The organism is Agreia sp. PsM10, assembly GCF_030433855.1.
In the GTDB taxonomy this organism is placed as follows: domain Bacteria; phylum Actinomycetota; class Actinomycetes; order Actinomycetales; family Microbacteriaceae; genus Agreia.
The window spans coordinates 170621-285963 of the sequence record NZ_JARUXC010000006.1 but is presented as its reverse complement, the minus strand read 5'-3'; the positions used below and the strand labels follow the sequence as shown (position 1 = coordinate 285963).

General features: G+C 66.2%; 103 protein-coding genes, 3 tRNA genes and 1 pseudogene (1 of these 107 cut by a window edge). 53 read left to right on the top strand and 54 right to left on the bottom strand.

The annotated features are described in order from the left end of the window. A protein-coding gene (locus QCD70_RS10310) for a M13 family metallopeptidase (protein ID WP_301215810.1) crosses the window boundary here: on the bottom strand, nucleotides 1-211 show its 5' portion. Its footprint begins 1742 nt before the window's first position; 211 of the gene's 1953 nt are visible here — the first part of the coding sequence; its start codon is at nucleotides 209-211; its stop codon lies off the left edge, out of view. Between the two features lie 26 nt (nucleotides 212-237). On the opposite strand from QCD70_RS10310, the gene QCD70_RS10305 reads away from it, so the two are divergent. Next, nucleotides 238-1551, top strand: coding sequence for an MATE family efflux transporter (locus QCD70_RS10305; protein WP_301215808.1), 1314 nt, complete (start codon nucleotides 238-240; stop codon nucleotides 1549-1551). Nucleotides 1552-1580: 29 nt separating this feature from the next. Here QCD70_RS10305 and QCD70_RS10300 read toward each other — a convergent pair whose 3' ends face one another. Continuing rightward, nucleotides 1581-2177, bottom strand: coding sequence for a LysE family transporter (locus QCD70_RS10300; protein ID WP_301215805.1), 597 nt, complete (start codon nucleotides 2175-2177; stop codon nucleotides 1581-1583). A 14-nt stretch (nucleotides 2178-2191) separates the two neighbouring features. After that, nucleotides 2192-2944 carry a metallophosphoesterase gene (locus tag QCD70_RS10295; protein WP_301215803.1) on the bottom strand — a complete coding sequence of 251 codons (753 nt, stop codon included), beginning with the start codon at nucleotides 2942-2944 and terminating at the stop codon, nucleotides 2192-2194. 241 nt (nucleotides 2945-3185) lie between these two features. Here QCD70_RS10295 and QCD70_RS10290 point away from each other — a divergent pair, with 241 nt between their 5' ends. The 5 genes from QCD70_RS10290 to QCD70_RS10270 all read left to right on the top strand — a co-directional run bounded on the left by QCD70_RS10290 (nucleotide 3186) and on the right by QCD70_RS10270 (nucleotide 7444). Next, nucleotides 3186-4250 (top strand): NAD-dependent epimerase/dehydratase family protein, encoded by a 1065-nt coding sequence (locus QCD70_RS10290; RefSeq protein ID WP_301215801.1) that lies wholly within the window; start codon nucleotides 3186-3188, stop codon nucleotides 4248-4250. Beyond that, complete coding sequence (locus tag QCD70_RS10285; protein ID WP_301215798.1) at nucleotides 4247-4945, top strand: glycosyltransferase family 2 protein; 699 nt, start codon at nucleotides 4247-4249, stop codon at nucleotides 4943-4945. Before QCD70_RS10290 ends, QCD70_RS10285 begins: the two co-directional genes overlap by 4 nt. A gap of 124 nt (nucleotides 4946-5069) precedes the next feature. After that, nucleotides 5070-5726, top strand: coding sequence for a TIGR04282 family arsenosugar biosynthesis glycosyltransferase (locus QCD70_RS10280; protein ID WP_301215795.1), 657 nt, complete (start codon nucleotides 5070-5072; stop codon nucleotides 5724-5726). A 9-nt stretch (nucleotides 5727-5735) separates the two neighbouring features. Next, complete coding sequence (locus QCD70_RS10275) at nucleotides 5736-6992, top strand: molybdopterin-dependent oxidoreductase (protein ID WP_301215792.1); 1257 nt, start codon at nucleotides 5736-5738, stop codon at nucleotides 6990-6992. Beyond that, nucleotides 6989-7444, top strand: coding sequence for a hypothetical protein (locus QCD70_RS10270; RefSeq protein ID WP_301215789.1), 456 nt, complete (start codon nucleotides 6989-6991; stop codon nucleotides 7442-7444). The genes QCD70_RS10275 and QCD70_RS10270 overlap by 4 nt, the downstream gene beginning before the upstream one ends. A 92-nt stretch (nucleotides 7445-7536) precedes the next feature. Here the strand turns inward: QCD70_RS10270 and QCD70_RS10265 are convergent, their stop codons facing one another. Further along, complete coding sequence (locus tag QCD70_RS10265; protein ID WP_301215787.1) at nucleotides 7537-9507, bottom strand: amidase; 1971 nt, start codon at nucleotides 9505-9507, stop codon at nucleotides 7537-7539. A 166-nt stretch (nucleotides 9508-9673) separates the two neighbouring features. On the opposite strand from QCD70_RS10265, the gene QCD70_RS10260 reads away from it, so the two are divergent. From QCD70_RS10260 to QCD70_RS10250, 3 genes are all read left to right on the top strand, one after another. Continuing rightward, entirely contained in the window at nucleotides 9674-10354 is a 681-nt protein-coding gene (locus QCD70_RS10260) for a hypothetical protein (protein ID WP_301215784.1), read from the top strand. Between the two features lie 97 nt (nucleotides 10355-10451). After that, nucleotides 10452-11843, top strand: a complete 1392-nt coding sequence (locus QCD70_RS10255; RefSeq protein ID WP_301215781.1) for a glycosyltransferase family 87 protein — start codon at nucleotides 10452-10454, stop codon at nucleotides 11841-11843. Next, nucleotides 11840-13423: a glycosyltransferase family 39 protein gene (locus tag QCD70_RS10250; protein ID WP_301215779.1), complete on the top strand. Its 1584-nt coding sequence runs from the start codon at nucleotides 11840-11842 to the stop codon at nucleotides 13421-13423. Before QCD70_RS10255 ends, QCD70_RS10250 begins: the two co-directional genes overlap by 4 nt. 93 nt (nucleotides 13424-13516) lie before the next feature. Here the strand turns inward: QCD70_RS10250 and QCD70_RS10245 are convergent, their stop codons facing one another. Next, the gene (locus QCD70_RS10245; protein WP_301215776.1) at nucleotides 13517-14500 is read right to left on the bottom strand and encodes a type IV toxin-antitoxin system AbiEi family antitoxin domain-containing protein; all 984 of its coding nucleotides are present in this window, start codon (nucleotides 14498-14500) and stop codon (nucleotides 13517-13519) included. 228 nt (nucleotides 14501-14728) lie between these two features. Beyond that, the gene (locus QCD70_RS10240) at nucleotides 14729-15790 is read right to left on the bottom strand and encodes a LacI family DNA-binding transcriptional regulator (protein WP_301215774.1); all 1062 of its coding nucleotides are present in this window, start codon (nucleotides 15788-15790) and stop codon (nucleotides 14729-14731) included. 67 nt (nucleotides 15791-15857) lie between these two features. Between QCD70_RS10240 and QCD70_RS10235 the strand changes: the two genes are divergently transcribed. Beyond that, the gene (locus QCD70_RS10235; protein ID WP_301215771.1) at nucleotides 15858-17096 is read left to right on the top strand and encodes an MFS transporter; all 1239 of its coding nucleotides are present in this window, start codon (nucleotides 15858-15860) and stop codon (nucleotides 17094-17096) included. Nucleotides 17097-17124: 28 nt separating this feature from the next. Further along, on the top strand, nucleotides 17125-17928 hold the full coding sequence (locus QCD70_RS10230; RefSeq protein WP_301215768.1) for an IclR family transcriptional regulator domain-containing protein: 804 nt from the start codon (nucleotides 17125-17127) through the stop codon (nucleotides 17926-17928). 244 nt (nucleotides 17929-18172) lie between these two features. On the opposite strand, the gene QCD70_RS10225 is transcribed toward QCD70_RS10230, so the two are convergent. Then, a complete protein-coding gene (locus QCD70_RS10225) occupies nucleotides 18173-18451 on the bottom strand; it encodes a hypothetical protein (RefSeq protein WP_301215765.1) in 279 nt (92 codons plus the stop codon). Between the two features lie 158 nt (nucleotides 18452-18609). Next, nucleotides 18610-19995: a DUF11 domain-containing protein gene (locus tag QCD70_RS10220; protein WP_301215762.1), complete on the bottom strand. Its 1386-nt coding sequence runs from the start codon at nucleotides 19993-19995 to the stop codon at nucleotides 18610-18612. 547 nt (nucleotides 19996-20542) lie between these two features. Here QCD70_RS10220 and QCD70_RS10215 point away from each other — a divergent pair. From QCD70_RS10215 to QCD70_RS10180, 8 genes and pseudogenes are all read left to right on the top strand, one after another. Continuing rightward, the gene (locus QCD70_RS10215) at nucleotides 20543-21709 is read left to right on the top strand and encodes a CaiB/BaiF CoA transferase family protein (protein WP_301215760.1); all 1167 of its coding nucleotides are present in this window, start codon (nucleotides 20543-20545) and stop codon (nucleotides 21707-21709) included. Further along, entirely contained in the window at nucleotides 21706-22533 is an 828-nt protein-coding gene (locus QCD70_RS10210; protein WP_301215758.1) for a citryl-CoA lyase, read from the top strand. Before QCD70_RS10215 ends, QCD70_RS10210 begins: the two co-directional genes overlap by 4 nt. 2 nt (nucleotides 22534-22535) lie before the next feature. Then, on the top strand, nucleotides 22536-23396 hold the full coding sequence (locus QCD70_RS10205; RefSeq protein ID WP_301215755.1) for a hypothetical protein: 861 nt from the start codon (nucleotides 22536-22538) through the stop codon (nucleotides 23394-23396). Then, nucleotides 23393-23767 (top strand): hypothetical protein, encoded by a 375-nt coding sequence (locus QCD70_RS10200; RefSeq protein WP_301215753.1) that lies wholly within the window; start codon nucleotides 23393-23395, stop codon nucleotides 23765-23767. The genes QCD70_RS10205 and QCD70_RS10200 overlap by 4 nt, the downstream gene beginning before the upstream one ends. A 77-nt stretch (nucleotides 23768-23844) precedes the next feature. Then, nucleotides 23845-25332, top strand: coding sequence for an amidohydrolase family protein (locus QCD70_RS10195; protein WP_301215751.1), 1488 nt, complete (start codon nucleotides 23845-23847; stop codon nucleotides 25330-25332). After that, the gene (locus tag QCD70_RS10190; protein WP_301215749.1) at nucleotides 25329-25874 is read left to right on the top strand and encodes an NADPH-dependent FMN reductase; all 546 of its coding nucleotides are present in this window, start codon (nucleotides 25329-25331) and stop codon (nucleotides 25872-25874) included. Before QCD70_RS10195 ends, QCD70_RS10190 begins: the two co-directional genes overlap by 4 nt. A gap of 33 nt (nucleotides 25875-25907) precedes the next feature. Further along, a pseudogene (locus QCD70_RS10185) lies at nucleotides 25908-26060 on the top strand (endonuclease NucS); the annotation flags it as partial. 116 nt (nucleotides 26061-26176) lie between these two features. After that, complete coding sequence (locus QCD70_RS10180) at nucleotides 26177-27556, top strand: restriction endonuclease (protein WP_301215747.1); 1380 nt, start codon at nucleotides 26177-26179, stop codon at nucleotides 27554-27556. Nucleotides 27557-27677: 121 nt separating this feature from the next. On the opposite strand, the gene QCD70_RS10175 is transcribed toward QCD70_RS10180, so the two are convergent. The 3 genes from QCD70_RS10175 to QCD70_RS10165 form a co-directional block, all read right to left on the bottom strand. Beyond that, nucleotides 27678-28196, bottom strand: coding sequence for a hypothetical protein (locus QCD70_RS10175; protein WP_301215745.1), 519 nt, complete (start codon nucleotides 28194-28196; stop codon nucleotides 27678-27680). Nucleotides 28197-28659: 463 nt separating this feature from the next. After that, nucleotides 28660-29787: an SIR2 family protein gene (locus QCD70_RS10170; protein ID WP_301215743.1), complete on the bottom strand. Its 1128-nt coding sequence runs from the start codon at nucleotides 29785-29787 to the stop codon at nucleotides 28660-28662. A 55-nt stretch (nucleotides 29788-29842) separates the two neighbouring features. After that, on the bottom strand, nucleotides 29843-32176 hold the full coding sequence (locus QCD70_RS10165) for an AAA family ATPase (RefSeq protein ID WP_301215742.1): 2334 nt from the start codon (nucleotides 32174-32176) through the stop codon (nucleotides 29843-29845). 162 nt (nucleotides 32177-32338) lie between these two features. On the opposite strand from QCD70_RS10165, the gene nucS reads away from it, so the two are divergent. The 3 genes from nucS (at nucleotide 32339) to QCD70_RS10150 (ending at nucleotide 33936) form a co-directional block, all read left to right on the top strand. Then, nucleotides 32339-33031, top strand: coding sequence for an endonuclease NucS (gene nucS / locus QCD70_RS10160; RefSeq protein WP_301215741.1), 693 nt, complete (start codon nucleotides 32339-32341; stop codon nucleotides 33029-33031). Between the two features lie 8 nt (nucleotides 33032-33039). Continuing rightward, a complete protein-coding gene (locus QCD70_RS10155; RefSeq protein WP_301215738.1) occupies nucleotides 33040-33453 on the top strand; it encodes an SseB family protein in 414 nt (137 codons plus the stop codon). Between the two features lie 84 nt (nucleotides 33454-33537). Next, complete coding sequence (locus tag QCD70_RS10150; protein WP_301215736.1) at nucleotides 33538-33936, top strand: hypothetical protein; 399 nt, start codon at nucleotides 33538-33540, stop codon at nucleotides 33934-33936. 94 nt (nucleotides 33937-34030) lie between these two features. On the opposite strand, the gene QCD70_RS10145 is transcribed toward QCD70_RS10150, so the two are convergent. The 3 genes from QCD70_RS10145 to QCD70_RS10135 form a co-directional block, all read right to left on the bottom strand. Next, on the bottom strand, nucleotides 34031-35974 hold the full coding sequence (locus QCD70_RS10145; RefSeq protein ID WP_301215734.1) for an amino acid transporter: 1944 nt from the start codon (nucleotides 35972-35974) through the stop codon (nucleotides 34031-34033). 92 nt (nucleotides 35975-36066) lie between these two features. Further along, the gene (locus QCD70_RS10140) at nucleotides 36067-37032 is read right to left on the bottom strand and encodes an RDD family protein (protein ID WP_301215732.1); all 966 of its coding nucleotides are present in this window, start codon (nucleotides 37030-37032) and stop codon (nucleotides 36067-36069) included. A 720-nt stretch (nucleotides 37033-37752) separates the two neighbouring features. Continuing rightward, nucleotides 37753-38886, bottom strand: a complete 1134-nt coding sequence (locus QCD70_RS10135; RefSeq protein ID WP_441004936.1) for an SLC13 family permease — start codon at nucleotides 38884-38886, stop codon at nucleotides 37753-37755. A gap of 191 nt (nucleotides 38887-39077) precedes the next feature. Between QCD70_RS10135 and QCD70_RS10130 the strand changes: the two genes are divergently transcribed. Further along, nucleotides 39078-39401, top strand: coding sequence for a hypothetical protein (locus tag QCD70_RS10130; protein ID WP_301215728.1), 324 nt, complete (start codon nucleotides 39078-39080; stop codon nucleotides 39399-39401). Between the two features lie 68 nt (nucleotides 39402-39469). Further along, entirely contained in the window at nucleotides 39470-40141 is a 672-nt protein-coding gene (locus QCD70_RS10125) for an HAD hydrolase-like protein (RefSeq protein WP_301215726.1), read from the top strand. 76 nt (nucleotides 40142-40217) lie between these two features. On the opposite strand, the gene QCD70_RS10120 is transcribed toward QCD70_RS10125, so the two are convergent. After that, nucleotides 40218-41228 carry an endonuclease/exonuclease/phosphatase family protein gene (locus tag QCD70_RS10120; protein WP_301215724.1) on the bottom strand — a complete coding sequence of 337 codons (1011 nt, stop codon included), beginning with the start codon at nucleotides 41226-41228 and terminating at the stop codon, nucleotides 40218-40220. A gap of 74 nt (nucleotides 41229-41302) precedes the next feature. After that, nucleotides 41303-42259, bottom strand: a complete 957-nt coding sequence (locus QCD70_RS10115; RefSeq protein ID WP_301215722.1) for a DMT family transporter — start codon at nucleotides 42257-42259, stop codon at nucleotides 41303-41305. Here QCD70_RS10115 and QCD70_RS10110 point away from each other — a divergent pair. After that, nucleotides 42258-43658 (top strand): aminotransferase-like domain-containing protein, encoded by a 1401-nt coding sequence (locus tag QCD70_RS10110; RefSeq protein ID WP_301215720.1) that lies wholly within the window; start codon nucleotides 42258-42260, stop codon nucleotides 43656-43658. The genes QCD70_RS10115 and QCD70_RS10110 overlap by 2 nt on opposite strands. 346 nt (nucleotides 43659-44004) lie before the next feature. Here QCD70_RS10110 and QCD70_RS10105 read toward each other — a convergent pair whose 3' ends face one another. The 3 genes from QCD70_RS10105 to QCD70_RS10095 all read right to left on the bottom strand — a co-directional run bounded on the left by QCD70_RS10105 (nucleotide 44005) and on the right by QCD70_RS10095 (nucleotide 49001). After that, on the bottom strand, nucleotides 44005-44391 hold the full coding sequence (locus tag QCD70_RS10105; protein WP_301215718.1) for a hypothetical protein: 387 nt from the start codon (nucleotides 44389-44391) through the stop codon (nucleotides 44005-44007). A gap of 183 nt (nucleotides 44392-44574) precedes the next feature. Then, nucleotides 44575-47652 (bottom strand): alpha-mannosidase, encoded by a 3078-nt coding sequence (locus tag QCD70_RS10100; RefSeq protein WP_301215716.1) that lies wholly within the window; start codon nucleotides 47650-47652, stop codon nucleotides 44575-44577. A gap of 5 nt (nucleotides 47653-47657) precedes the next feature. Continuing rightward, the gene (locus tag QCD70_RS10095) at nucleotides 47658-49001 is read right to left on the bottom strand and encodes an alpha-L-fucosidase (RefSeq protein ID WP_301215714.1); all 1344 of its coding nucleotides are present in this window, start codon (nucleotides 48999-49001) and stop codon (nucleotides 47658-47660) included. Between the two features lie 146 nt (nucleotides 49002-49147). Between QCD70_RS10095 and QCD70_RS10090 the strand changes: the two genes are divergently transcribed. The 7 genes from QCD70_RS10090 (at nucleotide 49148) to QCD70_RS10060 (ending at nucleotide 56620) form a co-directional block, all read left to right on the top strand. Beyond that, nucleotides 49148-50500 carry an alpha-L-fucosidase gene (locus QCD70_RS10090; RefSeq protein ID WP_301215712.1) on the top strand — a complete coding sequence of 451 codons (1353 nt, stop codon included), beginning with the start codon at nucleotides 49148-49150 and terminating at the stop codon, nucleotides 50498-50500. A gap of 170 nt (nucleotides 50501-50670) precedes the next feature. Next, the gene (locus QCD70_RS10085) at nucleotides 50671-51921 is read left to right on the top strand and encodes an ABC transporter substrate-binding protein (RefSeq protein ID WP_301215710.1); all 1251 of its coding nucleotides are present in this window, start codon (nucleotides 50671-50673) and stop codon (nucleotides 51919-51921) included. Between the two features lie 4 nt (nucleotides 51922-51925). Next, on the top strand, nucleotides 51926-52894 hold the full coding sequence (locus tag QCD70_RS10080) for a carbohydrate ABC transporter permease (protein ID WP_055943754.1): 969 nt from the start codon (nucleotides 51926-51928) through the stop codon (nucleotides 52892-52894). After that, the gene (locus tag QCD70_RS10075; RefSeq protein ID WP_301215707.1) at nucleotides 52884-53768 is read left to right on the top strand and encodes a carbohydrate ABC transporter permease; all 885 of its coding nucleotides are present in this window, start codon (nucleotides 52884-52886) and stop codon (nucleotides 53766-53768) included. Before QCD70_RS10080 ends, QCD70_RS10075 begins: the two co-directional genes overlap by 11 nt. Next, a complete protein-coding gene (locus QCD70_RS10070) occupies nucleotides 53768-54862 on the top strand; it encodes a mandelate racemase/muconate lactonizing enzyme family protein (protein ID WP_301215705.1) in 1095 nt (364 codons plus the stop codon). Before QCD70_RS10075 ends, QCD70_RS10070 begins: the two co-directional genes overlap by 1 nt. 4 nt (nucleotides 54863-54866) lie before the next feature. Continuing rightward, complete coding sequence (locus tag QCD70_RS10065) at nucleotides 54867-55874, top strand: aldo/keto reductase (RefSeq protein WP_301215703.1); 1008 nt, start codon at nucleotides 54867-54869, stop codon at nucleotides 55872-55874. A 23-nt stretch (nucleotides 55875-55897) separates the two neighbouring features. Then, nucleotides 55898-56620, top strand: coding sequence for a GntR family transcriptional regulator (locus tag QCD70_RS10060; RefSeq protein ID WP_301215702.1), 723 nt, complete (start codon nucleotides 55898-55900; stop codon nucleotides 56618-56620). Nucleotides 56621-56663: 43 nt separating this feature from the next. Here the strand turns inward: QCD70_RS10060 and QCD70_RS10055 are convergent, their stop codons facing one another. Genes QCD70_RS10055 through QCD70_RS10040 form a run of 4 tightly spaced genes read right to left on the bottom strand, consistent with a single transcriptional unit; the run spans nucleotide 56664 to nucleotide 59475 of the window. Continuing rightward, nucleotides 56664-56987, bottom strand: coding sequence for an L-rhamnose mutarotase (locus tag QCD70_RS10055; RefSeq protein WP_301215701.1), 324 nt, complete (start codon nucleotides 56985-56987; stop codon nucleotides 56664-56666). Between the two features lie 3 nt (nucleotides 56988-56990). After that, nucleotides 56991-57845 carry an amidohydrolase family protein gene (locus QCD70_RS10050; protein WP_301215699.1) on the bottom strand — a complete coding sequence of 285 codons (855 nt, stop codon included), beginning with the start codon at nucleotides 57843-57845 and terminating at the stop codon, nucleotides 56991-56993. Further along, nucleotides 57842-58615 carry an SDR family NAD(P)-dependent oxidoreductase gene (locus tag QCD70_RS10045; RefSeq protein ID WP_301215697.1) on the bottom strand — a complete coding sequence of 258 codons (774 nt, stop codon included), beginning with the start codon at nucleotides 58613-58615 and terminating at the stop codon, nucleotides 57842-57844. Before QCD70_RS10045 ends, QCD70_RS10050 begins: the two co-directional genes overlap by 4 nt. Before the next feature lie 11 nt (nucleotides 58616-58626). Then, nucleotides 58627-59475, bottom strand: a complete 849-nt coding sequence (locus QCD70_RS10040) for a fumarylacetoacetate hydrolase family protein (protein ID WP_301215695.1) — start codon at nucleotides 59473-59475, stop codon at nucleotides 58627-58629. 99 nt (nucleotides 59476-59574) lie between these two features. Here QCD70_RS10040 and QCD70_RS10035 point away from each other — a divergent pair, with 99 nt between their 5' ends. Then, nucleotides 59575-60864: an enolase C-terminal domain-like protein gene (locus QCD70_RS10035; RefSeq protein WP_301215693.1), complete on the top strand. Its 1290-nt coding sequence runs from the start codon at nucleotides 59575-59577 to the stop codon at nucleotides 60862-60864. Between the two features lie 4 nt (nucleotides 60865-60868). Then, nucleotides 60869-61546, top strand: coding sequence for a FadR/GntR family transcriptional regulator (locus tag QCD70_RS10030; RefSeq protein WP_301215691.1), 678 nt, complete (start codon nucleotides 60869-60871; stop codon nucleotides 61544-61546). An 18-nt stretch (nucleotides 61547-61564) separates the two neighbouring features. On the opposite strand, the gene QCD70_RS10025 is transcribed toward QCD70_RS10030, so the two are convergent. Next, complete coding sequence (locus tag QCD70_RS10025; protein WP_301215688.1) at nucleotides 61565-62428, bottom strand: aminodeoxychorismate lyase; 864 nt, start codon at nucleotides 62426-62428, stop codon at nucleotides 61565-61567. Nucleotides 62429-62477: 49 nt separating this feature from the next. Here QCD70_RS10025 and QCD70_RS10020 point away from each other — a divergent pair, with 49 nt between their 5' ends. From QCD70_RS10020 to QCD70_RS10005, 4 genes are all read left to right on the top strand, one after another. After that, complete coding sequence (locus QCD70_RS10020; protein WP_301215686.1) at nucleotides 62478-62903, top strand: YbjQ family protein; 426 nt, start codon at nucleotides 62478-62480, stop codon at nucleotides 62901-62903. A gap of 36 nt (nucleotides 62904-62939) precedes the next feature. Next, entirely contained in the window at nucleotides 62940-63761 is an 822-nt protein-coding gene (gene nadE / locus QCD70_RS10015) for an ammonia-dependent NAD(+) synthetase (protein ID WP_301215684.1), read from the top strand. Between the two features lie 155 nt (nucleotides 63762-63916). Beyond that, on the top strand, nucleotides 63917-64432 hold the full coding sequence (locus QCD70_RS10010) for a septum formation family protein (protein ID WP_301215682.1): 516 nt from the start codon (nucleotides 63917-63919) through the stop codon (nucleotides 64430-64432). Between the two features lie 47 nt (nucleotides 64433-64479). Beyond that, nucleotides 64480-64860: a hypothetical protein gene (locus tag QCD70_RS10005; RefSeq protein WP_301215680.1), complete on the top strand. Its 381-nt coding sequence runs from the start codon at nucleotides 64480-64482 to the stop codon at nucleotides 64858-64860. A gap of 248 nt (nucleotides 64861-65108) precedes the next feature. On the opposite strand, the gene QCD70_RS19215 is transcribed toward QCD70_RS10005, so the two are convergent. The 12 genes from QCD70_RS19215 to QCD70_RS09950 all read right to left on the bottom strand — a co-directional run bounded on the left by QCD70_RS19215 (nucleotide 65109) and on the right by QCD70_RS09950 (nucleotide 82485). Next, nucleotides 65109-65837: a TetR/AcrR family transcriptional regulator gene (locus tag QCD70_RS19215; RefSeq protein WP_367316712.1), complete on the bottom strand. Its 729-nt coding sequence runs from the start codon at nucleotides 65835-65837 to the stop codon at nucleotides 65109-65111. After that, nucleotides 65821-66957, bottom strand: coding sequence for a hypothetical protein (locus QCD70_RS10000; RefSeq protein WP_301215679.1), 1137 nt, complete (start codon nucleotides 66955-66957; stop codon nucleotides 65821-65823). The genes QCD70_RS19215 and QCD70_RS10000 overlap by 17 nt, the downstream gene beginning before the upstream one ends. Before the next feature lie 344 nt (nucleotides 66958-67301). After that, the gene (locus QCD70_RS09995) at nucleotides 67302-69032 is read right to left on the bottom strand and encodes a sigma-70 family RNA polymerase sigma factor (RefSeq protein WP_301215677.1); all 1731 of its coding nucleotides are present in this window, start codon (nucleotides 69030-69032) and stop codon (nucleotides 67302-67304) included. A 116-nt stretch (nucleotides 69033-69148) separates the two neighbouring features. Then, entirely contained in the window at nucleotides 69149-73114 is a 3966-nt protein-coding gene (locus tag QCD70_RS09990; protein ID WP_301215675.1) for a DUF7507 domain-containing protein, read from the bottom strand. Nucleotides 73115-73647: 533 nt separating this feature from the next. Beyond that, on the bottom strand, nucleotides 73648-74334 hold the full coding sequence (locus QCD70_RS09985; RefSeq protein ID WP_301215673.1) for a response regulator: 687 nt from the start codon (nucleotides 74332-74334) through the stop codon (nucleotides 73648-73650). Further along, nucleotides 74331-76904: an ATP-binding protein gene (locus tag QCD70_RS09980; protein ID WP_301215671.1), complete on the bottom strand. Its 2574-nt coding sequence runs from the start codon at nucleotides 76902-76904 to the stop codon at nucleotides 74331-74333. Before QCD70_RS09980 ends, QCD70_RS09985 begins: the two co-directional genes overlap by 4 nt. Nucleotides 76905-76906: 2 nt before the next feature. Next, a complete protein-coding gene (gene kdpC, locus QCD70_RS09975; RefSeq protein ID WP_301215669.1) occupies nucleotides 76907-77518 on the bottom strand; it encodes a potassium-transporting ATPase subunit KdpC in 612 nt (203 codons plus the stop codon). Nucleotides 77519-77597: 79 nt separating this feature from the next. Next, complete coding sequence (gene kdpB / locus QCD70_RS09970) at nucleotides 77598-79703, bottom strand: potassium-transporting ATPase subunit KdpB (protein WP_301215668.1); 2106 nt, start codon at nucleotides 79701-79703, stop codon at nucleotides 77598-77600. A gap of 5 nt (nucleotides 79704-79708) precedes the next feature. Then, nucleotides 79709-81385 carry a potassium-transporting ATPase subunit KdpA gene (gene kdpA / locus QCD70_RS09965; RefSeq protein ID WP_301215665.1) on the bottom strand — a complete coding sequence of 559 codons (1677 nt, stop codon included), beginning with the start codon at nucleotides 81383-81385 and terminating at the stop codon, nucleotides 79709-79711. Between the two features lie 2 nt (nucleotides 81386-81387). Further along, a complete protein-coding gene (gene kdpF / locus QCD70_RS09960; protein ID WP_157412196.1) occupies nucleotides 81388-81477 on the bottom strand; it encodes a K(+)-transporting ATPase subunit F in 90 nt (29 codons plus the stop codon). A 316-nt stretch (nucleotides 81478-81793) separates the two neighbouring features. Next, on the bottom strand, nucleotides 81794-82009 hold the full coding sequence (locus QCD70_RS09955) for a hypothetical protein (protein WP_301215661.1): 216 nt from the start codon (nucleotides 82007-82009) through the stop codon (nucleotides 81794-81796). A gap of 74 nt (nucleotides 82010-82083) precedes the next feature. Continuing rightward, on the bottom strand, nucleotides 82084-82485 hold the full coding sequence (locus tag QCD70_RS09950) for a winged helix-turn-helix transcriptional regulator (protein WP_301215659.1): 402 nt from the start codon (nucleotides 82483-82485) through the stop codon (nucleotides 82084-82086). A gap of 136 nt (nucleotides 82486-82621) precedes the next feature. Here QCD70_RS09950 and QCD70_RS09945 point away from each other — a divergent pair, with 136 nt between their 5' ends. Both QCD70_RS09945 and QCD70_RS09940 read left to right on the top strand, forming a co-directional pair. After that, complete coding sequence (locus QCD70_RS09945) at nucleotides 82622-83224, top strand: NADPH-dependent FMN reductase (RefSeq protein WP_301215657.1); 603 nt, start codon at nucleotides 82622-82624, stop codon at nucleotides 83222-83224. An 82-nt stretch (nucleotides 83225-83306) separates the two neighbouring features. After that, nucleotides 83307-83663 carry an iron chaperone gene (locus tag QCD70_RS09940; protein ID WP_301215655.1) on the top strand — a complete coding sequence of 119 codons (357 nt, stop codon included), beginning with the start codon at nucleotides 83307-83309 and terminating at the stop codon, nucleotides 83661-83663. On the opposite strand, the gene QCD70_RS09935 is transcribed toward QCD70_RS09940, so the two are convergent. Further along, nucleotides 83660-84274, bottom strand: a complete 615-nt coding sequence (locus QCD70_RS09935; RefSeq protein WP_301215654.1) for a GNAT family N-acetyltransferase — start codon at nucleotides 84272-84274, stop codon at nucleotides 83660-83662. The genes QCD70_RS09940 and QCD70_RS09935 overlap by 4 nt on opposite strands. Nucleotides 84275-84355: 81 nt before the next feature. Here QCD70_RS09935 and pdxR point away from each other — a divergent pair, with 81 nt between their 5' ends. Both pdxR and QCD70_RS09925 read left to right on the top strand, forming a co-directional pair. After that, entirely contained in the window at nucleotides 84356-85798 is a 1443-nt protein-coding gene (gene pdxR / locus QCD70_RS09930) for a MocR-like pyridoxine biosynthesis transcription factor PdxR (protein WP_301215652.1), read from the top strand. Nucleotides 85799-85866: 68 nt separating this feature from the next. Then, nucleotides 85867-86499, top strand: a complete 633-nt coding sequence (locus QCD70_RS09925) for a GrpB family protein (protein ID WP_301215650.1) — start codon at nucleotides 85867-85869, stop codon at nucleotides 86497-86499. A 12-nt stretch (nucleotides 86500-86511) separates the two neighbouring features. Here QCD70_RS09925 and QCD70_RS09920 read toward each other — a convergent pair whose 3' ends face one another. The 7 genes from QCD70_RS09920 to QCD70_RS09890 form a co-directional block, all read right to left on the bottom strand. Continuing rightward, nucleotides 86512-87099, bottom strand: coding sequence for a uracil-DNA glycosylase family protein (locus QCD70_RS09920; RefSeq protein ID WP_301215648.1), 588 nt, complete (start codon nucleotides 87097-87099; stop codon nucleotides 86512-86514). A gap of 29 nt (nucleotides 87100-87128) precedes the next feature. Further along, complete coding sequence (locus tag QCD70_RS09915; RefSeq protein WP_301215843.1) at nucleotides 87129-88085, bottom strand: GGDEF domain-containing protein; 957 nt, start codon at nucleotides 88083-88085, stop codon at nucleotides 87129-87131. 88 nt (nucleotides 88086-88173) lie between these two features. After that, nucleotides 88174-88713: a hypothetical protein gene (locus QCD70_RS09910; RefSeq protein WP_301215646.1), complete on the bottom strand. Its 540-nt coding sequence runs from the start codon at nucleotides 88711-88713 to the stop codon at nucleotides 88174-88176. Next, on the bottom strand, nucleotides 88710-89237 hold the full coding sequence (locus tag QCD70_RS09905; protein ID WP_301215644.1) for a DUF2867 domain-containing protein: 528 nt from the start codon (nucleotides 89235-89237) through the stop codon (nucleotides 88710-88712). Before QCD70_RS09905 ends, QCD70_RS09910 begins: the two co-directional genes overlap by 4 nt. An 818-nt stretch (nucleotides 89238-90055) precedes the next feature. Continuing rightward, nucleotides 90056-90508, bottom strand: coding sequence for a hypothetical protein (locus QCD70_RS09900; RefSeq protein WP_301215643.1), 453 nt, complete (start codon nucleotides 90506-90508; stop codon nucleotides 90056-90058). 15 nt (nucleotides 90509-90523) lie between these two features. Next, nucleotides 90524-90970: a hypothetical protein gene (locus QCD70_RS09895; RefSeq protein ID WP_301215640.1), complete on the bottom strand. Its 447-nt coding sequence runs from the start codon at nucleotides 90968-90970 to the stop codon at nucleotides 90524-90526. A gap of 152 nt (nucleotides 90971-91122) precedes the next feature. Further along, on the bottom strand, nucleotides 91123-97953 hold the full coding sequence (locus QCD70_RS09890; protein ID WP_301215638.1) for an RHS repeat-associated core domain-containing protein: 6831 nt from the start codon (nucleotides 97951-97953) through the stop codon (nucleotides 91123-91125). Nucleotides 97954-98466: 513 nt separating this feature from the next. Between QCD70_RS09890 and QCD70_RS09885 the strand changes: the two genes are divergently transcribed. Further along, complete coding sequence (locus QCD70_RS09885; RefSeq protein WP_301215636.1) at nucleotides 98467-99549, top strand: hypothetical protein; 1083 nt, start codon at nucleotides 98467-98469, stop codon at nucleotides 99547-99549. Between the two features lie 74 nt (nucleotides 99550-99623). On the opposite strand, the gene QCD70_RS09880 is transcribed toward QCD70_RS09885, so the two are convergent. Continuing rightward, nucleotides 99624-99707: transfer RNA gene (locus QCD70_RS09880), tRNA-Leu, on the bottom strand. A 342-nt stretch (nucleotides 99708-100049) separates the two neighbouring features. Here QCD70_RS09880 and QCD70_RS09875 point away from each other — a divergent pair. The 7 genes from QCD70_RS09875 (at nucleotide 100050) to pknB (ending at nucleotide 109159) form a co-directional block, all read left to right on the top strand. Continuing rightward, on the top strand, nucleotides 100050-100853 hold the full coding sequence (locus QCD70_RS09875; protein ID WP_301215633.1) for an FhaA domain-containing protein: 804 nt from the start codon (nucleotides 100050-100052) through the stop codon (nucleotides 100851-100853). Then, a complete protein-coding gene (locus tag QCD70_RS09870; protein WP_301215631.1) occupies nucleotides 100850-101431 on the top strand; it encodes an FHA domain-containing protein FhaB/FipA in 582 nt (193 codons plus the stop codon). Before QCD70_RS09875 ends, QCD70_RS09870 begins: the two co-directional genes overlap by 4 nt. Nucleotides 101432-101434: 3 nt before the next feature. Then, nucleotides 101435-102751: a PP2C family serine/threonine-protein phosphatase gene (locus QCD70_RS09865; protein WP_301215629.1), complete on the top strand. Its 1317-nt coding sequence runs from the start codon at nucleotides 101435-101437 to the stop codon at nucleotides 102749-102751. A gap of 22 nt (nucleotides 102752-102773) precedes the next feature. After that, complete coding sequence (locus tag QCD70_RS09860) at nucleotides 102774-104150, top strand: FtsW/RodA/SpoVE family cell cycle protein (protein WP_301215840.1); 1377 nt, start codon at nucleotides 102774-102776, stop codon at nucleotides 104148-104150. A 4-nt stretch (nucleotides 104151-104154) separates the two neighbouring features. Continuing rightward, nucleotides 104155-105606 (top strand): peptidoglycan D,D-transpeptidase FtsI family protein, encoded by a 1452-nt coding sequence (locus QCD70_RS09855; RefSeq protein ID WP_301215627.1) that lies wholly within the window; start codon nucleotides 104155-104157, stop codon nucleotides 105604-105606. After that, nucleotides 105603-107390, top strand: a complete 1788-nt coding sequence (locus tag QCD70_RS09850; RefSeq protein WP_301215625.1) for a protein kinase domain-containing protein — start codon at nucleotides 105603-105605, stop codon at nucleotides 107388-107390. Before QCD70_RS09855 ends, QCD70_RS09850 begins: the two co-directional genes overlap by 4 nt. Nucleotides 107391-107452: 62 nt before the next feature. Continuing rightward, nucleotides 107453-109159: a Stk1 family PASTA domain-containing Ser/Thr kinase gene (pknB, locus tag QCD70_RS09845; RefSeq protein WP_301215623.1), complete on the top strand. Its 1707-nt coding sequence runs from the start codon at nucleotides 107453-107455 to the stop codon at nucleotides 109157-109159. Between the two features lie 3 nt (nucleotides 109160-109162). On the opposite strand, the gene QCD70_RS09840 is transcribed toward pknB, so the two are convergent. From QCD70_RS09840 to QCD70_RS09830, 3 genes are read right to left on the bottom strand one after another with little or no spacing between them, the layout of a single operon-like run. Next, complete coding sequence (locus tag QCD70_RS09840; RefSeq protein ID WP_301215621.1) at nucleotides 109163-109801, bottom strand: anthranilate synthase component II; 639 nt, start codon at nucleotides 109799-109801, stop codon at nucleotides 109163-109165. Next, the gene (locus QCD70_RS09835) at nucleotides 109798-109959 is read right to left on the bottom strand and encodes a hypothetical protein (RefSeq protein ID WP_301215619.1); all 162 of its coding nucleotides are present in this window, start codon (nucleotides 109957-109959) and stop codon (nucleotides 109798-109800) included. Before QCD70_RS09835 ends, QCD70_RS09840 begins: the two co-directional genes overlap by 4 nt. Nucleotide 109960: 1 nt before the next feature. Further along, nucleotides 109961-111019 (bottom strand): class E sortase, encoded by a 1059-nt coding sequence (locus QCD70_RS09830; RefSeq protein ID WP_301215618.1) that lies wholly within the window; start codon nucleotides 111017-111019, stop codon nucleotides 109961-109963. Nucleotides 111020-111100: 81 nt separating this feature from the next. Between QCD70_RS09830 and QCD70_RS09825 the strand changes: the two genes are divergently transcribed. Beyond that, nucleotides 111101-111358, top strand: a complete 258-nt coding sequence (locus QCD70_RS09825) for a cell division protein CrgA (protein ID WP_044440925.1) — start codon at nucleotides 111101-111103, stop codon at nucleotides 111356-111358. 117 nt (nucleotides 111359-111475) lie between these two features. Here the strand turns inward: QCD70_RS09825 and QCD70_RS09820 are convergent, their stop codons facing one another. Together QCD70_RS09820 and QCD70_RS09815 are read right to left on the bottom strand one after the other, a co-directional pair. Next, nucleotides 111476-112321 (bottom strand): rhomboid family intramembrane serine protease, encoded by an 846-nt coding sequence (locus tag QCD70_RS09820; protein ID WP_301215615.1) that lies wholly within the window; start codon nucleotides 112319-112321, stop codon nucleotides 111476-111478. A 30-nt stretch (nucleotides 112322-112351) separates the two neighbouring features. Then, nucleotides 112352-112891, bottom strand: coding sequence for a peptidylprolyl isomerase (locus QCD70_RS09815; RefSeq protein ID WP_301215613.1), 540 nt, complete (start codon nucleotides 112889-112891; stop codon nucleotides 112352-112354). 144 nt (nucleotides 112892-113035) lie between these two features. On the opposite strand from QCD70_RS09815, the gene QCD70_RS09810 reads away from it, so the two are divergent. Continuing rightward, nucleotides 113036-113545, top strand: coding sequence for a hypothetical protein (locus QCD70_RS09810; protein ID WP_055932556.1), 510 nt, complete (start codon nucleotides 113036-113038; stop codon nucleotides 113543-113545). Nucleotides 113546-113612: 67 nt separating this feature from the next. On the opposite strand, the gene QCD70_RS09805 is transcribed toward QCD70_RS09810, so the two are convergent. Beyond that, a complete protein-coding gene (locus tag QCD70_RS09805) occupies nucleotides 113613-114050 on the bottom strand; it encodes an NUDIX hydrolase (RefSeq protein WP_301215610.1) in 438 nt (145 codons plus the stop codon). Nucleotides 114051-114183: 133 nt separating this feature from the next. Between QCD70_RS09805 and QCD70_RS09800 the strand changes: the two genes are divergently transcribed. Continuing rightward, complete coding sequence (locus tag QCD70_RS09800) at nucleotides 114184-114444, top strand: substrate-binding domain-containing protein (protein WP_301215608.1); 261 nt, start codon at nucleotides 114184-114186, stop codon at nucleotides 114442-114444. 1 nt (nucleotide 114445) lies between these two features. Here QCD70_RS09800 and QCD70_RS09795 read toward each other — a convergent pair whose 3' ends face one another. The 3 genes from QCD70_RS09795 to QCD70_RS09785 form a co-directional block, all read right to left on the bottom strand. Beyond that, on the bottom strand, nucleotides 114446-115066 hold the full coding sequence (locus tag QCD70_RS09795) for a hypothetical protein (RefSeq protein WP_301215606.1): 621 nt from the start codon (nucleotides 115064-115066) through the stop codon (nucleotides 114446-114448). Between the two features lie 47 nt (nucleotides 115067-115113). After that, nucleotides 115114-115186: transfer RNA gene (locus QCD70_RS09790), tRNA-Ala, on the bottom strand. Nucleotides 115187-115217: 31 nt separating this feature from the next. Continuing rightward, nucleotides 115218-115291: transfer RNA gene (locus QCD70_RS09785), tRNA-Ile, on the bottom strand. Nucleotides 115292-115343 lie beyond the last annotated feature (52 nt).

Sequence of the window (115343 nt, the reverse complement as noted above, 5' to 3'; positions counted from 1 at the left end):
CGCTGCCCGGCGCGGCATCCTGCGCCTCGATGATGATGTCGCGCACGGCCTTCTCGGCCTCTTCGTGCAGCTGGTAGAACGAGCCGTCGCGGGCGCGGTCGTCGGGAATGACGGTGCGGGCGATCCATTTTCCGTTGACGTGCCTGAACAGGTCGTCCTGGGGGCGGATCGTGGGGTCGAGTTCGGTCGAGTCGATGCCGGAAGTCGTCATCCCGCCAGCCTAGCTAGGCTCGCAGGGTGAAGGCACTGGATAGGGACATTCTGCGCCTCGCCGTCCCCGCCCTCGGAGCCCTGGTCGCCGAGCCCCTCTTCCTGCTCACCGACACCGCGCTCGTCGGGCACCTCGGCGAGACACCGCTCGCCGGCCTCAGCATCGCGAGCGCCCTTCTGCAGACCGCGATCGGACTGCTCATCTTTCTCGCCTACGCCACGACTCCGACCGTCGCGCGCAGGCTCGGCGCGGGCGACAGACCGGGCGCGATCCGGGCCGGCGTCGACGGCCTGTGGCTCGCGCTGCTGCTCGGCATCGGGCTCGTCGCGGTCGGCATCGTCGCGGCCCGCCCCCTCGTTCAGCTCTTCGGCGCGACGGCCGCGGTCGAGGAGCAGGCCGTCATCTACCTGACGGTGTCGCTCGCCGGACTGCCCGCGATGCTTCTCGTGATCGCGGCCACCGGTCTGCTGCGCGGACTGCAGGACACGAAGACGCCGCTCATCGTCGCCGTCTGCGGTTTCGCTGCGAACGCCGGCCTCAACGCCCTCTTCATCTACGGCTTCGGCGCGGGGATCGCGGGCTCCGCAGCCGGCACGGTCGTGGCCCAGTGGGCGATGGCCGCCGTGTATCTCGTGATCGCGGTGCGGGCATCCCGGCGCGACGGCGTCAGCCTGCGGCCCGGGCTGGCGGGCGTGACCGGCGCCGCGGCATCCGGCGGCTGGCTGTTTCTGCGCACGGCGAGCCTGCGCGCGGCCCTGCTCGCGACGGTGGTCGTCGCATCCGATCTCGGGGTCGTCGAGCTGGCGACCTTCCAGATCGCGTCGACGCTGTTCTTCACGTTGGCCTTCATCCTCGACGCCCTGGCGATCGCCGGGCAGGCGCTGGTCGGCCATGGCCTCGGGGCCGAGGATGCGCCGCGCGTGCGGGGCGTGATGCGCCGGCTCGTGCGGTGGGGAATCGGCGCAGGCGTCGCGCTCGGGCTCGGCCTCGCCGCGCTCTCGCCGGTGCTCGGCTCCGTCTTCTCCTCGAGCCGCGACGTGCAGCAGGCGCTCCTCGTGGTCGTGCTGGTGATGGCGATCGGGGTTCCCCTCGCGGGCTACGTCTTCGTTCTCGACGGGGTGCTCATCGGCGCGGGAGACGCGCGCTACCTCGCCCTGGCCGGCCTCGCGACCGTGGTGATCTACGCGCCTCTGCTGCTGCTCGTCGCGCTGTTCGGCCCCGACGGCACGGCCGGCCTCGTGTGGCTGTGGCTCGCCTTCGGCCTCGGCTACATGAGCGCGCGGGCCCTCACTCTGGGGCTGCGCGCCCGCGGAACCGCGTGGATGCGAACCGGCGGTTAGCGCTTCTGCGCCGATCAGCGGTAGTCCGCCTACAGAACTGCGGTGACTGCCGTAGCACCACCAAGGAGGATCAGCACGACAGCGGCCGCGACTAAGAGGACTCCTCTGGCCCGGGATGAACGGCCGAGGGAGGGAAAGGCGCTCACGGTCAGGGTCACGAGCAGCAGCCAGACCAGCATGAGTGCGATGTGGGTCATTGCGAACACGAGAAAGAGGGTCAATCCGCTCAGCCCCGTTCCACGAAGCGCGGGAACGACGACGACGTAGAGACTGAGCGCTTTGACGTTCGTGATCACGGCAACGAACGATAACCCGACCAATCGAGCCGCAGGCGTCGAGTCCCCCAACGATTGATCCCAGTTTCGGAGTGCCCGCATAAGCGCCATCAGGCCGAAAGCAATCAGGGCCGCGCCGCCGACGAGCCCCCAGATCGTCATCGTCGTTCGATTGCCAGCGATCAACGTGCCAAAGCCGCTGGCGCCGAACACCGCGGCGATGATGAGGATCCCCAACGCCGTACCGGCCCAGACTCGGATGCCGGCGCGCCGATCTCCGGCGAGTGCCGCACCGACGGTGATGGTGAAACTCGCACCCGGGCTGACCACAAAGGGCAGTGCGGTCAGCACCAGGGGCCCCAGATTCACAGTGCCGACGGGCTGAGGTAGTGGAACACCGTCCTGATCGTGCGGTCGGTAATCGTGTGTAGCGCCAGGCCGGGCATGGCTTCGGTATCGGCAATCGGATCGACCTTGCTGCCCAGCCGCATCGTGGAAACGATTCCAGGAGCGCCAAGAACCGGCACGCCCTCGAACGTCGTCGCCAACGCAGCGTGGACATGTCCGGCGAAGACCCCGATCACCTGCGGAAACTCCTCCAGGATCGCCGCCAAATCCCCAGGATTGGTGAGACGAAACGAGTCGTCTGCCAGGTGATGGCCGATTGGAACCGGCGGATGGTGGAGCGCAAGAATGCTCGGCACCTCCGTCTCCGCGATCCGAGCGCGGGCGAATTCCAGCGTCTGCTGCGAAAGAAATCCGTCGTCGCGACCGTCGATGTGTGAATCGAGTCCAATCAGACGCAGTCCATCGAGGTCGAGGAAAGAATTGAGCTGCGCATCGAGGGAGCGGGACCGGCCGGCCGCATCCGCAGCGTCGATCAGTGGCGCAGCCAGGTCGTGGTTGCCCGCGACGACAAGGGTCGGGAGGGCCGGGGGCAGCGCGGCAAAGAATGCGCCGTACTCCTCAGCCGCTCCGTGGTCGGACAGATCGCCGCTGACGAGAAGGGCGTCTACGAAACCAAGATCGAGAATCTGCTCGAGTACAGCGTCGAGTCGTCGGCATCGAAGCGTCGATAGATCGAGATGCGGGTCGCTGAGGTGCGCAATGACGGGCACGATGCCTCCAAGTCAGATGTACAAACTGGCCCCGGTTTCAGTTTGGCAGAGCACTGACTCTCTGTCGTCGTCCGTCTGGTCGCGAAGAACAAAGGTTGGTGAGATGTCGCACATGGCGGGTTCGGCGCCAGGCGAGCCGCCATGTGCGACATCTCACGGCCCAGTAGCACGGGAATGAACCCCGACGGAGCGCCCATGACCGGCGGTTAGGCTGATCATCCACATCTTGGAGGGTCAGCACATGCCGCATCTGCTCGTCACCGGCGGCGCCGGCTTCATCGGCAGCGAGATCGTACACCAGGCTCTGGATGCCGGATGGTCGGTGCGCGTGCTCGATTCGCTGCGGGCCGACGTGCACGAGACGGCCCCGGAGCTCGAGCCCCGCGCGGAGTTCGTGCTCGGCGACGTTCGCGACGAGCAGACCGTGGCGCGTGCGCTCGACGGCATCGACGCCGTCTGCCACCAGGCCGGCAAGGTCGGACTCGGAGTCGACTTCTACGACGCCCCCGACTACGTCTCGTCGAACGAACTGGGCACCGCCGTGCTGCTCGCCGGCATGACCCGGGCGGGCATCGACCGCTTCGTGGTGGCGTCATCGATGGTGGTCTACGGCGAGGGCGACTACCGCAACGCGGCCGGTGAGGCCGTGCGTCCTCCCGCCCGCACGGTCGCCGACCTCGAGGCCGGCCGCTTCGAGCCGCTCGACCCGGCCACGGGCGAGGCCCTGCTGCCCGGGCTGATCACCGAGGACGCCCCGCTCGACCCGCGCAACGTCTACGCCTCGTCGAAGCTCGGCCAGGAGTACCTCGCCACCTCATGGGCCCGCTCCGCCGGCGGACGGGCCATCGGCCTGCGCTACCACAACGTCTACGGACCGGGCATGCCGCAGAACACGCCCTACGCCGGCGTCGCCTCGCTGTTCCGCTCCGCGCTCGCCCGCGGCGAGGCCCCCCGCGTCTTCGAAGACGGTGCCCAGCGCCGCGACTTCGTGCACGTGAGCGACGTGGCGGCCGCGAATCTGGCCGCCCTCGACGCAACTGCGACCCCCGAGGCGGCATCGACGTTCCGCGCCTTCAATGTGGGCAGCGGCGTCGTGCACACCATCGGCGACATGGCCGCCGCGATCGCCCGCGCCTCGAACGGCGCCGAGCCCGTGGTCACGGGCGAGTTCCGTCTGGGCGACGTGCGCCACATCACGGCGTCGAGCGAGAGGATCGCGCGCGAGCTCGGCTGGCGGGCGTCGGTCGATTTCGATGCCGGAATGGCCGAATTCGCCACCGCCCCTCTGCGCTCGGCCGCCTCGTGACCGGGGCCGACGCGGCCGACGCGCCGCAGGCATCCATCGCCCTCGTCGACGTCGTTCTGCCCTGCCTGAACGAGGCCGAGGCGCTGCCCTGGGTGCTGTCGCGCCTGCCCGAGGGTTACCGCGCGATCGTGGTCGACAACGGCTCGACGGATGCCTCGGCCGAGATCGCGCGCGCGGCCGGTGCCACGGTGGTCGCCGAGTCCCGGCGCGGTTTCGGCGCGGCGGCGCACACCGGGCTGCTCGCCGCGACGGCGCCGATCGTGGCGTTCTGCGACGCGGATGCATCGATGGATCCGTCGATCCTGCCCGTGCTCGTCACGCGCATCACCGACGGTCGGACCGATCTGATCCTCGGCCGACGAGTGCCGACCACCCGGGGGGCCTGGCCGGTGCACGCCCGATTCGCCAATCGCGCGCTCTCGTTCCTCATCAAGCGTCGCGCTCACATAGCGATCCGCGACCTCGGCCCCATGCGCGCCGGGAACCGCGAGGCCCTGCTGTCGCTCGACCTGCAGGACCGCCGAAGCGGCTATCCCCTCGAGATGCTGCTGAAGGCATCCGCCGCGGGCTGGCGCATCGAAGAGCTCGACACGCCCTACAGCCCGCGGGTCGGCCGCTCGAAGGTCACGGGCACGATCCGCGGCACGTACATCGCGATCAAGGACATGTCGAAGCTGCTGCGCGAGGTGCGCTGACGGCCCTGCCATACAGCAGATCGGAGCCGAAAGGAATCCGATCGGGTGGTCGCGACGAAGTACATAGAGTGACGACAACGAGTCGATCACTCGCAGTACATCTCGAGTTGAGGAGACTCCGCCCATGCTCACCATCGCCGTCATCGCCAAGGAGTGCATCCCGGGACGCGTGAAGACGCGGCTGCACCCGCCGTTCTCCCTCGAGGAGGCCGCGGAGATCGCGGCGGCGAGCCTCGGCGACACGCTGGATGTGGTGCGCAGCGTGCCGGCCGACCGGCGCATCCTGTTCTTCGACGGCAGTAACCCGCCCGCAGAAGCCGACGGTTTCGAGATCCTGCAGCAGAACGAGGGAACGCTCGACGAGCGACTCGGTTACCTCTTCGACTCGGTCGACGGGCCCCTGCTCATGATCGGCATGGACACGCCCCAGGTGAGCCGCGCCCTGGTCGAGCCCGCGGTCAGCCGCTGGCACGACGACATCGACGCCTGGTTCGGATTCGCCAGCGACGGCGGCTTCTGGGCGCTCGGGATGCGCGAGCCCAGCGGCGATCTCATTCGCGGTGTGGCCATGTCGGAAGCCGAGACGGGCCGCGACCAGTTGGAGCGCCTGCTCGAGGCCGACCTCCGCGTGAAGCTGCTCGCCGAGATCAACGACGTCGACTCCATCGACGACGCCCGCGAGGTGGCGGCGATCGCCCCCGACGGCCGTTTCGCCGAGGTGTTCGACCGGGTCAGCCTCCGCGCCGGCGTGCGCGAACCTCTGCTCGATCGACGGGCCTAGGGTCATAGCGTGAGACGCCTTCTCGCACTGACGCAGCAGGCTCTCGCCGCGCCACCGCGCAATCCGCGCATGGCCGTCGTCATCGGCCGTCTCCTCGCGATCGCGTTCCTGCTCTGTTTCGGCACCGGCCTCTACAGCCACTTCCTGCAGGAGCCCGAGCCGTGGATGCGGTTCTCCACCGTGCCCGCGCAGCTGTATCAGGTGACCCAGGGCATCCACATCACCGCCGGAATCGCCTGCTTCCCCCTGATCCTCGGCAAGCTCTACACGATCTACCCGCAGCTGTTCCAGACGCCCCCGGTGAAGGGGCCGCTGCACCTGCTCGAGCGCGCGTCGATCGCGCTGTTCGTCGGCGCCTCGCTCGTGCAGATCACCATCGGACTGCTCAATACCTACCAGTGGTACCCCTGGAACTTCGGGTTCCGGCAGGTGCACTGGGCGCTCTCGTTCGTGGTCATCGGGTCCCTGGCCATCCACATCGCGGTGAAGCTGCCCATGATCACCCGGTTCTGGACGCGCAATTCCGAGGGCACTCGTGAATTGCGCGGCGAGACGCCGGGTGGCGGCGACGCGTCCGTCGAAGAGACACCGGATGCCGTGGGCGCGCCGGTCGGCGGCGTCACCGGTCGCCTCTTCCGCTGGATCGACGGCTCGCCCGCCGCCGAGCCCGCGGTCAGCCGGCGCGGCTTCGTGACGGCCGTCGGCGTCTCGACCGCGACCGTCGTGGCGCTCACGGCGGGCCAGTCGTTCGCTGCGCTCAGCCCGTTCAACATCTTCGCGCCGCGGGTCAAGGGAACGGGTCCCGCCGGCCTTCCGGTGAACCGCACGGCGAAAGCGGCGCAGGTTCTCGACACGGCCGTCGCGCCCGATTGGAGCCTGACCATTGCCAACGGATCGCGCACGATCTCGATGTCGCGGTCCGAGCTGCTCGCCCTGCCGCAGACCACCGTCGACCTGCCCATCTCGTGCGTCGAGGGCTGGAGCCAGATGGCCACCTGGAAGGGCGTCCGCCTGCGTGATCTGCTCGATCAGGTCGGAGCCGACACCTCGCAGGGACTCAAGCTCACCAGCCTCGAGAAGAAGGGCGGATACCGGGTCACCCAGATGGGCCCGGAGTACGCCTTCGACGCGTCGACGCTCGTGGCGCTCGAGGTCAACGGCGAGACGCTCGACATCGACCACGGCTACCCCGCCCGCATGATCGCGCCGGGCAGGCCCGGCGTGCTGCAGACCAAGTGGCTCAGCAGCCTGGAGGTCGAGGCATGAAGCCCACACGCATGAACCTCGTACGCATCGCCCTGATCGCGATCGGCCTGGCCGGCCTCTTCGCCGGTGCGGTGATCCTGGTGCAGAAGGAGCGTCCCGACCAGATCCTCGGCGTCATCGTATGGATCGGCGCCGCGATCATCGTGCACGACGGCATCCTGTCGCCGCTGCTGCTGGTCATCGACGTCTGGATGCGCCGCACGGGTCGCCGCATCCCGTTCGGGGTGCTGGCCATCATCCAGGGCGGCGTGGTCGTGGGCGCGATCATGAGCCTGCTGGTGCTGCCCGAGATCTACAAGAAGTCGATCGGCACGAAGAACCCTACGATTCTTCCGCTCGACTACGGACTGAACCTCGCCCTCTTCTGGGCTGCGGTCGCCCTGCTCACCGCGGCGGCCTGCGCCCTCTACCTGCGCCGCGCCCGCCGCCGCCGCACCGCGCCGGTCAAGTAACCCTGCCGCTCCAACTCAGGAAAAACCGGGCTCGAACGCCGTTTTCGGCCGCGACGGCCCCGTTTTTCCTGCATTGCAGCCCCCGCGCCGGGTCAGGACTCGCGCGCGGGCAGCGGAACGAAAGCGAGTGACGCGTTCGACCGACCGGTCTGAGTGAGGATCAGCAGCTCGTTGGTCAGACGCGGCCGCGACAGCGACACGGCACCTCGATAGACGCCCGGCATGCTCGGCACGGGGCGCAGGATGTGGCCGTCGGCCCACACGCGCGCGCTGCCCTCGGCGTCGCCCACGCGAACCTCCACCTGCCACGATCGGCCCCGCGCCTCGACCGACACATCCGCGGTGCCGCCGGCCACGGCATCCGACACTGCGCCCGAACCGGCGTCGATCTGGTTGCTCGGCAGGGTCGGCGTGAGGAACGCGGCCTGACGCCTGCGCGTCGCCTGCTCGTACGCCGACGCGTAATCGAGCAGCGCGTCGTCGCTGTAGGCGGCTCCGGCGAAGGTCAGCCCGACGGGCATCTGGATGTCTGACATGAAACCCATGGGCACGGTCACGGTGGGTATCCCGAGGTGGCGGATGACACGGTTGCCGTTGGAGTAGACGACGCCGTTCCGAGACGCCGCCTCGAGGCTCTCGGGCCTCGTGAACAGGTCGTCCCGGCCTACGTCGCCCGCCGCGGGAAAGACCACGACATCGAGCTGCTGCTCGGTCATCCAGTCCTCGAAGTCCTGCTTGCGCGCCCTCTCGAGCCCACGCAACAGGTGATCGAGTCCGGGCACCTCGTCGTAGCTCGCGGGCAGGCCCTGCTTCACCAGCTCGGCGAGGCGCTGCCAGTCGAAGCCTCCGCGGGCACGGGTGATCCACACCGGCACCGGCGCGTCCCGAGTGGGAAACACGGTGTCGCCGTCGACGTCGGCCCAGCTGTTCAGCGTCGGGTCGTCGTTCTCGCGCAGGAACGCGTCGAGCGCCATCGCCGTGATCGGGCCGCCTTCGAGGGCGCGCCAGTTCGCCGGCACGAGTCCTCGATCGGCGAGCCCCTCGGCCCCGGGCCGATCCTCCTCGTAGTTCGACACCACGGGGAAGTCGACCGCCACGACCTCGGCGCCGAGGGCCTTCAGGTCGGCAGCGGCTCGATCCCACAGCGCACGCACGCTCGGCCGCACCACGGGCGGGTCGAGGGGCACGGGGTCCTCGCCGATGTACAGCCGGGGCACCCCGATGCGCAGGCCGTCGAGCCGCTCCCGTCGGGGTCGTGACACCGGATGCGGCAGCACCGACTCGGGCGCCGGGAGGTCGACCGCGCTCTGCTGCCGCCAGAAGTCCCCCGTGGCGTCGGGGTCGTCGACGGCCAGCACGTCGAGCAGCAGCAGCAGGTCGGCGACGCTGCGCGTGTGCGGCACGACGACGTCGCAGCTCGGTCGCAGCGGCCAGTTTCCTCGAATCGACAGCACCCCGCGCGACGGCGTGTAGGCGACCAGGCTGTTGTTCGACGCGGGGGCACGCCCCGACGACACCGTCTCCTCGGCCATGCCGAAGGCGCACATGCTCGCCGCCGTCGCGGTGCCGGATCCGGCCGACGAACCCGAGCCGTAGGCGGCCGTGAGGAACTGCGGGTGGTACGGGCTTCGCGCGTAGTCGTAGACGCCGGGCTGGATTCCACCGGCCGCCATGGGCGGCATGTTCGTCTTGCCCAGCAGCACGGCTCCGGCCGCGCGCAGCTGGGCGACGGATGCCGCGTCGTCGGTCGCGACAAGCTCGGCGAGGGCGGGGCTGCCGGACGCGACGGTCAGGCCCTTCACCTTGTAGCTGTCCTTGACCGTGAACGGGATGCCCTCGAGCGGGCCGGCCAGGCCCGCGCTTCGACGACGGTCGGACTCGGCGGCCTGCTCCAGGCAGCTCGGGTCGAGCACGGCGATGGCGTGCAGACAGAGCCCCGTGCGGTCGTAGTAGGCGATGCGGTTGAGGTAGGCGCAGACGAGCTCGACGCTCGTGACCGCACCCTTCTCGAGCAGCTCGCGCATCTCGACGATGCTCAGTTCCACAACATCGATTCGTTCCATCGTGTTCGCCCTCCGTCGCGTCCATCCTCTCAGCACCGCGGTGGTCTCGATACGGCCGCGGACGGCCTACTCGACCAGCGCACTCGAGACCAGACCAAACCACCTTCGCGAGGGTGCCGAATCATAGGCACCTGCCAAACACGACAGCAAAGAAGAGGAAATCATCATGAACAAGTTCACGAAAGCCACTCTCGGCCTCGCTACGGCCGGAATCCTGGCCGTCTCCATGGCCGCCTGCTCGACGACGTCTGAGGACTCCGGATCGACCTCGTCGTCGCCGTCGTCCTCTGCCGAGACCACCCCGACCCCGGTCGCGTCGATCCCCGAGCTCACCGGTGTCGACACCGCCGTCCTCCTCGACGCCGACTTCGCCGCCGCCCTCACCAGCCTCGGCCTCACCCCCGGCACCGTCGGAACCGCGACCCTCGTCGACGGCTCCCTCATCTTCCCCATCACCGGCGGAAACGTCGACTACTACGACCCCAACGAGTCCTACCGCCCCTACGTGCAGGGAACCATCGAGCACGAAGGCTCCGGCTTCTCCCTCACCGCCGGCGACACCGTCGTCGAACTGACCAACTTCACCATCGACCCCGGCACCTCCAAGCTCTACGGTGACGTCGCCGTCAACGGAACCGTCGCCGTCGAGCAGGCCCTGCTCTTCGACCTGCACGGTGGAACCCTCAAGCCCCTCCAGACCGGCCCGAACGACACCGCCATCCTCGAGGGCACCACGGTGCACATCTCCGCCGACGCCGCTGGCCTGCTGAACGACACGTTCAAGACCGACGCCGTCAAGGCCGGCCTCCTCGTCGGAATCGCCAAGATCACCGTCAACACCAAGTAACACCGCTCCACCAGAATGGCCCGCCACCCCCGTGGCGGGCCATTCCTCGTTCCGCCACCCCCGAACCTTCACAGCCCAACAATGCAAGGATCGATCAGTGAGAACAGTTCTGGCGCTCGTCGCCTCCGCGGCCGTCGCCGTTGCCATCGGCTTCGAGACGACGCAGCTGAACCTCTTCTCCCGCACCGATCGTTCGGCGATGCTGGCGCTTCTCGCCGCGGCCTGGCTGCTCTTCGCCCTTGCGTTCCTGGCCTTGAGAAAAGTGCCCGCCCGGCACGTGACGTCCGTCGTCGTCGCCGGCGCCGTTCTCATCGGCGGAGCCGCGATGCTCGCCCCGCCGAACACGAGCACCGACTCGGCGCGCTACGCCTGGGACGGCATCGTCGCCACCGCGGGAATCTCGCCCTACGACCACGTCCCGGCATCCGACGCCCTCGAAGACCTGCGGCCCGACTGGCTGTTCCCCGCCGACTGCGACGCGACCCGCCTCAACGAGACCACCACAGTTCCGAGCGGCGAGCCGCTGTGCACGGCCATCAACCGGCCGCACGTTCCCACGATCTACCCGCCGCTCGCCGAACTCTACTTCACGGGTGTGCGCGCCCTCGTCGACCCGAGCGTCGAGTACTGGCCGTTCCAGCTGGGCGGGCTCGTCATCTCGCTCGGTGTCACATGGATGCTGCTGGTCGCGCTGCGTCGTCGCGGCATGGACCCGAGGTGGGCGGCCCTCTGGGCGTGGTGCCCCCTCGTCGCGACCGAGGCGGTCACCAACTCCCACGTCGACGTTCTCGGGGTGGCGCTCGCCCTCGCGGCCAGCCTGCTCGTGGCATCCGGTCGCCGTGTCTGGGGCGGAATCGCGCTCGGCGCGGCCATCGCCACCAAGCTCATCCCCGTGATCCTCGCACCGCCGCTGCTCAAGAAACGGCCGCTCACTCTGATCACGGTCTCGGTCGCCACCTTCGCGCTGCTCTACGTTCCCTACGTGGTGATGTCGGGATTCGGCGTGCTCGGCTACCTGCCCGGCTACCTGTCGGAGGAGGGCTACGACGACGGGAGCCGCTTCGCCCTGCTGTCGATCGTGCTTCCCGGATCGGCCGCGCTCATCGTGGCCGCCGCGCTCATCGCCGTGGCGACGGGCCTCGCCTGGTGGAAGTCGGACGCCTCGGCGCCGTGGCTCGCCCAGCTCGCGCTCGTGGGCAGCATCCTCATCATCGTGAGCCCGCGCTACCCCTGGTACGCGCTGCTCGTGATTCCGTTCATCGTGCTCAGCCAGCGCTGGGAGTGGTTCGCGGTTCCGCTCGCCCTGTCGTGGCGCATGACCATGCCCACGCTGGCGGTGACGCGCATCGGCCTCGCGGTTGCCGCCGTCGTGGTGATCGGCGCGTGGCTGTACCGGCGCCGGCGGGCCCGCGCCGGGGCATCCGGCACCCGGCCCATCGCATCCACAGCCCGTGCCGAACCAGATGGCCCGCCGGCGGTGCGCGAGTGACGCCCGGCGCACTCACCGCGCTGCTGAAGCGGCGCATCGAGATTCCTCTTCTGGCCGTGGCGGCGGCTCTGTTCGTGGTCACCGGCAGCGCGACCCCCTCAATCTGGTACGACGAGGCGGCCACGATCGTGTCGGCCACGCGCACCTGGCCCGAGCTGTGGGCGATGCTGCACACCGTCGATGCCGTGCACGGCGTCTACTACGCGTTCATGCACCTGTGGTTCGACCTCGTGGGCTACTCGCCGTTCACCCTGCGGCTGCCGAGCGCCATCATCTCGGGCGGCACGGTGGCGCTCACGATGCTGCTGGCCTCGCGCTTCGGAACCCGCGGATTCGCCCTGCTCGCGGGCGTCGTGCTCATCACGATCCCACGGTTCACCTGGGCCGGCATCGAGGGGCGCTCGTATGCGCTGACCGCGCTGCTCGCCGCGGCTCTGACACTGCTGCTGATGCGCGCGCTGCGAACACCCGCGGGCTCGAGCTCGCGCTGGTCGGCCGTCTGGCCGTGGCTCGTCTACGCGGGCGTGGCGCTCTTCTCGGTGGGCGTCTTCGTGTATCTGTCGCTCCTGGTGGTGGCCCACGCGGTCACCGTGATCGTGCTCACGAGCTCGGGCACCCTGAGCCGGCGTCAGCTGTTCGCCTTCGGCCGCACGGTGGTGCCGCTCGGCGTCGTCTGCATCCCGTTCGTGCTCATCGTGGCGTCGCAGTCGGGCCAGGTCGCGTGGATCGATCCCATCAGCCAGCGCACCCTCACCGGCATTCTGATCACCCAGTTCGCGCCGATGAACCCGCTGTTCGCCATCTTCACCTGGCTCGTGGTGCTCATCGGGATCGCCACCTTCATCGTCGCCCGTCGTGCCTCGACGACCCGGGCCCGGGCCGCGCGCGACCTCATGGCGTGGGTGCTGCCGTGGCTCGTCGTTCCCACGGTGGTGCTGGTACTCACGTCGGTGCTCATCACCCCGCTGTACTCTCCGCGCTACCTCACCTTCCTCGTTCCCGCGCTGGCGATCGCCATCGCCGGCGGCATCGTGGGACTCGGGCGCCTGACCCGCCGCGCCGCGCGGCTGCCTTTCGCTGCGCGATGGCCCCGGATGCGATCGGTTCCGTACACCGCGCTGGCCGCGGTCGCGGGCGTGCTGGTTCTCGCACTGCTGACGCAGCCGTCGTATGTCGCGCAGCGCGGAGCGGAGGCGAAGCAGGACGCCTCGTGGTCTCAGGCGGCATGGCGCGTGTCAGAGGTGGCCTCGTCATTGCCGTCGGACGCCTCGCCCGCCGTCGTGTTCGGAAGCATCGCCTATCACCCGGCAGCCACGGCGCGCGTGGTCGAGTATTCCTATCCGTGGGCATTCACCTCGCTCGACGACGTGGCCCTCGTCGAGCCGATCGGCGTCACCGATCGGCTGTGGGAAACGGCCAGACCGGTCGACGCCACGATGCTCGAGGGCCACGACACGGTGATCCTCGTGTCGAGCGGCCGCGACCGCGAGGTGAACGAGGCCGCCATCGAGGGGGCGGGCTTCGCCGAGGTCGACCGCTGGCACTACACGAACCTCTGGGTGAAGGTCTACAGCCGCTGACCTCTGCTGCTCTCTCCTGCGGCGAACCGGTATTACAGGACGGACGGAGGGAGCGTCGGTGTGTCGTCCCTTCTCCGACGGAGTGTCGTCGATTCATCCTGTTGAACGATTCCGGTTCATCCGTCGAAGCCGGTGCAGGTCCTCCATGTCCGAGACCGCCCGACTGATTGCGGCCAGAGTCGACGGCCACAGGTCGAAGATGTGGCGAGGAAGAATCCGAAGAGTCGGGCGACCGAGTGCGAACGACTGCAGAGTCTTTCCGTAGTCCCAGCTGATCTGCTCCTCTTCCGTATGCCACGCGCGGCTGTCGATATCGAGGCCGACGACCCCGTTGATCAGCAGGTCCAGGTCACTGGAGCCTGGAATGCGCACCTGCGGCTCCACAAGGAAGCCTGCCCGTCGCATCCGCACCCGAACGATCGACTCGGGACCTGAATCGGCGGCGGGATCGAGCTCGATCCTCAGCCTCTGCAGCCGGCGCGGGAGAGACCTGAAGAGAGACTCGAGATGTTGAGTGTGCACGACCTTCTTCCGCAATGCGGAGTCGATGGCTGCGATCGCGTGCTCGTCGTCGAGGCAGAGAGCAGCCTGACGAAGAGCGCTCATCGGATCGACCAGCCAGTCGTCGGCCCACGATCGCGCTGTTCGAGTATTGGCGGCATGTGCGCGCTGCCAATGCACGCGTGGTCGACCCGGCTCCGCCCAGAAGGTCTTGTCGGTTCGACGGGTCTCGGGACTCCGGCCGAGCGTGGCGACCTCGTCGAGGTGGAGGCGCGACGCCGACGAGGGAACGTGGATATGAAGCGCCGCATCGAGCCCGCCCCACACGCCGACACGCCGAAGGGCACTCACGCAGCCCACACGTCCTCCGGCCATCACGGCCCGACGCTGGTCGATGTCGGCCTCAGGGAGCGCGTACATTCCTCGGCGGAGCCTCTCGAGAAGCTCCGACCGGCGGGCCGCATCGATGCTGGCCGGATGCACTCCTGCCTCGAGGAGCGTGTGCCTCGACGCGACGTTCCCGTTGCGGCGAACACAATCCTGAACAAGTCGGAGATCTCTAGGGGACACAGTCATTCGAGGATCGTCGTCTTGGCCGACTCGGTGGTGGACCAGAGATCGTCGTCGTGAGGAGAATCCACCGAGTTCGGGGATTCGGGAGGAGAAGTCGAGGTCGGACGTCTCGGGAGGTTCTTCGTATTACAGGATGAAAGAAGTCGTCGTCGGTGTGTCGTCCGTTCCCAGACGGAGTGTCGTCAGTTCATCCTGTTGAACGAATCCCAGTCCGTGGTCCGACGTCGGGGCTCAGGCGGTGGGAGCGGGTCCCGTCGTCGAACCGACGTGCAGTTCGCACGTGAACGCGATCGGGGTGTCGGGGCGGTCTCCGGCGAGCAGCGCAGTGACCGCCGCCCCGGCAGCGTGGCCCTTCTCGCTGGCGGGCTGCACCATCGTCGTGAGATCGTGCGCGAAGCCGTCGATGCGGATTCCGTCGAAACCGATCACGCTCACGTCGACTCCGACCACGAGGCCGAGCTCCTCGATCGCCTGGATCACTCCGATCGCGAGCAGGTCGGCCTGGGCGACGATGGCGGTCGGGCGCTCCGCCGCGTCGACGGAGAGCAGTTCGAGCGCCGCACGCCGACCGTCTTCGGGCGTGTTGTGCACCGACGACCATGCCGGCGCATCCGGATACACCTCGCGGGTGCCGAGCAGCCGCTCCCGGGTCACCGACACGGCGATCGGGGTGTCGTCGGTGACGGGGCCGGCGTCGTGGCCGTCGGCCGTCGCCAGCGTGGCGATGCCCACGCGGGTGTGACCCAGCGACTGCAGGTGCTGAGCGGCGACGACGGAGGCGGCGCGGTTGTCGAGGGTCACCTCAACGAGCTCGGGGCGTGACGGGCCCTCGACGGACACGACGGGGATGTCGCGGCGACCGAAGACCTCGATCGAGTGGTCGACGCGGGTCGAGCATCCGAGCAGGATCACGGCGTCGACCGCCGCGGTGTCGATGGTCGCGGCGCCCTCGCCCGAGTCGGTGAGCAGCAGCAGGCCGGCGCCCTGCGGGCCGAGCGCGGTGGCGACTCCGTCGAGGGTGATGGATGTCACGGGGTCGCGGAACGCATACAGCAGGCTGCCCTCGAGAACGACGCCGATCACGCCGCTGCGCCCCTGACGCAGCGAACGGGCCCGAGGGTCTGGACCGTCGTAGCCCAGCGAAGCCGCGGCGGCGAGCACGCGCTCGCGCGTCGCATCCGACACCGGGCCCGACCCGCTGAACGCGATCGACGCGGTCGAGACGGAGACTCCGGCGGCCTTGGCCACGTCTGCAAGAGTGGGACGGCGGGTGTGTTGATCGCTCGCGGTCATGTTGGTAGCGTAGTCGAATCGATTCGATTTCGCGCGATACCGCTCTTCAACGCATTCAGGACACCCCATGACCACACCCACGAGCGACGTCGCCGTGCATCCCCCGCGTACCCTCATCGCCTGGCGCAACGCGGTCTTCATCGTCTTCATCCTGAGCGGCGTGAGCATCGCCACGTGGGTGGCGCGCCTCCCGGCCATCCGCGACGGACTCGAACTCAACACCGCCAACGTCGGCGTGCTCATCTTCGGAATGTCCGCCGGGTCGGTGGTGGGCCTGATCGTCTCCCCCGCCATCCTTCGCCGCTTCGGGCCGCGCGCCGGCATCACGTTCTGCATCTCGCTGGTCGCCACGGGCCTCGTGCTCATCGGAATCGGCGGAGGCCTCGTTCCCGCCGTCACCGTCGCCTTCATCGGCCTCGTGCTCTTCGGCTTCGGCAACGGCGCGTGCGACGTGATGATGAACGTCGAGGGCGCGGCAGCCGAGCGCGCCATCGGCAAGACGCTCATGCCCCTGATGCACGCCATGTTCTCGGGCGGAACCGTTCTCGGCGCCGGCATCGGCGCTCTCGCGTCGGCCCTCGCCATCCCGGTGTTCGCCCACCTGGTCGGCATCGCCGTGCTACTTGTGCTCGTCGTGATCGGCGCCGTGCGCTTCATCCCCCACGATCTGGATGCCGCGGACCAGGCCGAATCCGCAGGCTCGGCCCCGCGCATCCCGCTCGGCCAGCGCCTCAAGGCGAGCCTTGCCGTGTGGGCCGATGCCCGCCTGCTCCTCATCGGAGCCGTCATGCTCGGAATGGCTTTCGCCGAGGGCAGCGCCAACGACTGGATCGCGATCGCGACCGTCGACGGGCACGAGCAGTCGAACACCACGGGCGCCATCGTCTTCGGCATCTTCGTCGCCGCGATGACCGTGGGCCGCGTCGCGGGCGGGCCGCTGCTCGACCGCTTCGGCCGAGTCCCCACGCTGCGAGTCACGGCCATCATCGGCGTCGCCGGACTGCTGCTCTTCATCCTCTCGACCGACCTCTGGGTCACCATCATCGGCGCGATCCTCTGGGGCATCGGCGCGTCGCTCGGCTTCCCCGTGGGCATGAGCGCGGCGGCCGACGACGAGAAGAACTCGGCCGCTCGCGTGAGCGCCGTGGCGATCGTGGGCTACACCGCGTTCCTCGCGGGCCCGCCGCTGCTCGGCTTCCTCGGCGAGCACTTCGGCATCCTGAACGCCCTCTACGTGATCCTCGCGTTGCTCGTGCTCTCGTTCTTCGCCTCTCCGGCGACCCGCGAGCGCACGTATTCGAAGTGACGCGCGTCGCATAGGGGATACTGACCCCATGGCAGGCCGTAGCGAATCCGCGAACTTCGTCGAAGCCCTCGCGCGCGGCTTCGACATCATCGGAGCGTTCTCCGACGGCCGCACCCGCATGTCGCTGGCCGAGATCGCCGCCGAGACCACCCTCGCGCGGCCGACGGCGCACAGACTGCTCGCCACCCTGATCGAGCTCGGCTACGTGCGCCAGGACGCGTCGATGTTCGAACTCACTCCGCGCGTGCTCGACCTGGGCTACGCGTTCGTCAGTTCGCAGGGCCTCTGGCAGGTTGCGAGGCCTCATCTCGAGGCCCTCGTGCACCTCACCGGCGAGTCGTCGTCGATGGCCCAACTGAGTGGCAGCGACATCATCTACACGGCCAGGGTCGCAGTGCCGAAGATCATCGCGCTGCGCGTCGAGATCGGCACACGGTTTCCCGCCGTGGTCACCTCCCAGGGCAAGGTGCTGCTGGCTTGGCTGGCCCCGGATGCGCTGGAACTCGCGCTAGACCAGCCCAGCCTGTCGCGGGTGGTGATCGCCCACCGAGACCGCGCCGACCTCGACCGCGAACTCGCCCGAGTGCGCGAGTGCGGCTGGGCACTCGCCGACGAGGAGCTCGCTCCAGGGGTGCGCTCCATCGCCGCCCCCGTGCGCGACGGATCGGGAACAGTACGAGCCGCGGTCAACGTCACCGTGCACGCCGCCGAGACGGCGACCTCCGAACTTGTGGACCGCCACCTCAGCCACCTTCTGGAGACAGCCGCTCACATCTCGGCCGACTGGGCTCGGCTCGAGGCCCGACCGTTCAGCGAGATCGTCGACCCGTGATCGGCTATCCGAGCTGAGACGTGTTGTCAAAGCGACTTCAGGACCGCGGTCATGACGCCGTCGAACGGTGCTTCAACAAGTTCAAGTACCGGCGTGGCATCGCGATGAGGTGAGGTGAGACAAACTCGCCCGCCACCCTCCATCGGCTCGCCAGCGGAACCAGCCACAGATCTCCGTGCGCGGGTCCGACCCGTGACCGGAAAGTACGACACCTCCGATCCAGTCCCATCTGGGCAGAGGCACATCAGTATGAGCGGTCGATAACCACTTCCGCAACGGTGATACGGGTCTCACGGGCCGGCGTGGCCCGTGACATCGAAAGATCCAGGTATGACCGTTCGTTTACGCGAACGGTCACACCCTTTTTGTAGGGTACGTAAACCTCAGGCGCCTCGCCACGGACGACACGTTCTAGCAGGGCTAAGGCGGACAACTCGTCAGTCGGCTCAGTGGTAGAGATCTTCGCGCCCCATGAGCTGACTGACAGGTTGGCCTCGACAACGAGAAAGAACTGACTGGACATAAAACCTCCTGATACTGGTGCGAGGCCCCATGTTTTAAATTACTATGTGCAATCAACAACTCGCGTCGCACTGATGCATGCAGAATAATCACAAATGCCGCGTCACAGCCTTATGGCGGGACGCGGCATTTGTGTACCAGTACGTTGGCTCTAAGCGCCTAAGCCCTTGTGGCGATACGCCGGTAGACGAGGAACCCGCCGAACAGGAACGCAAGGACCGCAAACGCGATTCCGGAACCCAAGGTGGTTGTTCCCGTTGCTGCCAAGGATGGCGTGGGCGCTCCGGGTGCCGCGTGTGCAACTCCGCCCGGCTGCGTTGGGGGCACGACGGGCTTCGTCACGACCGTGTCAGTGTCCGTGGAAACACATTCCTCGGCACAGGTCGGTGCCGTGACATTCGCTGTATTTTCGATGACACTTCCGACTACGGCATCCGCAGCCACGCGCACAGTCACCTGCAAGGTTCTGACCTCGCCCGCAGCGAGCGACGGAATCGTCCACAGAACAGAGTTGCTTGCTTCGTCGAAGGCACCTTCATCTGAGGCTGACACGAACTCGAGCGATTCAGGCAATGCGTCCGAGACGGGAACGTCGATGGAACCGGATGCCGAGGTGTTGGTGACGTCGAGGTTGTAGGTCAGCTCTTGACCCGGGTACGCCGTATCAGTCTCGTCGTCCTTCACAATCGAGAACGTGGGAAGAAGCTCGGACGGGCTGTACAGGGTGAAATACACCCACCCTGCACCGCTCGCGTTCTGGAGGTGCACCGTGAGATTGGTCAGGTCCTGTGTGGTGGAGAAGAAGCTGGACATGTTGATGTCGCCACAGTTCGGGGCCTGAGCGTATGTCGACGTGTCCGGGTCGAACGTTGTGATCGGAGCCGCAACATTGCTCGCCCTGTTGGGGTTCTGGTAGACGAGGTCAAAGTTGAGCCATTCACCGCTGGCACTGCTTGTCATGGACACGCCCTCATTCGGTGTGCCACAGACGTCGACGTCGAGAGTTTTGAACAAGCTTCCCGCTGGCAGAGACCCTCCGGGCAGGCTGGTGAAGTCATAGTTCAGCGTCCATCCACCTCGGCGGAAACTCTCGAAGTCGCCGTCGCTGAGCAGATTCACGCTGGGTGCCGGGAACCGACCGTTCTCCATGGCTCCGTCAACAGTCTGGTCGAATCGAAGGTTGGCATCGAGCGTCGCATTGCCTCCGTCAGGCGTCACGGTGACGCTTACCGGTCCGAGATTTGCCGGTGGGACCTGGTAGCCGGTAGCGACGTCGGGCTGGCGGGGCTGCATGATGAGTGTTGTCGGCCCTGTCTTGGGCAGCGTGTAGAAGGAATCGACGAGCGGCCAAGGGTTGCCTGTCGTTTCCTCCGGAAGTCCGGCGCTGTCGATGACCTGGTAACCGACCCAGTTCGGGGAGCCTCCAATCTGAACCGGTGTCTGCCCAGCGGCGACATCCGGGAGGATGGGCTGCGGTGCGGCTATGGCAGGCCCTGCTCCCATCAGCGATAAACCTATGAGGCTGGCCGCGAACGCGCCCGCCATCCCGACCTGTTTCGCTCGTGCACGACGTTTTCCATGTGAATTCTCGACAGAATTTAACAACGATGTCATCGATGCCTCCAGTTGCGTTGTGCAGGCGGCAGGGTCGCCGGCGCTATGTGAGCAAGAGCTCGTTACCTGGGAAGACACGTGTCCGTCTTATTAATTACGCGAGCCGACAAAAACTCAATAATCAGGACAGGATCTCGCCGCTGCTTCGAAACCTGGTGCATGGCAACGAAGCCCCCGCGCGCCAGACTAATTTATTTGAGCAATAATTTCAAAGCGTGTTGCCTCCTAAATTGTAATAGTGCTTTTTGGCGGCATTTATAGATATTTTCTACATTCGCTATACGGGTAAGCGGGAGCCGTGTCCGATCCCACTGGCGAGCGAGTGGAGGATAGGGGCGAAGTAGGGACCAACATCCACAATGGGTTCAGCAATACGCCCCGGGTCACGAACTGAAGCATTGACGGTCGCCTCCTGGAGGCGCATACTTGGCTCGTGTCCGCATCGCGGACATTTGTCCGCAGTTCAGATATGGTGACGATGACGACTCCAGACCCCAGTTCCGCCCCGCGATCAGGCCCTCTCGCCGGCCTCGTTGTGGCCGACTTCTCGCGCGTGCTCGCCGGCCCGTACTCCACGCAGCTCATGGCCGACCTGGGCGCAGACGTGATCAAGGTGGAGAGCCCCAAGGGCGACGAGACCCGCGACTGGGCACCGCCCGAACGCGACGGCGTCTCCACCTACTTCCTCGGCATCAACCGAAACAAGCGCGACGTCGTGCTCGACTTCGGCGACGAGGGCGACCGGGCACTCGCTCACGAACTCGCCGCGCGAGCCGACATCGTGATCGAGAACTTCCGGCCCGGAGGCCTGACCAAGTTCGGGCTCGACTACGACTCCGTCGCGGCTCTGAACCCCGCCGTCATCTACGCGTCGATCAGTGGGTTCGGTTCACAGGCCGGGGCGGCGCTGCCCGGCTACGACCTGATCGTGCAGGCCGCATCCGGGTTGATGAGCCTTACCGGAGAACCCGACGGACCCGCCTACCGCAGCGGCGTCTCGGTCTTCGACATCATGACCGGGATGCAGGCCACGATCGGCATCCTCGCCGCCCTGAACCACCGCAACAGAACAGGCCGGGGACAGCACGTCGAGGTGAACCTGCTGTCGACGGCGCTCTCGGCGATGGCCAACCACAGCTCGACGTTCGTCGCCGGCGGCCAGGTGCCGTTCCGCATGGGCAACGCGCATCCGAGCCTGTTCCCCTACGAGCCCCTGGCGGCCAGCGACGGCGAGATCGTGATCGTCGCCGCGAACGACGCCCAGTTCGTGAAGCTCGCCACCGCCCTGGGGCTCCCGCACCTGGCCGACGATCCCCGCTTCGCGAAGACCGAACTGCGCAACCGCAACCGGGAGCAGCTGCGCCCCCTGCTGCTGGAGGCACTCGCGACCGCAACCGTGTCCGAGTGGTTCGAGAGACTGACACAGGCCGGCGTCGCCTGCGGGCCGATCAACACCATCGACGGGGGCGTGGCCCTCGCCGAGAGCCTCGGCCTCGAGCCCGTGGTGCTCGTAGGCGAGGGCGAGAGTGCCGTGCCCATGATCAGGAACCCCATCGACTTCTCGCTCACCCCTCCTGCCTACCGCAGCGCGCCGCCCGCGCTGGGCGCCGACGACACCGAGATCAAGGACTGGCTCAGATCATGACCGACTACCCCACCGGAATCGGAACGAGCGACCTCTCGAGCATCTCGCTGCTGGGGCAGGATCTGAGCGCCGATCTTCTCGGCAAGGTCACCTTCGGCGAGCTGGCGTTCTGGCTCGTCGCCAAGAGGCGACCGACGGCGGCCGAGGGCCGGGTGTTCGAGGCGGTGCTCGTGTCGCTTGCCGACCACGGCTTCACACCGACCGCAATCGCCGCGCGGCTCACCTACTACAGCGCCCCGGACTCGCTTCAGGGAGCGGTCGCGGCCGGCCTGCTCGGCGGCGGCTCACGCTTTCTCGGGGTCACCGAAGACACGGGCCTCTACCTCGACGCGATCGTGCAGTCCCTCGATGCCGACACGACGGCCTTCGATGACGCCGACTGGGACGAGGTGGCGCGCACGGCCCTGCATGCTGCGAAATCCGAGAAGCGTCGCATTCCCGGCCTCGGGCATCCGGTGCATAAAGACGGCGACCCACGAACCCCCGTCATCATGCGCATCGCCGAGGAGGAAGGCACCCTCGGCCCGCACCTGCGGCTGTTCGCGGCCATCGGCCGGGTGCAGCACGAGGTGCTCGGCAAGAACCTCCCCCTGAACGGCGCGGGAGTCGCGGGCGCGGCCCTTGCCGACCTCGGGCTGCCGGTCACGATGCTGCGCGGCTTCGCCCTGCTCGCCCGCACGGCCGGGCTGCTCGGCCACATCAGGGAAGAGCAGGTGAGCCCGATCGGGCCCGACGTCTACTACTCGGTCGACCGCAACGCGGTCTACGTGCCGCCCACCCCCGACCCTTCTGCAGAAACAGACACATCCGGCGAAGGAGCCTGACGATGGCAGAACTGAGCGCCGTTCTGGCGACCACACACCACCCCTTCTATCTGAAGGCCACCACGGCGCCGCCCGAAAGCCGCATGCCCCAGGCCGACGAGTGGAAGCGCAAGGTCGAGGCCTACCGAGAGACGCTGACCGCCGCGAAGCCCGACATCCTCGTGATGGTCGGGGCAGACCACTTCCACCAGTTCTTCTCCGACAACTACCCCGCGTTCCTCATCGGCAAGCAGCCCACCTACGACGCGATCTTCTACAACGAGGAGCGCGAGTTCGGCATCCCGCCCTATGTGCTCGACGGCCACGAAGAGCTCTCGGGCTTTATGCTGCAGGGTCTGCTCGACCGCGGATTCGACTTCTCCGTCAGCCACGAACTGAAGCTCGACCACTCCATCATCTGCCCGATCATCACGACCAGGCCCGACGCCGATCTGCCCGTCGTGCCCATCTACACCAACATCTTCGCCCCGCCCCTGCCCAGCCCGAAGCGGTTCTGGCAGCTGGGCCGGGCCATCCGCAGCATCATCGACGAGTACCCCTCAGACCTGCGCATCGCCGCCGTCGGCAGCGGGCACCTGTCGCTCGAGCTCGGAGGTCCGCGCCAGTTCGGCGAGACGGGCCCCGACCCCATCTTCGACCGCAAGGCGATCGACTGGCTGGCCTCAGGCGATATCGACGCGATCCTCGAGAACGTCACGCACGAGTCCATGTCCGGGGCCGGCAACGCCACCCACGGATTCATGGACCTCATCCTCATGATGGGCATCGCGGGCGCGATTCCCGCCTCCTACGTCGACGAGCTCGACCTCTTCCACACCCGCGAGATGTACATGACCTGGTACCCCGGAGGCGATCCGCGATGAGCAAGTACTACGTGAACAAGTTCCTCTACCAGGTCGATCGCGACCCCGAGCTGCTGGCCGCGTACAAGGCCGATCCGGATGGCCTGGTCGAGCGATGGGAGACCGAGTACGGCCCCTGGCTGGGCACGGGGAACCGGGTCGAGAAGACCAGTTGGCTCTCGTTCACCGACGAGGAGCGCCGCGCGCTCGTCGAGCACGACTACACACGTCTCTTCGAACTCGGCGCCCACTTCTTTCTCACCCTCACGATCTTCATCGCCCTCTACAACGACGACTACGAGACGAAGTCCGGTCCGCTGGCGTTCCAGCGGGAGTACGCCGTCAAACTCGCCCACTGGCTCGGCAAGGACTACCCGACCGTCGCGCTCTGAGCCATCCAGCACCACCGCAAGCAGCACCCCGCTTCACCCGCACCACCCCCACCAGACATCGCCGAAGGAGTCGAATCATGTCGCAGAACCCGAACACCCCCGAACCGCCCGACGACGACCGTCCGATCGTCTTCCGCAACGGAACCGTCGTGACCGTCGATGACCAGCGACGGGTCCTGACGAACTCCGACGTGCTCGTGATCGGCACCAGCATCGCGGCCATCGGCCAGCACCTGGCCGTGCCCGACGGCACCTTCGAGATCGACGCGACCGACGGCATCCTGATGCCCGGCATGATCGACACCCATCGACACATGTGGCAGACCGCCATGCGCGGCTACGGCGCCGACTGGACCCTCACGCAGTACTTCGTCTGGTACTACCTCGAGCACGGCAAGAGCTTCCGCCCCGAAGACGTGCACGCGGGCAACCGCCTGTCGGCGCTCGACGCGATCGACGCGGGCGTCACGACGACCGTCGACTGGTCGCACGGGCTCCGCACCATCGACCACGGCGAGGCGGCCCTCGATGCCCTGCGCTCATCGACCGGGCGGTTCGTCCTGGCCTACGGCAACATCTTCGCCGGCCCCTGGGAGTGGACCGCAGACCCCGACGTTCTCGCGTTCCTCGCAAAGAACAACACGGGCGCCGACGACCTGAGGTTCCAGCTGGCATTCGACGTCACCGGCGACCCCGCGTTCCCCGAGCGCGCCGCATTCGAGGCGGCCCGCGAGCTCGGGCTGCCGGTCACCACCCACGCCGGAGTCTGGGGCGCGACCAACGACGATGGCATCCGGCTCATGCACGAGAACGGATTCATGGCGCCCGAGACGGTCTACGTGCACGCGGCCACGCTCAGCGACGACTCCTACCAGCGCATAGCCGCCACGGGCGGATCCGTCTCTCTGTCGACGGAGAGCGAGCTGAGCTGCGGCCAGGGCTACCCGCCGTCGTGGATCCTGCGTCAGCACGGCATCCCTGTGTCTCTGTCGGTCGATACCAGCGTCTGGTTCTCGAGCGACCTGTTCTCGGCCATGCGCTCGACCCTCGGCGCGGATCGCGGGTGGGAGCACATCAAGGCGCACGAGCACGGCGACACCGTCACCCACTCGCACCTGCGCGCCGAGCACGTCGTCGAGTGGGCCACGAGGGGCGGGGCGGCGAGCCTCGGCATGCAGAACCTCGTGGGTTCGCTCGAGGTCGGCAAGCGCGCCGACATCGTTCTCATCAAGAACGATCACTCGCCCACCATGTACCCGATCCTCAATCCGAACGGGCACATCGCACTGCAGGCCGGGCGCGGCGACGTGCACACAGTGATGGTCGACGGCGCGATCGCCAAGTACGACGGCGAACTGCTGGGCGACGACCTCGCCTCGGTCAAGAAGGAGATCGAGTCGACCGTCGACTACCTGCAGAGCGAACTCGGCGAGCCCGCCTGGACGCAGGGCATGAACCCCGACGCCCCCGAGGCCAAGATGCTCGACAACCCCTACACCTACACCGACTACAAGGACGCCTCGACCCATCAGAAGGAGTCGGAGCGGGCAGACGTGACGCTGTGAGGCTTCTCGTGCTCGTGGCGAGCATCCGCGAGACGCGAGTGGGCCGCGCCATCGGCGACTGGGTGGTCGCGGCGGCCGGCGCGCATGCGCCGCATCCGGATGCCGGGGCGTTCGACGTCGATCTCGTCGATCTGCGGGAGTTGCAGCTTCCCCTGCACGACGAGCCGCATCATCCGAAGCTGGGACGCTACATCGGCGAGCCGGCGAAGCGATGGAGTGCTCGGGTGGCCGCGGCCGACGCGGTGATCTTCGTGATGCCGGAGTACAACCACAGCTTCTCGGCGCCGCTGAAGAACGCCATCGACTACCTGCATGCCGAATGGCGAAACAAACCGGTGGGCATCGTCAGCTACGGCGGCCTGTCGGGCGGCACCCGCGCCGTCGTGGCCCTGCAGCCGGTGATGGTGAACCTCGGCATGAGGTGCCTGAGCACGAATGTCGAGATCGCCTGGGTGGCGGAACACGTGACCGACGGCGTGTTCGCCGCCACGGAGCGTCACGACAGGGCGCTGTCGGCGCTGCTCGACGAGCTCGCCGGCTAACCCGCTTCGCGCGGGGCCGAGTAAACTCGCACGGTGCGTCTCGTCATTGCGAACTGTTCCGTCGACTACGCAGGCCGCCTCTCGGCGCACCTGCCTCTGGCCACCCGACTCCTCATGCTCAAGAGCGACGGGTCGATCCTGGTGCACTCCGACGGCGGCTCGTACAAGCCGCTCAACTGGATGAGTAGCTGAGGCTTGACGTCCTTCTCGTTCGCCTCGAAGAGGGTCTTGGTGTCTGGATCGACGCCAATCGGTATCCAGTCGAGGTCTGGGAATTGATCAGTCGCCGCTAGCATCCCAATATGGGGTTTGACACGTACTTCGAGGTCGGTGACCGTACGCTGATCGACTACCGCAAGCAGGCAGGTGATCTACCCAGGTTCGTGTTCGATTCCTCGGATGCCGTCATCGACGGTGGAGATGAGGAAGAACGCCCCGAGAGTGTCGATTTCGCGACCACCGCGGCAGGTGCGCTGGCCGTGCTTGAGGCCCAGGGCTTCGGGTGGAGCGCTTGCGTCGCAGCCTACGGCGCGGTGCGCAGCGGATGGGCATCCGGCGGTTTCCTCACCGGAATGTACATGGCTGAAGAGTACCGGGGAGGCGACGAGGCGGAGCTCCAGAACGCCAGGCGTCACGCAGAGAAACGTGTCGCTGAAGAGAGTGAAGCAACACCTGAAGGCGACCTCGCGGCTCTCGGACAGCTGTTGGCGGCCTCGTGGCTAGATGGAGCGGTTGAGGAGCCTCTCTTCCTACACGAGTTTCTCTGGGGGGACATGCCCGAACGGTCCACCGATCACATCTCGCAGGTAATCGATGCAGCTCGGAAAGCTAGCATTCCCCCACTCCCGCCCGCGCGGGCTGTCGAAACATTGGGCGCTCTCTTCCGTGAAGCTCGGCTCGTTGCCTGGCCTATCCTCATGACAGTCTTCCTGACCCACCTACCCGCCGACATACCCGTCAGTTATGCACTCACGGAAGGCATGGACGATTTTGAGATAGACAACCGGCCTTCCGCGGAAGCCTTTGTTGACAGTTGGTGGACGGGCACAGGCGGAGCGGTCGCCGACTACGCTCGCAATCTCGGTGTCCTCTTTGGAGTACTTGCTGACTTCGAGGGGCGTATGGGTTCCCAATACTGGTTCGGGCAGGCTATAGCGGCCCTAGATCACCTTGAATCTCTGAACGCGGATCGATCAACAAGCACGAACAAGCAGCGTGGGGACGCGCTGGAACGCCTCGTCGAGGCTTTGTTCAACACTGAAGGCCACGACCTCACGGTAGCGGAGAAGAACTTTCGCACGGACGAAGAAGAGGTTGACCTGGTTCTACGCAGCAATCTCCCCGATGCGTTCTGGTTGGCACAACATAGCCCGTACTGGTTCGTCGAATGCAAGAACTGGTCGAAGCCCGTCGGTGTCGCCGAGATTCGAGTGTTCGAGTCAAAGATCGATGATCGGAAGTCGAGCGTGCGAATCGGCGTCTTCGTTTCCGCGAGTGGCTTCTACGGGACTGCAGTGACTCGTCTCAAGCAAGCGCAGACCAAGAACATCGGGCTCATCTATGCGATTACGCTCGAAGATATTCGCGGGCTGATCGAACGCCGACAGACACTCTCCAACTGGCTGCTCCACGAGGGTGCGATGCGAGTATTCGGGCAGGGACTCGAAGGCATTCCGGACTGAACAAGTGCTGCCTATCGACAAGGGAGCTCGGGGTGAAATGGCCCGGGACCAGCTAATCAGTCGCTGACGGCAGTGCGAGAGTCCTCTCATCCACGCAAGTCTTACGGCAGCTGACCAAGCATCACCTAGTCAAAGTAATTGGGTTCACCTGTCCCCGCGCGAAATACACGCCGACGCCAATGCCCACCATGATGAAGAGCCCCGTGGCCAACATCCTCTTGTTGCTCACTCGTTCGTTCACCTTTACAAACTCTGATGCCTTGTCACCGGATGCTTCACGAGTTTCGCGGAGAAGCGCGTATATCTGAGCGCGTTCCTCGACACTTACGTTTTCTGCTTCCAGGCGCTTTAGCAAGCCTTTGATGAGTTTGTCATTCATCAACAAGTACTGATCGAAGAGGTGCTTATTGTCGGAGCGCTCGTCCGCGGTCACCGCGTCGAAGACCTCCATGCCGAGCTTTAGATAGTGAACGAGCTGCGGCTGGCCCAAAGCGAGCCGCGCCACCTCTTCAGGGTCCATGCTCATCCAGCGAGCGGCCTGCTCCTTCGCCAAAACTTGCCATCCGTCCGGGGACGGCGCATCTCCGCTGCCCGCCTGCGAACCCGCTTCGCTGCTGTGCTGTTCGTCAGCATCGCTCATCGCTGCCCCCTTGAAGTTGCGGCCACTGTATCGGATCGGGCGGTCAGCGGGTGATCGACCGGTCGAGATTCGTGGTCTGGCCACGCTTCTTGGGCAATGACTTGTTCGTTGGATTCTTGAGCAGGCTCCCGACTTTATTCCGATCACCGATGACATTCCAGAGGAGCACATCGACCAGATCGAACGAGGAAATGAGATTCCGGCCGGTTCGACAGAAGCGATCGGTGTACGGATCACACACCTTGAAGACTTGCTGGCTTGCGATCTAGGCATTAGGGGTCGAGATGACACGAGACGATGCGCTTCTGACGGGATTGGCGCGCAGACTCGATCCAGTGACCGCCAGTGAAGTGTTGAGTGCCACCGCCGACGACGACTGGACACGCATCTCTCCTTCGCACAACACGCTTCCCCGAGCTGGATGACGAGCGCGTAGGGCTTGTTGCGGGTCGGCAACTTCTCCTTATGATATGAATCGCTGCCAGTGCTTCGTGTCCTGAACACCATTGGCTCCTCGCCGGTTGATCGTGAGCCAATCCTTGGAATCTCCATCGTCCGCGCCCCACCCAAAGGCCCTCTCCACTTCTAATCGTGTGGGCGACTCGCCGTAGGTGACGACCAGGACCGTCGGATTCTCCTCACAATCAAGGAATACGTCACTCAACATCTTGTTGACGGGCGCGTCCTTGAATGAGTACCCGATAATAAGCCAATGATCAGCGCTTTCTAGGCCGAGGCTAAACATTTCGTAGGCGAGGCTAAACGGATATTCCCCCACGTGCTGGGCTTTGTCCCGCGGGTTCGCCAGCACAACTGCCGGACGCACATCGGTCGTTCCCTTTCGCACTGCTTCCCATTGATCGCGGTCATCCAGAAGCTCCTTCGGGAGTTTCGCATGGATCGAGTGGTCTCTGTTCACCCAGTAAGTGAGAGAGCCATGGAGATGCAATAGGCGGATGCGGCGTGAGGATGGAAAGTCAGATGCGTCGCGGCGAAGAGCTTGAACATCCCGCGGCTCCCAATCGTTGACAGTGACGCGCACCGTGCGGCGGCCATCCGCAAGATCAGCGAGTTCGCTCGACTTAAAGACGTGAAGCATGGCCGCGAGCAGAAGAGTGTCGTAGTTCAGGTTCCCGAAAACGACCTTTCCGTTGAAGCTCGTAGCGATGGCAGACACGAGGTCGTGAAGATTCGCGGCATCGTCCACGTAGGCGCGCGAGCGTTCGCAGATGACCTCCAGCACATGAGATATGCCGTTATCGCGAACCTTCTCGGCAAACGAAGCGACTTTGCGGATCGCCTTCAGGAGCTTTTTATCCTTTGGGGTGGTTAGGGACGCGAGAGTCTCTAAAGTGCTGAGTGTTCGTGATTCGGAACCGAACGCGCCTACAAGCTGTTCGAAGTCGTCGGCGCTCGTCACGCCATCGGGAAGCGCGCGCTCGGCTATCTCTTTCATGGCAGCGATTACGTCATTGCCGTCAGCCGCTTCAATTCGTCGCATCACTTCTTTAGTGATGGTTTGTAGATTGAGACCTGGATTGAAGGCTATTGAAAGCCCATTCCCTACAAGTACCGCGGCATTGTGGCTCATCGACATCCGAGTGCCTTCCGTTCGAGATCGACGAACTCCAACACCACTTGTGGCGTCATCTCTCACCTGGACTGCCTGAGGGGACGGCACGGGGTTCCCGTAGGAGCAAGTGTTGCTTGTCGACCTTCGCTGCCTGACACATCCTTCTGAAGTGCTGCTCATCGACGGCCTTGAGGAATTCCATTGCTCTGCGAAGTTGAGCTTGGACGGAACGCGCATCGAGCACGTCGACGCTTTCGCTGCCCTCGCCGTGCGAATAGCGGTTGCAGAAGTCGTACACATCACGGAACGGCGAACCTTCTTCGGCCTCGACCAGAGAACGCAGTTGTTCCGAGAAATCGGTTCGATGAGGAGCCTTGTAGCTTGCGAAGATTTCGAGAACTCGGCGAGCAGCATTCGGGAGCAGGAAGAGACGGTCGCTATCAGGACCGTCACCTACACCCGCCATGACCATAGCGAACAGATAGGCGTACTCCGATGTAGTACTCAACAGAAGAGGGGGCAGGGCAGCGATCCGAGTACCACGTTGTTCTCCGTCCTGAGCCGAATACATTTCAAGGAAGGCGACCTTCGGAAAACGAGTCTCGTGTGCATCACCCATCCGAGTGGCCTTATTTGAGGCCCCCCACTTGCCGCCCTTTGACTTTATGAAGAGGCGCAGAAGCCCGAAGTCGTGGGTCAAGATTATGAACTGCCCGAAATTTTCCAACGTATCGAGTAGCCACTGATGAGTTGCGAAAATTGCCTCTCGATCAAGCGAGCTCGAGGGGTCATCGATAACGACAATTCGTTGCGCTCGCTCTATGCCTGACTCCTGTTCATCCTCAAGGCGCCTCAGGAAGTACAACAAGGAGAGAGTCATCCTTTCGCCCTCGCTTAGATGCGTTGCAGGGGCATCACCACGTCGGCAAACGTAGGACTTGCCGTCATCCGTGACAACCACCGTCAAGTGATGTTTGCCATACACGCGAGAGAGGTCATTAGTGAGGGTGTCTGCCATGGCCTTCGTCGTAAACTGGGCCGCACGAACTTCTTCGAGCCTCCGTTCGGCTCCACGCGCTTCATTCTGACTTCTTGTCCGTCGAAGAGCGGCCTCTGTTGCTTGTCCTTCGGCAGCCGTGAAATTTGCGTGTTGTGAACCGACAATATGACCGAACACGACGCCACGTGACTTTGCCATGTATTCGACGCGCCGAGTGACTTGATCGTTGTGTTCAACAATTGCTTTCGCAGCAGCAGCTATCGAGATGCGCTGCGATAAGAGCGATATGTCAGGACCGAGGGTTTGTGTCGTCGGATCAGACGACTTGAGTTCCAGAACTGCTTTGAGCTCATCGAGCAGAGAGATTCGTGCCCGAACGGCCGCCTGGATATTTTCTTCGGCGTCAGCGTAAGGACGTTGCAAGTCGGTCGTTAGTTCAGAGGCATCTGGCAACCGGAATAGCCATTGTTCAAGCGCGTTAGTGGCAAAGCCAACTCCCCGGAGCAAGTCATTCGCCATGGTTCGTAGTCTCAGCCAACTAGCGTCGAAGTGCTCAGCTAATTCTTTCCGTCGAGCATCATCGAAACGCTTACCGCAGAACAGACAGTCATCGCGAGACTCATGAAGAGAGAGACCCTCCTCCACCCAAGTCTGCGCAGGTGGGTTGCCCTCCAGCGCATCGATTGCAAGGCGCATAGGGCTTTCCCCCAGCAAGGCACCCACACCATCCAATCCGATGACGCTTGCTGAAGGCGGATCGAGCGTGACCGGGATACTTTTTAGCGACGGTTCCGCCAGCTTCACGAGTGCTGCTGCGTGCTCGTTGGCCGAGGGGAAGACCTCTCCGTACTTACGTAGTTCTTCTTTTACCTTCGGGAGATTGAAACGATTTCGGGTGTAGTACTCATAGTCGAAGGGTCTTAGCTGGTTGACGATCTGGCTTTGAACATCCGCGGCCAGCTGGTCAGCGAGCTTTTCCGCGGCGATCACCTGCGAGTTTGCTTCAGCTTCGGCTGCCCGGAGTTCCGCAATCTCGACAACGAGTTGCGCTTCTTCCTCTTTCGCGTGAATCGCTTCGCTGCCAAGGGTGACAATTCCCGAGGCGCTCTCGCCGTCCAAAAAGTCCGCGAGGTTGTCATCAACCCACTTTCGAGTGAAGACGGCCATGGAGGGTGACGGGGAGCCGTCTTCCTCACTTACTGTCAAACGCGCCTTGTCCTCGTCTTCCCAGATCATCTGAGTTGCGGGAGCGTCATCCGCGAGGCTTAGTAGCAACTCTGCAAAAGTAGACTTACCGCTCCCGTTGTGGCCATAAATGATCGACTGCGCACCTAACGGCGCCGTTGTAGGCCAAAAATCTCTGTCAAGTGAACGCCAAGTACCATTCACATCTATTCGACGAAGCATGGGCAGACTCTAGCGCGAGGTCAACGGCGCGGGTAGAACGAAGTCGATGACTCGACGTGTCGCATGGTTCAACGTGAGGAGGGACAGATCGGCGCACGACGGGATGCGTTGTAGCGTTCCAGCGTGCAGATCTATACCCAACACGTCCGTTAACGTTGAACTGTGCGCCTCCTTATTGCCCGCTGTTCCGTCGACTACACAGGCCGACTGAGCACGCATTTGCCCCTTGCGACCCGCCTCATCATGATCAAAGCGGACGGAACGGTCGCTTTTCATCGAGACATACAACATCAGCCGCTCAACTGGATGAGCCCGCCCTGCTACATCACCTTCGACGAGCCCGATGACGTGCAGAAAGATGCCGGCATCACCCAGCTCTGGAAGGTCACGCAGAAGAAGACCGACGACGTCCTCGTCGTGAGCATCTACGACGTGCTGCACGACTCGTCGCACGAGCTCGGCATCGACCCGGGCCTTCAGAAAGACGGGGTCGAGGCGCACCTGCAGAAGCTGCTCGCCGAGCAGATCACCCTGCTGGGCGACGGGCACACGCTCGTTCGCCGCGAATACATGACCGCCATCGGGCCCGTCGACATCCTGGCCCGCGATTCGGTCGGCGCGGCTGTGGCCGTCGAGATCAAGCGCCGCGGCGACATCGACGGGGTCGAGCAGCTGACCCGCTACCTCGAGCTCATGAACCGCGACCCGCACCTCTCGCCCGTTCAGGGCATCTTCGCCGCCCAGGAGATCAAGCCTCAGGCCCGCACGCTCGCGCAGGACCGCGGCATCCGCTGCGTGGTGCTCGACTACGACGCCATGCGCGGCCTCGACGACAGCGACTCCCGACTCTTCTAGGAGCCCCCATGGCCAAGCGTCCCGTTCCCTTTCCCCGCTCGTACGTGAACACGGCCGTGCGCGACGCCCTCGGAGCCTTCGAGGCCGAGCCGAGCGTGGCCGGCATCCAGAAGGTCTTGTCGCTCGCGACCACGGGCGGGCTGGTCGTGGATGTCACGGGGTCGACCCCCGAATCCGGCCCGCGTGTGCGCACACTCACCTCCACAGACGGCCAGCTGGTGCTGCCCTTGTTCACGTCGCTCGCCGAGCTGGGACTCGCCGTGCCCGAGGCCGAACGCGCCGACGTGCAGGGAACGATCCTCGCGGGCCGCGACGCCCTCGCGATCGTTCAGAGCGCCGACATCGTGGCCGTGCAGTTCGACCCGGGCAGCCGCCAGGTCATCGTGAAGCGCAGCTTCGTCGACGAAGCGCTCGGCCAGTAGTCACCTCCGCGGACAAGAGGTACCGGTAGACCGGGGCATACTGCCCGCACCGGGCACTACTGCGGAACAAGTAGGCTCCCACTCATGGAACCGGACAAGAGCGCGCTCAAGCTGCTTCCGAAACCCCTCGTCAACAGCGCCGCACGCACCGCCACGGTGAACGCCACTCTGGCGGGCGTCCTCACCGTGATCGGCTTCGTCGTTCTCTGGGCGCCGCTCTACCTCCTGCGCGCCGACGGGCAATTGGTGCTGGCGCCCTTCGTGTTCGTCTGCATTCCCGTGATCTGGTACTTCGCGATCCGCGCGATCGTCTTCGCGCGCCGCGGCCTGCGCTGGGCCGAGACACCGGATGCGGCGGGAGCCACCGGACTGGGCGCCCGCGCCGCGCGCCGAAGCCTCATCGGAGGGGTCGCCGCACTCGTGCTCCCGATCCCGCTCTTCCTGTTCGGCGGCCTCCCGCTGACGCTGCTCGGTCTCGCCTGACCGCGAGTATCCGCGAGCGCGGGAGTTCCCGCGCTGCGCCGTGGCAGCGTCGCCGCGCTCGGCGGGAACACCCGCGCTCGGCGAAGCTAGCCGGCTAGCTCACGTGCACGTCGGGGCGCCTCGAGCGCTGCGACTCCGCCCTGCGCAGCACCTCGCGCGTCACCGGCGCGACCTCTCCGCCTCCTGTGATCAGGTACTTGAACATGTTCGAGATGGGGTTGCCCTCGGTCCATTCGAAGTAGATGTCGGGCACCGTGCCCGTGAGGTCGCGAATGGCAAGCAGCACCGTGGCGATCGTGTTCGGGATGTTGCCGCTCGTCACCTGCAGCACGCGGTTGCCGTGCCGCACGACGCCCCGCACCTCGAGATCCTCCTCGAAGTTCGACGAGTCGGTGGGGTAGACCTCGAGGAAGATCACCGGCCGTCGCGACGGGATCCCGCTGTCTCGTCGCTCTTCTGAGATCTTCTGCTTGTATTCGCTCGCGCTGCCGTCGTCGGGCTCGTTGGCGACGATGAGAACCTGGTCGTAGGCATCCGCGTCGGCCAGCACGAAGTCCTGCGCCGCCGCATCCAACGTGACCGAAGTCGCGCGCAACTGGAACGAGCGCTGCACCCGCGACACGATCGAGACCACGAGAATGCCGAGGATGAAGAGCGCCGCGATGCGCACGCCGTCGGGCCGCTCGAACACGTTCGTGATGGTCGTGTACACGAAGACGATCGCGATCACGCCGAATCCGATCGTGCGCTTGCGCTGCTTCTTGTGCAGGGCCGAGAGCGTCACGGCGACGGATGCCGAGGTGATGAGTACCAGCACGCCGGTCGCGTACGCACCGCCCTGGGCATCCACATCGGCCTGGAACACGATCGTGATCACGAATGCGATCAGCGAGAACACGATCACGAGCGGCCGCACGGCCCGCGCCCACTGGGGCGCCATTCCGTAGCGCGGCAGGTAGCGGGGCACCAGGTTGAGCAGGCCGGCCATGGCCGAGGCTCCGGCGAACCACAGGATGCAGATGGTGCTGATGTCGTAGATCGTTCCGAACGCGGGCCCCAGGTATTCGTGCGCGAGGTAGGCGAGGGCTCGCCCGTTGGCCTCGCCGCCGCTCTTGAACTGCTCCTGCGGAATGAGGAACGTGGTCACGATGCTCGACGTGATCAGGAACGTCGACATGATGATCGCCGCGGTCGTGAGCAGCCGCTGCGCGCCCCGGATGCGTCCGGCCGGGTTGGCCTCGGTGTCGCCCGGCTTTCCCGAGATCTGCGGCATGACCGCGACGCCGGTCTCGAAGCCGGAGAGTCCCAGCGCGAGCTTGGGGAAGACGATGAGCGCGATGCCGACCATCACCACGGGGTTGCCGTGCTGGGCGGTGAGCGCGGCCCACCAGTCGGTGACGACGACCGCGTTCTGGGCGACGTGCCCGATCGAGACGACGATCACGATCGCGTTCAGCACGAGGAACACGGCCACGAGCACCACGGCGATGTTGATGGCCTCCTTGAATCCGCGCAGGAACACCGCGGCGAGCAGGGCCACGAGCACGAGTGTGATCACGACCTCGTTGCCGTGGAACCAGCTCGGGGCGAACGGATTCTCGACGGCGTGCGCCGTCGCATCCGCCGCCGACAGGGTGATGGTGATCATGAAGTCGGTGACCGCGAACCCCAGCAGCACGAGCACGAACAGCTTGCCGCCCCACCACGGAAGCAGGCGCTCGAGCATGGCGATCGATCCCTCGCCGCGGAAGCTCTCGCGGGCGACTCGACGGTACACGGGCAGCGCCCCGAAGAGAGTCAGCAGCACAAGCACGACCGTGGCGAGAGGAGAGAGCAGCCCCGCGGCGACGGCGGCGATGGCGGGCTGGTAGCCCAGGGTCGAGAAGTAGTCGACGCCGGTGAGGCACATCACCCGCCACCACGAGTTCGTCTTCTCGACCTTCGCGGCGTGCGGGCCCTGGTGCGAGCCGGAATCGTCGGTCAGGCCATCCAGAAGCCACGCGCCCAGGCCGCGCCGCCGCACTGTGGAAGTCGTCATGAGTACAGCTTGGCCCCCGCGCGACCCGTCCGGGACCGGATGGCGCCGCAGCGCTGCAGTCCTAACGGATTCCTAACGGGCACCGCTCGCCACTAGCGCGGGTCGAGCCCGCGTCTGACATTCAGCACCATCGTTCGTGACAGCGAATCGTGCAGGCCCTGGTGCCTCCCCGACTTGTCGCGCACCGCGGTGACGAGCAGAAGAACCCACCAAGGCCAGAAGACGACAGGGAGCAGGAGGACTCCGCGGCCCAGCGCACGCCCGATGCCGGCGCGCATCAACGTGTCTTCGCGAACGATTCGTAAGCCGAGGCAGAGAAGTCCCGGAGTCCATCCGGAGAGCCCTACCGTGACGATGAGACCGATCAGATAGACACCTCCAACGATTCCGAGCGTCGTGAAGATGACACCGCCCTCACTCGAGGTCGACCCGTTGATCAGAGCGCCCACTCCGACACCGATGTTCGCAACAATGGCGAGAAACACGAGATCAAGGGCGAACGCGGCGATCCGCGCTCCGATGCTGCCGACAACGAGTTGTTTGCCGAATACGACTGTGCCGCTCCTTGGCAACGCTCGCGCCCGAGAGCCGAGGTGCTCGGCCAGCTGGGTCGCCTCGTCCGCCGACGCCTGCCACACCACCACGAGCGAGTAGCTGTCACGTCCGTCCTCCAGGCGAAGGAGCTGCAGGCCGGCCGCGTTCAACAGCCGATCCGCCCAGGCGAGGGCATCGGGCAGCGGCACCAGCTCGGTGCCCAAGGCAGACAGGTCGACGCCCTGCCCTCGAACGATGGCCAACGAGTCGAGGTCGACCTGAAGCTCGAGGCTCGACTCGTGCGGAGCGAGTTCGACAAGAAGGTTGTTGCGCTCGAGCCAGTCGATGCAGATGACCCAGGGCGTAGCCTGGCCGACGTCGTGAATGCCTCGTGCTCGTAGAGTCTCGGCATTCTCGTCGAAGTACGACGCCGGATGCGTGACCGCCTCGAGCAGACGGGAATCGGCAGTCAGGAGCGAGCAGAGGCGTTGCCACTCGCTCTGCACTGCCTTCTGCTCAGGCACAGGCGCAGCGCCATCTAGAACCGGGTCGATGCTCGAGAGCTTGCTCTTCAGCCAAGCGGGTTGTTTGTCCGCGTCTCGCGGAAACTTCTGCTGGTCTGCTGCGAAAGCTGTGGCGGCTGGAGGGACGTCGATCCAATCCGGTTCTTCGTCATAGTTGTACGCGGCGTCAACGGCGCCCGACTTGTCAACCGACATCGTCATGGAGAACCACGTGCCAGAACCTTGTCGATAGCAGACGGTACGAAGGTTCTCGATAGCTTTGTATATCTCCAGATTGAAATTCAGGGAGTTCGCTCGACCGTCGGGCGTCGGGTACTTGCCGTTCGGATTGTAGGCACGCAGTCGTGGTGTGGAGACTCCACCGACAGTGGCAACCGACAGCTCGACCCGATCGTCATCTGCGGCGCGCATCGCTGCCAGCAGTCGTGCGAGACGGTCGAACGCTTCTTGCTGCGAGTAGAAGTCGCCCGATTCGGCCATTCCTCTTGTCCTTACGATTGGTATTGCGCTGCCCCCACCGCGCTGCCCACTCTACGACGTGCGCCATATCCCTGCGAAAAGGCACATAGGAAGGCATCCGAAACGGCAACATCTCTACCGGGCGGCAGCGTGCGAAAGCGATAGTTGCGGTCGCGGTCGCAGCAGCCGACGAGCTCGGCAGTAGTGCCCGGCGCGGACAACATGTACCGGTGCGCCGGGAATTACTGTCCGTGTCGGGAACTACCGCTGCCCAGCGACCAGCCACAGCGCCACGGTCGCGAGCGGCACTGTCAGCAGCACCACGCCGAGACCGGCCAGCATGAACTTCGGCCACGACAGCGTCACCCCGAGGCCGGTGATCTTCTGGTGCCAGAGCAGGGTGGCGAGCGAGGCCCACGGCGTGATCAGCGGCCCGAGGTTGACTCCGATGAGCAGGGCTGCGAGGCGCACGGGCGAGTGGCCGATGGGCTCGAGCACCAGGTAGGCCGGCAGATTGTTGATGGCGTTCGACGAGACCGTGCCGAGGGCCGAGAGCTGCAGCAGGCTCAGCAGGTCGGTGCCCGATCCGCCGATGTTCGAGATGAAGGCCGTGAGCCCGCGCGCGTGGGCCGTCTCGACGAGCACGAACAGTCCCACCGCGATGCCGAGCGGCTGCCAGGGCACGAGCCTCAGGCTCAGGGCGCCGGGGCGCCGGATGCCGAAGAGCACCACGATCACCACGGCCGCGACGGTGGCCGGAATCCAGACGGGCAGGCCGGAGACGAGCAGCGGAAGCAGGGCCGCGACCACGATCGCGCTCACGAGGAGGAGGGTGCGGTCGGGCGCCTTCTCCACGGCGGGCGCGGAGTAGCGGCCGCGGAGCTCCTTGCGGAACATCAGGCTGAGCACGATCACGGGCACGACGATGCCGACCGCGGCAGGGGCGGCGACGAGGGCCGCGAATCCGGCCGGACCACCGACATCCATTCGCCCTTCGGCGAGCAGGTTCGTGAGGTTCGACACCGGCAGAAGCAGCGACGCGGTATTCGCCAGCCACACCGTGGCGAGCGCGAACGGCAGCGGCGGAAGGCCGGCGTGCAGGGCGAGCAGCACGACCACCGGAGTGACGAGCACGGCGGTCGTGTCGAGCGACAGGAAGATGGTCGAGACCACCGCGAGCGCCAGCACGAACAGCCAGAGCAGGATGCGCCGGCCGCGGCCCCAGCGCGCCAGCCGGCCCGCGAGCGCGGTGAAGACCCCCGCCTCCGCGGCGAGTTCGGTGACGATGGTGATCGCGGCCACGAAGCCCAGAACCGGCACGACGCGATCGGCGAGCACGAGGGTGTCGCGCCACGGCAGGATGCCCGTGGCGATCACCACGAAGGAGGCCGCCAGGAGAGAGACGACGACAACGAGTCCGCGGCGACTGGGGGGCTCGGCAGGGGAGGCGGGATCCGGTGCGGCCGTGGGGTGCTGTTCTATGAAGGTGATTCTATGGCTGAGTTGCTGACAAGGAGGTCCACAGGGACAGCGACGTGCACGCCGTCTCATCGAGCTGATCGGCGCGCCTCACTACGCTGGCAGTCATGGATGACGTGAGTCAGGGCCACAGGGATCCCCCGAACGTCGTGCGGCTCTGGCCCGAGTGGGGACCGCGAGACCTGATCCCCGACTTCATGCCGATCTCCGATTCACTTCGCCTGCGACTGCGGAACTGGAATCACGTCTGGCAATCGGTGCTCGATCCCGTTGAGGACATCCGGTGGCCGGACCCGGATGTCGGCAGGCAATGGATCGCCGAGGGCGAGAGCCTGGTGCGCGACCTGCAGGAGGAGCTCGGGCCGCAGCTGCACGTGGTGGAGGGGTTCAGGGTCTATGACCCGGACGGAGAGCAGACGCCCGGGTCATAGGCTCGCGGCGACGGTCATCCCTCGGATACACGAGAGGTGCGCCACCTCCTCCCCATAGGATGTCTGCGATGACTAGCCACGCCCCCTCCAAGCCCTGGTCGACGATCCTGTTCGATCTCGACGGCACGATCACCGACTCGGCCCCGGGCATCCTGCACCGGTTGGCCCGCACGCTCGAGATCCTCGGGCACCCCGTTCCGCCGCCCAGCGAACTGGTCAAGTTCGTGGGGCCGCCCATTCTCGACGGCTTCCGCGCCGTGGCCGACATCGATGCCGAGGGTGCGCAGGAGGCGCTCGTCGTCTATCGCGGGTTGGCAGCATCCGACGGGCCCGAGGGCGACAGCGTCGTGTACCCGGGAATCCTCGGGGTGCTGCGCGACATCCATGCCGCCGGTGTGCCGCTCGCGATCACGACGTCGAAGTCGGAGGTGCAGGCCGTGCGCATTCTGCAGCACCTCGGCATCGCCGACCTCTTCACCACCATCACGGGCTCGAGCGAAGACGAGACCCGCAGCGCCAAGGCCGACGTCGTGGCCGAGGCGCTCGTTCGCCTGCGCGCCGCCGACGTCGACCTCTCGAACACGGTTCTCGTGGGCGACCGGCACCACGACATCGAGGGCGCGGCCGAGCACGGCATCCCCACGATCATGGTCGAGTGGGGCTACGGCTCCCCCGCAGAGGCGGCCGGCGCCATCCACGTGGTGCACTCGATGGAGCAGCTGCGCGCGCTGCTCGTCTAGCGCTGCGCTGCGTCCGAGCCGCGCCGTGCGCGCCCTTTCGGCGCAACCGCTGCCGGCCGACCACGCGCCGATGCGCCTAACGGGCGCGGATGCTCAAGGTCGCGACGATCGGGCGGTGGTCGCTGCCCGCAGAGTCCTCGGTGACGAACACCTCGGCCGCATCGGCGCGCCAGTCGCCCGTGGTCAACACGTGGTCTATCGGCGCGGCGAGCACCGGCGGCAGGCTCGTCGGCCAGGTGCCCGCACCCGCCGAGCCCGCCTCGGCGAGCGCGTCTGAGCATCCGCCCAGCGCCCCGAGGTGATCGGGCGTCGCGTTGAGGTCACCGCCCAGAATCAACTCGGGCTCGTCGCAGAGCGACCGCACCCAGTCGAGGTCGCTGCGCCACGACGACATGATCGACGGCAGCGGGGGCATCGGATGCGCCGCGACGATCACGGGGCCGCTTCCGTCGGCGGGTCGCGCGACAACACTGGGCAGCACGCCGGTGTCGCCGAATTCGCCGGTGACCTCGTATGGACCGAGCGACTCGGAGACGAGCAGCGACGTCGGAGGCGTCTCGTCGGGGTCGTCGCGCTCGGCGGTGAAGACCTGCATGGGCCGGCCCGCGGCATCCATTGCACGGCCGACGGCCTCGGCCGTCTCTCGCGACGTCTCGGGGAGGGTGATGACCGAGGAGTTCTGGGCGAGGGCCACGCGGGCGACCTCGACGGCGGTGACGGTGTCGTAGGTGTTCCAGCTGAGAACCCGGATGCTCGTGGCCGGGTCGGTGGAGGCCGCTGCGGGCTCGGGCGGCGCGTCCGATCCGAGGCCGCGCCCGGCCTGCACGGCGGCGTTCCCGCCGGCCGCGAGCAGGGCGATCACGGCCAGCCCGGCGACGACCGGGCGTGCCGTGCGGGCCCGGCCCCGGAGCATCCAGAACAGCAGCGCACCGACCACGGCCAGCGCGATGAAGCCCACGGCGAGCAGCCCGCGGAACGCGATCAGCTGCGCGAAGACGAGCTGTCGCTGCAGCCCGAACAGCCCGGGCGCGCTGACGAGAAGTGCCGCGACAGCGCACACGACGAGCGGAACGATGCGACCCCACATGCGCCCGACCCTACCGGCTCAGCATCCGCGCCCCTCCGGCGCATCCGCTGCCGGTCGGCCGGAAGCCGACGCACCTAGCGGGCGCGGATGCTGGCGGACGCGACGCGGGCGCGCACTGCGGTCGCCGCGCACGCGACGACCACGAGTGCTCCCAACCAGACCAGCAGGTCGAGGCGTTCGCCCACGATCAGGGCAGACCACACGATCGTGAGCACCGGCTGCACGAGCTGGATCTGGCTCACCTGCGCGATGGGCCCGATGGCGAGACCGCGGTACCAGGCGAAGAATCCCAGGAACATGCTCACGAGGGCCAGGTAGCCGAAGGCCAGCCAGTGCGCCGTGTCGGCCTGCGGCCATCCGCCCGTCGACACCGAAACGGCCGTGAGCGGGATCATGATCGGCAGGCCCACGACGAGCGCCCAGCAGATCGTCTGCCACGAGCCGAGTTCGCGAGAGAGCAGCGCACCCTCGGCGTAGCCGATCGCCGCGAGCACGACCGCCCCGAGCAGCAGCAGGTCGCTCGGGTGCAGCCCCTCGAGGCCGCCGCCCGCGAGCGCGATGAACGCGATCACGGCGAGAACGCCGGCGCCCGACGCGATCCAGAAGGCGATGGATGGCCGCTCTTTCGCGCGGATCACCGCCGCGATGGCCGTCGCGGCGGGCAGCAAGCCGATGACCACGGCGCCGTGCGCCGCGGGAACGGTCTGCAGCGCGAAGCTCGTGAGCAGCGGGAAGCCTGCGACGACGCCGACCGCGACGACCGCGAGGCGCATCCATTGGGCGCCCCGGGGAAGGCGCTGCCGGCTGACGGCCAGCACGACGAGGGAGAGCACAGCGGCGACGACCGCGCGACCGGCCCCGATGAAGAGTGGATCGATCTGTTCGACCGCGATGCGGGTGAACGGCAGCGTGAACGAGAAGGCGAGCACCCCGAGGAACCCGAAGACGAGCCCGCCGCGGCTCATGCGCGCACCGGTCTCGGAGGATAGCGCTGGCGCGGCCGACTCGATAGCGCTACTGTCATTGTTCATGAGCGACGATAGCACTTCCGCGATCGAGCGTCACCTCCGCCTCCTGGTCGAGTCCCGCCCGGCAGGCTCGCGACTGCCCTCCACCCGCGCGCTCGTCACGGAACACTCGGCCAGCCCCCTCACGGTGCAGCGCGCGGTTCAGCGCCTGGTCGGCGAGGGACTCATCGAGACGCGCCCCGGAGCAGGCAGCTTCGTCGCGCGCCCCCGGGCCGTGCGGCACGCCGACTTCGCGTGGCAGACCACCGCCCTGGGCGAGGCCCGAGCCGATGCGTCCGCCGTGGGCACCGCCATGGCCTCGGTCGCGCCGTCGGTCATCACGATGCACTCGGGCTACCCGATCGAGGAGCTGCTTCCCGGCCGTCTTGTTCGCGCGGCCCTGTCTCGGGCGGCGCGCGGCGCATCCGCTCTCGCCCGCGGACCGGTCGACGGCCAGCCCGAGCTGCGCTCGTGGTTCGCCGGCGAGATCGCGCCGGTCGGAGCATCCGCACCCGTCTCGAGCGACGACGTGATGATCACGCCCGGCGGCCAGAGCGCGCTGTCGTCGATCTTCCGCGCACTGGCGGCACAGGGCGACGCGGTGATCATGGAATCGCCGACCTACTGGGGCGCGATCGCGGCGGCTCGGCAGGCCGGGCTCCGCGTCATCCCCGTGGCCCGCGGCTCGCATGCGCCCTCGGCGACCGAGCTCGACGACGCTTTCGCCTCGAGCGGCGCCCGTCTGTTCTACGCGCAACCCCACTTCGCAAACCCCACGGGCGCACAGTGGAACCGCGACGAGCGCCGCGACATCCTGGCCGTCGTGCGGGCACGCGGGGCCTATCTCATCGAAGACGACTGGGCGCACGACTTCGCCATCGAGGGCGACGTGCACCCGCTGGTGGCCGACGACGCCGACGGGCACGTCATCTACATCCGCTCGCTCACCAAGAGCCTCAGTCCCTCGCTGCGGGTGGGCGCGGTGATCGCGCGCGGGCCCGCGCTCGCGCGCATCCAGGCCGACCGCACGGTCGACGATCTCTACGTGAGCGGGGTGCTGCAGTCGGCGGCCCTCGACGTGGTGCGCGACCCCGGATGGCGCAGCCACCTCGGTCGGTTGCGGGTGCAGCTGCGCGATCGCCGCGACGAGCTGGCACGGCAGGTCGAGGCGCATCTGGGCGCCGGCGCGCTCACATTTCTGCCCCGGGGCGGGCTCAATCTCTGGGTTCGGCTGGCCGACAACGTGGATGTCGCGGGGCTGGTCGCGCGCAGTCGCGCGGCGGGCGTGATGGTCGCGCCGGGCGCGGACTGGTTTCCGACGGAGCCGACGGGGTCGTTCATCAGGCTCAACTACTCGGGGGCGCGGCCGGAGCAGTTCGCGGGCGCGATGACGACGGTGGCGGCGCAACTCGCCGTTCCCTGAGCCACCCGTTCCCTGAGCCTGTCGAAGGGCGACAACCAGCGCGAAGAGATTCCCTTCGACAAGCTCAGGGAACGAGCGTATCGAGACCACCCCGTCGGCGCGCGGTGGATGCTGCGCGACACTGAGGTGTCACAGATGGCGGCCTCCTGTGAGCGAAACCCACCATGTGCGACATCTCGACACCACCAGTCGCGGTGCGTCGACGGTGATGTGGCGAAGATGGCCGGTTCCCTTCGACAAGCTCAGGGAACGGCGGGCGGAACAGGCTCAGGGACCGGGACCCAACGCACGGATGCCCGGGCCGCGTGTGCGGTCCGGGCATCCGGTGGATCAGTTCAGCGTCGCGTTACGCGTCGCTGGGCTTGCCGTTCTTGGAGCGGGCCTCGCGGGCCGCCTCGTGGGCCGCCCGCCCTTCGGCCTGCACCTCACGGAGCACGGCGACGCGCTCCCGGTACTCGGTCGCGTCGATTTCGCCGCGAGCGAAGCGCTCGGCGAGAACGACCTCGCCGAGGTGGCCGCCGAGTCCTCGGCCACCGCGGAAGCCGCGAGGTCCGAAGTGGCCGCCGTGTCCGCCGCGAGCGGCGAAGCCGGGGAAGCCGGGGCCGAAGCCCGGGCCTCCGAACGGAAAGCCCTGGCCGAAGCCGGGGCGCTGTCCGCGACCGAAACCGCGGCGCTCGGAGTTGTCGGTGTTCTCTGTGTCGGGCTCGTAGCCCTCATCGAAATTGTGAGTCATGTGCTGTTCCATTCTGGGGATCGTGTGCCCCGGAAGGGCGTTCGTGCCGGGCCGGGGAGGCAGCCGTTCTGGCTGCTGTAGTAGATACTCCTCCGATCGGCCGTGAACCGAATCCGCCCGCGGGATACACCTCGCCCACTCCCCCGGGGGTATCTTCGGAGACCCGGGAATAGGGGTTGGCGCCTATCGCACGAAGCGCAGCGTCGCGATCTCGAATGGGCGCAGAGTCACGACGTCGCCCGAGAGAACGGGATCGCGCTGCAGCCCGAGCTGCTCCATCGGCCGCTCCAGCAGATCGACCTCGCGCAGCTCCGACACGTCGAAGCTCGCCGACACCCGCGCCGTGGATGTCTGCCCGAGCGACTCGTAGAGACGCACGATCACATCCTGCGAGCCGTCCTCTGCGAGCTTCACCGCCTCGACCACGACCCCGTCGCCCGACACCCCGTCGCCTACCACCGCCACGAGCGGCTCGACCGGCATCCCGACGCTCTCTCGCAGCGGGATGTTCAGCTCGTACCCGACCCGCACGGCGTCGCCGATGCTCGCCGAGGCAACGATCGCCGTGCGGAACTCGTGCACCCCATGGTCGGTGTCCGGGTCGGGATACGTCGGCGCCCGCAGCAGCGAGACGCGCACGATCGTGTTCATGCCGCCTCCCCAGCGGGCGACGCGTCGAACCTCGTGCCCGTAGCTCGAGTCGTTCGCGATGGCGACTCCCTCGCCTTCGCCCACGTGCACCCAGCGGTGCGCGCAGACCTCGAAACGTGCGGCATCCCATGACGTGTTCTCGTGGATCGGCCGCGAGAGGTGCCCGAACTGCGTCTCGAACCGGGCGCGCTCGGCGTGCACGTCGACGGGGAAGCTGAGCTTGAGCAGCTTCTCGGTCTCGTGCCAGTCGACCCGGGTGGAGCAGTGCACGACCGCCGATGCGTCGTCGAGCGTGATGCGCTGCTCGACGGTCGACGCGCCGAAACTGCGCCGCACCAGCACTCCGCCGGCCACCACCTCGATGCCGTCGACGTCGAGCAGGTCTGTCACCGCGTTGCGGTAGTAGCCGTCGATGTCCCACGCGTCCCACATCACCGGCTTGTCGTCATGCAGCTGCAGCAGATTGGCCCGCTGCCCGGGCGCCACGGCCTCGCGCCCGTCGGCGGCGGTCACGATCGACACGATCGTTCCCGCGCCGTCGAGGCGCACGGTCACCGCGTCGTTCGACAGCACGAACCCGTCACGGTCGGGCGATACACGAACGGCGACATCGGATGCGATGGGTCGAGCGATCGCGCCGGCCCCGCCCGCGGGCACGCCGTCGACCGCGTGCGGCCTGGCGTTGAAGACCAGCCGTGCGGCGTCCGGAGCCTGACCCGAGCCGGACAAAGTACCCGCGAGCGCCTCCTGCGCCGCCGCGATGAGCCGCTCGAGCGTCTCACGCACGAGGGCGTACCGCTCGCGGGCCTCGCGGTGCACCCAGGCGATCGACGATCCCGGCAGAATGTCGTGGAACTGCTGCAGCAGCACCAGCCGCCACGCCTCGGCGAGCTCCTCGACGGGGTAGTCGGCGACGCCACGCACGGCGGCGGTCGCGGCCCACAGCTCGGCCTCGCGCAGCAGGTGCTCGCTGCGGCGGTTGCCGGCCTTCATCTCGGACTGGCTCGTGTAGGTGCCGCGGTGCAGCTCGAGGTAGAGCTCGCCGAACCATTGCGGGGCCGGATCGTACTCCGCCCGTGCGGCATCGAAGAACTCCTCGGGCGACTCGATGGCCACGCGGGGCAGACCCTCGATGTCGGCGGCTCGTTCGGCCCTGTCGAGCATCTCGCGCACGGGCCCGCCGCCGCCGTCTCCGAATCCGAAGGGAATCAGCGACCGCGACGCGCGGGCCTTGTCGGCGAAGTTCCGGGCCGTGTGCGCGAGCTCGGCGGGCGTGAGGTCACCGTTGTACGTGTCGGCGGCCGGAAAGTGGGTGAAGACCGCCGTGCCGTCGATGCCCACCCAGTCGAAGGTGTGGTGCGGAAAGGTGTTGACCTGGTTCCACGAGATCTTCTGGGTGAGAAAGTAGTCGAACCCCGCGAGTCGCACGATCTGCGGCAGCGCGGCCGAGTAGCCGAAGCTGTCGGGCAGCCACACCACGCGGCTGTCGATGCCGAGCTCGTCGTGAAAGAAGCGGGCGCCGGCCACGAACTGCCTCACCATGGCCTCGCCTCCGACCATGTTGGTGTCCGACTCCACCCACATGCCGCCCACGGGAATGAACCGGCCCTCGCGCACCCTCTCGAGCACTCGCGCATAGAGCTCGGGCCGGTCGTCGCGCAGCCAGACCCACTGCTGCGCGCTCGACATCACGAACTTCAGCTCGGGTCGGTCATCCATGAGCTGCAGCACGTTCGCTGCCGTTCGGGCGACCTTGCGCACCGTCTCGCGTGTCGGCCAGAGCCAGGCCGAGTCGATGTGCGCGTGGCCGATCGCGCTCACCCGGTGGGCGGATGCGACGGCCGGCGCATCCAGAACCGGTCGCAGCGCCGCGCGCGCGGCCGGGGCGCTGCCGGGCACATCGGCCGGATCGACCAGGTCGAGCGCGCGGTCGACAGACTCGAGGATGCGCCAGCGTCGCGCATCCTGGGAGCCGAGCGTGGCGGCCAGACCCCCGAGGAACTCGAGATCGGCGACGAGCGCGGTCACCTCCTCGTCGACGGCCACGATGTCGGCGCGGTTCACGCGATAGCGGGGCCGGATGCCGGCGGTCGCCTTCTCGCCGAGCGGCGTGGAGGTGAACGGCCGGTCGTGCCGGTCGAACACCTGCGGGTTGGCGGCTGCCTCTATAAAGAGGTCGATGTCCTCTCCCCCTGCGCTCTCGGCGGCGATCGGAATCCACTGGTTCATGGGGTTGAGCCCCTTCACCGCACGCCCGTCGGGCGTGTAGACGAGGCCCTCCGCCTGAAAGCCCGACGAGTCCCCATGCCAGCCGAGGTCGACGAGCAGCTCGATGCGGCGACCGGCCGCGATGGCCGGAACGTGGCCTCGCACCCGGAACCACGTGGTTCCCCAGGCGGGGCCCCACGCGTCGCCTACGCCGAACGGCTCGTAGAGAGCCGCGGTCTCGTCTGAGAGGGCGGCGGCCGGAGCGACCGGCTCGCCCTGGCCTCCGTCGACGTGCCAGGCGGTCAGCTGCAGCTCGGCGAGAACGGTGCTGGCGTGCGGCCGGATGCGATCACGCAGGAACCGCTCGAGCCGACCTTCGATGAGGTGGTTGGTGTCGTGCATCCGGGTCAGACGAGGTCGAAGGTGATCTGAACCGGCCCGGCGATCGTGGCGGCGGGCAGGCTCGCAACGATCCCGCCGTAGCCCTCGGAGACGGAGAGGGGCTCGCCGCTCGCCGTGCGCGCGCTCGAGGCGACGAGCCGGGACGCGTCGAGCTGCAGCAGCACCGTGGGCTCCGTCGTCTCGACGAAGGCGTGGGCGGTGTCACCCGTGCGGGTCCAGCGCACCCAGGGCTCGTCGGAGGCCGTCGCGATGGAGGCATCGAGCGGCCGGGATCCGAAGATCGACGAGCCGTTCACCTCGTTCCACGCACCGAGCTGCTCGAGCGTGCGTCGCTGCAGCTCGGGCACGAGCCCCTCGCCCGTGAGGCCGATGTTGAGCAGGAGGTTGCCGCCGCGCGACACCACGTCGACGAAGTGATGGATGGCCGCGGCCCCGTCGAGCGAGTTGCTCTCGTCTTCGAGCCGGTTGTAGCCGAAGGAGTAGCCGATGCCGCGGCAGTTCTCCCAGGTGGCCTCGGCCTCGACGCCCAGCCCCTGCTCGTATTCGCTCGTGCGGAAGTCCCAGTGGGTCTCGCCCCAGCGGTCGTTCACGACGCCGTCGGGAGCGGCAGCGTAGAACTGCTCGAACATCGTGATGAGGCTCTTGGGGCCCGGCGTCTTGCCGGCATCCGGCCACTCGATATCGCCCCACAGCACGTCGGGGGTGTACTTCGCGATGAGGTCGCTCACGTGGTCGAAGGCGTAGTCGGCGTAGGCCTGGTCGACCGGCCGGGGCATGTCGTCGCGCACGATCGGCGGGTTCTTGCCGAAGAACCAGTCGAGGCCGCCCGAGTAGTAGACGCCGAAGTGCAGGCCGGCGTCGACAGTGGCCCGCTGGAACTCGGCGATGAGGTCGCGCTTCGGGCCGCGGTGCACGGTGTTGCGGTCGCCCGTTCCCGGCGCATCCCACAGCGTGACGCCGTCGTGGTGCTTGGTGGTGGGCACGAAGTAGCGGGCGCCCGTGCTCGCCACGAGGGCGAGCACCGCGTCGGCGTCGAACTTCTCGGCCGTCCACATGTCGATGAAGTCGTCGTAGGGGGCGCCCCCGTAGGTCTCGATCTGGTGCTGCTGCGCCGGGCTGCCCTCGATGCGGATGGTGTTGTAGTACCACTCGGCATAGGGGTTGTGCCTGAACCAGTGCTCTTTCTCGATGGTTCCGAGCGCGCCGATGGGCTCGGCCCAGGCGGGAACCGAGAACGGCCCCCAGTGCACGAAGATGCCGAGCTTCGCGTCGGAATACCACTGCGGTGTCGGGGTGACGAACTTCTCGTAGTCCGCCGGGCGGGTCGCTCCGTCTGTGAACATGGCCATGGGCTTCGTATGCCTCTCTGCATCGTGGGCTGGGTGCCGGTCGAACATCATTCGTCGCACGCACCCTTGCAGAGCGACGATGATCGCTCTTATCCTATAGGAAATAGCCACTGACCTACAGGGCCGACTCAAGGGAGAGTTCATCCATGGCGCATCTGCCAGACAGCTTCATCAGACCCGACGACTTCTCGCTGCCGGGCGGTGAATGGTTCATCGGTGCGGGCTTCGGCCTCTTCGTGCACTGGGACCACGCCAGCCAGCAGGGCATCGAAATCTCGTGGCCCCTGGTCGGCCGCTCCATCATTCCCGGCGCCACCGAGGTCGAAGACCCGGTGACGGTCGACGAGTACCAGTCGAGTGCGGCGACGTTCAATCCCATCGAGTGGAACGCCACCGAACTGGCCCGTCTCGCCAAGCGCGCGGGCGCCCAGTACGTGGTCTTCACCGCGCGGCATCACGCCGGCTACTCGATGTTCCACACCGAGCACTCCGATTTCGGCATCCAGAACTCGCCGTTCGGCCGCGACATCACGAAGGAGTTCGTCGAGGCGATCCGCGCCGAAGGCATCCGGGTCGGCATCTACTACAGCCTTCCCGACTGGAACCACCCCGACTACCCGGCGTTCCAGCCGTCGGACCTTCCGTACGCCGAAGAGCACTGGCCCGGTGCCGGGCTGCCCGAGAACGCCGACAAGCCCATCGCCACAGATCGGCACCGCCGCGCGAGTCCCGAGCAGTGGGCGAGGTTCCAGCAGTACCTGCGCGGCCAGCTCACCGAGCTGCTCAGCAACTACGGAACGATCGATCTGCTCTGGTTCGACGGCGAGTGGGAGCGCAACGAAGACGAGTGGAACAGTGCCGGCCTCCGTGAGCTCATCAAGAGCCTGCAGCCCGACGTGGTCATCAACGAGCGCCTGCTCGGCCAGGGCGACTACAAGACCCCCGAACAGGCCTTCCCCATCGAGGCGCCGACGGGCCCGTGGGAGCTGTGCCTGACCATCGGCGACAACTGGGCCTACAGGCCGGACGACACGGCCGACAAGTCCCCCCGATCTCTGGTGACCACACTCATCGAGGTGGCGAGCCGCGGCGGCAACCTGCTGCTGAACATCGGGCCCAAGGGCGACGGCAGCCTCAACCCGGTGCAGATCGAGCGACTGCAGGACATCGGCTCGTGGATGGACCGGCACGCGGAGAGCGTGGTCGGCGTGCAGCCGACCGCGGGAGTGGACTTCTACGGCCCGAGCACGGCGCGGCCCGGCACGCTCTATCTTCACCTCGTCATGACGCCCGTCGAGGAGGTCGTGGTTCGCGGCCTGCCCGTTCGGCGCATCAGCGGCATCCGGCTTCTCGAGACGGGAGAGGCGCTTGATCACTCCGTGAGCTTCGAGGTGCACGAGCAGGTCTCGCACGACGCCGAGCCCAGCGGCGAGATCCGCATTCCCGCACCCCGGGCATCCGGCGCTCTCGTCGACGTCATCGCCGTCGACTTTCGCTGAGAGACCTTGACGCCGGATCGGCGTCGACCTATAGTCCGACTATCCCTATATCAAAGACCCTATAGGATTTAGCTCCCGATCGGGCTCGACAATGACCGTCACCCGATCGGCCGCGAACAGGGTCTCGCGTAGGCAATCACATGATGAATCCAATGAAGGAGGCACACACAGTGACACGCAACAATCGACGCAGACGGGCCGCAACGATCGGAACGGCCGTTCTCATGGCCGGAGCCATGACCGCCCTCGCCGGGTGCTCGAGTGGAGGATCGGCCGCGGCCGACGGAACCCTCTCGATGTACACCTGGGTCAGCAGCCAGAGCGACCGCGACCAGTGGGAGTCGTTCGTCTCGCTCGCCCAGAAGGAGGACCCCGACCTCAAGATCACGATCGACGGGCCGAACTTCAACGACTACTGGACCAAGGTCAAGACGCGCCTCTCCGGCAGCAACCCGCCCTGCATCCTCACCACACAGGCGGCCCGGGCACAGGAGCTGGAGGGACTGCTGCTGCCGCTCGACGATCTGATCGCATCGAACGACGTCGACACGTCGGACTACGACGCGTCGATGCTCGACGGCATGACGGTCGACGGAACGATCCGGGCCATCCCCTACGACGCCGAGCCGATCGTGCTGTTCTACAACGTCGACGCGTTCACGGCGGCGGGCCTCACCCCGCCCGGCGCCACGTACACCCGCGATCAGTTCATCAGTGACGCCAAGGCGCTCACCAGCGGCGACAAGAAGGGGCTGGCCATCGCGCCCGGCATCTCGATTCCCACCGCCTGGGCCACGGCCGACGGCTACAGCGGAGTGGATGAGGACGGCACGCTCGACCTCACGAACTCCGACTTCGTCGACGAGATCCAGAGCTTCTTCGATCTCGTCTCGGTCGACCAGGTGGCCAATGCGCCCGAGGCGGCCGACTCCTCCGACGTGTCGCAGGCCGCCTTCACCAGCGGCGACGCGGCCATGCTGCTCGAGGGCCCGTGGATGTACGGCACCTTCGACGAGGCCGCGGACTTCACGATGGGCGTCACCATCGTTCCGAGCACCTCCGGCGAGGCGCACGGCATGACGCAGGGCTCCGGCTTCGGCATCGCGAAGAACTGCTCCGACCCCGACGCGGCGTTCAAGGCGATCCTCGCCATGACCACCACCCCCGTGCTCGAGGCGCAGGCGCAGTCCCGCGGCATCGTCCCCTCCCGTCCCGAGGCCGTTCCGGCCTGGGCGGAGGGCAAGTCGCCCGAGGCCGCCGACGCCGTGAACGCGCTGCTCGAGAACGCGAGCGCCTACATCACGACTCCCACCTGGAACCAGGTGGAGACGCTGATGAGCCAGTACGGCGTCGAGGGCTACCGCGGTGAGAAGACGGCAGACGAGATCATGGACACGATCCAGAACTCGGTGGGCGAGTAGCCGCATGGCCATCTCCACCAGCCCGGGTGTCATCGCCTCTTCGGAGGCGGTGGCACCCGCCGCCGACCAGCCGGCCGTGCGCATCCCCACCCCGGCCGGCAAGAAGAAGAAGGGCGACGGACTCGTCGCCCTCGCGTACCTCGCGCCCGGGTTCACCGGATTCGTGTTCTTCATCGTGGTTCCGCTCATCGGCTCGCTCGTCATCAGTCTCTTCGAGTGGCCGCTCTTCGGCTCCCCCACCTTCATCGGCTTCGCCAACTACGAGAAGCTCTTCGGCGACCCGACCTTCTACACGGTGCTGCTGAACACCGTCATCTTCGCGTTCGTCTACACGGCGGTGAACCTGGCTCTGGCCCTGGGCGTCTCGCTCTGGCTCACGACCAAGCTCAAGTTCTCGGGCTTCTGGCGGGTCATCTTCTTTCTGCCCGCCATCACCCCCATGGTCGCCAACGCGCTGATCTGGCGCCTGATGCTCTCGCAGGACGGACTGCTCAACTCGCTGCTGGGCACCTTCGGCATCGAGGGCGCCTCGTGGCTGTCCGACTCGCGCTTCGCCCTGCTCGCCGTCATCACCATGTCGGTCTGGCAGTCGTTCGGCTACAACGTGATCGTGCTCTCGGCCGGCCTCGGAGGCATCCCCAAGGAGATCCTCGAGGCCTCGCGCGTCGACGGCACGAGCGCGTGGAACCGCCTGCGCTTCATCATCCTCCCCATGATCTCGCCGTCGCTCTTCTTCACGATGACGATGACCATGATCGGCGCCTTCCAGGTGTTCGTGCAGCCGCAGATCCTCACCCAGGGCGGCCCCGGCGAATCGACCAACACCTTCGTGCTCTACCTGTATCGCAACGGCTTCGTCTTCGACAAGCTCGGCTACGCCTCGGCGCTCGCCTGGATCCTGTTCATCGTCGTGATGCTCATCACCGCCCTGCAGTTCGCGGGCCAGAAGAAGTGGGTCAACTATGACAAGTGACACCGTGAACCGACCGCGCAGGGTCAAGACCCGGATGCGTCCGGCCCAGCGCCGAACGGCCGTCAAGACATGGGCCAACACGGCCGCCATCGCCGTCGTCGCGCTGGTCTTCACCTTCCCGTTCATCTGGATGTTCTTCACCGCGCTCAAACCGGAGGACGAGGTGTTCTCGAGCAGCCCCACGTTCATCGGATCGGAGGTGCGCTGGCAGAACTTCAGCGACGCCTGGACCCTCGTTCCGTTCGGCCGCTTCATCTTCAACGGCTTCTTCGTCTCGATCCTCGGCGCGCTGCTGTCGATCATCGTGGCGGTGCTGTCGGCCTACGCGTTCTCGCGACTGCGCTTCAAGTTCCGCGACCGCCTCTTCCTGCTCTACGTGCTCACGCTCGTGCTGCCCCAGGAGGTGCTGGTCGTTCCGCTGTTCATCATGATGAACAAGCTCGGACTCGTCGACACCTACGCCGCCCTCATCGTGCCGTTCGCGTTCACGGCCTTCGGCACCTTCCTCATGAGGCAGTTCTTCCTCACGATCCCCCTCGAGTACGAGGAGGCGGCGCTCATCGACGGCGCTTCGCGGTTCCGCACCCTCTGGTCGGTGCTGCTCCCCCAGCTCACGGCGCCGCTGTCGGTGCTGGCCGTCTTCTCGTTCATCGGCTACTACAACTCCTACCTGTGGCCGCTCATCGTGATCAACAGCCAGGACCTGGCGACGGTGCCGCTGGGCCTCTCGATGTTCACGGGCGAGCGCGGCACCCAGTGGAGCCTGATGATGGCGGCCGCCACCCTCGCGGTCATCCCGTCGCTCATCATCGTGGCGCTGCTGCAGCGACAACTCATCAAGGGCGTCGCCCTCGGCGGATTCGGGGGCCGCTGATGGGCGCGCACACGATCGTGGATGCCGACGCCTGGCTCTGCGACATCGCCGTCGAGACCGTGCGCACGGACGCCATGCAGTCGTTCATCAAGCAGGAGACCATCTTCGTGCGCATCCGCACCTCTGCGGGGGTCGAAGGGATCGGCTACAGCTACACGATCGGCACCGGCGGACCGGCGGTGCTCAGCCTGCTGCGCACGAGTCTGCTGCAGGTCCTCGTGGGCATGGACGCCACGCGCACGGAGGAGATCTACACGGCCCTCTTCAACTCGACCCGCGCCACCACGGTGGGCCCGATCACGGCGCTCGCGCTGGCGGCCGTCGACACGGCCGTCTGGGATGCCCGGAGCAAGGCCGCGGGCCTGCCCCTGTGGATCGAGGCGGGCGGCTCCAGCCCGTCGGTTCCCGTGTACGACACCGAGGGCGGGTGGCTGCACTTCACGACCGACGAGCTCGTGAGCCAGGCTGTCGAGTCGCAGAGGCTCGGCATGAACGGCGTCAAGATCAAGGTCGGCAAGCCCCGAGCCCATGAAGACGCCGAGCGCCTCGCCGCGGTGCGCGACGCGGTCGGCCCTGGCATGGACATCATGATCGACGCCAACCAGTCGATGACCGCGGCCGAGGCGATCCGGCGGGCGCGGCTGTTCGAGCCCCTCGACATCTTCTGGTTCGAGGAGCCGCTGCCCGCCGAAGACGTGCAGGGCCACCTCGCCCTCGCACGTTCCACGAGCATCCCGGTCGCCGTGGGCGAGAGCATGTACTCGATCGGCCACTTCCGCGAGTACCTGCAGGCCGGCGCCGCCTCGATCGTTCAGGTCGACGTCGCCCGCATCGGCGGCATCACGCCCTGGCTCAAGGTCGCGCATCTGGCCGAGGCGTTCAACGTGAAGGTCGCCCCGCACTTCCTCATGGAGCTGCACGTGTCGCTGACCTGCGCGATTCCCAACGCGCTCTACCTCGAGCACATCCCCCAGCTGCGGGCGGTCACCCACCAGGAGCTGTCGATCGTCGACGGCCGCGCCCACGCGCCGGGCGAACCGGGCATCGGCATCGACTGGAACCTCGACGCCCTCGATACAGTGAAAGTACGGTGAACCGGTGAACGAGACGACCCTGGGCCACGAGACGGCGACGCGCCCGTTCGGCCGCGGCGGCCTGCGCGTCGGGCCTGTGGGCTTCGGCGCCGCCGGGCTCGGCAATCTCTACGGCGCCCTTCCCGACGACGTGTGGCCCGGATGCGTGCCCGCCGCCTGGGCGTCGGGCATCCGGTATTTCGATGTGGCGCCGCACTACGGCCTTGGTCTTGCCGAGCAGCGACTGGGCGAGTCGCTGGCCGGCCTGCCCCGCGACGAGTACGTGCTGTCGACGAAGGTGGGCCGCATCATCGTGCCGCGCGAGAACCCCGAGGGCGCGAGCGACATGGCGAACCTGTTCGACGTTCCGGCCGACCGCGATCGCATCGTCGACTACTCCCGCGACGGCGTTCTGCGCTCGGTGGAGGGCAGCCTCGAACGGCTGGGGATCGACCGCATCGACGTGCTGTTCGTGCACGATCCGGACGAGCACTATCGCGAGGCGCTCGACGGCGCGTTCCCGGCACTCGACGAGCTGAGGTCGCAGGGCGTCATCCGCTCGTACGGCGCGGGCATGAACCAGTCGGCGATGCTCACGCGTTTCGTCGAGAACACCGACCTCGACATCGTGATGCTGGCCGGGCGCTTCAGCCTCCTCGATCAGAGCGGCCTCGCCGACCTCCTGCCGGCCGCGCTCGCCCGAGGGGTGTCGATCGCCGCGGCGGGCGTCTTCAACTCCGGCATCCTGGCGACCGATCGGCCGTCGCCCGACGCGCACTACGACTACGCGGCCGCATCCGGCGATCTCGTCGCGAAGGTCGACGCCATCGCCGACATCGCCGAGGCGCACGGCTTCACCGTTCCCGAGCTGGCCGCCCAGTTCCCCCTGCGGCATCCGGCCGTCTCGACGGTCGTGCTGGGTGCCCGCGACGCGCGACAGGCCGAACGCAACGCGAGCCTTCTCGCCCGCACCGTTCCCGACGAGATCTGGTCGGAGCTGGCGGAGGCGGGCCTCGTCTCCCGGCCATCGTGAGACAACGCAATAACATGGGCCACATGAGCATGAGCGCCGACGACGGGTCGAGGTTCCTTCCCGCGCGCCGTGCGCTCGCCGACGATGTGTACGACGCCGTGCTCGAGCTGCTCATGGACCAGGTGATCGAACCCGGGTCGCGAGCGAGCATCGACGGCATCGCCCGCCAGCTGAACGTGTCGCCCACGCCGGTGCGCGAGGCCCTGGCCCGCCTCGAGTCGGAGGGTCTCGTTCTCAAGCAGGCGCTCAAGGGCTACACGGCGGCGCCGCTGCTCGACGACGACGGGCTGCGCCAGCTGTTCGAGATGCGCCGGCTGCTCGAGCCCACGGCCACTCGTCTCGCCGTGGAGCGGCTCACCCCCGAGGCCCTGGCCGAGCTCGAGCGCCTGGCGATCGAGATGCACCGCAGCGGCGAGGCGTCGCAGTCGGGCGACGACCGCTTTCAGGACTACAAGGACTTCATGAACCAGGATGCGCAGTTCCACAAGCTCATCGCCGAGCACTCGGGGAATGCGCTGCTCTCCGACGCCATCGTGCGGCTGCGTTCGCACATGCACCACTACCGTCTGTTCTTCAAGCACGGGGTCGCCGACGAGACGTCGGGTGAGCACGAGGCTGTTCTCGAGGCGCTGCGCAGCGGAGATGCCGCCGCCGCAGAGAGCGCGATGGTCGAGCACATCTCGCACTCGTATGTGCGCATCGCATCGGCTATCGGCGCCGGCGCGCCGGAGCCGAATCGCTCGTAGACGTCATCCCTAGACATCGGATGTCTGACTCGGGCCGGCACCGCTAGTCCTGTTCGCTGAGCCTCCACACCTGCGGCACCACGAGCCCGGCGTGACCCGGGCCCACCGTCTCGAAATGGTCGACGAAGGGCCCGATCATGTCCTGCCAGCGGGCGTTGGCCGGGTCTGAGTCGAGGGCCGTCATGGCTGCTTCGAAGTCGTCGCAGTCGACCACGTGGAAGAGGTCGCGGCCGCTGCGCCAGATCGTCCAGTCGTGGATTCCGACCCGCGCGAAGCTCTCGACGAGGTCGGCCGGAATCGTGGCGTGGGTGCTGTCGTAGCCGTCTTCGAGGCCTTCGCGCACGACGGAGTGCAGGGCGACGCGCATGGGTCAGTCCTTTCGGGGTGGGGGGACGGGTCGGTAGACGCCGGCCGCCGTGCGGCCGAAGATGTCGTCGCGCTCGCTCTGCGAGAGCCCCGACGTCAGCTCGCGGGCGGCATCCGCCCAGCTCGTCAGACCGCCGGTCACCCGCGTGAGCGGCCAGTCGCTGCCGAACATCAGGCGGCTCGGCCCGAACGCCTCGAGGGCGAGCTCGACCGGCTCGCGCAGCTCGTCGATCGACCACGTCGACCAGTCGGCCTCGATCACCAGACCAGAGAGCTTCGCGTGCACGTTGCGCGAGGCGGCGATCGCCCGCAGACCCGCCGACCAGACGGTGAGGTCGCCGCCCGCGATCGGCGGCTTGCCGAGGTGATCGAGCACGAAGGTGACGGCCGGATGCTCGGCCGCGAGCGCCGCCGCATCGGAGAGCTGATCGGGGCGCACCACCAGGTCGAACACGAGTCCCGCCTCGGCGAGCGCCTCGAGGCCCGTGCCCACGTCGGGGCGTCGCAGCCAGTGGTCGTCGGGATCCTGGTGAGCCAGGTGCCGGATTCCCACGAGGTGGTCGCCGCCGGAAGTCTGCCGCACGCGCTCCAGCTGGGACGCCACGTCGGTCGTCAGGTCGATCCAGCCGACCACGCCGCGAACGCCCGGATCGGCCGCGAGCGACAGCAGGTCGATGGTCTCGGATGCGCTGTTCGCCGACTGCACGAGGATCGTGCCGTCGATGCCCGCCTCGCGCTGCGCCTCGTGCAGGTCGTCGAGCCAGAAGTCGCGGTCGATCGGCGCCATGGAGGCGCCGTCGATCCAGGGCTGCGGCGTGCGATCCCTCCGCCAGAGGTGCGCGTGGGAGTCGAGGATCACGAGGCGGCCTCTCTCGGCTCGGCGGGGCGCAGGCGCAGCTCCTGCATTCCGCCGTCGACCGCGATGCTCGTGCCGGTGGTCGAGCGGCTGCGCGGGCTGGCGAGATAGCAGACGGCGTCGGCGATCTCGGATGCCGCGACCAGGCGGCCGTGCGGCTGCCGCGCCTCGAGGGCCGCTCGTTCGGAGGCCGGGTCGGCAGCACTGTCGAGCAGGCGCCCCACCCACGGCGTGTCGGCCGTGCCCGGGTTCACGCAGTTCACACGCACGCCCTCGCGCAGGTGATCGGCCGCCATCGCTCGGGTGAGCGACAGCACGGCACCTTTCGACGCGCTGTAGAGCGCACGCTGCGGAAGGCCTGCGGTGGCCGCGATCGAGCAGGTGTTCACGATGGATGCGGCCGTCGACGTCCTGAGATGCGGCAGCGCTGCCCGGCTCACGCGGGCGATGCCGATCACGTTCACGTTGAGCACGCGCGTCCACTCGTCGTCGGGGTTGTCCTCCACGGTTCCCTGGGCTCCGATGCCGGCGTTGTTGATCACGATGTCGAGCGATCCGTACTCGGCGACCACCGCATCCACCGCCCCGCGCACCGACGCGTCGTCACCGATGTCGGTCGCCACGGCGAACGCGTCGAGGTGCGCGCCGTCGATCCTCAGGTCGAGCACCGCCACCCGGGCACCGCGATCGATGAGTTCGGCCACGATGGCCGCGCCGATTCCCGACGCCCCACCCGTGACGAGGGCCACCAGGCCGTCGAATTCCTGTGCCATGTCTGCTCCTCCTATGCCTGGCCGAAGTGCTGGCGCTGGCGGCCGAGCCCCTCGATCTCGATCTCGACGACGTCGCCCTCGGCGATGTACGGGAACCGGCCCGAGAGCGCGACCCCCTCCGGTGTTCCCGTGAGGATCACATCGCCCGGCTCGAGCGCGAGGTACTGGCTGAGGTGCCACACGATGTGATTCACGTCGAAGATGAGGTCGGCGGTCGACGAGTCCTGACGCGGTTCGCCGTTCACCCAACTGCGCAGGCGCAGATCGCTGGGGTCTACCTCGTCGGCGGTGACCAGCCACGGGCCGAGCGGCGTGAAGCCCGGAGCAGACTTGCCCTTGCTCCACTGGCCGCCCGACTCGGCGAGCTGGAAGTCGCGCTCCGACAGGTCGTTCGCGGTCAGATAGCCCGCGATGTGCCGCTCCGCGTCGGCCGGCGAATCGAGGTAGAGGGCGCGCTCGCCGATCACGACGCCGAGCTCGACCTCCCAGTCGGTCTTCACGCTGCGCCTCGGAATGTCGACCTCGTCGAAGGGGCCGCCCACCGTGTTGGTGGTCTTGAGGAACAGGATCGGGATCTCCGGCGGCGCCGAGCCCGACTCGGCCGCGTGCGCCGCGTAGTTCATGCCGATGCACAGGATCGACCCCGGCCTGGCAATGGGCGCGCCGACCCGCAGCTCGGCCGCCCCCTCGAGCTCGGGCAGCCCGCCTGCGTCGCGCGCCGCCGCTATGCGGTCGAGCTCCGTGGATGCGAGGTGTGCGCCGTCGAGATCGGTCACGACGCCGCGCAGGTCGAGATGGCGGTCGCCATCGATCAGCACGGGGATCTCGTGGCCCACCGGGCCCAGTCTGGCGAGTTTCATCGATGCTTCCTCTTCGAAGTGGGTCGTGACGGACGCCGTGTTTGACAGCGCAGACATCCTATGTTTAGGCTCGGCACCACCGTAGCCCGAAGGAGCGCAATGAGCAAGATCACCGAGTTCCGCCTCAGCGACGTGAGATTTCCCACGTCGTTGTCGCTCGACGGCTCCGACGCGATGAACCCCGACCCCGACTATTCGGCCGCCTACCTGGTGATCGGCACCAACGCATCCGACGGCCACGAGGGGCACGGCTTCGTCTTCACCATCGGCCGTGGCAACGACGTCGAGGTCGAGGCGATCCGCTCTCTCGAGCCCTATTTCGTTGGCCGAGAGGTCGAACCGCTGCTCGCCGACATGGGCGGCACGTGGCGAGAACTCGTCTACGACTCGCAGCTGCGCTGGCTCGGACCGGAGAAGGGCGTGATGCACATGGCCATCGGCGCCGCGGTGAACGCTCTGTGGGACCTGCGGGCCAAGCGCGAAGGACTGCCCCTCTGGCAGCTTCTCTCGCGGCTGACTCCCGACGAGATCGTCGATCTGGTCGACTTCCGCTACCTGTCCGACGCGCTGACCCGTGACGACGCGCTGCAGATCCTGCACGCGGCGCAGGAAGGCCGAGATGGCCGCGAGGCGTCGCTGATCGAGCACGGCTACCCCGCCTACACGACCACTCCGGGATGGCTGGGCTATTCCGACGAGAAGCTGGCGCGACTGTGCTCCGAGGCGGTCTCCGACGGCTTCACCCAGATCAAGCTGAAGGTCGGCGCTGACCGGGCCGACGACATCCGGCGCCTGGCGATCGCCCGCGACACGGTCGGGCCCGACGTGCGCATCGCCGTCGACGCGAACCAGCGCTGGGATCGTGACGAGGCCATCGACTGGATCTCGGAGCTCGCGCCCTTCGACCTCGCCTGGGTCGAGGAGCCGACGAATCCCGACGACGTGCTGGCCCACGCCGCCATCTCACGCGCCATCGCCCCCACCCCTGTGGCCACGGGCGAACACGGCGCCAACAGGGTGATGTTCAAGCAGTTCCTCCAGGCGGATGCGCTGCAGATCCTCCAGATCGACGCGACCCGCGTGGCCGGCGTCAACGAGAACATCGCGATCCTGCTGCTCGCGGCCAAGTTCGGCGTACCGGTCTGTCCGCACGCCGGCGGCGTCGGCCTGTGCGAGCTGGTGCAGCACCTGGCGATGTTCGATTCGATCGCGGTCTCGGGCACGACCGAGGGGCGACTCATCGAATTCGTCGATCACCTGCACGAGCACTTCGTCGAACCGGTCGTGATCCGCAATGGGCGCTACCGGGCACCCCAGCAGCCGGGGTCGGGCGCGCAGATGCTCGCCGAGACGGTCGAACGGTTTCATTTTCCGGCCCGGCTAGGCTGACCCGGTGGCAGTGACGGATGACGCGATCTCGACGATCAAGGCGATGATCGTCTCCGGCGAGCTGAAGCCCGGGCAGCGACTGCCGCCGGAGAAGGAGCTGAGCGAGACGCTCGGCCTGTCGCGCAATTCGCTGCGCGAGGCGGTGAAGTCGCTCGAGATCATCCGGGTGCTGGATGTCCGCCGCGGCGACGGCACGTACGTCACGAGCCTCGAGCCCCGGCTGCTGCTCGAGGCGATGGCATTCGTCGTGGACCTGCACCAGAACCAGTCGATCGTCGAGATCTTCGACGTGAGGCGCGTTCTCGAACCGCACGCCGCCGCTCTGGCAGCCACCCGCATCACCGACGAGGAGCTGGAGCGGCTCCGCTCCTCGCTCGACGCCGTGTCGCTCACCACCTCGGTGGAGGAGCTCGTGGCTCACGACCTGGAGTTCCACCGGCTCATCAGCGAGGCCGGCGGCAACGCCTACCTGGCGAGCCTGCTCGACAGCATGTCGGGCGAGACGATCCGGGCCCGTATCTGGCGAGGCATCACCCAGGAGGGCTCCTCGGCACGCACCCTCGCAGAGCACGCCGCCATTCTGCAGGCCCTCCAGAACCGCGATCCCGAGATGGCCCGAGCCGCCCTCACGGTGCACATCGGCGGCATCGAGTCGTGGATCCGCTCCGCACTGGAGCACTGACCTCGAGCGCGGCCTTCCCTACTCGCGGCGCCCCAGCAGGTAGGCCGTCATCCGCGCGCTGAGGTCGGCGTCGATCTCCCGCTCGACACCGTCGAGGCTGTTGATCGGAACCGCCTGCCGCACGCTCGACACCAGCCAGAGCGCATCGGCCGACGCGAGCTCGGCGACGGGAACCAGCGCGTACTCCGTCGCCAGACCGATCGAGGCGGCGAAGTCGAACACGCTCGCCTGCGTCGTTCCGGCCAGGATCCCCTGGTCGGTGCGGGGCGTGACCAAGGTGTCGCCCCGACGCAGGATGACGTTGGCCGTGGGGCCCTCGAGAACGTACCCGTCGCTCGACGTGAAGATCACGTCGTCGGCGTCGCGGCGCTCGGCCTCCCGCAGCGCCGCGCGATTCACTGCGTAGGAGAGCGTCTTCGCGCCCTGGAGCAGCCAGGGTGAGGTCTGGGCGACGTCGTGCCTGAGGCCCCGGTCGAGAGTCACGGCTCGGATGCCCTCGGTGCGAGCCCGCGCGAAGTCGCCCGCCTCGGCGGCATACGCCCATCCCGTGGGGACTCCCGTTCCCTCGATGCCCCGGGTCATGACCGTCTTGACGTAGAGCTCGGCGACGTCGTCGTGCGCCTCGATGGCCGCGAGCACGGCCCTCCTGTAGAGGTCGAGATCGGGCTCGGGCAGGTCGAGCAGGCGCGCCGAGCGCGCGAAGCGGGCGAGATGAGGCTCCAACGCCTGCGCCCGGCCGTCGCAGACGCTGATCGTCTCGAAGATGCCATCGCCCCGGGTCACCCCGAGGTCCATGACCGACACGTGAGGAGTCTCGGGGTCGGCCCGCACGCATCCGGCTTCGGCAGAGACAAGGAACAGCACGGGGCGCGACGAACTCATACCGAGAAAGGTACCCGCATGACGGCGTCGTCGCCGCTAGCATCGAGCCATGATCGTCGTGACAACCAATGAGATCGCCGGCCACCGCATCGATGCCGTCTTCGGCGAGGTGATGGGCCTCACCGTGAGATCGCGCGACATCGGCGCGCAGTTCACGGCCAGTTTCCGCGCCCTCGGCGGCGGCGAGCTGCCCGAGATGACCAAGGCCCTGTACGAGAGCCGCCAGGAGGTCATGCACCGCATGGTGCTCGAGGCCGAAGCCAAGGGCGCGAACGCGATCGTCGCCATGCGGTTCGACACCTCGGAGATGGGCACCAACTGGACCGAGGTCTGCGCCTACGGCACGGCCGTCTTCGTCATCCCGCTGGGTCGCGGAGAGGCCGGAGCAACCGGGCAGTCGGCCTACATCGTCGAGTCCGCGGCGGCCGTTCCGACGCCGGCGCAGGCGGATCAGACTCCTCCCACGCAGCTTTAGGCGCGTCGAGGCGCTGTTCGGCGTAGCTTTGTACTCATGCGCGAAGAACAGGCCCACATCATCGATGCCCTCACCGTCCTGCCCACAATCGACGCTCACGCCGAGATCGAACGCCGCACGTCTTTTCTCGTCGACTACCTGCGCCGCACGGGGGCCAAGGGTCTCGTGCTCGGCATCAGCGGCGGCCAGGACTCGTCGCTCGCGGGTCGCCTCTGCCAGCTGGCCGTCGAGCGCCTCCAGGGCGAGGGCGTGCAGGCGACCTTCATCGCCGTGCGCCTGCCGTACGGCGTTCAGGCCGACGAAGACGACGCCCAGCTCGCGCTGACGTTCATCAAGCCCGAGCGCGTGATCACGTTCGACATCAAGCGAGGAGTCGACGGCATCGCCGCGGAGTTCATCGACGCTGTCGGGCGTCCCATCTCCGACTTCAACAAGGGCAACGTCAAGGCCCGCGCCCGCATGGTCGCCCAGTACGCCATCGCCGGCGACGAGGGCCTGCTGGTCGTGGGAACCGACCATGCCGCCGAAGCCGTGACGGGCTTCTTCACCAAGTTCGGCGACGGCGGCGCCGACATCCTGCCGCTGTCGGGCCTCACCAAGCGGCAGGGCCGCGCGCTGCTCGAAGCACTGGATGCGCCCGAGCGGCTCTACCTCAAGGCCCCGACGGCGGACCTGCTCGACGACACCCCCGGCCAGACCGACGAAGCCAACCTCGGGCTCACCTACGCCGACATCGACGACTTCCTCGAGGGCAAAGAGGTCGCCGACAGCGTGGCCGACGCGATCATCGCGCGCTACGCGGCGACAGAGCACAAGCGCTCGCTCCCGGTCGGCCCCGCCGACTCCTGGTGGAGGTAGCGGGCCCAACCGCTCGGCACCTACTCAGTCGCACGCTGCCGTTGCTCAGATTCTGCCGCCGGGCTGCTCACGTCTGACCGCGCGCCCGCGGGCGGCCCACACGGATGCCACGATGAGGATTCGACCACGTCCTCTACGAAAGGCCTCACCAGCTCATGCCCACGATCGCCCAGCGCACCTTCACGCCACTCGCCGCCGTATCCCTGATGATCGGGCTCTTCGCCCTCACGGGCTGCAGCGTCATCGACTCGATCACGCCGAAAGACGAGGCAGTTCGCGATGACGAGACCAGCGAGGTCACCGAGGCCGGGCAGGCCGACGTGTTCACGGTCGCGGTGGGCGACTGCTTCAACGATGTGAGCAGTGAGGAGATCAGCGAGGTTCCCGTCGTTCCCTGCGACCAGCCGCACGACTTCGAGGCGTACAGCGCATTCGACCTCGCGGGCGATGAGTTTCCCGGAGACGATGCCGTGACCCAGCAGGCCGGCGACGGCTGCACCCCCGCCTTCGCCGAGTTCAACGGCGTCGGCTACGACGACTCGACCCTGTACCTGGGCTACCTGCTCCCCACCGAAGACAGCTGGACCGAGCAGGGCGACCGCGAGGTGCTCTGCTACATCTACGAGGAGAACGTGAAGACCACGGGAACCCTCCAGGGCGCCGCGCGCTGACGCACAGCTACCGCCCGCCGTGCCGCACCTGCCGCTAGGGTCGGTGCATGGCATCCAGTTACGACTTCTTCATCTCCGGCGACCACAACGCGGCGAAGACCCTCATCGGCGACGCGCTGACGGCCGAGGGGTTCACCATCACGATCAACACCGATGGTGGCTTCCATGCCGTTCGCGGCAGCACCGCTGCGACGGTCCTCTGGGGAGGCCTCGCGGGCAAGAAGCTGCACATGGCGTTCGACACCCAGTTCTTCGTCGACGACCGGGGACAGCTCGTCGCCCGTCTCGTGCGCGACCTGGGCACGAGCGCTCTCAAGGGCGGAGCGCTCGGAGCGTCGAGGACCGCGACCGCATTCGAGGCGACCTCGCACGCGGTCGGCACGGCACTGACCAACGCCGGGGTCCTCACGTCTAGCATCGCTAACTAGCGCGAGTGCCTGTCTCCCAAACGGCGCTTCTACCCTCCGGTGGATAATCCCCCAGCTCAACAGGACGGGCTGCGCAGGGGAAAGCTGCGCAGCCCGCAGAAGGAGCAGAAGAGTGGACTGCCCAAGGAGAAGAGTGAATCTCTGCGCCCTAGTCGAAGAGTGCACCGTGGCGGTAAAGGTTGCCACTGCGAATCCAGTAATTAACCTCACTTTTCACCCGTGAAACCATTCATCGTGCAACCCCGCGTTTAGATGAGTTTCGAACCAGAAATCTGCCCAACCACGACTCCGAGAAGTTCTTCGCAGGTTCTTAATCGCGTCTCACGCCACGTTCGCGTTGCAGGATGGGATGCGTTGAGGAGAACAGCATCCATCAGGGCAATGAGATTGACGCACTGCCTCAGGCTGACGTCGCCTGCAGGTGATTGTCCTTCTTGCACTACTCGCGACCAGACTGATGCCGCGAACTGAGAGACGTGATCATGGCCAGGTTTCATCCGCGTCATGTTCGTGGCGAGAGATGTCGATCCTGTGGCACTCAGGTGAAGCTCCACCATTGCTCGAACCGCCTCCCTCACAACGTGCTGGGCGCTCCTGATGTGATCGACGCATAACCGAGCTGCGAAGAGCGCCTCGAGACGTTCAAGGTCCCGCGCCACGACCGCGTCTATCAGCGAGACGTTATCCGGGAAGTATCGATAGATCGTTGACGCAGTCACCCCCACTATGTGGGTCACCCTCTTCAGGGTCACACCATTTACACCCCTGAGCAGAATCCCATCGCGGGCGGCATCGATAAATGAGTTGACAAGATCAATCGATCGCTGCTGCCGCGGAAGAGCCCGAACCGTTCGTCGTTCGCACGCGACATCATGTGCGACTCGATCGAGATGGACCGCTGTCTGTTGAAGGGGCCGGGTTCTTTGAAGGTTGTCGTCTTTGACGTCGCGAGGGGCTGCGTCAGCTGCGGCTACCACGTCGATTTCCCCGGCGACGGAGACCAGTGACAACCAGCCCTGCGGCAACCATGCACAGAGAAACGGCAACGGCAGGCCAGCTCTCGAAAATACTGAATCCAGTGTTCGCCAGGATCGGTTGCTTAGGCGACCGGGGGTCACTGGCCGGGGGCAGACTCGGCTGGGTAGTCGGTAACTCGCAGCTGTCGGTTCGCGCCTCGCCAAGTTGATCAAGCGGGAGTTGCTCGATGAGGTACGGGTAATTTGGATCGTTTGTGATGTTCAGAGGGAAGAGAAATACTGCGTTTGCGGTGACCGTAGGGTCATTGATCTGACCTTGATAAATGGCGTTGCCATCCAGGTTGAGGTCGGAGCCGACGTAGGCCGGCACAATGTAGCTGGGGCTAGAGAGTATGTTCTCTGGAGCTGACATGGCTGCGTTCTCGACAACGGCGGGGTCATCATCGCCTGAGCCATCAAAGAGGGATCGGCCGTCATGATCTGCGTCACCCGGCCAGAGTACGGCGACACCATCGATTATTTGCCGTTCGACGCCGTGGTAGTCGATAACCGCGCCGCCGTCGATGACATCGATTCGGTCCCACACCGGTGTCGCCGGGTCGGTGAAATCGATCATGGGTATCGTGCCGGACGTGAGCGAAATCGGAGCTTCGGTCATGACTCCGAGGTGATTGCGGTGCTCGACAGCGAGGTAGTAGTCGCCGGAGGGAACGGTGAACGACAGTGAACGAGCGAGGTCGCCGTCTCGCTCTACGGGCACAGTGTCAGTCGCGATGATGAGACGAGGATCTGCCGGGTCTCGCAGCTCGAACAGCATCCAGTCGACGAAAGACGATGGGCCGGAGGTCGAGGGGTCGCCGAGTTCGAGGGTGGAAGCCTCACCACCCCTCATGATGAATCCGAGGTCTCGATATGGTTCGGTCGTAGGAAGCTCCCCCGAGGTTCGCAGAGCGTCCCCCATAAGCCCCGTCTCTGGAACATAGGGTCCCGACAACAGAACGCGTGCGTCGACCGAGATCGGAGCGCACTGAGCTGCCTGGACCGCCCCGGAGCTGACGGCGATACTCGCACCGACAAGTATCACTGCGGGTAGCGCGATCTTTGCTGCATTCGATCTCACGGGTGTGCCTCTCATCGACGGTGATGCCGCAGCGGGTGCACGTGACATCTATATTGAAGAGACGTTCAGATGTTCGATTTCAAACGGCGATCGCACGACGCCTTTCGTCCTCTCGGCGCGGGACGAGCAAGCGCCGATTTCACTTTGCGTTCCACCCTCCTGACGGAGTGACGTAGATGAGGGCCGCAGGACGGATGGGGACCCGAAGTCTCTGCGACCCTCTACCCAAGAGACGAGTCAGAAGTCGATTATCGACGCGAATGCTCGAGGAAATTTTTCTTGAACTCTCACCGGTGCTTCGTACTGTCCGTTGAGGCGACGCCATCGAGCCGCGTGCACGGCTCCTAGGCCAGACTTTCTGGCGCGGCTCGGCCGTCCGCGATGTACCGGGCGATGAACAATCCGGTGGACGGCGGCCTGACAGAAATGGTCACTTTGCCCAAAGGCCCGATTGTCAACGGATCACTCACCCAGTCGACGTCGCCTGCCTCATTCGTATGAGTGACAATGATGCTCTCGCCGGGCGCGCCCCGAATGTCGAGTGTCGCCTCGGTGGAGTTTGCTGTACGGAAGGTGGTGAGCGCTGGCGGTGCGCGGACGACGAGTGTTTGGATTGCCGACGCCTTCGATACTCGGGCCGCGTGGCCCGTGGATGAGGCTTTCTGGATTGCTACGATCCGTGAGGTACCCGGTCTTATGCCTATAAGGTCAACGCTCCAATTGCCGGATTGGCTGGCCACGACCGTCCACTGGGTGACATCCGTTGGTGTGGGTGTCTCGGTTTTGGGTCGAATTCGGGTAACCGTAATGAGCGCGCCCGGGTAGGCGCTGCCTGAGACCGCCGGGTAGGCGAAAGTGGGTGTTTCCACGTGAGAGAAGACCGGTGCGCCCAGACCTGACCCCGATTGGGGGTTCCCGGGGTTGGAGGGGTCTGGCGATGCCTGTGCCCGGTCTGGTGAAGTAAAGCTCGGCCGAGGATCGTCTTGGGGTTCTGACCCATCTGATTGAGAGATATCGTTCGCCCTCGGGGTGGTCGTCGGGTCCGCGGTGTCGCCGGGCTTCGAGTCATTGTCGTCAGATTCGGATGGAACGACGCTCGAGGTAAGGTGCTGCGGGCTCGTCGTGGCAATCTCATCCGACGAGGTTCGTGACGATTCCTGAGGTAGCGCGATCAAAGCGACCAGAACGATGAGGGCCAGGAGTGACACAACAGACAGCATCGTGACCTTCCATCCCACTGTGTCCGCGACGGCCCCCTCCGGGCCCTCCCCGGCGCGAACAGATGCGTCATCATGCGCGGTAGAAGACGTTTCTGAATATGCTGCGGCGATCGCGGCGCCGACAGATAGTGGTAGCAACACCAGCGCCAGTTTCGACGAAAGAGACGCGGCTTCCGCCGCTATTGCGCGGCAGTCTGCGCAGGTCAGAAGATGCGCCGCGACTTCGGCCGTTGCGCGAGCTCCGAGACCGCCTCGGACATATGCGGGAAGATTGAGGAGTACGGCGTGGCAACCCGGGTCCAGGGTCGCCGCATCGAGGTGGAGAGCGATCCACGCTTGTCGCAGACCCTCCCGCGCCCGACGCGCCAAGGCCGTCACCGCCGACGGCTTTATGCCAAGATGCTCGGCGATGTGCCGCGGCTTCATGGACTCGACGTCGGTGTACCAGAGCACCTCTTGCCAGCGCGGCGGCAGGGCACGGAACGCCTCGGCGATCATGGAACGATCAAGGCGGGCCATGACTGCGTCCTCGCTGCTGCTCGGATCTCCTAGCTCGTCGAGTTCGTCGACATTGAGCTCGTGCTGCCGCCGCCCGAGCGACGAGGCGATATTGCGGATTGTCGTGAACAGATAGGGACGGAATGCGCCGGTGGGCCCCAGTCCGCGTTGGAGCGCATCGAAGATCCGCACGAACGCCTCGGATACGAGATCATCGGCGTCGAACGTGCTGAAGGATGCGGCGACGGCACGCGCGGCCTTGGCGTGCCTTTTCCACAGTTCTGCGAACGCGGCCTGATCCCCTGAACGCGACGCGTCCAGAAGCATCGCATCGGAGAGCGAAGAGGGGTCGGTCATATGTGTATCTCTGGGTTGGCAGACGGGAACCGGACGGCGAAGGTTGGGGGTCCTTCGCCGTCCGGCAGTTCAGGGCTAGCGCGGGGCGGTGGCGGGAGTGCCACCGCCCCACGGGCCTACTTCCCGTGCTGCAGTCTCCGCCGCCGCATCATCAGGACGGTTCCGAGAAGCAGCAGGAGCAGGGCTCCCATCGCTCCGGAGGTCACATCGATACCGGTGTTGGGCAGCGATACCGTCGACGCACCGGGCGGTGCGTAGGTCGGTGTCTTCACACGATCGGTGCTCGTCGGCGGAGTACCTGTCGGCGGAGTACCGGTCACGGTCGCGACGTTCACGAGATCTCCCGTGGTGTCAGCCGCGGTCAAGATGTAGCTGCCGGTGAAGACGACCTGCTCGCCCGGGGCGAGGGTTCCCGTGAAGCCGGCGGGGGCATCCGGGCCGGTCGTCAGCTTCAGCTTCTGGCCGGCCGCGTTGGTGAACGAATCCTCCGTGACGGTGACGTCGCTCAGGGTGACGTTGCCGGTGTTGCGCACCGTGAAGATGTACTTCACCGTTTCGCCTGCGACGAAGCCGACTCCGTTGGCCGGCTTATTGGCGACCCCCTTCACCAGGCTGATGCCAGGGGCCGGGGTGCCCGTGTTGATCGACACGTCGCTATCATCGGTCACCTGCTGGAAAGCAGGCGAGAGCCCCACGACGTGGGCCGAGTTATCGATCGAACCGGCGGCATCCACGTCTGCCTGGGTGACGACGTAAGTGGCGGTGAAGGTCACCGAAGCGCCGGACGCCAGCGTTCCATCGAAGGGCGACGGCACGGAGGCGACGATCGGTGTCGTCAGAGTCAGCACGTCACCCGCGCCGTTGGTGAACGACGTCTCGGTGACGGTCACCCCGGTCAGCGGAGTCGGACCCGTGTTGGTTGCCACGAAGGTGTAGGTCACCGTTTCACCGGCCTGGTACTTCTCTCCGTTCGCGGGCGGCGATGCGCTCTTGACCAGCGAGATGTCGGGTGACGAGATTCCCGCGTCTTGGGCGAGGTTGTCGCTGTCGACTCCGAGGGTGATGGGCGCGGCCGACTGGGTTCCGAGTCCAACGGGAACTCGGGAGTCGTTGCTTCCATCGCCCGCGTTCTGAATCGTGAACTCCTCACCGCTGGGTGCGGTGAACGACACGGTGTAGGTGCCTGCCCTGAGGTTGCTGAACAAGTACGACCCGTCAGCGGCCGTGGTGGTCGACGCCGACACGGGGTTACCGAGGTCGTCGGTTCCTGCGAGTGTGACCGTCACACCCTCGACTCCGGTCTCGCCCTCATCTTGCAGACCGTTGTAATTGGCGTCGTTCCAGACGACGTCACCGATGGTCGACGCGATCACGTCGACACGCACCGGGGCGGTCGGCGGGATGACGTTCGTCAAGCCGGACACACGCGCCCCGGCGACGTTGTTGATGTAGTGGTCGCCTTCCTGGTTCGCGAGGCCGGTGAATTGCAGGGTGACCCCGCCGACGGCTGCATCCGGAATCGTGGTGACCGTGATTCTCACCGCGGTGGTGTTCGCCGGGCAGGCCGTCGACCACGTGTTGGTGTTGGTCGCCGGATCGGCCCCGATCGTGCCGTGCGCGTCGGTCGTGCACTCCACGACCGCGTTCGAGGGAACCCCTGTAGCGCCGGCGAAGTCGGCCTGTCCTGTGTAGGAGGTTCCTCGACTGTCGCCGTTGTATGGCAGCTCGTCGATCAACTGCGCCTGTGCGACGGTGTTGCCTGTGTTGTTGCGGTACGAGATTGTGTAGCGGAACGAATCACGCACCTGAACCAGCGGCGTGTCGGTTGTCTTGGCGATCGAGAACTGGGCCTGGTTGAGAATCACGATGTCGTAGACCGCAGTGCGGCGCGACAGGTCGATCGGGTCGGCTCCATCGAACGACACCACGGCGGTGTTCGACGCGTGCGTTCCATTCGGGGTCGTTCCGAGTGTGGAGACCTGGTACGTGATAGCCGGCAGCACCGTGTTGGGCGTCTGCGTGCCGAGAGCGAAGGTGAGAACGTCGCCTGTCTCGCCTGTGTCACCGGTGCAGGGGATGCCATCGGTACCGGTGTTGCCGGGGGTAAGGGTGACGGGCAGAGACGCCGAACTCGCCACGTACTGCAGGCAGCTGGGCAGGGTATCAACGACCGTCACGTTCTCCACCGGCGCCGGAGTGTCCGCCGCCGTGGTGAGAGTGGGCTGCAGACGGTAGGTCAGTGATTGGCCGGCCAGCACGGAGCTCGCCGCAGGAACTGTGGTCTTGGAGATTCCCGCCTGGGCCGGAGTGAGGGTCAGGCGGTCGCCGACACCCCCCGTGTTGGAGTTCTTGTCGTAGTTGGAGTTACTCCAACCGCCACCGAAGTTGACATTGGCCCAGTCGCCGATGATCGTTCCGTAGGGATTGTCCACGGCGACGAATCTGACCCGGAAGAGGTCTTGCTCGTTAGGTGTCATATCCCACTTCGGTAGGAAACGAATTGCGTTCACCACGGATGCTCCGCCTGCAGCGGCGATGCTCGGGTACCACGTGCCGGTGCCGCAGTTGAGGTTTCGGCGGTCGTCGTCGTTGGTCAGCGGGAAGGCGCCGAATTCGACGGTGTACTGGGACGGATCCATAAGCGTGGTGGAGTTGCGGAGCACGTCTCCTGCGGCGGTTATCTGTTGTGTTGCCGGGTCCCAGATATCGCAGATGCCCTGGCCGGTGAAGTCCGTCACGCCGACATTGGCGATGACGAGTTGGCTCTGGTACTCGGTTCCGGGTGCGACGACTCCATTGCCCGCGTGTGCACCGGTTCCTCCCCCGGCATAGGCGGAGGCATCCATGGTGAGGAGGTACTTGTCGTGCGCGCCCTGCGTGGCGACCATTGTGAAGGAAAAGCAGTTGTTGTTGGCCCGGGTGGAGTTGTCGCTGACGAACTCGCAGGCGGGAGTTGTGGGGTCACTGCCGGACTCGTAGCCGGTACCGAAGTTGGACTGACCGGAGATCGAGTCGGGGTCGAAGCCTCGGAACTGGTTCGTGGTGTCGATAGAACCACCGGCGTCGACGATGTCCGAGGTCGGGATGAACAGGAACACGATCCCAGTAGCGACGTAGTTACTTCCGCCGGCGACCGGGTTCGAATCAGCGCTGAGCGTCGGGATGCTGTCGGCGCTGAGGTCGGCGCCGGTAACAGTTACCTGAATGTCGGTGCCGGCACCGTTGGGCTGGGTGCAGTTTGTTGTGCCCGAGTTGGCGACGGAGTTGCCGGCATTTGCGGCCGGGGTGATTCCGATCGCCGAATACGGCATGTGGTATCCCTCGTAGCCCGCGGTGATCGCCGGGCACGAGATGAGCTGCGCGTTAGGGGAAACTCCGCTGACGTCGTCAACGAAAGTGAAGGGGCTGGTGAGGTTCTCGCTGCCTTTCAAGGAGGTGGGCGCGGAAACGGCCCACACGTATGAGGCGTAGCGGCCGAGTTCGCCGTTGAGGACAGTCGCTGCTGAGAAGGCGAAGATGTTTTTCTTCAGATCGAAGTTGGGGGCTGCGACGATGGTGGTCAACTGCGTCCCTGCGTCGACGCTGTCCACTGTCAGTGCCGTAGTGATGACAGTGCCGTTCGGGTTCGTGCCGTCGACCGTGACGTTGATCGGAATGGAGCCGGTCGTATTCGCGGGCAAAGCGACCTGGCAGGTGATCGTCAGGCCGTCGGCGCTGATCGATCCGCCGTTCGGGCCCGTGCACAGCACGAGGCTGCTCTCACTGAAGGTAACGCCTGTGGTTGGCGCCGAGATCGTCTGAACGAAGGTGGCGTCGACAGCCGTCTCATCGGTGTTGTACTGCCACCCGTAAGCGACGGTGTCGTGAGTGCGAACGAGACCGTTGTTCGCGTCGGCGTCCAATTCGTCGAACGGTCCGGTTCCGTCGCTGATAACTCCGAGTTGGGCGCTGATGACAGCGGCCTGGGCTGGCAGGCCTCCAACAAAGATCGTGGAGATGAGCGTGAGCAGGGTCGCTACCGCGGCCAGCGCATATCTCGCTCTGCGCGGCGGGTGGGCCGCTTGGGTCGGTGCTGTGGTCATTTTGGGTCCCCTTCGAATGTGCATACAGATTGATCGGCGGCATCCCCAAATGCGCGCCAAGGTGGTGAGTGAGATGCTCACAACAGGCCTCTTTTGGGAGTTCCAGTTGCGGAGAACGGCAGGAAGCCTGCCGGTCTTATGAGAAGAGACGCGCGCTCTGTCGTTTTCGAACGCGGCTATCCGAGGTTTCTTCACATTCAGGAGGAGCGGAATGTGTTGAACCTAAATTGATCATGAGCCCAGGTCTCTGGAAGCGATGACAACTAGCAGACTCGATCCACCCTTGGACCTTCATCGAACTGCTCGCGTCACCTGATTGCGCAATGTCTTTCCCACATCCGCAGACAGACGAGGTAGGCCTATAGATCGGTCAGGACCCCCCCGTTAGTAATCCTCATTTAATAGGTCAGCGCCGTACGACGCATTCCCCCAATGAGAGGGGTGCTGGCCAGCCCGCCCTCCTAACCACACGGGACGAGCGTGACCTTCTGAGCGCGCATCCCGAGCGGGTCGAGCGCCAGGTGTTCTAGCCGTCACAGAACGAAGCGGTAGCCCATGCCGGCCTCGGTAAGCAGGTGGCGGGGCCGCGCCGGTTCGCGTTCGAGCTTCTTGCGCAGCTGGGCGAGATACACGCGCAGGTAGCCCGAGTCGTTCGTGTGGTTCGGCCCCCACACCGCGGTGAGCAGGGCCGCCCGCGTGACGAGACGACCGGGGCTCCGCACCAGGGTCTCGAGAATGATCCATTCGGTCGGCGTGAGCCTCACGGTCTCGTCGCCACCGGCATCCGATCGCTTGGTGACCCGCTTGGCCGAGAGGTCGACGGTGACGTCGCCGAAGGCGATCAGCGCCTCGTCGCCGGCCGAGGGCACCCGCCGGGTGAGGGCCCGGATGCGCGCGAGCAGCTCGTCGATGGCGAACGGCTTGGTGACGTAGTCGTCGGCGCCCGCGTCGAGCGCGAGCACCTTCTCCGCCCCGTCGGTGCGACCCGAGACCACGAGAATGGGCACCTGCGACCAGCCGCGCAGACCCTCGATGACCTCGATGCCCGTCAGCTTCGGCATGCCGAGATCCAGCATGACCAGATCAGGATGCTCGTCGATCGCCGCGTTGAGGGCCTCGGCTCCGTCGCGGGCCACCACCACGTCGTAGCCGCGGGCCCGAAGCGTCACCGAGAGGGCACGCAGGATCTGGGGATCGTCGTCGGCGATAAGAATCTTCATTGCTGCTCCTCGAGCTCGTCGGCCGCCCGCTCATCCGGTGCCGTGGGCAGCGAGACGACCATGGTCAGCCCGCCTCCGGGGGTGTCCTCTGCCTCGATCGTTCCGCCCATGCCCTCGACGAAGCCCTTCGACAGGGCGAGGCCCAGCCCGAGGCCGGTCGAGTTGTCGGTGTCTCCGAGGCGCTGGAACGGAACGAAGATCTCATCCCGCCGCTCGCCAGGAACTCCCGGCCCGCTGTCGACGACCCGCAGTTCGACGCGACCGCGGAAGTCGCTGGCCGACAGACGCACCCTCGCGCCATCCGGCGAGAACCGCACGGCATTCGAGAGCAGATTCACCAGCACGCGCTGCAGCAGGATCTCGTCGGCCAGCACGGGTGGCAGCGCGTCGGCGCCGAGCGAGAGCTCCACGCGATCGGGGCCGAGCTCCAACTCGTCGAGGGCGGGAACGATCACGTCCTCGACGTCGATCGGGTGCACCGAGACCGCCAGCACCCCCGCCTCGACCCGGCTCACGTCGAGCAGATCGGTCACGAGGGTGGCCAGCGCGTCGAGGCTCTCCTGAGCCGTGTCGAGCAGCTCCGCCCGATCATCCGGGCTGAGCTGCACCTCTGTCGAGCGCAATCCGCTGACCGCGGCCGTCGCCGCCGTCAACGGGCGCCGCAGGTCATGGCCGACCGCCGCGAGAAGGGCGCTGCGCATACGATCCGCGATCGCGAGTGGCCCGACCTCGCTCGCGGTCGCGGCCAGGTCCCTGTGCTCGAGCGCCTGCTCCATCTGCGCGGCGATGACGCCGAGCAGGCGACGCTCGGATGCCGCGAGGTCGGGGCCGCACAGCTCGAGCGTGGCGCGGTCGCCGACGGGCACGCTCGAGTCGACGCCGTTCGTCGAGACGCGCCCGTTCGTCGAGCCTGTCGAGACGGGTTTCCCTTCGACAGGCTCAGGGAACGGCGCAGTCGACACGGCCAGAACACTGCCGTCGTCGCCCTTCAAACGCACCTCGCGCAGGCTGAAGGCCTCCCTGGTCCTGTCGACGAGCGCCTGAAGCGCGTCCTGTCCGCGAAGCACGCTGCCGGCGACGGTCGCGAGCAGTTCCGACTCGGCGGCCGCCCGTCGCGCCTGCCGGCTGCGCCGCGCAGCGGTGTCGACGACCACGCTGACGAGCACGGCGTTCACGACATACAGGCCGAGTGCGAGCAGGTGCAGCGGCTCGCCCACCGAGACCGTGTAGAGCGGATCGACGAAGAAGAAGTCGAGCGTGAGGCCCGACAGCAGCGCGGCGAACAGCGCCGGCCAGATGCCGCCGACCAGCGCCACGAGAACGACCAGCAGCTGAAACGTCAGCACGTCCGAGGTGATCGACTCGTCCGACCTCAGCGATACGAGCAGCCAGGTCACCAGCGGCCCCCCGCCGAGGGCGAGCGCGAATCCGAGCACGCGACGGCGCACGGTCAGCGATCCGGTGAAACGCGGAAGAGAGAGCCGCCCTCCGGCGGCCGCGTGCGTCACGATGTGCACGTCGATGTCGCCGGATGCGCGGATCACGGTCGCGCCGATGCCCGGCCCCGACAGGGCCGCGCTCAGCCGGCTGCGACGGCTCACGCCGATCACGAGCTGGGTCGCGTTCACGCCGCGCGCGTAGTCGACGAGGGCGGCCGGGATGTCGTCGCCGACCACCTGGTGGAAGGTTCCGCCGAGCGATTCCACGAGCGATCGCTGAGCCGCCAGTGCGCCGGGATGCGCCGCGCGCAGGCCGTCCTGGCTGGTGACGTGAACGGCCACCAGCGTGCCGCCGGCCGAGCGGGCCGCGATGCGGGCCCCGCGCTTCAGCAGCGTCTCCCCCTCCGGTCCGCCGGTGAGGGCGACGACCACGCGCTCCCTGGCCTCCCACTTGCTCGCGATGCCGTGGTCGGCGCGATACGACGTGAGCGCCGAGTCGACCTCGTCGGCCAGCCAGAGCAGGGCGAGCTCGCGAAGGGCGGTGAGGTTGCCGAGCCGGAAGTAGTTCGAGAGCGCAGCATCGATGCGCTCGGCCGGGTAGACCCGCCCGTCGGCGAGCCGGTCGCGCAGGGCCTGAGGCGCCAGGTCGACGACCTCGAGCTGGTCGGCGGCGCGCACGACCCGATCGGGCACGGTCTCCTGCTGCCGGGCACCCGTGATCTGCTCCACGACGTCGCCGAGCGACTCGAGGTGCTGGATGTTCACGGTCGTCATCACGTCGATGCCGGCGTCGAGCAGCGCCTCGACATCGTTCCAGCGCTTCGGGTTGCGGGAGCCGGGCGCGTTGCTGTGGGCGAGCTCGTCGACGAGGGCGACATCCGGATGCCGCTCGAGCACGGCCTCCAGATCCATCTCGCTCAGCGTCACCCCGCGGTGGGTCACCGAGACACGCGGCACGACCTCGAGGCCGGCCACCATGCGGGCGGTGGCCTCGCGGCCGTGGGTCTCGACCACGGCCACGACCACGTCGCGCCCCTCGGCCGCAAGACGCGAGCCCTCTTCGAGCATCGTGTAGGTCTTGCCCACGCCGGGCGCGGCGCCGAGCAGCACGCGCAGCCGACCCCGCGACATCGTCAGTCGGCCAGCGCTGCGAGCGCGAGGTTGAGTTCGAGCACGTTCACGGTGGGGTCACCGAGAATGCCGAGGTCGCGGCCCTGGATGTGATTCTCGACGAGCTCTGCCACCTCGTCTTCGGGAAGATCGCGGGCCTCGGCGACGCGTGGCACCTGAAGGCGCGCGTACTCCGGGCTGATCTGGGGGTCGAGGCCGGATGCGGATGCGGTCACGGCATCTGCGGGAACCTCGGACTCCGACACGCCCTCCAGTTTAGCGACCGAGGCCAGACGGTCGCCGATGGCGGCGATGAGATCGGCGTTCTCGGGCCCGTAGTTGCTGCCGCTCGAGGCGGAGGCGTCGTATCCGTCGCCGGCCGCAGACGGGCGCGACTGGAACCACTCGGGCAGGGCCGCCCCGTCGGCGTCGGTGAACGACTGGCCGACGAGGGCCGACCCCACCACCCGGCCGTCGGCATCCTCGACCAGCTGGCCGTTGGCCTGGGCCGGCATCGCCAGCTGGCCGACTGCCGTGATGACGGCGGTGTATCCGACGCCGAGGACGGCGGTGAGAACCACCATGGCGCGAATCGCCACCCAGTACTGCCGGCCTGACCGTGAACGTGAACTCATTGTCGTGCTTCTCTCTCTATGAATGCGGCCCTTCGACAAGCTCAGGGAACGTTCCCTGAGCCTGTCGAAGGGAATGTGACTAGAAACCGGGGATCAGACTGACGACGAGGTCGACCAGCTTGATGCCGATGAACGGCGCGACCACCCCGCCGAGTCCGTAGACCAGCAGGTTGCGGCCCAGGATGCGCGACGCCGACAGCGCGCGATACTTCACGCCGCGCAGGGCCAGCGGCACGAGCACCACGATGATGACCGCGTTGAAGATGATCGCCGACAGGATCGCCGACGCCGGCGAGTGCAGCTGCATGATGTTCAGCAGCGCCAGGCCCGGGAACACCCCCGCGAACATGGCCGGGATGATCGCGAAGTACTTGGCCACGTCGTTCGCGATCGAGAACGTGGTGAGCGCCCCGCGGGTGATGAGCAGCTGCTTTCCGATGCGCACGATGTCGATGAGCTTGGTCGGGTCGCTGTCGAGGTCGACCATGTTGCCGGCCTCCTTCGCGGCCGAGGTTCCCGTGTTCATCGCCACGCCCACGTCTGCCTGGGCCAGGGCGGGAGCGTCGTTCGTGCCGTCTCCGGTCATGGCGACGAGGTTGCCGCCCTCCTGCTCGCGCTTGATCAGCTCGAGCTTCTGCTCCGGCGTCGCCTCGGCGAGAAAGTCGTCGACCCCGGCCTCGGCCGCGATCGCCGCGGCCGTGAGCGGGTTGTCGCCCGTGACCATCACGGTGCGGATGCCCATGGCCCGCAGCTCCGCGAATCGCTCGGCGATGCCCTCCTTCACGATGTCCTTCAGGTAGACGACACCCAGGATGCGGGCTTCGCCCGGCCGGTCCCCGACGGGCGCCGCCTTGGTGGCGACCACCAGGGGCGTGCCGCCGGCATTCGAGATGCGCTCGACGTGCTCGTCTAGCTGCGCGACCGTCGACGACGCCGCCCTTCCGGACTCCTCGACCCAGGCGAGCACGGCAGAACCGGCGCCCTTGCGGATCTGCGACCCGTCGGGCAGGTCGAGCCCCGACATCCGGGTCTGCGCGGTGAACGGCACGATCACGCCGTCGATGTCGACGGGCCGGTCGAAGCCCTTCGTCTCGGCGAGCGTCACGATCGACTTGCCCTCCGGCGTGGGGTCGGCGAGCGACGACGTGGCGGCGGCCTGGATGAGCTCCAGCGGTGCGACGCCGTCGAGGGCCGAGAACTCCGCGGCCTGCCGGTTGCCGTAGGTGATGGTTCCGGTCTTGTCCATGAGCAGCGTGGTCACGTCGCCCGCGGCCTCGACGGCGCGCCCCGACATGGCGAGCACGTTGTGCTGCACCAGGCGGTCCATGCCCGCGATGCCGATGGCCGAGAGCAGCGCGCCGATGGTGGTCGGGATCAGGCAGACGAGCAGCGCCACGAGCACGGGAACGCTGACCGACGCGGCCGAGTATCCGGCGATCGGGTTGAGGGTCAGCACGACCACCACGAAGATCACCGACAGGCTGGCGAGCAGGATGTTGAGCGCGATCTCGTTCGGCGTCTTCTGCCGGGCGGCCCCCTCGACGAGCGCGATCATGCGGTCGACGAACGTCTCGCCGGGCTTCGACGTGATGCGCACGACGATGCGGTCGGAGAGCACGCGGGTGCCTCCGGTGACGGCGCTGCGGTCTCCGCCGGACTCGCGCACGACGGGCGCGGACTCGCCGGTGATGGCCGACTCGTCGACCGAGGCGATGCCCCAGACGATGTCGCCGTCGCCGGGGATCAGCTCCTCCGCCTCGACCACGACGTGGTCGCCGAGGGTGAGCTCGGCGCTCGAGACGGGACGGGTCTGCGCACGCAGGCCGCCGGCATCCGTCTCGGCGTCGTATGACGCGATCACGTTCGCGGTGGTCGAGGTGCGGGTCTGGCGCAGGCTGTCGGCCTGGGCCTTGCCGCGGCCCTCGGCCACCGACTCGGCGAGGTTCGCGAAGATGACGGTGAGCCAGAGCCACACGGCGATGCCCGCCGTGAAGGTGACCGGCACGGTCGAACCGCCGGATGAGGCCGGCCCGCCGAGAAACGGCTCGGCGACGGCCAGCAGGGTCGTGAGCACGGCGCCGACCTCGACGACGAACATCACGGGGTTGTGCCACATCTGGCGGGGATCGAGCTTGCGGAACGCGCCGGGGAGCGCGGGAACGAAGGTCGTGGTGAGGGTGGACATGAGTGTTACTGCAGCCCTTCAGCGAGCGGTGCGAGTGCGAGGACGGGGAAATAGGTGAGGGCGGAGACGATGATCGTGACGCCGACGAGCAGCCCCACGAACTGCGGTCGGTGCGTTGGCAGGGTCCCTGCCGTGGAGGGGATCTTCGGTTGCGCGGCGAGGGAGCCCGCGAGCGCGAGCACCAGGACGATCGGAATGAAGCGGCCGAACAGCATGGCCACGCCGAGCGCCGTGTTGAACCACGGGGTGTTCGCCGTGAGTCCCGCGAAGGCCGACCCGTTGTTGTTCGCCGCCGAGGTGAACGCGTAGAGCACCTCGGTGAGACCGTGCAGGCCGGGGTTCCAGATCGACGTGCCCTCGACATCCTCGCGAATGGCGGGAATCGCGAAGCTCAGGGCCGTTCCGGCGAGAACCAGCGTCGGGGTGACAAGGATGTAGAGGCTGGCCAGCTTGATCTCCCGCGGGCCGAGCTTCTTGCCCAGGTACTCGGGGGTGCGTCCGACGAGCAGGCCCGCGATGAACACGGCGATCACGGCGAGGATGAGCATGCCGTAGAGACCCGAGCCCACGCCGCCGGGTGCGACCTCGCCGAGCATCATGTTGATGAGCGGCATCATGCCGCCGAGAGACGTGAACGAGTCGTGCATCGAGTTGACGGCACCCGTCGAGGTGAGCGTCGACGTCGAGGCGAAGAGCGTCGAGGTGGCGACGCCGAATCGGGTCTCCTTGCCCTCCATCGCTCCGCCCGCGAGCTGCGGGGCTGTGCCCGCGCCGTTCAGCTCGAACAGCGTCAGCGCAGTGAGCGAGACCACGAAGATGGCGGCCATGGCCGCGAGGATCGCGTAGCCCTGTCGCTTGTCGCCGACCATCGCACCGAAGGTGCGCGGCAGGCTGAACGGGATCGCGAGCATCAGCACGACCTGCAGCAGGTTCGTGAAGCCGGTGGGGTTCTCGAACGGGTGCGCCGAGTTCGCGTTGAAGAAGCCGCCGCCGTTGGTGCCGAGCATCTTGATGGCCTCCTGGCTGGCCACGGGCCCGCCCGGGATGCTCTGGGTGCCGCCGGTCAGGGTCGTCACGTCGGTGAAGCCGGCGACGTTCTGGATGACGCCTCCCGCGATCAGCACGATCGCGACCAGCACCGCGAGGGGCAGCAGCAGGCGAAGCGTTCCGCGGGTGAGGTCGACCCAGAAGTTGCCGAGGGTGCCCTGGCGGGTGCGGGCGAATCCGCGCACGAGGGCGATCGCCACGGCGATGCCCACGGCTGCCGAGACGAAGTTCTGCACCGCGAGGCCGGCGAGCTGCACCGTGTAGCCCATGGTGACGTCGGGCGAGTAGCTCTGCCAGTTGGTGTTCGTCACGAAGGAGATCGCCGTGTTGAACGACAGGCCCTCGGGGATGGCGGGGAACCCGAGCGAGTACGGCAGGATCGCCTGCGCGCGCTGAAGGGCGTAGACCAGCAGCACGCCGACGAGCGAGAACGCGAGCACGCTGCGGAGGTAGGCCATCCAGGTCTGCTCGCCCCGGGCATCCACCCCGATCAGCCTGTAGAAGCCGCGCTCGACCCGCAGGTCTTTCGTCGACGAGTAGATGCGGGCCATGTAGTCACCGAGCGGACGGTGGATCGCCACGAGGATGAGAACGAGCGCGCCGACCTGCAGAATCGCGAGAAGAGAGGAGTCCATGTCTAGAACTTCTCCGGCTTCACGAGGGCGTACACGAGGTAGGCGAGGGTGGCGACGGCCAGCACGGCCGAGAGCACGTCGAAGACGATCACAGCTTCGACACCCCCCAGGCGATGAGGCCGACGAGTGCGAACGCGGCGAAGATGCCGAGAACGTAGACGAGGTCGAGCACGGAGAACTCCATCGGATGATGTGGCAGAACGCGCCCCGGTCGGGGTCGCACATCCGAGTAGATACCCGCTTTCGCGCGGGTTTCCGGGCCTTAACGGATCCCTAACGGGCGCCCCGCGCATCCATACGGTCTCGATACGCCTGCACCGTTCCCTGAGCCTGTCGAAGGGAACGACTCTTCTTACACGACGAAGGCCCCGGGTTCGTCACCCGGGGCCCTTGATCGATCGGCTGCTGCTAGTCGCGCAGCTTCTCTTTGTACTCGTTCTTCGCTTCGGTCGAGTCGCGCTCGGCCTCGGCACGCTTCACGTCGGCCTCCGCGCGCTTGACCTCGGCATCGGCACGAACCTCGTCGACCTTGTCGCCGATGCGGTCCTTCGCGTCGTCGACAGCCTCGCCGATCTTCTTACCGGTGGCCTGTGCGGCGTCTTTTGCGTTCTCGAGAAAACCCATGAGTTCATTCCTTCCGGTTGCTTCTCTCAACCGTATGAGCGTGCGCTGGGAGTTTACGGAGAGGCGCCTGCGCGTCAGCCGTCGAACCGACGCCGGCTCTCCTCGATCTCGGACTGGTGCTGCTGGGTCCACCGAATGAACGCGCGCACCGGCTCGCTCAGCGTCTCGCCGAGGGTGGTGAGCTCGTACTCGACGCGCGGCGGCGATTCCGGATAGCTGGTGCGGCTGACCAGGCCGTCCCTCTCGAGCGAGCGAAGAGTGCGGGTGAGCATCCGGTGCGAGATGCCCTCGACGCAACTCATCAGCGCCGTGAAACGCAGCGGGCCCTCGTCGAGCGCCCTGGTCACCTGCATCGACCAGCGGTCTCCCGTCATCGTGAAGATGTCGCGCACCAGGTTTCGGGTGCCCGGAACCTCGCAGGCCTTCTCGACGCCTGCAATGGTTTCCGCAGCGGTCGCGATAGACAATGCCGCCATCTCGGATTACTTCCCTTCGTGTGCGTGACGCACTCGAAAGTGCGCGGCCCGAGGCGGGACTAAAACGCACTCCCGACCTCTTCGTATGACTGACAACGTGCGTTAGGCACGAAAAGTTCCTAAGGAGAGAAACCAGATGACCAAGATCGCAATCATTCTCGGCAGCACGCGCCCCGGACGAAACGGAGAGGCCGTGGCAAAGTGGGTGCGCGACATCGCCGTGAAGCGCGACGACGCGACCTTCGAGCTCGTCGACCTGGCCGACTTCCCGCTCCCCCACTTCGACGAGCCCGGATCGCCCGCGTGGGGCAATTACCAGAACGAGCACACGAAGGCCTGGTCGGCGAAGATCGCCGAGTTCGACGGTTATGTCTTCGTCACTCCCGAGTACAACCACTCGACCTCCGGCGTGCTGAAGAACGCCCTCGACTACCTCTACAACGAGTGGAACAACAAGGCCGCCGCCTTCGTGAGCTACGGCTCGGTCGGCGGAGCCCGCGCGGTCGAGCACCTGCGTCTTGTCGCATCCGAGCTGCAGCTGGCCACGGTTCGCGCCCAGGTCGCGATCTCGCTGATGACCGAGTTCGAGAACTTCTCGGTCTTCAAGCCGAACGACTACCTGCTGCCCCAGGTCGACACCATGCTCGACCAGCTCGTTGCCTGGTCGAAGGCGCTCGAGCCGCTGCACGCCGCGGCTGCCGAGAGCGACGCCGACGCCGACGAGACCGTCGCCGCCTGATCGACTGAGATCACAGCCGGCCCGCTATCGGATGCGACGGGCCGGCTCTTGTCCGGATGCAGGCGCGGTGGGAAAATCGGGCATGGCCACCGATGTCACGGACTACATCTCCAGCCTGACCGGATCCGACCGGCTACGCATCGAGGAGCTCTACTCGGCTGCCCGAGCTCTCGCGCCCGATGCCGTCGAGGGCTTCACCTACGGCGTGCCCGCGCTCCTGTACAAGGGCAAAGGCCTCCTGTCCGTGGTGAAGACGAAGAAGCACATCGGCATCTACCCGTTCGGCAATCTGGCCGAGCTCGCGAGCGAGGTCGCCGCCGCCGGCCTCGACACGACGAAAGGCTCCATCCACCTGAAAGACGGGCAGACATTGCCCGTCGATCTCCTCGGCGCCTTCATTCGACGCCGCGTCGCGCAGATCGATCGAACCGGGCGCTAGCCCCGCACCTTCTCGACGCGGCGGCGCAACCCGGCGCGCACCGACGGCCACTCGCTCTCCACGATTGAGAACACGACCGTGTCGCGCAGGGTTCCGTCTGCCGTGCGGGTGTGGCTGCGCAGCACACCGTCCTGCTTCGCGCCGAGCCTGGCGATCGCCTCGCGCGACTGCTGGTTCATCCAGTTCGTGCGGAACTCGACGGCCACGCATCCGAGCACCTCGAAGGCGTGCCCGAGCAGCAGCAGCTTCGAGTCCGGGTTCGTGCCCGTTCCATGCACCGAGGCCGCGTTCCACGTGTAGCCGATCTCGAGCCGGGGCGTCGTGTGGTCGATGTCCATGTAGGTGGTCATGCCGATCACGCGGCCCGGCTCTCCCGTCTCGCGGTCGCGCAGGCGGGTGACGAACGGCAGCATCGAGCCCTCATGCTGCAGCCCGAGTCGTCGATCGATCTCGGCGCGCATCCCCTCCGGCGACGGCACCGTCGTGTACCAGAGCTTCCAGAGCTCGCCGTCGCGCACGGCGTCGACGAGGCCATCGTGGTGATCGTGGCTGAGCGGCTCCAGAACGACGTGGGTTCCAGACAGGGTGACGGGGGTGATCGCGAGTGTCATGCGATCGAGTCTGCCCGCCGTAGTGGTTCACCGAATATGCCAGTATTGGCCGAAACGATGAGACCAGTTTCAAGGAGCACCATGCGGCACGCGCGCGCGATCGACATCGCAGAGCTGATTGCGGCCGACGGCCCCGGCAGCCCGCGCGAGCGACTGTCGGCGGGGCTCCGGGCGGCCATACTCAACGGGCGTATGCGGCCGGGCGACGCGGTGCCGTCGAGCCGCGCCGTCGCATCCGCCGTCGGAGTGGCGCGAGGCACCGTCGTGCGCATCTACGACGAACTGTCCGGAGAGGGATATCTCGAGACCGTCGCGGGGTCGGGCACCTTCGTGTCGACGAGCGTGCCCGTGCGCACCCCGCATCAGGGCGCAGGGCCCTCCGACGAGGCCCCAGAGAGTCTGGATACCACCTACCCATCCGGCTCCCCCGACCGATCCATCGAGCTGCGCCCCGGCATCCCCTCGACCGCGTCGATTGCGCGCGGCGACTGGGCCTCGGCCTGGCGCCGGGCGACAGCCGGCGAACCCGCCGCCGTCTATCCGCCGCCCGCGGGTCTGCCGGCCCTTCGCGAGCAGATCGCGCGGCACCTGTTCCACTCGCGCGGCCTCGCGTGCGACCCCGACGACGTGATCGTCACCTCGGGGGCGCGCGAGGGTCTGGCTCTGGTCGCGCTCGGCCTTGCAGCCCGGCTCGGCGGGCGGCTGCGGGTCGGATGCGAGAACCCGGGTCATGTGGGCAGCCGCGCGGTGCTCGGTCGACTCGGTGCCGAGATCGTGCCGATCGAGGTCGTCGACGGAGGGGTCGACTTCTCATCGGTGCAGAACTCGACCATCTCGGCCCTGCTCGTCACACCCAGCCACCAGTATCCGCTCGGAGGCAGCCTCGACGTGGGGCGGCGACTGCAACTGCTCGAGTGGGCCGAGCGAACGAACGCGATCATCGTCGAAGACGACTACGACAGCGAGTTCCGGCACGGGCGCAGGGCGCTGCCGTCGATCGCCTCGCTCGACGACTCCGGCCGCGTCGTGCACGTCGGCAGCTACTCGAAGGTGATCACGCCGTGGCTGCGCTGCGGCTACGTGGTCGCGCGCGATCCGCAGGTGCGGGCCCAGATTCTGGATGCTCGGGCCGACATCGGCGAGACCGTGTCGGGCATCCCGCAGCAGGCACTGGCGCACTACCTCGAGAGCGGCGGACTCAGCCGGCACCTGGCTCGAACCCGTCGCGCATACGGGCACAAACGCACCCTCGTTCTGGATGCGCTCGGCGACCGCCTCGGCTCATCGCTCGAGCTGAGCGCGGTCGACGGAGGGCTGCACGCCGTGCTGTCGTCGCCCGTCGACGCCGGTAACGCCGACCTGGCCGAGCGGCTGCAGCGACGCGGAATCATCGTGAGCGGCCTGGCCAGACACTACGTCGCACCGACCCCGCGAGCGCGCGAGGGAATTGTGTTCGGCTACGGCGCGGCGACCGATCTCGAGCTGCAGGCCGCACTCGAAGCCATCCGCCGCGAGACGAGCTGAGGAGTGAGACCTGAGGGATGAGAGGCATCGAAGCAAAGACGAGCCCCAGCCCCTGATACGTTGAAGCGATGCCCTCCACGCGCCAGATCACCGAGTTCTCCGATGAACCGGCCATTGGAAACCCTTGGGTCGTCGAGCCCCTGCCCACGACGATCGAGCTGGTCGAATACGATCCGGAATGGCCCGCTCAGGCCCGCGGGATCAGCGAACGGATCAGTGAACTGCTCGGCCTCCGGGCGATCCGCATCGATCACGTCGGATCGACGGCCGTCGAGGGCCTGCCCGCCAAACCGGTCATCGACATCGACCTCACGGTGGCCGACTCCGCCGACGAGGCGGGCTATGTCAGCACGCTGCAGGACGCGGGATTCGTTCTCACCGTGCGTGAGCCGTGGTGGCACGAGCACCGACTGTTCCGCGGCGGCCAACGCGCCGACGATCGTGTCGCGCCGACCGACGGCGGGCCGGCCACGAACATCCATGTCTTCGGACCAGACAGCCCGGAGCTCATCAAGCACCTCGTCTTCCGCAACTGGCTGCGTTCGAGCGAGAGCGATCGAAAACTCTATGCCGACGCGAAACGTGCGGCCGCCGCCGCCCAGCAGGAGCACGACGCGGTCATGGACTACAACGTGCGCAAGCAGGCCGTGATCCTCGAGATCTACGAACGCGCGTTCCGCGCCTCCGGATTCCTCAGCTGACCCACCCCGGCTTCATCGACCGACGTCCAGCGCCCGCCGCACCTCCTGCGCGAGCCGCGGAATGGTCGTCTGCTCGAACCACGGATTGCGGGAGCGCCACCCTCGAGCCAATGGCGACGGATGCACCAACGGAAAGAAGGGCAGAAACGTCTCGGCGGCTCGAACGGTCTCGGTGACGGATTGCCGCTTCTGCCCGTGGAGGTAGTACCGCTGCGAGTAGGCACCCACCAAAACCGTCAGGCGCACGTCGGTCAGAGCGCCGATGATGCGCGGATGCCACAGCGGCGCCACGTCCGGTCGAGGGGGCAGGTCGCCACTGACACCTTTGCCGGGAAAGTAGAAATCCATGGGCAGCAGCGCGAACTGATCGGGGTCGTAGAACGTGGCCTCCGTCACGCCGAGCCACGATCGCAGCAACCGCCCGCTGACGTCACTCCACGGCTGCCCCGTCTCCTGCGCGACCCGGCCGGGCGCCTGGCCGATCACCAGCACGCGAGCGCGAGCCGATCCGGCGAACAAGGGCTCCCACCCCAGGTCCGTCGCCCAGGCGTTCGACGGGTGCTTCACGATCTCCCGACGGATGCGATCGAGCTCATCCACGGGGTGCTCGGCTCTGCCCGGCAAGCCAGTCACGCCTCGGTCGCCCTTCGCTTGCGCGACGCCTTGTGAAGGTAGAGCCGCTGGTCCGCGCGTTCCCTGATCGTGTGCGCCGTGTCGTCCGACAGCGCCTCCGTCAGCCCGAACGACCACTGCTCGGGGGTCGAAACGCGCAGCCGATCGATCAGGGCGAGGGCCTGCAGCTCCGTCGTCGCGGGCAGCACGAGCAGGAACTCGTCGCCGCCGATGCGCACGACCGAGTCATAGGGGCGCGTCACCGATCTGAGCGCGGCCGCATACTCCACGAGCAGGTGGTCCCCGGCGGCGTGGCCGCGCTCGTCGTTGATCCGCTTGAAGTCGTCGAGGTCGATGATCACGAGCACCAGCGCCTGACCGGTCCTCGTCGAACGCGCCAGCTCCGTCTCGATCCGTGCGTCGAGTCCGGAGCGATTCAGAACGCCGGTGAGCGGGTCGGTGGTGATCTCCTGATCGAGCCTGCTGCGCAGGTAGCCCGCTGCCTCGAGGCAGAACGTCGAGACGAGTGCGACGTTGATCCACGGCAGCAGCACGTCGTCGAGGGGGTTCACGACGATAGCGATGCCCGACAGCACGAACCCGCCCGCGGTGGCCGAGCGCGCGATCCACCGCCGATAGAACCAGCCCAGGTAGCAGGCCAGCATCGGGTAGAGCAGAACGTTGTTGACGGATGCGATGGGTGCGGTCGATACGGACAGCTGCAGCGATGTGACGACGAAGAAGATGCAGGCCCCCGCGAGGCCGACCCCGTTCACGAACCGCGTACCCAGGGCGAGCGGCGTGCCCGCGAGGACGACGGTCACTGCAATCCAGAACCAGGTCCACGCTCCGCCGAGCGAATCGCCGGTCGAGGTGACGGCGTCGAGAAGGCCGCTGGCGGCGATCACCGCGCCGGCCGCCGAGGTGACCCAGGCGAACGGCGGAATCGACCGCCGCGCCACCCACGCGGACATGCGGCTCACCGGCACCCCCCGACCTTCGATGTCGTCGAATTCTAGCGAGGTGCGCGGTCGATCGAATTCTCGGAACGGGGTTGTGAGGCTATCTCGCGTGCGCCCCCTCGGTTGGCCGCGGTCGCCGCATCCGCACCTGACGGAGGTGCACTATGACCACGCCAACAAGAATGGAGGCCCCGCCGAGGAACGCACCCGCGAACATGCTGACGTAGGCGTACCCTGCCAGCACCTCGGCCGATTCGGCAGGGATCACCGCGTTCGTGAAGACGACTCCGGCGGCAAGCGGAACGAGCATCGCCGTGAGCAGGCCGTTACACATGGCCATGAGAGGCGCTTTTCTCACTCCTAGTACAGCGAGCACGCACAGGAGGAGAACGACGACCGCGACGACCAATTGAACTATGGCGAACGATCGGGTGTCGAGCAACAGGGTGTTCAGCCGGCCGCGCCTGCCCAGGGTCTCGATAGCGAAGGTATCGCCAAGGCCGGGCGCAAGTCCGTATGCGAACAGCGCGGCACCGGCGACTGCAAGAACGGCCCAGCCGACGCCGAGCCACGCCAGCAGCCGAGCTTCAGCCTCACCTTCCGCTGGTTTCATCCCGGGCAGAGCGTGGCGACCGTTCACTTCATTTCGTCGGGGGCTTGGATTTCATGCTGAGACCGAATTGACGCTGCCTGATTTTGAGATCGACGCAGCGCGCGCAGGAACAGGGTCATGACCGCGGGGTGTCCGATTCGGAGGCCAGCTGCATAACAGCGACCGAACCAGTTGTGCGTCCAGACTCTGGTCTCCACCTCGATGACGACGACTCCATCGTCTGCGGAGACCTGGAGCGATGACCGAAAGGTCAGATGCTTGTCGGTGATTCCAAAGTCAATCTGGTCTGCCGCCTCAGCGAGCACCGGAAATGGCCCCAGGCGGTCGGCGCGTTTGGGCCCTTGAGCGCCATCGGCGAAGGGTTCGATTCCGAAAACTCGGCCGACCAAGTTTCTGATGCGCAGCGCGGCAACTACGGGCAGGGGTTTTGGGGCGAAGAGCGCCTCTCCCCAAAAGCGCGCCGTCTGGAGCTCACCGTCCGATATGCGAGTTCCCTCTTTCCAGATCAGGTTCGGCTCGCCCAGGGTCTCCGATTTATGGAGTGCGCTCATCGGATTTCGCCCCGACGACCATGTTTGAATGGAATACCGGTAAAGGAAGAGATCGAAGACCACAGAAATGACAACGGCGATTGATCAAGCCAACAGCGCTTTCGAAGAAGGACGCAGGTCTTGACGGTCCACAAATCGCAGAAGAGCCAAGGCCTCCGAGAGCCCGCTAGGCCTGAGACGCTCACGCCTCTCGCGACGTGGTGGTCCGCGCGACCTCAAAGGCCTCTGTCGCGCGCCTTGCCCCATTTGACGTTAGAAGCACGAGCCCTGACAAGAATCGACTCCCGATGACCAATGGGATGTCGGTGGTCGAGCCATCTGCAAATCTCTCGACGAAAACAGCTTGGCTCGACGAATACCAGCCTCGCACTGGCCCGGAATGCACCCAACGAATCTGCTCCCACGGGATCACCGATGTCTCGGTGATCATAGGAAAGCCTGAGAAAAGCCGTATGCCGTCACGGTCAACCGTGACCGAGTAATGCAGTCCCGGGCGAGCCCACTCCGCGGCGGGAGACAGCGATCGGAGGGCCTTCGTCGTTGCCCCATGCCGACGCCCCGTGAAAACCACGGCATCTGGAAACCGTCCCAGCAGAATATGTCGACGAAGAACGCTGGGAATCAACGCCAACCACGCAATAGCGATCAGTGCACCCAGGCATCCGATACCGAGTAACGCGTTGCTTAGCTGAGTGAGAGCCTTGCTCGACCCGGACCCATCAGTCGTAGAGATACGGATCGCGATCATCAGTCCTTGCGACAGAACGAAGAGGACCATGACAATCACAAACGTCGCGCGCCCCGTACCGCGATCATCGTCAGTCGGCGTCATCAACAGAGACTTTCTGTGCATCCGCGTAGGCCTGGATGCGACGCTTCGCCGCAACCCAATCGTCATAACTCATCTTGCCGGTGTTGGCCTCACGCATGATCACGCCATACTTCCAATCGCGACGCTCGACCTCATAGTGCCCCTGAGCAGCGGTCGTATATCCGGCCGCCAGTTCACGCCGTTCCTTTGCTGCCATGAACGGCCAGAGCAACCCTCCACTAGCAGCTGAAAGGACCGCGAGAGCGATGAACAAGACGAAGGCTGGATGAAACGGATGCTCAGTCGTCTGAGTGCCCAAGAACACAAAAAGTGCCACGATGAGAAAGAGTAAACATGCGACGAAAAGACCTGCAACAGGACCGCTCCATTTGTGCAAGGTCCAGCCAGGCAAGAGGTCGCTTTGACGCAATTCGTTATCGTTCTTTTTCATCTCTGCCATGTCTCCCGTCCGCCGCTAGTCGACAAGTCCGCTCGTCGCATAGATCTTCCACCCGAAGGTGTTGAACTCAAGGTGATACCAAAGACAAGTTGTCGTGTTTTCTGAGGTCGGTACATCTGTCGGCAGCAATACTGTGGTCTCGCACGCGTGAACGTCCGCATATTTTCCGTCTATGGCAAGACTGTCGAATGTTTCAGCCGGATAAGTGGTCACAGTTTCTGGCAAGGTCAGGGCCTGCTCAAACTCAGTGCACTGTCTCCAGCCCCGATCATTGCGGAACTTCTCCGTTGTGGCGGACCGAAGGTCCGCGCAGTTACGCTCGTCCCACGCCCCCGCCAGCGACGCAACCACCGCTTCAGGCCCCGGGGTCTTGGGGGAATCCCTCTTTTGATTCGTCGAGACAACCACCAAGGCAATAATGAGTGCCGCAAAAACCGCACCAAATACGAGTATGCCGATCATTGACCCCATCCGGGTCGTGGCGTTATCCACGTGCCCCGGATGGTCTACAGGCAGTGGACGATAAGAGTTCCAAACGATCTGAGTGAGGCGAGACCTCTCCGCCATCGGTTTTGGCCCGCGGCGTCCACGGCCCGGGTCCTCGTCCTTTGTCACTATGACAACCATCCAATCAGTTGGTCGAGGGCGTCTAAGGAAATGCCGAACGCTTTAAGGGCTTGGTCTGCACTCTTGACGGCCTCTGCCCCGTCTTTTATCGCCCCAAGAATGAATTGACTGGAAAGGCCAAGCGCAATCGACAGGGCACCGATGGCGCATCCGATAATGTCCCCCGTGCTGTGTTCACCAAAGATGGCCTGCGCACAGGAATACACGGTCGAGGCGATACCAGCCAGCGTACCTAGAACGAGAATGATCGTACCCAGAGCACCAAAGAGAAACAGCAACGGCTTGATCGCGTTCACGACGGCGCCGACGGACCCCAGAATTTCGAAGAAGAGGTCGAAGCCCGCCTTCGCTTCCTCGGCATGTCTGTCTTCCTCGGTAGTGGTGTCGCCCTCAGATGTCTGAACCTCAGGTTGTGACGGGCTCGCCGTAGGTGGCCGCTGCGCAGCCGGCGTTCCTGGGCTTGTCTGGTCATTGATTGTTCGGTTGTTGGGAACGCATCTGCTGACTGAGATCCAGTGACAATCGTGGGCCGTCGCGTAGGTCTCCATGCGGTCGGCACCCATGTATCCGAGCAAGTCGGTGTCGGAAGTCGGGTTGTTTGTCACGTATGCGTAGCGGGATAGCGTCTGCGGTTGTTCCAGCAAGCCGCGCCATTTGTCTTGCTGCAGCCATGCCCCGGTGGTCGGGTCGTAGGTGCGGGTGAGGTAAGTGTTCAGTCCGAGGCCGGGGTCTGTGGTTTGGCCTGTGTAGTTGGTTGTGGTGTCCCAGCCGTCGGTCTCGAAGTTCTGGGTGCCGTAGTCGGCGAAGTTCGCCAGCTGGGTCACGCTTCCCCCGACCGCCTGCGCGCTCGTTGAGCCGAGCCTGTCGAGCAGGTCCCACTTGGTGCCGTCGCTGGTGACGTCTGCACTGATGTTGCCCTGAGCATCCCGTAGTTGAGTCGTGATCCCGGAGACGGTGTTGGTCTGCTGAACGGGCTGGGCGCCGTCGAAGGTGACGTCGGTCGATTGGGTGCCGAGGCTGGTCGTCTGAGTTGACCCGGTCTGCCGGCCGACACCGTCGTAGCTGTAGGTCGCGGTGCGGTCAGGCGTTGTCACGGTGCTGAGCTTGTTGTCGGGCCCGTAACTGTACTGGGTCGTCGCACTGCCCTCGGTTTGAGAGGTGCGGTTGCCGTTTCCGTCATAGTTGTACGAATCAGTCGACGTCTGACTCCCCGTGACCGTTGCTCCGGTGAGCTGATTCGCCAGGTTGTATGACGCATCCGTGGTCACCGTCTGCTCCGCGGTGGTGACCGTGGCTGCCGTGCGGTTGCCTGCCGGATCGTAGCTGTAGGTCGAGGAACTCAGTGTTCCTGTTGACGAACTCAGACGGTTGAGGTTGTCGTACGTGTACGAACGCGCGTCCTTCACCACAACACTCTTGCCTCCGATCACCGGAGCAGGAGACGCCGGAACCGGCGCGGTCGGAGTCGACGGGGTCGACGACTGATCGGATGCTGTTCCCGAACCCGTGATGGTGCGCGTCGCCGACTCCACGTTGCTGTCTTTGTCGTACGTGTAATCGAAGACCAAGCCTGCACCCTGGGTCGCGACCGGCGTAGGGGTGGGGACGGTTCGCTGCTTCAGGAAGTCAGCCACGGGCAGACATTCGACCGCACACGCGGTGGCTTGCTGCGCGTCGACTGCTCCGGACGGTGCCGATGGGTCGGCGTCGGTAGGGGTGAGGTGCGCGATCTGTGTGACCCGGTTGGCGGCGTCATAGCTATAGCTGGTGTTGAGACCGGTTGATCGCGTCGTCTTGGTCAGGTTGCCGGCGGGGTCCCATTCGTATGCGAGAGTTCCCCAATCGCTTTTCTGCGCGAGCGGGCGGCCGGCGTTGTCGTAGGTGTAGCCGATGCTTTCGCCCGTGGGCAGAGTCAGCGACGTCAGTTGGTTGGCGGCGTCGTACGCGTAGTCCAACCGTTTGCCCTTGGCGTCGATCTGTTCGATCTGGTTGCCGTTCTTGTCGTACTTCCAGCCCGACGTGCCGGTGCTGTCGACCATTGATACGGCTCGGCCGTTGTTGTCGTAGCCGAGGGTGGTCGTTTGTCCGCCCGTGTATCCCACGCTGGTGACGTTGCCGGTCGGCGAGTACGCGTAGTTGGTGGTGACACCATTCGGGTCGTTCTGGTTCGCGAGTCGACCCGTGGGTGTGTAGTCGTATTTCCAGGTGTTTCCGAGCGGGTTCGTCTCCGTAACGACTCGACCCGCAAGGTCGTAGTCGAAGGATGTGATGTGCCCGTTGGCATCCGTGATTGCGGCGAGTCCGCCCGTCGGAGTGTACCCGTAGCTGGTGGTGACGTTCACGTCCGAGCTCGGGGTCGCGCCCGACTTGTAGCCCTCGATGACCTTCGTGAGCTGACCGGCAGGGTCGTAGGAGTACCGGGTCTCTTTTCCGAGCGGGTCGACGAGTGACGTTTGTTGCCCGTTCAGGTCGTAGCCGTACGCGGTCGCGTTGCCCACGGCATCCGTGATCGTGGAGACGAGCCCGGTGGAGGTGTAGTCGCGTGTGGTGTCGTTGCCGTTCGGATCGGTGACGGTCTTCACACGCCCCAGAGGGTCGTAGCTGCTGAGAGTCGTCTGTCCGAGAGGGTTGGTGATACCGGTCGTATTTCCCTGACCGTCATAGGCGAAGGTCGTGGTGCGGTTCAGCTCGTCTGTCAGCGCGGTCACCTGGCCTGCCGAGTCGTAACTGAAGGTCTTGGTGCCGCCCATGGGGTCGGTCGTGGACGTGAGTCGGCCTGCCGGGTCGTACGCGAGGGTGGTGCTGTTGCCTTGTCTGTCGGTCGAGGTGACGGGGTGTCCGTCCTTGTCGTACTCGAGAGTGGCCGTCTTACCAGCCTGGTCGGTGACCTCCGTCAACTGCCCGAGAAGGTCGTAGACGTAGCTGATGCGCTGGTTCGAGGCATCCGTCGTGTCAGTGACCTGCCCGACTTTGTCGTAACGTGTCTCGGTTACCGCCCCATTTGGGTCGGTGACCGTTGTGGGCCGCGACAGGGTGTCGTAGTCGTAGCTCGTCACTCCGCCGTCTGGTGCGGTAGAGGCCGTGAGGTTGCCGATCTGGTCGAACTCACGCTTCCACACGCCCCCGTTGGGGTCCGTGATTTTGGTGACGTTCCACATGGCATTGAGACCGTAGGTGACAACTCCGCCGAGCGGGTCAGTGACCTTGGTGAGCTTGTCTTCCTTGTTGTATTCGTAATGTGTCACCCCACCGTCGGGAGCTGTCCACGAGGTCAGGTTGAAGCGGTTGTCCCACGTGTACGACGTGACGTTGCCGAGAGCGTCCGTGCTCGAGAGCAGGTGGTCGTTCGCATCGTAGGCGTAGCTCGTCACCGCGCCGGTGGGGTCGGTCTTGGACTGCAGCCTGTCTTGAACATCCCAGGCGTATGACGTCACGCGGCCGATCGGGTCTGTGACAGAGGTCGCCCGGTTCGCAGAGTCGTAGGCCAGTTGAGTGACGTTGCCATCCGGGTCGGTCACCGAGGTCACGTTTCCATGACCGTCGTACCCATACTGCGTCACCGCTCCGGCAGCCGAGGTGGCGGTCGTCAGGTTGCCCTGTCCGTCATACGCGCTTCCCAGAACGTCACCCGTCGGCAGGGTCGTCTGCGTCACCAGTCCGAGTGGGTCGAGCTGGTAGGCCGTCGTTCGCGGAGCTCCATTGGGGCCCCCGAGATCGGTCATCGATGCGATTTCGCCAGTGGGCGTGTAGGTGTACTTGATGTCGCTGCCGTCGGGCAGGGTCGTCTGGGTGACGTGCGCCCCGGCGTCGTAACTGTATTTCCAGACATGGTCGGCCTGGTCGGTGTACGACGTCACGTTGTTGTTCTCGTCATACGTGTACGCGGTGCTGTTGCCAGCCGCGTCGATCTTGGCTGTGACTCGAGCTTGCGAGTCGTACAGGTAGGTGGTCTTCTGACCCTCCTGATCCGTGTAGACGGTCTTGCCGGGGGTCGAGTAATCGAAGGTCCGCAGATAACCGTCCGCGTCTGTCTGCTGAGACACTCGACCGGATGCGTCATAGACGTTGGTCAGATAGGTGACACCCAGACCGTCGGTGGCGGTGAGCATCTGGTGCGCGCCATCGTAGGTGAATGTTCGTGTGGTGCCGTCGGGATTGGTGATCGTGCTGAGGTTTCCGGCACCGTCGTAGGAGAGCTGCCACACCCGGCCATCCGGGTGCGTGAAGCTCGTGATGTGGCCCTGGATGTCGTTGCCGACCTGGATGGTCTGGCCGCCGGCATCCGTGATGCTCGTCAGAGGCAGGAAGTGCTGCTGATCCTCGTCCAGTGCCCCATACGTCAGGGTTGTCGTGTGACCTTGACGGTCTGTGTGCTTGACGAGTTCGCCGATACCGTCGATGTCGGCGGCGTCGAACTGCCAGGTCTCGCCGTCGACCGAGGTCAGGAGTAGCTGGCCGCCGCCGGCTTCGGAGAGCGTCTGGTTGACGCCGGCCTCAGAGTTGTAGCCGCCTGCCCCGTTGGACGCAAAGGTGAAGCTGGCTCCGTCGTTGCGGACGACCATCACACTGTTGTCGCTGAATCGTTGCGCCCGAGCCCCCGCGCCAAAGGTCCACGAGTAGCCGACCCGAGACTCACGTCCGTCCTGGCTGTTGTACACCAGGCCCACGTTCGTCTCGGAACCTCCGGGGCCGGTCAGGTCGAAGATCTTCTGCGACTCGATGAGGTTTCCTGTGGACATGGAGACAGGTTCGGCGCCGTATAGAAGGTAGTTCTGGTAGCCGAGGTCACGCCACCGCTGTTTCTCCGCGTCCGTGGGCGGAGTTGGCCAACCGCCCTGTACAGGGTTGGTGCACTCGAAGCCTTTGGATTCCAGGTAGGTCTTGAAACCGGTCGCGACCCCGCCGATGATCTTGTCGAAGCCGTTGTCGATGACAACACGGTCAAAGTTGTTGTCCATGAACAGCACCTCGAGGTGCGTCTTCGCGCCGGGCACGCCCGCAAACTCGACCTCGGGAATGTTCTGCGAGTCATGTGAAGGTTCGATCTTCGACTGTCGGTCTGTCCAATCGTGCATGACGCCGTTCACCGTATTCGACAGGGCGTCATCATCGGCACCGCCGTAGGTGTACACCTGCGTTCCACCCTCGGCCGCATCCGCGTCCGAACCCCACGCGTGACCGTCCAACGTGTTGAAGCCGAATGTGGCGAATAGGTCTGGATTCGCTGCCGCCGCGGTCGCCGCGCGAGTGGCCGGGTCAACCGTTCCCTGCCCCGGATCTTCACGGGTGATCACGACGTTCGCCAAACACGCCTGCGTCAACAGGTCACGCACGCCCTGTGCCAGACGAATGTTGTAGGGAAGCTCCGTGACTGCCGGTAGCGGGGTCTCGGCAAAGCCCGAATCGTTGTCCGGGTCGAGAACGATTGTGGGGCCCTTGGTCGCCTCGATCTTGCCGCCGATGACCACAAGTTCGGACAGGTGGTACGAGTCAGCCTTGACCGTGCCTGATTCTTCGTCGTAGTACGACGGCAACGCAGTCCACGGGTCGCCCGGTTTCTCGCGGGTGTAGATCTTGAGCTGAGAAGTGTCGAGCCCTTCGAGCTGCGCAGGATCGACCTTGATCGACAGCGCGACCCCCGTCTTCACGTCCTTCTCGCCATCAGGGATGGTGCCCGCCCCAGGGACCACCGTCGAGGTCGAGGGGAACTGCGTGACGTCATTGCCCGCAGCCGTCGTTGCCGAAATATCGACCGGCACCGACACCGCCGTGCCGCCCGTCTCCGCCTCGGCAACCTGCGCCACCGCCTTAGGCAGCTGCGTGACGACGACGTCGAGCTTCTCCGCGATCTTCTCGCCGGAGAACGTGGCGTCCACCCCGATCGAATCGGCGGTGATCGTTGATTCTTTGCCGGGGTTTACCGTTCCACTGCCCAACGGGTCACCGGTCGGCTCCGTCACCGGCGACGAGCTCGGCGTGTTCGATTCGTGCGCGGTGGGTTCAGCGGCTTTCTGCACCTCTGCAAGCGTCTCGGCTGCAGCCCGGTCAGCCAGGGTGGCCGCCGAGGCAACCTGCGGAGTGACGGTGCCCACAACAACAACCGCAACCGTCACGACCACAGTGAGTGCAACACGCGGCACATGGGTCAATCGGCGAACGAGCCGTGACAACCTGAGCCTGAGGGTTCGAGCGAAACCCCTCAGGGCACGGGCGCCGTGTACCAGAACGGCTCCGAGGCTGTTTGGATTCAGCCCGGCAAATGCCATACCCGCACCAGCCATGACGGCCGCAGTCTCGGCATCCGATGACCTGGTCATGCCATCGCGATCGCCCTTGCGACGGTTCCGCAGCCAGAAGCCGAGGGCGACGGCCGCCACGGCTGCCGCAACGAGCCATGGCAGGATCTTCAACCCGGTTTCGGCAAGATCTTCGGCGATGAGACAGTTCATCAACTGACTCATGTCTGTCAACCCATCGTGATTCGCGTCCAGCGAGGACAGAGACTCCGGGCCATTCCTGACACCCGCGAGAACGAAGGAGATCCAGTCGGGAATGCCATTCTGGTCAGTGTCCTCGTATCCCGTAGCGCACAAGGCCGTGCCGCACACCAGAATCGACAGATACGTCGGCACACCGCGACGGTTCACGTCCGCAGGATCGACACAGGTCGCGTCTCCGCAGACGACAACGGCCTGCCAGGCCGGAACACCGCGCCCGCCATCGACCGTTTCAAGTGGCGTCGTCGACGTCAGATTGCCGCCGGTGGCCAGCTCGGCGTTGTCGCCCACCTCGTCGAGATCTACGTCACCTTCGGGCATGGAGTATCCATCGGAAGGGACGAAGGACTTCGAATCCACGCCACTAGCTGAACTGCCCGAACTGCCTCCACTCGCGGCCGGCGTCACCGAGCCTCCCGAGCTGATCAGCTCTGCGACATCGTTGCCAGACGGCTTCGAGCCGGCAGCGTCCACCGCTCCCGTGATCAGGAGAGCAACGAGACCGGCCACGACGACAGCACTCGCTGCTGCAGTCGCACCCTTGAATCGAGTGGAGCGTGAACCGAATGAGGCGCGGAAACGTCGCAGCAAAATGAGGCACTCCGAGTGATAAGGGCCAGAAATGCTGGCGTGCGTTCCGTTAGCTTAGGGCTTAACTGTGAATCAGATCACAATCAGCCAGAAAAAGAGAAAAATGTTTGCATCCCAATTTAGGAGCTGTTATGGGGACTGAGAATCACTCATGTGGTCGGCGGATAGATATCCGCTGGCTTAGCTGGCACTGGCGTGCTGACACGTATCCGGGGGGGATTCGCCGTCTACAAGGAGACGACTATGTCCACGGCACATATCGACGAACCTGCCCGCCATTCGGGCAATCGAGCAACTCGGCGCTATTGGTGGGTGTGGATCGTCGGCGCCATGTCCCTGCTTGCTCTGCTCGCTGGAGGAATCTCGGCCGGTCTTCTGTATGAGAAGCAGAGACTCGCGCCTGATCGACTCGTCGCCGACTACCTTCGCCTTGTCGTCGACGGCCGAATCGAGGAGGCCGTGAGCTTGTCCGGCGGTGTCGAGGACGGTCTCGACACGCGTCTGCTGACCGACGAGACCTACGCCGCCGCATCCAACCGCGTCTCGGATTTCGCCATAGGCACCGTCGAGTACTCCGCAGGTCGGGCCGTCGGGCCGGTGAAGATCAGACAGGCGTCCACCACAACGGAGCAGAGAATTCAGCTCGCCTCCTCATCGAAAGAGTTCGGCCTCGTCGACGTGTGGCGATTCGAGAACGTCGGGCTGGCATCCGTTCGCGTCGCGGTGTTCGGTCCAGACGTGCAGGACATGATGGTGAACGGTGAGGACCTCGGCAAGATCGGACCCGTGGGCTCGACCGGTCCCGAAAGACAGGGTCTGACACTGCCTGCTTTTCCGGGCGACTATGAGATCGGCAGCACCACCGTCAATGTGTACTACGACGTCGCTCCAGCGACAGCCTCGATTGCCGCGATCACGGGCGAGGACGCGGAGCAGGCCGGGCGGGCATCTCTGCATGCTCAGTTGAACGCCGTCGGCGAGGCACTCGCCCAGAACGCAGTTGCTTCGTACTTCGATGGATGCCTCGCGCAAGGTGTCATGGTGCCGGTGGGCTGCACCTTCAATCCGAGCATCGATCCAGGTGCAATGTATAGCAACGTCACGTGGCAGCAACAGGCCCTCCCCACCACCCGGATCGGCGACTGGGATGGCCTCGGTTGGACCGTTGATTCCTACAACGACGGGCGGTTCACCCTCGAGGCGGACGCCTCCGTGGGCGCCAGCACTCAACGGCTGACCTGGACCTTCACGACCATGAATGTATACGGGCGGGTCATCGTGACCGATGGCATCGCCGTATTCACGGACTACAGAAAGCTGAATTAGGCCCTGAACAGGAGGTCACGAGAAGACGAAGGCCGGACCGGGATTTCTCCCGATCCGGCCTTCATTCGTTCGCGTGCGCGAGGGGGGACTTGAACCCCCACGCCCTTTCGAGCACTGGCACCTGAAGCCAGCGCGTCTGCCAATTCCGCCACTCGCGCGAACTTAGAGAGATTAGCACGAAGGGGCGGCGCGGGGGAATTCGAGGAAGGAAGGTGGTCTTGAAACGCGCTGCTCCTTCCTCTGACCGACGGAACGGGAGGAGATTTGCACATCCGAGCTGAATACGGGGTCGGATGTCGAAATCTCCTCCCGATTCCCTTCGACAAGCTCAGGGAACGAGGATGTAGAGCGCCCGTCGACCACGCCGTGGTTAAGAGGTACGAGAATCACGCGATAACACGCACAGACCGCGCACTGGGTGGATTTTCACGCAACACAAGTAACATCTACCTGAGCCACGCCGCCCGGGCCGTGGCGCGCGCGCAGAAATTGGGAGACACGTGGGACTGCTGGACAACTTCGAGAAGGGTCTCGAGCGCGCCGTCAACGGCGCCTTCGCCAAGACCTTCCGCTCGGGGCTGGCACCGGTCGAGATCACCTCCGCCCTGCGTCGCGAGCTCGACACCAAGGCGGCCGTCATCTCCCGCGACCGCATCCTCGTGCCCAACTCCTTCCGTGTCATCGTGGGCCCGAACGACTACCAGCGCATGATGGCCCTCGGCCCCACGCTGAACGACGACCTCATCCAGTTCGTCCAGACCCACGCCAAGCAGCAGGGCTACCAGTTCGCCGGCGGCATCTCGATGGAGCTCGTGCAGAATGCCCGCCTCACCGACGGTCTCGTGCAGATCGAGTCGGCCAACGCGGCCGGCGAGGTCACCTGGACCCCGGTGCTCGACGTGGCCGGCAAGCGCTACCCCATCACCTCGTCGCGCACCGTCATCGGCCGCGGGTCGGATGCCGACATCACCATCGACGATCCCGGCACCTCCCGAAAACACGTCGAGATCCTGTGGGACGGCAAGCGGGCCCTGGTCAAAGACCTCGGCTCCACCAACGGATCGCAGCTTAACGGAGTCGCGGTGTCGAAGGCCCCGCTCGAGCCCGAGTCGGTCATCCAGATCGGCCGCACGCGCATCGTGTTCCGCGTTCTCGCGCAGTCGGCCAGCGTCGACCAGTACTCCGACCTGCGCACGCAGCGCCAGGCCAGGCCTCCGGAGCAGTTCCGCGAACAGCGACCGCTGCCACCCCGCCCCGACCGCCCCCGGCACGACCCGGGCGGTTTCTGGAGGGACCAGAGTTGAGTGAACTCACCCTCCTGATCCTGCAGTTCGCGTTCCTCGCCCTGCTCTGGATCTTCGTCTTCGTGGTGGTCTACGCCATGCGCAGCGACCTCTTCGGTCGCCGGGTCAAGAAACTGCCGGATGCGCAGGCCGCGAGCGCAGGCAACTTCCCCAATGCGGCCCCGGCCGCCGCCGTCAGCACCAACACCCCTCCCCGCCAGCAGGCACCTGTTCCCCAGTCGAAGGTTCCCACCTTCACCCCCCTCGAGGGCTCCTCCGCCGGAACCCACCCCCGCGCCACGACCGGCAACGCCGCCCGTCTCGTCATCACCTCGGGCACGAAGAGCGGCACGGAGATACCCCTCGGAACCATGCCCCTCACCATCGGCCGCTCCACGGACTCGAGCGTCGTCATCCGCGACGACTACACCTCCACGCACCACGCCCGCCTCATGGTGTGGAACGAGGAGTGGATGCTGCAGGACCTCGACTCCACGAATGGAACCTTCCTCGACGGCAAACGCGTCACCTCCCCGGTGAACGTTCCCCTCAATACGCCCATCAAGATCGGCGCGACCAGCTTCGAGTTGCGGCGCTAGGGGATGGCCCTCGTCACATCGAGCGCCGCCATCTCCCATGTCGGCAAGATCCGCTCGAACAATCAGGACTCGGGGTTCGCCGGGCAGTCCCTGTTCGCGGTGGCCGACGGCATGGGCGGCCATGCGGGCGGCGATGTCGCATCCGCCCTGGCCATCACACGGCTGCGCGAGATCGACGGTGAGTACAGCTCCGCCGTCGACGCCGAGTTCGCCCTGCAGGAGGCGATCGTCGCAGCCAATGCGATCCTCGCCGAGACCGTATTCGAGCATCCCGAACTCACCGGAATGGGCACCACCCTCTCTGCCCTCGTGCGCGTGGGCCAGAGCGTCGCCCTCGCCCACATCGGCGACTCGCGCGTCTACCGTTTTCGCGACGGCACCCTCACCCAGATCACCGCAGACCACACCTTCGTGCAGCGGCTCGTCGACTCGGGCCGCATCACAGCAGAGGAGGCGAAGACGCACCCCCGCCGATCGGTTCTGATGCGGGTGCTGGGCGACGTCGATTCGACACCGGATGTCGACCTGCAGGTCATGGACACCCGTCCCGGCGACAGATGGCTGATCTGCTCCGACGGCCTCACGGGCGTGGTCGACAACGATCACATCTCCGAAGCCCTCGCCAGCGAGATGTCTCCCGCCGAGGTCGTCTCCGAACTCGTCAAGCAGGCACTCGACGGAGGGGCGCCCGACAACGTCACCATCGTGGTGGTCGACATCAGCTCCTCGTTCGACGAGCACGGTGTCGAACCCGTCACCGTCGGCTCCGCATCCAAGCCCGTGGCCTTCGAGGGCACGCTGGGTCGCCGCGTGTCGCGCCTGCCCGGCCTGCGCCTGCACCCGCGAGGTCCGGCGGACCCCAGCCACTTCGAACCCGAGTCCGAGGACTACCTCGACGAGCTCATCGAAGAGAACCGTCGCCGCTCCCGCCGACGGAAGACCGCCTGGCTCGCCGGCGCACTCGTCATCGTCCTCGCCATCGCCGCGGGCGCCATCGCCGGCTACCGGTGGACGCAGACGCGCTACTACGTCGGCGACGTCGACGGCCAGGTCGCGATCTTCCACGGCGTGCAGCAGACCATCGGCCCGATCGCGCTGTCCGAGGTCTACCAGACCACCGACATCCAGCTCGACGACCTGCCCGCCTACACACAGGAGCAGGTGCGCGACACCATCAGCGCCGACTCGGTGAAGGCCGCCCTCGAGATCGTCAAACGCCTCGGCGCCGCGGTCGAGCCCGAATCGACGTCGACACCCACACCCACACCCACGCCGTCTCCCTCACCGACGCCCGACGCCCCGGCGGCCCCCGTTGGCTGATCTCAATGCATCGAGCCCCGTGATCGAGTCGTCGCCGATCGTTCCGGATGCCGGTCGCGGCATCCGTCGCATCCGCGTGCCCCAGAAACTCCGCAACCTCGAACTGTTCCTGCTGGTCATCGCCTGCGGCATCAACGCATCCGCCGTCGTGCTCGTTCAGCTCGGCGCGATCGGCACCGTCGACTCCACGGTGATCACGCTGGGCGCGAGCCTCTCGGTTCTCGTGATCGCGATGCACATCGCCCTGCGCTACGTCGCCCCGAACGCCGATCCGTTCATCCTGCCCGTCGCCGCGATCCTCAACGGAATCGGCATCGCCGTGATCTATCACGTCGACCTCATCAACGGCGACACGGGGTGGGACTCGACCGCCATCAGACAGGTCGTGTGGAGCGCCATCGCCCTGGTGTGCGCCATCGCGGTCGTCGTCATCATCCGCAACCACCGCGTGCTTCAGCGCTACACCTACGTCTTCATGTTCGCGGCGTTCGTCCTGCTGCTGCTGCCCATGCTTCCCGGCATCGGGCAGGAGATCTTCGGCGCCCGCGTGTGGATCCACATCGGTCCGTTCTCGTTCCAGCCCGGCGAGATCGCGAAGATCCTCCTCGCCATCTTCTTCGCCGGGTTCCTCGTGCAGCGCCGCGACACCCTGTCGCTCGTGGGCCGCAAGGTGCTCGGCGTGCGGTTCCCACGGGCACGCGACCTGGGACCCATCATCGTGATCTGGGCGCTCTCGATGTCGGTCATCGTGTTCCAGCGAGATCTGGGCACGGCCCTTCTCTACTTCGGACTGTTCGTGGTGATGCTCTACGTCGCAACCGGCCGCACGAGCTGGATCCTGCTCGGCGGCGGGCTCTTCCTCGCCGGCGCCGTCGTCGCGAGCCAGACCCTCACCTACGTCAACGATCGCTTCAACGCCTGGCTCGACCCGTTCAGCCAGAAGAACTACGACGACGTCGGCGGCAGCTTCCAGCTCGTGCAGGGCATCTTCGGACTCGCCAACGGCGGGCTCATCGGCACCGGACTCGGCCGGGGCCGACCCGACATCACTCCTCTGGCCCAGAGCGACTTCATCATCTCGGCCATCGGAGAGGAGCTGGGACTCGCCGGCCTGTTCGCGATCCTCTGCCTCTACCTGCTGCTCATCGCGCGAGGCCTGCGCATCAGCTTCGCAGGCCACGACGACTTCGGCCGGCTTCTCGGCGTGGGCCTGTCGTTCGTGATCGCCCTGCAGTGCTTCGTCGTCATCGGCGGAGTGACCCGGGTGATCCCGCTGACCGGCCTCACGACGCCGTTCCTCGCCTCGGGCGGATCGTCGCTCATGGCCAACTGGATCATCGTGGCGCTGCTCCTGCGCCTGTCGGACACAGTCCGCAACCAGCCAAGGCTGGTGATCTAGTCCGATGAGCAAAGAACTCAAACGCGTCGCGATCGTCGTTCTGCTGATGTTCGCCGCTCTCTTCGTGGCGACCACGAGCATCCAGTTCTTTCAGACGGATGCCCTCGCCGCCGACACCCGCAACACGCGCGCCCTCTACGCAAGCTACGACGCCGAGCGCGGCCCGATCCTGGTCGACGGCCAGCCGATCGCCATGTCTGTGCCCGTCGACGACGACTACAAGTTCCAGCGCACCTACACGAACGGGCCGCTGTACAGCCAGGTCACCGGCTACTACACGCTGGGCCAGGGTTCGACGGGAATCGAGCAGTCCCTGGGCGACTACCTCTCGGGCACGGCCGACTCGCAGTTCCTCGCCCGCATCAACAGCATCATCACGGGGCAGAAGCCCAAGGGCGCATCCGTCGAACTCACGATCGACCCCGTGGTTCAGCAGGCGGCCTGGGATGCCCTGGGCGACTACAAGGGAACGGTCGTCGCGATCGAGCCGTCGACCGGGCGCATCCTCGCCATGGTCTCGAAGCCCACCTTCGACCCCAACACCCTCGCCGTGCATGACACCCAGGCGGTGATCGACGCCTACGACTCGTTGATCGACGCACCGGGCGATCCCCTCATCAACCGCTCGATCGACGGCAACCTCTACCCGCCGGGATCGACGTTCAAGATCGTCACCTCGTCGGCCGCCCTCGAGAGCGGCATCGCGGCCACCGACACCCAGCCGAACCTCTCGCGGTTCCCCCTTCCCGGATCGACCAACACCGTCTCGAATGCCGGCGGCGGTACCTGCGGCGGCGGAGACACGGTCTCCCTCGAGACGGCGTTCGTTCTCTCGTGCAACATCCCCATGGCCGAGTTCGGCGTGCAGATGGGCGACAGCACCCTCGTCGACAAGGCGAAGGCCTTCGGATTCGACAAGGAACTCGACATCCCGATGGCCGTGCAGCCCAGCACCATCCGCTCGCCCATGACCGACGACAAGCTCGCGCTGGCCGCGTTCGGTCAAGACGAAGACAGGGTCACGCCCCTGCAGGTCGCGATGTTCTCAGCCGCCGTCGCCAACAAAGGAACCATCATGAAACCGAACCTGGTCGACTCGATAACGGCGCCCGATCTGACGGTGCTGCAGCAGTTCGAACCGGAGGTGTTCGCCGAGCCGATCAGCTCTACAACATCTTCGACACTTTCGCAGTTCATGGTGTCCGCCGTCGAGAATGGCGCGGCTACTAATGCAAGAATAGACGGGGTCAGCGTGGCCGGTAAGACAGGCACGGCAGAGAACGGTGAAGACGATCCGTACACTCTCTGGTTCACCGGTTTCGCCCCCGCAGACAACCCTCGGGTGGCCATCGCGGTAGTGGTGGAGGACGGCGGAGGCGAAGACCAATCCGGCTCGGGGAACACCATCGCCGCGCCGATAGCAAAACGAGTACTTGAGGCGGTGCTGAGTAAATGAGACCCACAGCAGGGCTCACCTTCGGGGGACGCTACGAACTGTCCAGCCGCATTGCGATCGGAGGCATGGGCGAGGTCTGGCAGGCCACCGACCTGGTCATCGGTCGAACCGTCGCGATCAAGATCCTCAAAGACGAATACCTGGGAGATCCCGGGTTCCTCGAGCGCTTCCGAGCAGAGGCGCGCCACGCCGCACTCGTGAACCACGAGGGCATCGCCAACGTCTTCGACTACGGAGAAGAGGAGGGCAGCGCCTACCTCGTCATGGAACTCGTTCCCGGCGAAGCGCTCTCCACCATCCTCGAGCGGGAGCACGTTCTCTCGACCGACCGCGTACTCGACATCGTCGCGCAGACCGCGTCGGCCCTTCAGGCCGCCCACGCTGCCGGCCTCGTGCACCGCGACATCAAGCCGGGCAACCTGCTGATCACGCCCGACGGCCGAGTCAAGATCACCGACTTCGGAATCGCGCGCATCGCCGACCAGGTTCCGCTCACCGCGACCGGCCAGGTCATGGGAACGGTGCAGTACCTGTCGCCCGAGCAGGCGTCCGGCCAGTCGGCGTCGCCGACCACCGATGTCTACTCGCTCGGAATCGTCGCCTACGAGTGCCTCGCGGGCAAGCGCCCGTTCACCGGCGAATCGCAGGTCGCGATCGCCATGGCCCAGATCAACGAGACTCCGCCTGACCTGCCCGTCACGGTCGCAGAACCGGTGCGCAACCTCGTTCTCTCGTGCATCGCCAAGAAGCCCGAAGACCGTCCGTCGTCGACGGCCAACCTCGCGCGCGCCGCCACGGCGCTGCGCCGCGGCGACATCGCGGCGGCGGCCGCTGCAGTTCCCGCCATCCTGGGCGGCCGTCCTGCCCCGCAGACGCAGGCCACCAGCCTGATGCCCACCGCCAGCACCGTTCCCTACGGGTCGACGCAGGCCACGACCGTGATCGGCGCGGCCGGCGCGGGCGATGCACTGCTGCCCCCGATAGACGACGGCGCCGAGCAGTCCGGCGACAAGAAGAAGAAGCGCAGTCCCTGGACCTGGCCGCTCATCGTTCTCATCGCGATCCTCGTGCTCGTGCTCGGCGGCACGATCACCGCGCTCGTGATCGGTCAGAACGGCTCGAACGACGTGCCGGCGACCACCTCGACGACGCCCGCCTCGACGCCATCGAAGACTCCGACGCCGACTCCGACGCCCACCACCACGCCGACCGCGACGACGGTCGCCATCCCCGAGAGCGAGCTCCTCGGCAAGTCGTTCGATGATGCAGCGGCCATTCTCGTGGCGCTGAACTTCGACCTCAGCGCGTCGAGCGTCACGGGAAACGCGGCCACCACGGCCGAGCAGGTGGGAACGGTCTACAAGGTCAACCCTGTCGGAAACGTCCAGCGCGGCACCACGATCGAACTCACCGTCTACGGCCCCCTGCCCACGGTGAACGCGCCCACCACGGCGCCCAAGCTCGGCAGCGTCGACGCACCCACGCCGCTTCCGGCCAATCAGGTTCCGGCAGCCACCGGATCGTTCACCGTCTCGTGGAGCGCGTACAGCTGCCCGTCGGGTACGAGCCTCGACGCGTACTCGATCGTGGCCACGAACGCCACCGTACTCTCGGAGCCCGGCATCGGCACGCAGGCGACGCTCCAGGCCACGGCCCCGGGCCCCGTCACCGTCGCGTACACCGTCACCTGCTCCGGCATCGTGTCCCCCGCCTCGCCGGCCCTCAGCCTCACCGCCGTCGCAGGATCGACCACGGCCCCGGGCGGAGCCGGAACGAACGACTGACGATCTGCGATTCCCATGCACCTAGACTGAGAACCCCCTTACACCGACCATGGAGTACCACTGTGACCGATGAACATCGCCTGCTTGCCGGGCGGTATCGAATCGGAGAAGTCATCGGCCGTGGGGGAATGGCCAATGTCTACTCAGGACGAGACGAGCGCCTCGGGCGTCAGGTTGCGATCAAGCTCCTGCGCTCCTCCTTGGCGAGCGATCCCGTCTTCCGCACCCGCTTCAAGCAGGAGGCCCAGGCGGCGTCGCGCATGGCGCACCCCACGATCGTGCGCGTGTTCGACGCGGGCGAAGAGAAGGTGCGCGAGCCCGGCGGCTTCGAAGGTGTCGTTCCGTTCATCGTGATGGAGTACGTCGAAGGACGTCTTCTGAAGGACATCATCAAAGAGGGTCCCGTCGCTCCGGCCGAGGCCATCCGCATCACCGAGGGCATCCTCACCGCTCTCGAGTACTCGCACCGGGCCGGCGTCGTTCACCGCGACATCAAGCCCGGAAACATCATGCTGACCACGTCGGGTCAGGTGAAGGTCATGGACTTCGGAATCGCGCGAGCGATCTCCGACTCGTCGGCGACCGTCGCCCAGACCACCGCGATTCTGGGAACCGCACAGTACTTCTCTCCCGAGCAGGCGCGCGGCGAATCCGTCGACGCACGCACCGACCTGTACTCCACCGGCGTCGTGCTGTTCGAGCTGCTCACCGGACAGGCTCCCTTCCGAGGAGACACCCCGGTAGCCGTGGCCTACCAGCACGTCAGCGAGACCCCTCCGGTTCCGTCATCGATCAACCACAACATCTCGCCTGCCATCGACCGGGTCGTCCTGCACGCGCTCACCAAAGACCGCTTCTCCCGCTTCCAGTCCTCGGCCGAGTTCCGCACCGACCTTCAGATCGCGGGCGCCGGCAAGATCCCGTCGAAGCGACCCCCGGTCGAAGACTTCCAGTCGTCGCTCTTCGGCGCTCCGCCGAGCCTCACGGCCACGTCCGATTCGGCGCTCACGCAGCTGGCGGGCGACGACGACTACGCGGTGCGCACGCAGTCCAGGCCCCCCGTCGTGTGGATCTGGGCCGGCATCGCGAGCGTCGCCGTCATCATCGTCGCCATCGTCTTCTGGATCTTCACCCTTCAGCCGACCACGATCGTCCCCGACAACTCGATCACGGTGCCCACCGTGGCCGGGCAGACCTTCGACTCGGCAGACAGCACGCTGCAACAGCTCGGGCTCGTCACGGCCAGGCAAGACGTTTTCGACCCCGACGTTCCCGAGGGGCGAGTGATCCGTACCGATCCCGAGCCCGGAACCGTGCTGAACCAGAGCTCCGATCTGATGATCGACGTCTACGTGTCGCTCGGCAAGCAGACCGTCTCGATTCCGGATGTCGGGGGGCAGCCCGCCGCCGATGCCTCGACAGCCCTCACGACGCTCGGATTGACGGTCGGTTCCACGACCAAGGAGAACTCCGCCACGGCTCCGACCGACACCGTCATCCGCACCGACCCGGCCGCGGGCACGGCGAGTTTCGTGGGAGATTCGATCAATCTGGTCATCTCGACCGGCCTCGTGAGCGTTCCCGACGTATCGGGTCAGGCGCTCGACGTGGCGAGCACGACCCTGCAGGGCCTCGCCCTGCAGGTGAGCGTGGAAGGCGATCCCGGCTGCAAGACCGTGGCGGGCAACCCTGTGTCGAGCCAGTCGGTCGCGGCGGGCGACGCGCCGCAGAAGTCGGCCATCGCCATCCGGTACTGCACCGGGGCGTGACGCCTAGCTCGTGCGCATGAGCGGGCTGAGGTGCTGCGCCGCCTCGGGCGCACCCGCGAGCCCGGCCGCCGCGAGCCAGTTGCCCAGCATGCGGTAGCCGCCCTCGGTGAGAACCGACTCCGGGTGGAACTGCACGCCGAACACGGGCGCCTCGATGTGCCTGAGGCCCATGATGACGCCGCCGCGAGTACGACTGGTCACGACGAGCTCGTCGGGCACCGTGCCGTCGACCACGGCGAGCGAGTGATACCTCGTGGCCGTGAACGGATCGGGCACGCCTGTATAGAAGGCACTGCCGTCGTGCTCGATGAGGCTGGTCTTGCCGTGCATCAGCTCGTCGGCGTGCGTGACCGTAGCGCCCAGCGCCTCTCCGATCGCCTGGTGACCGAGGCAGACACCGAGAAGGGGCGTGGAGCCGGCGAGCGCCGCGTGCACGACCGGGATGGAGACGCCGGCGTCGTGCGGAGTTCCGGGACCCGGAGAGATGAGCACGGCGTCGTAGTCTGCAATTCGAGCCGACGCGTCGGCAGCCGTGAAGTCGTCGTTGCGAACGACCTCGGTCTCGGCCCCCAGCTGGAGCAGGTAGCCGTTGAGGGTGTAGACGAAGCTGTCGTAGTTGTCGATGACGAGAACGCGCGTCATCGGTCGACGGTCACTTCCTGTGTGGGGGTGATCAGCACGTCGATCCACGGGAAGACCCGGGCGGCGAGGGCGTAGACGACCGCGGCGACCAGAATCAGAACGAGAATGATGCGCAGCCAGACCGGCCCGGGCAGAACTCTCCAGAGGGCGGCATACATGTCAGTTCCCCGATCCGACGACGGATGCGATCTCGGCGGGCGGCCCGGCCGAGCGCGGCTGCCACGACTCGAAGGCACCGTAGGCGATGATGCGCTCCGACGCGATGTACAGCGGGTTGCAGCTCGTGAGCGTGATGAGTCGATCGACCGCCGTGGCGCCCTCGACCTGGGGAACGGGATCGATGACGCCCACGCCGTAGGGGGTCACGTACTCGGTGTCTCGGTACCTGTAGGTGTACCAGCCGTCTTGCGTCTCGACATAGATGGGATCGCCGATCTGCAGCTCGTTGATCTTGATGAACGCGCTGCCCCAGCCGTCGCGGTGGGCCGCGATCGCGAAGTTGCCGACCTCGCCGGGCATCTGGGTGTCTTCGTAGTGACCGGCGCCGCCCTTGTTGAGCACGGTGTGGGGGTCGACGCCCTCGGCGATGGTGCGCTTGAAGTCCGCTCCGAAGCGGGGAACGTAGATGATGGCGAAGTCGGTGCCCGTCGAGGGCGCACCCATCACAGCGGGGTCGCCGTAGTTCGCCGGCGCCGCCGTGTCGGTCGTGGTCGGAGTCGGCGTGGGCGTCGTGCCCGTGACGACCGGCAGGTTCCAGTCGTCGGCCAGTGACGACGCGTCCGATGTCTGCTCGTTGGTGAGAACGATGCTGTTCCACCACAGCTGCCATCCGAGAAAGAGGAGCACGAACACGCCGGCCGTGATGAGCAGCTCGCCGAAGACCCCCACGACCTTGGTGGCCATGCTGCGCCTCACGGGTGGCTGCTCGGCGGCCGAGGCGGCGCGGGCCTTCTTCGCGGCGCGACCGGATGCGGCTGCGCCGGCGGCCTCATCGGGCTCGTCGCCTTCCACAGGCGGCTCGGAGGCGAGGATGCCGAGCTGCTCGAACTGCTGCGTCGGCTCGGACTGCTGCGTCTGCTCGGGCTCGGGCGTCGAAGACGACGGGGTCGGGCCCGTCGAGCTCTTGAGCGCGTCGGCCTCGGCCTTCCGGGCCTCACGCCGTGACATCGGCGCAGCACCGGAACTCGGCTGAATATCCCCCGGCTGGTATTCGGTCATTGTCGTATTGTAAGCGGTGGATGCTGGCCTTTGCCTTGAGAGCCGAGTCGTTCTCAGGCATTCCGGGCTAGAATCTCCCCTATGGCCCGCGAGAAGACCCGTTCACCCCGTTCCGAAGTCGCCAAGACTGCTACCCGAAGCGGTGATGAGTCGACCAAGCCCAACCCGGTGTGGTTCAAGCCGGTCATGTTCGGCTTCATGCTCGTCGGTCTCGCCTGGATCATCACGTTCTACGTGAGTCAGGCCAAGTTCCCCATCGCCGACCTGGGCGGCGGCAACATCCTCATCGGATTCGGAATCGCGTTCATCGGCTTCCTGATGACCACCCGGTGGCGCTGACCCCGTCTTCATCGGCCATACCGCGTTATCACCGGCCTGTCCGGCCTGTGGATAACTCCTAATTACACCCGTGTAATTATCCCCAGCTGTGTATAAGCCTGTTAATAACTCTGTGAGCTAGACGAGGGCCTTCGCCACGGTCAGCCCGACGAGGGCCACTCCCGTGGCCACGAGCAGCAGGATCTGGGTATTCTTCTGGCGTACGTTGCGCGTCTTCGTGAAGATCAGGCCCATCAGCGCGCCCGCGGCCAGACCGCCGAGGTGCGCCTGCCACGCGATGCCGAGTCCGGGGATGAAGCCGATGACCAGGTTGATGCCCACGAGCACCAGCAGCTGGATGTTCGTGCCGCCCAGATGCCGCTGGATGACGAAGTAGGCGCCCATCAGTCCGAAGATCGCACCCGACGCACCGACCACACCTTGGAACGGCGACGCGATCAGGTCGACGGCCACCGAGCCGCCGAGGCCCGACAGCAGGAAGAGCGTGAGGTAGCGGGCGCGACCGAGCGTGTGCTCGAGCAGTTGCCCGAAGATGAACAGGGCGTACATGTTGAACAGCAGATGGAAGATGCCGCCGTGCATGAAGATCGAGGTGATCATGCGCCAGGGCTCGAGCGGTGCCCCGAGACCGGGCTGCGTGTAGGCACCGGCGTACTGCAGGGCCTGGGTCACCGACGAGCCGATGCCCGGGACGCTCTGCAGAACGAAGAAGAACGCCGCGACACCGATCAGCGAGTAGGTGACGACCGGCTGGGTAGACGTGCTGCGGAAGGCCGTGACGAAACGAGGCTTCGGGCGGGCGGGCCGATTCTGGCGAGCGCAGTCGACGCAGTGCACCCCCACGGCCGCCTGCACCTGACACTCGGGGCAGACGGTCTTGCCGCAGCGCTGACACAGCACGAAACTCTGTCGACCGGGATGCCGGTAACAGTAGTTATCGGCATCCACCGGAGCCTGGGACACCCGTGCTCGTCTCTATCGTGTCGGAGAGACCTAGACGGCCTCGATGGTGACGCTCTCGACGACCACGCTGTCGAGCGGGCGGTCGCCCGCGTCGGTCGCGACGGCGCCGATCTTCTCGACGATGCGCTTCGACTCGTCGTCGGCGACCTCGCCGAAGATCGAGTGCTTGGCCTGAAGCCAGGTCGTCGGACCGGTGGTGATGAAGAACTGCGATCCGTTCGTGCCGTGACCACCGCGCTGGCCGGCGTTGGCCATGGCCAGAACGTAGGGCTGCGTGAAGTTGAGTTCGGGGCTGATCTCGTCGTCGAACGCGTAGCCCGGTCCGCCGGTTCCCTGGCCGATGGGGTCGCCGCCCTGGATCATGAATCCCGGGATGATGCGGTGGAAGATCGTGCCGTCGTAGAGCTTGTCCTTCGAGACCTTGCCGGTCTGGGGGTGGGTCCACTCGATCTCGCCTGTGGCGAGTCCGACGAAGTTGGCGACCGTCTTCGGTGCCTGGTTGCCGAAAAGGTTGACCTTGATGGCGCCGTGGTTGGTGGTGAACGTTGCGACGTGCGTGTGTGCGGGCATGAATAGATTCTCCCATACCCGTTCCTGCATCCAGACGAGGCACAGGGTATGTGCGGGCGATCATCAGGGCAAGCCGTGCGCGGCGAGTGGTGCGCGTGGCAAGATTGGGGGGAACCGCGCTCGTTCCGCTGATGGAGGTTTTCAATGAGTCTTACTCGCAAGCGTCGCAAGGCGCTCAAGAAGTTGAAGGGCAGTGCTGAAGAGCTCTGGCTCGACCAGCAAGAGATCCTTGATCGCGCGAACCAGATCGCCCGTGTCGCCGCAGGCCACGCATCCGACCTGACCCGCGAAGAGGTCGTCCCGCGCGTGCGCGGTGCCGTCGACTCGATCGGTCCGGTCATCGGCCGCAATGTCGCCGGAGCCAAGCTCGCGGCACAGGAGGTGCGCAGCCGTTTCGCGCACGACGTCCTCCCGTCGGTCGGCACCGCTCTCGGCTCCGCCGCGACCGTGCTGCACGTGGCCAACAACCCCAGCGTCAAGCGGGCCATCGCCAAGACGCAGCCGAAGAAGGCACCGGTCGGCGGCATCGTCGCGATCGTGCTCGGCGTCGTGGCTGCAGCAGGTGTCGGCTACGCCCTGTGGCAGACGCTGCGCGCCGACGACGAACTGTGGATCGCCGACGACGAGGCCGTCTCGGAGACGCCCGCAGGCTAGGCAGCACACCCACGCATCATCGAGAGCGGCATCCCACGCGGGGTGCCGCTCTCGTCGTATGTAACGCTCAGCCCCCGAGGCGCGCTTCGGCGGCGGAGCGCATCCGCAGACCCGCATCGACGAGGTCGACACGATCGATCGAGGCCACGTCGTCGAGCGCGAACCAGGCCGCCTCGTCGGTACTGCCGTCGAGCTCGTTCGTGAGCTCGCCGCCCACGACCCTCGCGGTGTAGACGATTCTCAGGGCGTGCAGCGGCACCCCGGATCCGCTGAGTCGATTCTCGGCGGGGATGACCTTCGAGTCGACACCGATCAGCTCCCCGAGCTCCGCACCGTATCCGGTCTCCTCTGCGATCTCCCGCACGGCAGCGTCAGCGGGGTCCTCACCGGGATCGATGCCGCCGCCCGGAAGCGTCCATCCCGAGTAGCCGCCCTGGCTCCAGTGCGCCAGAAGAATCCGGTCGTCCTGAACGATGACGGCATAGGCGGCGACGCGGAGATCCATAGGAGCCAACCTACCCGGCGCGTCGGTGACGCGCCGGGCAGGTCATCCGCTCCGGGCCTACTCGGCGAGGCGCCGGTGACGACGATCGTGTGGTCTCCCACCTCGGCGTCGGCTGGAATCGAGAAGCTCGGCCATGATCCCGTTGCGGTCGGTCGTGGCGGTCGCCACGGTCACCGGCGTCGACCGGAACTCCACCGTCGGCACCGGCCGTGACCGTGACGTCCTCCGTGGCCGACAGGTCGCCCCAGACGCGTCTGCCGTCGGCCGGATCGCCGCCGAGCTCCTGTTCCGCCGGATCACCGGCGACACGTCGCCCGTGCAGCGCGTGCAGCTCGCCACGAGGCTCGTCCCCCGCGGCTCCGCAGAGCGACGGGGGCCCTTCGTCGCCCGCTGAGTCAGATGTCGTCCATCTGCTTCTTGAGGGCCGCCAGATCGACGTCGATCAGGGTTCGGATGCGACGGGCGCGGTTGCGGTCGTAGTCGGCGTTCTTCACGGGCGGCTTGGGGAGCCTGTCGAGTCGGGACTCGACGGCACCGCCCAGCTCGCCCCACGCATCCTGCCTCGCCGTCTCGACGATCTCGCCGACGTACCCGTCATCGGCGGACAGCTGCCTCAGCTTCTCTGCCAGCCGCAAGTTGACCGCGTGGCGGAGGTCGAGGGTAGCCAGGTCTTCGGGGTGGTAGTCGTGCTCATGCTTCACACTGCCACGCGCACGCGCCGCACGGGTCTTGAGAACGGCGGTGACACGTTCCGCATAGCCGGCTTGCTCGTCGGCCAGTCTCGCCATCGACTGGCGCACCTCGAGGGCCGTGACCTGGGGGTCGAAGGGGGCGTCGTGACGCAGGGCATTCACGATGATGTGGTTCTTGACCTCCATCACCACGGCGAAGCGGGCGATGAGCAGACCCTCGTCTACAGCGCGCTGCGCCGCGTCGCCGGTGATGAAAAGAGAAACGGCCTCGGGCGAATCAACCGGTCGCTTTCGCTTCCGATCGGTTTTTCGCCTCGAGGCCATTTCGATCCACCAGTCCTAAGAACTGCTGTTCACTTTCAGTATTGCGGTGGAGCCTAGGAGAATCGAACTCCTAACCCCCTGCTTGCAAAGCAGGTGCTCTGCCAATTGAGCTAAGGCCCCGGGTGAGAAGACTTCTTGTGAAAGCCTCTCGTGGGGGTACGTGGACTTGAACCACGGACCTCTTCGTTATCAGCGAAGCGCTCTAACCGCCTGAGCTATACCCCCGGACGGGCAGATAGTAGGTTATCCCACCTGCACCTGTTTCCCCAAACCGAGC

Coding starts and splice junctions, on each gene's coding strand:
- QCD70_RS10060 (WP_301215702.1), top strand. CDS start 55,898: ATGAGCATGAGCGCCGACGACGGGTCGAGGTTCCTTCCCGCGCGCCGT.
- QCD70_RS09915 (WP_301215843.1), bottom strand. CDS start 88,085: ATGTCCGCGTGGGTGGCGCGGCGGTCGATTCCGCCGTTCGCCTGGGTC.
- QCD70_RS10220 (WP_301215762.1), bottom strand. CDS start 19,995: ATGGCGGGCGCGTTCGCGGCCAGCCTCATAGGTTTATCGCTGATGGGA.
- QCD70_RS09935 (WP_301215654.1), bottom strand. CDS start 84,274: ATGACACTCGCGATCACCCCCGTCACCCTGTCTGGAACCCACGTCGTT.
- QCD70_RS10205 (WP_301215755.1), top strand. CDS start 22,536: ATGGCAGAACTGAGCGCCGTTCTGGCGACCACACACCACCCCTTCTAT.
- QCD70_RS10090 (WP_301215712.1), top strand. CDS start 49,148: ATGGCGCATCTGCCAGACAGCTTCATCAGACCCGACGACTTCTCGCTG.
- QCD70_RS10200 (WP_301215753.1), top strand. CDS start 23,393: ATGAGCAAGTACTACGTGAACAAGTTCCTCTACCAGGTCGATCGCGAC.
- QCD70_RS10175 (WP_301215745.1), bottom strand. CDS start 28,196: ATGAGCGATGCTGACGAACAGCACAGCAGCGAAGCGGGTTCGCAGGCG.
- QCD70_RS10280 (WP_301215795.1), top strand. CDS start 5,070: ATGCTCACCATCGCCGTCATCGCCAAGGAGTGCATCCCGGGACGCGTG.
- QCD70_RS10025 (WP_301215688.1), bottom strand. CDS start 62,428: ATGAGTTCGTCGCGCCCCGTGCTGTTCCTTGTCTCTGCCGAAGCCGGA.
- QCD70_RS09830 (WP_301215618.1), bottom strand. CDS start 111,019: ATGACCGAATACCAGCCGGGGGATATTCAGCCGAGTTCCGGTGCTGCG.
- QCD70_RS10270 (WP_301215789.1), top strand. CDS start 6,989: ATGAAGCCCACACGCATGAACCTCGTACGCATCGCCCTGATCGCGATC.
- QCD70_RS09795 (WP_301215606.1), bottom strand. CDS start 115,066: ATGGCCTCGAGGCGAAAAACCGATCGGAAGCGAAAGCGACCGGTTGAT.
- QCD70_RS09995 (WP_301215677.1), bottom strand. CDS start 69,032: ATGACCGACCCCTCTTCGCTCTCCGATGCGATGCTTCTGGACGCGTCG.
- QCD70_RS10245 (WP_301215776.1), bottom strand. CDS start 14,500: ATGACTGTGTCCCCTAGAGATCTCCGACTTGTTCAGGATTGTGTTCGC.
- QCD70_RS10170 (WP_301215743.1), bottom strand. CDS start 29,787: ATGAGCCACAATGCCGCGGTACTTGTAGGGAATGGGCTTTCAATAGCC.
- QCD70_RS10005 (WP_301215680.1), top strand. CDS start 64,480: ATGGCATCCAGTTACGACTTCTTCATCTCCGGCGACCACAACGCGGCG.
- QCD70_RS10040 (WP_301215695.1), bottom strand. CDS start 59,475: ATGAAACTCGCCAGACTGGGCCCGGTGGGCCACGAGATCCCCGTGCTG.
- QCD70_RS10215 (WP_301215760.1), top strand. CDS start 20,543: ATGACGACTCCAGACCCCAGTTCCGCCCCGCGATCAGGCCCTCTCGCC.
- QCD70_RS09890 (WP_301215638.1), bottom strand. CDS start 97,953: ATGCCCGAAGGTGACGTAGATCTCGACGAGGTGGGCGACAACGCCGAG.
- QCD70_RS10020 (WP_301215686.1), top strand. CDS start 62,478: ATGATCGTCGTGACAACCAATGAGATCGCCGGCCACCGCATCGATGCC.
- QCD70_RS10035 (WP_301215693.1), top strand. CDS start 59,575: ATGAGCAAGATCACCGAGTTCCGCCTCAGCGACGTGAGATTTCCCACG.
- QCD70_RS09950 (WP_301215659.1), bottom strand. CDS start 82,485: ATGGCGGCATTGTCTATCGCGACCGCTGCGGAAACCATTGCAGGCGTC.
- QCD70_RS10260 (WP_301215784.1), top strand. CDS start 9,674: ATGAACAAGTTCACGAAAGCCACTCTCGGCCTCGCTACGGCCGGAATC.
- QCD70_RS10125 (WP_301215726.1), top strand. CDS start 39,470: ATGACTAGCCACGCCCCCTCCAAGCCCTGGTCGACGATCCTGTTCGAT.
- QCD70_RS09840 (WP_301215621.1), bottom strand. CDS start 109,801: ATGACGCGCGTTCTCGTCATCGACAACTACGACAGCTTCGTCTACACC.
- QCD70_RS10150 (WP_301215736.1), top strand. CDS start 33,538: ATGGAACCGGACAAGAGCGCGCTCAAGCTGCTTCCGAAACCCCTCGTC.
- QCD70_RS09900 (WP_301215643.1), bottom strand. CDS start 90,508: ATGGCAGAGATGAAAAAGAACGATAACGAATTGCGTCAAAGCGACCTC.
- QCD70_RS10265 (WP_301215787.1), bottom strand. CDS start 9,507: ATGGAACGAATCGATGTTGTGGAACTGAGCATCGTCGAGATGCGCGAG.
- QCD70_RS10290 (WP_301215801.1), top strand. CDS start 3,186: ATGCCGCATCTGCTCGTCACCGGCGGCGCCGGCTTCATCGGCAGCGAG.
- QCD70_RS10115 (WP_301215722.1), bottom strand. CDS start 42,259: ATGAACAATGACAGTAGCGCTATCGAGTCGGCCGCGCCAGCGCTATCC.
- QCD70_RS09835 (WP_301215619.1), bottom strand. CDS start 109,959: ATGTATGCCGCCCTCTGGAGAGTTCTGCCCGGGCCGGTCTGGCTGCGC.
- QCD70_RS10105 (WP_301215718.1), bottom strand. CDS start 44,391: ATGACTCACAATTTCGATGAGGGCTACGAGCCCGACACAGAGAACACC.
- pdxR (WP_301215652.1), top strand. CDS start 84,356: ATGCGGCACGCGCGCGCGATCGACATCGCAGAGCTGATTGCGGCCGAC.
- kdpB (WP_301215668.1), bottom strand. CDS start 79,703: ATGTCCACCCTCACCACGACCTTCGTTCCCGCGCTCCCCGGCGCGTTC.
- QCD70_RS09815 (WP_301215613.1), bottom strand. CDS start 112,891: ATGCCCGCACACACGCACGTCGCAACGTTCACCACCAACCACGGCGCC.
- QCD70_RS09810 (WP_055932556.1), top strand. CDS start 113,036: ATGAGTCTTACTCGCAAGCGTCGCAAGGCGCTCAAGAAGTTGAAGGGC.
- QCD70_RS09825 (WP_044440925.1), top strand. CDS start 111,101: ATGGCCCGCGAGAAGACCCGTTCACCCCGTTCCGAAGTCGCCAAGACT.
- QCD70_RS10230 (WP_301215768.1), top strand. CDS start 17,125: ATGGCAGGCCGTAGCGAATCCGCGAACTTCGTCGAAGCCCTCGCGCGC.
- kdpC (WP_301215669.1), bottom strand. CDS start 77,518: ATGAGTTCACGTTCACGGTCAGGCCGGCAGTACTGGGTGGCGATTCGC.
- QCD70_RS10120 (WP_301215724.1), bottom strand. CDS start 41,228: ATGTGGGGTCGCATCGTTCCGCTCGTCGTGTGCGCTGTCGCGGCACTT.
- QCD70_RS09955 (WP_301215661.1), bottom strand. CDS start 82,009: ATGGGTTTTCTCGAGAACGCAAAAGACGCCGCACAGGCCACCGGTAAG.
- QCD70_RS09940 (WP_301215655.1), top strand. CDS start 83,307: ATGGCCACCGATGTCACGGACTACATCTCCAGCCTGACCGGATCCGAC.
- QCD70_RS10070 (WP_301215705.1), top strand. CDS start 53,768: ATGGGCGCGCACACGATCGTGGATGCCGACGCCTGGCTCTGCGACATC.
- QCD70_RS10055 (WP_301215701.1), bottom strand. CDS start 56,987: ATGCGCGTCGCCCTGCACTCCGTCGTGCGCGAAGGCCTCGAAGACGGC.
- QCD70_RS10195 (WP_301215751.1), top strand. CDS start 23,845: ATGTCGCAGAACCCGAACACCCCCGAACCGCCCGACGACGACCGTCCG.
- QCD70_RS09850 (WP_301215625.1), top strand. CDS start 105,603: ATGAGACCCACAGCAGGGCTCACCTTCGGGGGACGCTACGAACTGTCC.
- QCD70_RS09855 (WP_301215627.1), top strand. CDS start 104,155: ATGAGCAAAGAACTCAAACGCGTCGCGATCGTCGTTCTGCTGATGTTC.
- QCD70_RS09905 (WP_301215644.1), bottom strand. CDS start 89,237: ATGAGCGCACTCCATAAATCGGAGACCCTGGGCGAGCCGAACCTGATC.
- QCD70_RS10240 (WP_301215774.1), bottom strand. CDS start 15,790: ATGACCGCGAGCGATCAACACACCCGCCGTCCCACTCTTGCAGACGTG.
- QCD70_RS10155 (WP_301215738.1), top strand. CDS start 33,040: ATGGCCAAGCGTCCCGTTCCCTTTCCCCGCTCGTACGTGAACACGGCC.
- kdpA (WP_301215665.1), bottom strand. CDS start 81,385: ATGGACTCCTCTCTTCTCGCGATTCTGCAGGTCGGCGCGCTCGTTCTC.
- QCD70_RS09885 (WP_301215636.1), top strand. CDS start 98,467: ATGTCCACGGCACATATCGACGAACCTGCCCGCCATTCGGGCAATCGA.
- QCD70_RS09990 (WP_301215675.1), bottom strand. CDS start 73,114: ATGACCACAGCACCGACCCAAGCGGCCCACCCGCCGCGCAGAGCGAGA.
- QCD70_RS10010 (WP_301215682.1), top strand. CDS start 63,917: ATGCCCACGATCGCCCAGCGCACCTTCACGCCACTCGCCGCCGTATCC.
- QCD70_RS09805 (WP_301215610.1), bottom strand. CDS start 114,050: ATGGATCTCCGCGTCGCCGCCTATGCCGTCATCGTTCAGGACGACCGG.
- QCD70_RS10180 (WP_301215747.1), top strand. CDS start 26,177: ATGGGGTTTGACACGTACTTCGAGGTCGGTGACCGTACGCTGATCGAC.
- QCD70_RS09985 (WP_301215673.1), bottom strand. CDS start 74,334: ATGAAGATTCTTATCGCCGACGACGATCCCCAGATCCTGCGTGCCCTC.
- QCD70_RS10225 (WP_301215765.1), bottom strand. CDS start 18,451: ATGTCCAGTCAGTTCTTTCTCGTTGTCGAGGCCAACCTGTCAGTCAGC.
- QCD70_RS10045 (WP_301215697.1), bottom strand. CDS start 58,615: ATGGCACAGGAATTCGACGGCCTGGTGGCCCTCGTCACGGGTGGGGCG.
- QCD70_RS10145 (WP_301215734.1), bottom strand. CDS start 35,974: ATGACGACTTCCACAGTGCGGCGGCGCGGCCTGGGCGCGTGGCTTCTG.
- QCD70_RS09800 (WP_301215608.1), top strand. CDS start 114,184: ATGATCCCGTTGCGGTCGGTCGTGGCGGTCGCCACGGTCACCGGCGTC.
- QCD70_RS10075 (WP_301215707.1), top strand. CDS start 52,884: ATGACAAGTGACACCGTGAACCGACCGCGCAGGGTCAAGACCCGGATG.
- QCD70_RS09865 (WP_301215629.1), top strand. CDS start 101,435: ATGGCCCTCGTCACATCGAGCGCCGCCATCTCCCATGTCGGCAAGATC.
- QCD70_RS09895 (WP_301215640.1), bottom strand. CDS start 90,970: ATGATCGGCATACTCGTATTTGGTGCGGTTTTTGCGGCACTCATTATT.
- QCD70_RS10080 (WP_055943754.1), top strand. CDS start 51,926: ATGGCCATCTCCACCAGCCCGGGTGTCATCGCCTCTTCGGAGGCGGTG.
- QCD70_RS09945 (WP_301215657.1), top strand. CDS start 82,622: ATGACCAAGATCGCAATCATTCTCGGCAGCACGCGCCCCGGACGAAAC.
- QCD70_RS10165 (WP_301215742.1), bottom strand. CDS start 32,176: ATGCTTCGTCGAATAGATGTGAATGGTACTTGGCGTTCACTTGACAGA.
- QCD70_RS09925 (WP_301215650.1), top strand. CDS start 85,867: ATGCCCTCCACGCGCCAGATCACCGAGTTCTCCGATGAACCGGCCATT.
- QCD70_RS10100 (WP_301215716.1), bottom strand. CDS start 47,652: ATGCACGACACCAACCACCTCATCGAAGGTCGGCTCGAGCGGTTCCTG.
- nadE (WP_301215684.1), top strand. CDS start 62,940: ATGCGCGAAGAACAGGCCCACATCATCGATGCCCTCACCGTCCTGCCC.
- QCD70_RS10095 (WP_301215714.1), bottom strand. CDS start 49,001: ATGGCCATGTTCACAGACGGAGCGACCCGCCCGGCGGACTACGAGAAG.
- QCD70_RS10235 (WP_301215771.1), top strand. CDS start 15,858: ATGACCACACCCACGAGCGACGTCGCCGTGCATCCCCCGCGTACCCTC.
- QCD70_RS10110 (WP_301215720.1), top strand. CDS start 42,258: ATGAGCGACGATAGCACTTCCGCGATCGAGCGTCACCTCCGCCTCCTG.
- QCD70_RS10130 (WP_301215728.1), top strand. CDS start 39,078: ATGGATGACGTGAGTCAGGGCCACAGGGATCCCCCGAACGTCGTGCGG.
- QCD70_RS09980 (WP_301215671.1), bottom strand. CDS start 76,904: ATGTCGCGGGGTCGGCTGCGCGTGCTGCTCGGCGCCGCGCCCGGCGTG.
- QCD70_RS10210 (WP_301215758.1), top strand. CDS start 21,706: ATGACCGACTACCCCACCGGAATCGGAACGAGCGACCTCTCGAGCATC.